The sequence below is a fragment of the Amphritea pacifica genome (genome assembly GCF_016924145.1).
Taxonomy (GTDB): Bacteria; Pseudomonadota; Gammaproteobacteria; order Pseudomonadales; family Balneatricaceae; genus Amphritea; species Amphritea pacifica.
Genome location: NZ_JAFFZO010000021.1, coordinates 1 through 94818, shown reverse-complemented (window position 1 = coordinate 94818; position 94818 = coordinate 1). Strand labels below are relative to the sequence as shown.

The window sequence follows — 94818 nt, the reverse complement described above, 5'->3', positions numbered from 1 at the left end:
GGTTGGCGAGCCGAATAGTTAAGCGCTATTTGGAAGTATTTTTCTTGCCAGCCTATTCTCCAGAACTCAATCCTGACGAGTATCTGAATTGTGATCTGAAGAGCATGTTGCACAGTGGTGCAGCGATCCGAAGTGTGAAAGAGCTGAAGAAGAAAACACGATCATGCATGTTGACGCTACAAAGAAGACCCGCGCGGGTTAAAAGTTACTTCAAATCACAGCATATAAAATACGCGGCTTAGACGATGTATTTATCCGCCGGGTTAATATCTTTAATTTTTACGAATCTGATGAATATCATGATTGCGAGGGAAGGTATAGTTTTTTATCAAAGCTTGATATCTCGAATTGTTTTGATTCCATTTATACCCACTCGATAGCTTGGGCTGTATACAGTAAAGAATATGCCAAAAATAATCTTAGTCAAACTAAATCAACTTTTCCAAATGTTTTTGATAGTTTGATGCAGCAGCTTAACTATAATGAGACAAATGGAATTGTAATTGGTCCTGAATTGTCTAGAATATTTGCCGAAATTATACTTCAAGCTATTGATAATGATATTGTCTCAGACTTGGAGGGAAAGAGCGTTTTCTTTGGGGTTGACTACCATGTATTTAGGTATGTTGATGACTTCTTTGTTTTTTATAATGACCAAGAGGTTTTCTCTAAAATAAAGTCTTCAATTAGTCTTTGTTTGACAAAATACAAGCTTAACCTGAATAAAAGTAAAGAGTACTTTTTTGATAGGCCTGTGATAACACCTATCACAATAGCAAAAAAGAAAATTGCTGATCTTTTGTCAGATAAGCTGAAATATAATATAGAATATGTAGAGGGAACTAAGGAAATTGAGAAAGCTAGTTTGTATTTCAGAAAGTCAAGTTTAATTACAGACTTTAAATCTATCCTCCATACGTCAGATGTTTCATATGGGGATATACTCAACTACACTCTTTCTATATTAGAGAAAAAAGTAAGAAAGATATTGCTTGTTTATACTAAGGTTCCTGAAGGTGAAAATGTTGATAAACAACTTGTAAGTGCGCTAGTTAGTTTAATTGAATTTTCATTCTTCATATATTCAATGTCTCCAAAAGTTAATGGAACCATTAAGCTCTGTAGGATTATGCAGCAGATTATTCTGTTTGTTAATGATCGCACTCTGGGGATTGAATACCGTGATGTAATATTCCGTTCTATATTTAATGGCTCTTGTTCTGTATTGGAAGACATAAAGGTAGGAAATGAAACTCCAGTTGAGACATTGTACTTGCTTGTTTTAATGCGTCAGCTAGGTAAGTTCTATTGGCTTGATGAATTTTCCTTGTGCAAATATTTTGGGATTGTAAAAAGCTCTAAGGGCATTAATGTTGAAAAAGATTTAAACTACTTTTCTATTATTGTTTTGCTGTTTTATATAGAGAATAAAAAACGGTATGATTTTTTAAAAGAGCCAATTGAAGAATACGTTTTGCAAAAATATGCACAAAAAAATTCGATAATAAACATTGATAGTGAAATCACACATATGACTCTTGATTTGATTGCGTGTCCATATGTGAGTAATAAACTCAAAGATGAAATTTTAGAAAAAAGTGATGTCCCTAAGGCGTGTCGAAAAAAAGTTATCAGCTATTGCTCGACTTGGTTCACTAAGTGGTCAGGGTACAATTTCGCTAAAGAGCTAGACGCTAAAGTGAGCCAAGATGTATACTGAAAAGAGCGCATCGTGCGACTTAATGGCTGTTTGCAGCTCACACACCAGCGCGCATGGGTAGACATTGTCCTACGCATGGAGATGTATGCCTGAGTGGTCCGCATGAGCCGCTCGGTCTCGGCAGTTCTACCAGACGTGAGGTGAGGCGAAAGCTAAGTCGCATGGAGGGTGGGGCTGCCTAGACTCTCTTATATAACCTTTGCTTGTATGACACATAGTTCAGATAAACCTTCCCTCCCTGATTTTGGCTCTGATAGAAAAGAAGCTAAGGTGCGCATGCTAACCCCTGAAGAGATCGTTCAGTTACGGCAGGACATGGCCGAATCCTCAGCTTGGGCCAGGGCAGAACTCAAACGCCGACGAGTAGCAAAAAATCAAAAAAAAATCTTAGCATGGTATAGATGATGGTATTGAGAATGTGCTACTTTATAAGTTGCTATTATATAAGCATTTTTTCTTCTAATTTACATTAGAGTGGGAATGATCACACTGACGAACTGGAAACGTCTGAAGCCCGCAATCGCGGGCTTTTGTTATTTAGAGATGGATATAATCATGTTGCTCATCGGAGGCACGTCAGGCGCGCAGTTTAATCCATCGACTCATGCTTATTAATCATTTTAGAATTAAAAGTGACAACCGAATTACCGCCGTTTTGTTTAGCTGTGTACATGGCGATATCTGCGTTGCGGATCAGTGAGCTTTGATTTTTTCCATGATCAGGATAGAAAGTTAACCCGATACTGGACGAGTTTTCTATGCTATGACCCGTAATAATAAAGGGACTGTTAAGAACGAAACGGATCTTTTCGGCGGTTAAAACAGCATCGTTTGTCTGATTAATAACGGGTAGTAGCACCAAAAATTCATCGCCCCCGATACGGGCTACTGTATCGGATTCACGGATACAATCCTGCATCCGCTTAGCAACTTCCTGAAGTAACAGATCCCCGACTTCATGACCCAACTGGTCGTTGACCGATTTGAACTTATCCAGATCAACAAAAAGCACAGCAAGATGGTGCTGATCCCGCTTGGCTAAACTAATTGCTTGTTCAATCCGGTCGGCAAAGAGCATGCGGTTGGGGAGTCCGGTGAGGTGATCATGCTGTGCCATGTGGGCACTCAACTCCTGAGCTCGCTTGAGTTCAGTAATATCGGTAAAGTTGAGCAGTAGTTTTGATCCCGCCCATGAGCTTAGCAATTGCACCTGTTTGGTTGTGTTGTTTTTGCAGGTTATCAGAGATTCAAATGGCGGCATATGCGAACCTGAGGCTCTGGATTGTTCAACTTCAGCTTCCCATTCAGCCACGATACGGTTGCGGTAATCGTTGTCAGGGTAGGCTCTGGTGTGCCATTGAGTCAGGCTGGGAATATCTCTGGTGGTATAACCAAACATCGATATAAACTCTGGATTGACATATTCAATCTCGCCACGCTGGTTCGCCCAGCCAACCGCCACTGCCGATGAATCCAGAATAGCCTGCAGTGTGGTTTCTGTTTCCCTATACTGTCTGGTCATCTCCTGCGCGATTTTCTGCGCCCGTACGCGACCATCAATCAACAGCCACAAAATCAAACCGGATAAACAACTTCCTAAGGTTCCGGAAATCAGTACGAGGTCAGCACCGTTGTTTTCAATTCGGTCATAAAAACTTTGTGACGCCTGGGTAAAGACAGTCCATCGGTGTCCGGCTATCTCTATCTGTTGTGTCGACCGATGAGTGTTATCTTCTCGCTTGTTGTCAAAAGGAAAGCGCTCTCTGCTGGCATCTGAATCGTACATAAGAGTGTCGGCGCCCGTCAAAGATTTCAAGGTCGATATCATGGGCTTGCTCACCCTGAATACCTTCCATCAGGTCATTCATACGAAAAGGGGAGTATACCCAGCCGATGATATTGGCCCGCCGGTTGCTAAGCGTATCGTGAGGAAGACCATTGTGGTAAACGGGAACATAGATCAGAAATCCAGCCTGCTCTTGTTTGCCAGATTCCTGAACCAGCCTGACCTTCCCCGACATTGCCGGACTATCGGTGTCGCGGGATCGTTCCATCGCTTCTCGCCGCACAGGCTCAGAGAACATATCGTAGCCAAAGGCTCTGAGGTTTCTGTCGGCCAGGGGTTCAAGGTAGACTATGGAGGTGTAAAGATCGCGCGCTCCCTCCGGACGTATATTGTATTCAGGAAACCCCTCCGCCCGCACGGCAGATATGTGCGGGTTCTTCATATCCGGTGACAAAATAAGGGAAAAACCGACGCCCTGAATGCCCGGGAAGTTCTCTTCGAGATGTTGTGCATTGACGAAACTGTGGTAATCAGCACGGCTCACGGTTCTGGATGCATCGTACAGTCCCCGGGCACTAAACAGCACCTGCTGATATGTGGACAGGCGGTTCTCAATATTGATGATCGCTTCCCGAACCCGGAAGTCGAAATAGTCCTGATAGGCTTTTTTTGTGTTGGTGGTTGTTTGATGCCAGATGACAAGGTTTATGATAATCAGAATAAGCGTGACCAGAGCTGGCAGGCTGCGAACCAGTTTTAACCGCTTGGCCTCTGTATCAATGATGTTTTTCATTATGAAGTTACATCAGTTTCAAAGTCATAAAAAACCTCAACCAACTATGGAATTTAAATGGCCAGGGGACGGGATATCCTATGACACTCATAGTGTGTAGTTATATTAGTCATCTTAGCCGCTATATGGAAATAGCCCGCTTGGTTTCTATAGAGAACAGTATCTTAGTTTCAGCGTCTCTGGTTAAGCGACCCACGGTTGCTATCTGGTATTAAACTGATAATTAGTCGGGTGTAGAGGCTTGAGGATGAGCATTACCCCTCTTATCAGCTTGCGGCTTTCATATTCATGACTCGGAAGGGGCTGCCGCCTGTTGTTCGATCAGGGTCTGTGTTGCTTCGGCTGGCATGGGGTTCCCCAGATAGTAGCCTTGAACCTGTCCAGAGCCGAGTGCGGTAAGGATGCGGGCCTGTTGCTCATTTTCGACACCTTCTGCAGAGATGTCGAGTTGCAGTGCTTCGCCGATGGCGATAATAGCCCGGATCAGCGCCTGGCTTTCAGGGGTTGAGTTGAGTTGTGCGACAAAGCTGCGATCAATTTTGATGCGGGTGAAGGGAAACGTGTGTAGTGAAGAGAGTGATGAATAACCGGTGCCGAAGTCGTCGAGTGACAACAGGAAGCCTGCACTGAGCAGTTGTTGCATACGGATGCGAACCTGATCCGCGCTGTCGAGGAGTGCGCCCTCAGTCAGTTCGAGTTCGACATTGCCGGGTTCTATTGTGGAGGCGTGTAGTATCGATATGAGTCGTTCAATGGCTGCATCGCTTTTCAGTTGATACCCAGAGAGATTTACGCTGATTTTCAAATTGGGCTTCAGGTGTTTCCATTCCTGTAGTTGGCGGATAGCTTGCTCCAGCACCCATTCACCGATAGGGATGATCATTTCGGTGTCTTCTGCAATAGAGATGAACTCCGCAGGGCTGACGCAGCCCAGTGTCGGGTGATGCCAGCGTAGCAGTACTTCGAAGCCGGTGAGTTCCCGGTCATTAGCGTTAAACAAGGGTTGATAGTGCAACTGAAACTGATGTGCTGCCAGTGCATCGTATAGGTCGTTCTCGACCCTGAATCGTGTATCGATATCGGCGGACGTCGATGGGCTAAAGATACAGAAGCCGTTTTTGCCATTCTCCTTGGCTTCGTACATGGCGATATCGGCGTTTTTGACCAGAGCCTCAGCGTTAAGAGCGTGTTCAGGGTAAAGACTAGCGCCGATGCTGGCGGTTACAAAAACGCGATTATCCTGTAGTTGGTAAGCAGGTGCCATTAGCTTGACCAGCCGCTCACACAGCTGTTCGATCTGGTTCAGCGTTACGTTGTGTTCGACAATAATAGCGAACTCGTCTCCGCCCAGGCGACAGATGGTGTCCTGCTCGCGAACCCCTTTTTTAAGTCTTTGCGCAACCTGGCACAACAGCATATCCCCCATGTCGTGCCCGAGGGTGTCGTTGATTTTTTTAAAGCCGTCAAGATCAATGAACAGGACTGCGCATTTCGTTTTGTGCTTGTTGGGTTGGTTAACAGCGCGTTTTAATTGCTCTTTAAAGTGATGGCGGTTGTTCAGTCCGGTGACATTGTCGTAGTAGGCCAGCTGGTTGAGCCGCTCTTCTGCATTACGGCGCTGGCCCAGCTCTTCTTTCAGTCGCACATCATGGCGCTGTAGCTGCCCCATCATCCGATTAAAGTTGAGAGCCAGCTTACCCACTTCATCGAGTGCGCCGATAGTGGCGCGCAGACTGAAGTCCTGTTCATGCTGCACTCGTTGTGTCAGTTCAGAAAGATGATAAAGCGGCGAGGTGATGCGTCGAGCCACTCTCTTCCAAATCTGTTGTGACAGAAGCAGGGTGATGATGATCGCGGCGATGCTGAACAGCAGGTCGAATATCAGACTGTTTCGCAGCGGTTCCAGGCTGTGCTCCAGGGCGAGGCTGCCGATTGTTTGGCCATGCAATATAATGGGTTTATATAGAAGAATACTGCACCAGGAAAACTGCATACTGTATGCGGCGTTGGCTGTCGCTGACGATATTGGCTGGCAGTCGGGGAGTCCCTGAGCCTTGTAGTCTGCCAATTGTGTATTGTCAGGCAGGAAGATAGCTGCACGCAGGATATTGGGATCACCTTCCAGAGAGGCGAGTAGTTCAGATGCATCCCGTTGATCGTTAAAAAGTATCGCGGCTTCGCTGTTGCGGCCGAGCACATCAGCGCTGACCTGAACTGCTTCGACCAGTAACTGGTGTTTACTCAGCGTTTCGTAAATCAGCGTACCCAACATCAGTACTGCCAGCGCCAGTGAAGTAATAAAGACGCCGACGGTGGTCAGTTGTTGACGAATTGACTGGCTGGTACGTTTGCGCATGATCTGGTTATCTCATGGCTACGTAACGTGCCAGTTTAAGCAGTCGGGCACTAAAGTTCATATTGGCTGCATGTGCCGCTTTCAGATTGATATCAAAGGCAATCCGGTTATGCCGGGCACCCATCTCAATCATTATTCCATGGTCGGCGAGGCCTTTCGAGTCGCTAATGGTCAGAATGGGGGCTGAGTTCAGTTTTACCAGCAGTCGATCAATCTGTTTACGACTGCTGCTATCTACGAAGAGGGCACGACAGAATCCCCAATCATCAGTGACGGATACGTGCGAAATGGCAATCACGACGCCATCACGTATCGGTTTATGATTCAGGCGCGCCAGCTCTCTGTCCAGAGAGGTATGCCCGACAATACAGAAGTGGAAGGGCTGGTTCGGCGGTGTCGGCCACTCGGTAAAGTGCAGGAAGTTGTAGATATATGCCGCTTTCACTGAGCGCTCATCTTTTTGCGTCTGTGCCTGAGCCAGGGTGTATGGCGCAAAGATCAGTAATATCATTAACAGAGGCGTGAGCAGGCGTATTCTCATTGGAATATGTACTCCGCCTGCAGCCAGAACGTGCGCCCGACCTGAGCTTGAAGGCCAGAATCGTTTGAGGTGTAGGCGACTTCCCCATAATGTGTATCGAACAGATTCCGCACGGCGAACGTTAGTTTTGTGTTTGGTAGTGTATTGGATGATGTCAGTGTCAGATCGGTGATGGAGTAACTGTCAGCGTAGCCCTCGTTAGATAATTTTGCGCGTGTGCCTGTGTAGCGTAACGCCAGGCTGGCGCGTAACTTTTCTTCCGCCAGAGGCAAGGAGTATTGCAGTTTGCCAATAGTGCGGGGCACATTAGGCATATCGTTGCCGCTGTCATCCTGAGCTTGCTGCCAAGTGAGGCTGGCTCGTAATGTCTGGCCTCCAGGCCATTGCCACTCGGACTCCAGTTCTGCACCGGTGATGTCCTGGTACTTGCTGTCTGAAAACTCGTCAGGCCGGTCGACGCGGTAATGATACAGAGAGCTAAGGAGACGGTAATCGTCCTTTTTGTGCTCTACCACTAACTCTGATGTCCGTACTCTGGATGGTTTGGGAATCTCACCGTATATATCAAATATTGCAGCAAAACGGTTTGCCTGGCCATAAGATAGCTTGACCGTGAGGTCGTTTCTGGGGATATAGATCAGGGCCAGGCGGGGACTGATCGAGTGTTGCCGGGAATGCAGTGACAGGTATCGGCGTTTGTCGTAGCGGCCGCCGATGCTGGCGGACAGAGTCGGTGTCAGGTCCAGGCTGTCTTCAACGTAGAAACTCAGAGTATCAGCGTTGTCTCGGTAGGTGTATGCATCTGTCAGATCACCGGATGCATAATAATATTCACTGGCATCTGCGTGTGAGTCGATATGATACTCGCTTCCGAGGAGTATGCGGTGACCCTCCAGTCCCAGATAGATCAGTTTTCCGTCGACACCATACCAGCGTCCCAGCGTCCGAAAAAAATCTTGTTCGTCGAACGTGACGTAATTTTCCGACGCGGTATAGCGGTATTCGCCATGATAAAGCCGGGTGATGGTGCGCCAGTTTCGGTCTAAATCGGACTCGTAGCTGATGTTGATAAAGCGGTTGCGATCTTCAATCCGGAAGTTGTCTGTATCTGGGGCGTCGAAGTCGAACTTTCTCCATCCCTCTGCCGAAGCCGCTTCCACCGACCAGTGCCCAAGGCTGCCTTTTAAAAACAGGTGTTTGCTACTGTTTTCGGGGCTGTGATCGGGGTCGTCGTTATAGTAATGCTGGATACCATCATTCTGTTGATACGAGGCAGACAACAGCCACTCTGCGCCGTTGCTGAATCGCTTGCCCCAGGTAATCGTTCCCTCCCGATCCTGTTGAGAGCCGCCGGTTACGTCTACGACCGTGCCGTCGATATCGCGCCCTCGTCGGGTGATAATGTTGATGACGCCGAGAAAGGCGTTATTACCATAGATCGCCGATCCGGGACCCGGGGCGTACTCCACGCGTTCGATCAGTGAGGTATCCAGATAACCTTCGTTGCCGGTGAAGATCTGATTGTAATAGTTATCTGCGGCGGAGTAGCCATCAATCAGTAGCTTGATGCGTCCGGCATATTCGCCGGGTGCTCCGTAGCCACGTCCGCCGAGAAAGTCGTAGTCGCGGTCCCGGGTGATATGGATTCCGCGCATGCTATCGAGTATCTCGCCGATGGTTCGGTAGCCGAAGCGAGCGATATCATCAGCAGTGACCACCGATACCGCTGATGGGGCATCGACCACCTGCTGGGCAAAATGTGCAGTGCTGATCACTTCCGTTTGTGACAGTTCTTCCAGTGACAAGTCCGTGAGGTCGGGGAGATCTGCTGTTGATGGTTCTGCGCCCTGGGTAATGGTGGAAACGATGGTCAGAAAACCGATCAGTAACCGGCGGCTGAACAGAGCAGATCTGTTCAGCATGGGCCTGAACACCCTGCGGGAGCATGGGGTAGTTGATATAAAGGGTGAAACATGTACTGGCCATAATAGTTATTATTAGATTATCTGAGGCTATGTTATACCTTATTTTTTATATGGGTGTTTATGCGTGGAATATTACTATCATCATTTTGGGTAGAATATGTCGTGAAATAGTGATTTTTGCCGTTTTTTACACTCATCTTGTTGATACTTAAGTGGTGCTTGTTTGCGGTGATGCGTCTATCAAATAATCATAGTTGCTGTTCAGGCAGAACGCTGTGCCCCAACATATTACTGGTTCATCCAGTTGGTGCGTAGGCGTTCATTTCTTCATTCCCCAGGGACCGTGAATGAGAGCTGCTTTCAGAGTTTAAATATATTATATTCAGGCTCCTTGTTCCGCATTACTGAATCGTCCTGCTTTTGCCAGAGCGGTAGCATCGCGGAAAGCATAGGAACCTGTTTGTTATCGCCTTAGTTATGGCGCGCCACAAACGCTTCAAATTCTGTCACCGTTATTGGTTTACTGAAGAGATAGCCCTGATAGTTTGTACAGCCATGCTGTTCCAGAAACTGCTTCTGGGCTTCGTTTTCCACGCCTTCAGCGATAACTGACAGCTTCAGGCTTTGTGCCATAGTGATAATCGTTTGTACCACCACCGCATCATTGTGACTGTCCGGTAAAGTGCTGATGAAGGATCGGTCAATCTTGAGTTGTTCCAGTGGTAGCTGAGTCAGGTAGGATAGCGATGAGTAACCGGTACCAAAATCATCCAGTGAAAACTCCACGCCCAGGGCTCTGAGACTGTGCATTTTATTTATTGAGCACTCGATATCATCGATTAATAAACTTTCGGTAAGTTCAAGCTTTAAGCGCTTGGGCGATGCCCCGGTTTCCTCCAGTATCTGACGTACCTGATCCGTAAAGTCGTCCTCGCGAAACTGGCACTGACTGACATTGACCGCCAGATTCAGGTTCTGAAAATAGGGTTGATCTGCCCAGACTTTCAGCTGTTTGCAGGCGGTTTCCAGAACCCACCTGCCAACCTGTAGGATCAGTCCGGTTTCCTCGGCCAGCGGGATAAACTCATCGGGACGTACCATCCCGCGTTCTGGATGCTTCCATCGCAGTAACAGTTCTGCGCCGATAATATCGCCCTGCTCATTAAACTGAGGCTGATAATGAACCAGGAACTGTTGGTCCTCGATAGCGTATCGTAACGCGGTCTCAAGGGTTGCACGCTCAATCACGGTTGCCTGCATTTCAGGGTCGAAGAAGCGTAGTGTATTTCGGCCATCGGCCTTGGCCTGATACATTGCAATGTCGGTTTGTTTTATCAGGTCATGCGCGGTGTTTTTAGTGTCGCTAAACAGGGTAATCCCCAGGCTTGTGGTTATGTGCTGTTTTTGCCTGTCGATGGTATAGGGCTGATTCAGGCTATGTAGTATCTTTTCCCCTATTTGGCGGCTCTGTTCGGCGGCTTCCTGAAGGTCAGAACTCAGGTTTTTGAGCAAGATCATAAATTCATCACCACCAAAACGAGCGACGGTATCGCCTTTACGCACACAGGTCATCAGTCGTCGGGCAACATCGATCAGTAACTGATCTCCGGCATCGTGACCACGGGTATCATTCAGGGTTTTGAAGTTGTCCAGATCGATGAGCAGCAGGGCCCCTTTGTGCTGGCTGCGATTTCCGGCGGTTAATGCCTGATCCAGCCGGTCTAGCAATAAGCGGCGGTTTGGTAGCAGGGTCAGCGGGTCATGGTAGGCAAGGTGCTCAATCTCTGCCGCGGCCTGCTTTCGTTCTGTGATATCCGTCAGGGTCCCGACATAATGAGTAATGTCACCACAGAGGTTTTTCACTGCTGTAATATTCAGCCATCCAGGGAAAACCATACCATTTTTACGACGATTCCAGATCTCATCCTGCCATACACCATCTCGTTTAATACAGTCCCACATCTTTTGAAAATAAGCGTCATCATGGTAATCCGATTTGAGTAGATTCGGCGTTGATCCGATCACTTCCTCAGATGTATAACCGCTGATCTTCATAAAAGCAGCGTTGACACGCAGGATCTGTTTATCGGCATCGGTGATGATGATACCTTCCTGGGCTTCGAATGCTGTGGCTGCAATTCTGATCTGTTCTTCGGCCTTGTCATGTTCGATACGTCTGCGCAAAGTGACGATCCCGAAGGCCAGATCCCCTGCGAGCTCTGACAGCAAGCGCTGTTCCTCTTCAGTGAAGGCATCGGTTTCAGTTGAGTAGATATTCAGAACACCGAAGGTGTGCTGGTGCTCATCTTTCAGGGGTAACGCAATGGATGATCCATAACCGAATTCAGCGGCGATATTAATCCAGGGTTTTCCTCTACTCTCTGTCGTAAAGTCATTGACGCAGGTAATCTCTCCGCTACGCAGGGTAGCACCGCTGAGACCATGATCGTGATTTGTCCAGGATTCTTGCAGTCGTTCAATATAGCCTTGATGGGTGCCTGGTCCTGCCGAGGCCACGGGGCTGAAGGTATGGGTTGAACTGTCTGCCTGTAGTCCCACCCAGGCGAGAAAGTAACCGGCCTCATCGCAAATAATATGGCATATGTCATCCAGCAGTTGCTGTTCGTTTTCAGCGCGTACCAGCACCTGATTACAATCACTGATCGCCCGTAATTCGCGGTTCAGGTGTTTTAATGCCGCTTCATCCTTTTTCCGTTGCGTGATATCGCGGCCGATGGCCAGCACTGAAACAGTGTTGCCGAAGGGGTCACGTTCCGGAGCAAAGCGGACAAAGTGGCTATGGAGTTCTCCTTCTGTATGGCGCAGGGTCAGCTCCATCTCTGCAGGTTGTCCGTTTTTCAGCACCTCGCGGACTTTTTCTTCAAATTCCAGGGTCTTTCGATTGTTACTGTGGCCTGTCAACTCGGTCGGCATCTTGCCGAGTATCTTTTCTGTAGGTAATCCCAGCGTTTGGGCTAATGAGGGGTTGCAATAAATGGCGCGGCATTGATGATCATAACGGACAATACTGTCAGGAGAATTATCGGACAGGTTGCGATACTCCTGCTCACTTCTGACAAGGGCTATCTGAGTATTTTTTCGCTCGATAATCTCTTTTTTTAAATTTTCGTTAGCTTGCGCTAACTCAACCGTGCGCTCGACAACGCGTTGTTCCAGATCCTCTTTCGCTTCCTCCAGTTTCAGGGTTAATGCCCTGAGATGCAGGTGAGTGGAAACGCGTGCTAAAACCTCCTCCTGTTGCAGTGGCTTGGTGATGTAATCTACACCACCTTCCTTAAACCCTCTGATCTTATGATCCGTTTGCGTCATCGCAGTCATAAATATCACCGGGATATCCTGGGTTTTTTCGTCGGCTTTCAATAAGCGACAGATTTCATAACCATCCATACCCGGCAGCATTACATCCAGCAGGATCAGGTCGGGAAGCGTCCGCTGTGCGATCTTGAGCCCTATCTCACCGGTACTGGCAACCTTGATTTGAAAACCGGATCGGGCCAGATGCTCAGCTACCACCGCCAGGTTAGCCGGGACATCATCGACAATCAGAATACTGTATTTATGTGGATCAACGAAGTTCATGCCTGATCAACTTAAAAATTGTGTTAGAAAAGCTTCGATATGCTCCATATCAAATCTATTAGCGAGTTTCTGTAACTGATGTGCGAACGGTACGTAGGCCTCATTTTGTGTTTCCAAACGCTTTGCCAGATCCTGAATGGCAAAAATCTGTCCATCTTCTGCTAATCGTTGCAATCGCTGCAACGTTTCCAGTGGTGGTGCAATCCGGACCGGTTCGGAATCGGCCGCTACCTCAGCGTAAATCCACTTAAGCTTACATTGTTTAGCTAGTATATCCAGCAGGTGCTGAGGCTTGATCGGTTTGGGTAGAAAGGCGTCACAGCCAGCATCTACGCTTTCTCTCATATTTGAATTCGCCACACTGGCCGAAGTCGCAATAATAAACAGATCTTTTAACTCAGTCCGTTGTCGTATCTCCCTGGATATTTCAACTCCGGACTTTATTGGCATTACCAGGTCTATCAATAGAACATCTGGCCGCCATTCCAGGGCCATGTCCAGTGTCTGTTGTCCATCTTCGAGTGTTTTCACTTCAAAGCCCAGAGGCTCCAGCAGGTCTAGCAGTAGCAGGCGGTTATAGAGTTTATCATCAACCACCAGTATCTTCCGGTGCTTGCCTTCATAGCCCTGAATGTCACAGATCTTTGGGGAATTATCCTCTTCAAGCACTGCATTGGTCACTGATAGGGGGACATCAAACCAGAAGGTACTACCCTGGCCTAATTCACTTTCTACCTGTAACTGGCCCCCCATTTCCTGTACCAGTTGCTGACTAATGGTTAAACCCAGCCCGCTTCCACCCGAATGCAAACAGTCTTCACCTATCTGCTCAAAGGGCTCAAAGATATGCTCTAAATGCTCTGCGGCAATACCTATGCCGGTATCCTGCACACTAAAACGCAGAACAGCTTCCGTTTCAGGAACCTGCTTCTCATCCAGCATTTGGACGGTCAGTGTAATGTCACCCTGCTTGGTAAATCTGACTGCATTGCTTAATAAATTAAGTAATATTTGTCGCAAACGTGTTTCATCAGCCGCAACCACACAGGGCAGGGCGGTGAGCTTCACGTAGGTCAGTGTGAGTTTTCTGGCTTGGGCCTGAAAGCGGACAAGGTCCAGAACTTGTTGCAGGAAACTGGGCAGATGGAATATAGAAGAATAGATCTCAAGTTTGCCCGTTTCAGACTTTGCCAGGTCGAGAATGTTATTAATGAGTGTCAGCAGGTGTTCGCCGCTACGCTCCATGATGGTCAGGTCATCAACCATTGGATCAGTCAGCCCCACCCGTTTTTTGAGAATGTAAGCGTAGCCTAAAATCGCATTTAGAGGGGTGCGAAGTTCGTGGCTCATATTGGCCAGAAAAACACTTTTGGCACGGTTGGCTAACTCTGCTTTTTCCTTGGCTATCTGCAGTTCTTCGGTACGTTGCAGAACCTCTTCTTCGAGATGAAGACGATAATGTCTCAGTTCATCCTCTTTCTGCTTCTGCTCCGTGATATCCCGTCCTTCCGGGATCAACTGTATAACCCGGCCCGAGGGGTCGGTGACGGGTGAAAGGGAAAAATCGATATCGTGTGTATTGCCGTCCCTATCTGTGTGGGTCACCTCGAAGCGCATAAACTCTCCGCCCGCCACCCGCCGGATCGCATCCCTTAGCTGTTGTTGAAGTTCAACGGAATGGGTCCACCAGGGCGTTTCCCAGAACGGTTTACCTATGATCTCGTTTTCCTCGATGCCGATAAAATTTAATGCAGCGCGGTTGGCTTTCAGGGTTGTTCCATCGGTTGATAACAGACCAATAAACTGGAATGTCTGGTCAAGGATTGCCTGTACTCTCTGTTCGCTGGCACGCAGCTCCTCCTGCATCTGCAGACGTTCAGTCACATCGCGTGAGAGAACAAGAAAGCTTGCTTCTGCATCGTGATCTTCAGATGGTTTTTTTGATAGTGATAGCTCAAACCAGTGTGTTCCCTCGGGTAGATCCAGGCGCAGGGTATTTCCCAGCGAGATACCTTCCACATCCGCCTCGCGGATGGCGTTCATACAGACGTCAGCTGCTTCAGGCGGGAGGATCTCATAAACCGTTTTGCCAATCAGTTCCTCTCTGGGGGCCGCCAGCAGTTCTGGCTGCCGCGTCCAGATATTGAGATATCTTCCCTGTGCATTAACTTCAATCAGGATATCCGGTATGGCGTTAATTACTCCCTCGCTAAATGCCAGGGCTTGTTTGAGTTGCAACTCTGTCTCTTTATGTTGTGTGATGTCGGTCAGCGATACGAATACCTTGGAGAGGGACTCCTCATAACCGGGGCAGACGGTCAGATTGACCGACACATTCCGTGGCTCACCATTAAGTGTTTTTACCTCCGCATCGCTGCTCATCCTGGTATTACCGTGCCACAGCTGGATCAGCTCATGGCGAAATGAATCGAGCGATTCGCGGGTAAAGGTATTAATCAGTCCAGCCAGCAACTCTTCTTTAGTGGTTGCCCCATGTAACCTCAAGGCTGCTCTGTTGACATCAACGATTTTGACCAGCTCTGCGCACTGCCGGACGATGTCTGGATGCTGCCTGAAATGGGCTTCGATATCGCTCACACCGCTATCCCGAAGATCATCGAAAACTCTCTTTATTGCTGAAAAATCATCCTCCCAGGTGGGCGTCGGAGAGTTCTCGAAGATCAAGCGATACCTGGCTTCGTTGTCCTTCAGGTTATTAAGGTTTTGGATACTCTCGAGGGAAACTGCCAGCAGGGACAGCAACATCTCAATCTCAGACCTGTGCTGTTGGGTAAAGGTATTCCCGGTCAGGTCATTTTCGAGGTAGACGACACCGAGAGACGCCGCCTTATCTCGAATCGGTAAACAGATAAGTGACTTCGGCTTTGCTTGCAGCAGGTGTCGGTCATTAACAAAGTCTCCGGCGCTGCTGTCCACATCAGCCAGAAATACGCAACTTCCCGTTCGATTCACATAGCGGGTAATCGATTCGGCAACACCAGGCATAGACGCTGATGGCGCATGTTGAACTTCAATCTCTCCATGTGCGTTTGCCCTGGCAAAAAATTCAAGGCCTGGCTCGATAGACAGGTAACCTTTTTGTGCTCCCGCATGCTGCATAACACGGTATAGAAAAGATTCAGCAATTTTTTCCATAGGTCTCTTCATCCCATGAAAGATCTGACAAAAGCGATTATTCGTTGCATCTCAAATCCTTTGGCGAGTTTCTGTAGTTGCTGAGCAAATGGTATGTAAGCGTCACTCTCTTCCTCCAGACGAGTAGCCAGCACCTGGATTTCAAAAATCTGCCCCTGCTCGGCCAGCTCAAGTAATTCTTTAAGCTGTTCGCTGGGTGGTGCATTCATGGGAACTTCAGTTTCACCATCTGCATCGGCGTAGACCCAGGTCAATTTCAGCCGTGCTGCCAGCAGATCAAACAGGCGCTGCACCATGATCGGCTTGGGTAGGAACTCATCAAAACCGGATTCATAACTTTTGCCCCGATCTGATTCTGACACACTGGCCGAGACAGCGATTAAAAACACGTCCTTTAACTCAGGCCTATGGCGCATCTCGTGCGCTGCATCAAAGCCAGATTTAACCGGCATCACCAGATCCATTACGATGACATCTGGCCGCCATAGCAGGGCCTTATCTATCGCCTGTTGCCCATCTTCGGCTTCGTCCAGTTCAAAACCCGCAGGCTGCAATAAATCGACCAGCAGCTGTCGGTTAAACAACTTGTCGTCAACCACCAGCACCTTGCGTCGGACCCCCTCATAACCCACAACAGGACCCTGTCGCAATAAAGACTCTTCCCCGGAGCCTCTCTCCGACACCGGCAGGGTCAGGTCAAACCAGAAGACACTACCCTTGCCCGGTTCACTTTCAACCTGCAATAGCCCCCCCATCTGCTGCACAATCTGCTGGCTGATCGCCAGACCCAGCCCGGTTCCTTCTTCTTGCCTGAGAGCCTCTCCGGTTTGCTCAAAGGGCTGGAAGATCCGCTGCAACTGATCTGCGGCAATGCCCACACCGCTATCTACCACCCGGAAACGCAAGCTGATATCTTCTACTCCCCCGTGCTGAGCCTGTTGCAGCGCCTCAGCCGTCAGGGATACGCTGCCTTCATCGTTAAACTTCACCGCGTTACCCAGCAGATTGAGCAGGACCTGGCGCAGGCGTGTCTCATCCGCTACAACCATATCAGGCAGGGGGGAAAGGCTCTCGAAGGTGAGTGACAGATTTTTTTCCTCGGCCCGAGCCTGGATAATGCCCATAATCTGGCGTAAAAAGCTTGTTAGATTAAAGGGGGCAGGATGAAGTTCAAGCTTACCCGATTCAACCCTGGCCAGATCGAGTATATCGTTGATCAGGGTCAACAGGTGCTCACCACTGTGCTGGATGATATGCAGGCCAGCGTGGGCGGAGCCGCTGACCTCGCGGTTGCGATGAAGAATGTCAGCATAGCCCAGGATGGCATTCAGCGGGGTACGTAATTCATGACTCATGTTGGCCAGAAAAACACTTTTGGCCCTGTTCGCCGCTTCTGCTTTCTGCCGATCTTGCTCAGCCGCTTTCTCGGCGATTTGTAACTGCTGGTTCGACTCGGTTAATTCTCGGGTGCGTAGCGCCACTTCTCGCTCAAGTTCCACCGTTTTCTTGCGCAGATTCCTCAGACGATAGCGATACCCGGCCAAAATAAGGGCGACGATAAATACAGCAACCAGAACCCTGAACCACCAGGTTGCCCACCAAGGTGGCAGGATGGTGATCTCAAGCGTAGTCCCGAGCTCATTCCAGACGCTATCGTTGTTGGAGGCCTTGACGCGAAAGGTATAGTCACCCGGATCGAGATTGGTATAGGTGGCGTGTCGATTCGCGCTGTTGGTGGATATCCAGTTCTGGTTAAAACCCTCCAGTATATAGGCGTATTGGTTTTTTTCCGGTGCGCGATAGTCTAAGGCGGCAAATTCCAGACTGAGCGAGAGGTAGTCGTAAGGCAGGGTGATATGCCGGGTATAGCTGATACTCTGCTGTAATGGGGAGTCATCACCGATCGCGACTGGCTTGTTAAGCAGTTGAAGTTTGCTCAGAACCACCGGCGGAGGAGTCAGGTTGTCAGGCAACTGATCGGGAAAGAAGCTGTTGAAACCCTTGGCCCCGCCGACGAATATTTCGCCACTGGGGCTGGTATATCCGGCAGTCGGTTCCAATGAATTGCTTAACAGACCATCATTTTCGTCATAGCGACGCAGGCTGCCGCTGTCTGGGTCAAAACGTGCCAGGCTTTTGCCGGCAATCACCCAGAGATTACCGTCAGCATCATCGGCCAACACAGCGCTAATCTCTGGATAGGTGGTGAAATGCTTGCTCGCAGGATCATATTGGTTCACCCCGCTGGTGGTCGCTACCCACAGCGTGCCTTGCCGATCCTGATAGGTTTGATGACTGGTAAGACCGCTAATGCCATGCTGATCGGGGGTGAAGTTCACGGCTTTCTCGGTTAGCGGATCGAACAGACTAACCGACGCATCGCCACCTACCCACAGCTTGCCATCAGCTTCGGCCTTCACATAGTTCAGATTCACATTGTCCGGCATGCTGTGCGGATTGCTTGGGTCGTAGGTAAAACGAGTAAAGATACCGCTGTTGGGGTCGAAGCGGTGTAAGCCTGCGCCATACACAGCCAGCCACAGGTTACCCTTTGTATCGAGTTCCACGCCGGAGACCCAGTCGCTGGCCATCGCGTTGGGATTAGCCAGGTCGGCATGGTACTGGGTCCAGGTTTTGCTACTGATGTCAAACTTGTTCAATCCTGCAGTGGTGGCGACCCACAGCCAGCCACGTGGATCATATAGGATGTCGAAAACATTATCGTTACTCAGGCTGTTGCGGTTGTTCGGCTCAGCCTGGTAACGCGTATAGACATTGTTCTCCCGGTCAAAGCGCACTACGCCCTGATCCCACATAGCGATCCAGAAGATACCGTCCTTGTCCTGGGTGATTTCACGCACCCGGCCCGCCGGTAACGAATTCGGGTTGTCCGGTTGATGCTGGTAGCGGGCGAAGCGCTGCCCATCAGGATCATATCGGTTGGCGCCCCCCATGCTGCCAAACCACAGTGCCCCATTGCGGTCTTCGGAGAAGTACAGGCCGAGGTCATTGCTAAAACTGTCCGGGTCATGCGGGTCGCTCTGATAGCGTATGAAGTGCTGTTTTTGCTCATCAAAGCGGTTCAGGCCGCCACCCCAGGTGGTGATCCACAGGTCACCGCGGCTATCACGCTTCATATCGACGACATAGTTGTGGCTCAGACTATGGCTGTCGGTTTCATCGTGCATATAGCGAATGGAGCTGCCGGTGGCAGGATCGAAATGATTGAGTCCGTTAGCCGTTCCAACCCAGAGTGTGCCGTCGGGATCTTTCCATATCGTATCGACACCGTCGTCGCTCAGGCTATCTGGATCATCCGGGTCGTGCCGGTGGTGGGTAAAGACGCCGCTCTCCGGATCGAACTTGTCGAGTCCGCCACCGAAGGTACCCACCCAGAAGCTGCCATCGTTATTTTGAATGACCTGACCCGCAACCGTGGCCCCCAGACTGGTAGGATCATCCGGATTATGAAGGTAGTTAGTGAATTGCTCGGTAGCCGGGTCAAAGCGGCTCAGACCATCGAAGGTGGAAACCCACAGGATACCATCACGGTCCTCATACAATAGCCACAGGGTGTCGTTGGCCAGGCTGTTGGGGTTGTTTTTATCGTGTTGATAGTATTTCCAGCTATCGTGTACCGGGTCATATCGAACCAGCCCTGCGCCATAGTTGCAGAACCACAGGGTGCCATCACGACCTTCGAGCATCGTCTGGTAGAACTGCGGCGTGCTTTTGCTGTCCTTGGCCTGGGGCATGAAGGTGGTCATCGTTATGCCGTCGTAGCGGTTAATGCCTTCGACGGTGGTCATCCAGATAAAACCCTGGCGATCCTGCAGCACGTGGAATACCGAATTGTGTGACAGACCGTCATCAATGGTCATGTGGTGAAAGACTGGTGTAGCGGGCAGACTTTTAAGAGGATTCGCAGGCTGAATCGTCGGTGAAAGGGGGCTGGGCTGGGCATAAAGAGCAGTAATGGTACTGCCGAGTAGTATGATAACCGCCAATTGTATAATTTTTGTTATCGTGACTGTGGCTTTCATCGGCCTTCTCAATCATTCTGTTCTGTTATCTGCCTAGTCCTCCCTGACTGAGTGCAATATTTATGGTTAACAATACAGTTAATATCTGTTCTTCAAAGCGTAGCCTGGTCGGTGCTGATCCATTCGTTGCAATCTACAGTACAGTGATTGGTTGCTGTGTTAAATAAACCTGGCTATTTAAACTCACCAAACTGACTATTGAAGTATCTTCTACATTAAGGCTTTGCAGTATGTCTCAGATCAACCCGATTTGTCATATTTCCTTCAGCTTGAAATAGAGCTCTTAAGGCATCATCAGAATAATTTTTGTGTATATTGATACTTATAAATTCAAACGAAGATTTACACTGGGTGGAGCATGCTTTGTAATTGGCCCGTAAGGCTGCTGAGGTAGATGAATTGCCAGTGAGCCGTCGTTGGGCCGGATGGTAATTGGCGAGGAATGGTGCCTGCCGATCATGCAGGCATGACCCGACCGCTTATGCGGAAATAATGGCACTACGTGCAACGGCAGCGAAAACTGAAAACTATTGACTTAGCGGGGCGGCGCTGCATGTCACCCTGGCCGAGGTGAAACTGTTGTTATCAGAGGCTTATTAGCCTTAGTGAGGGTGCTTACAGGTCTCAGATATAAACCAGAATTGCAATATAGTGGCTGATGCTGCCCCCCAGCACGAACAGATGCCATACCCCATGCATCCAGGGGGAACGATGGTCCAGAGCGTAAAACAGAATGCCCGATGAGTAGAGAATGCCGCCGGTTAACAGCCAGAGAAAACCTGCGGCAGGCAGCACTGCGAGCAATGGTTTTATTGCCAGCAAAATTAACCAGCCCATTACAAAATAGAGAGTCATTGGCAGCACCCGCCTGCCGCGCTTGGGACGTGCAACGAGTACCACTCCCAGTATGGCCAGGCTCCAGACTGCACCGAACATCCACCACCCCACAGTATTTTTAAGGGTAATCAGCATGAACGGAGTGTAGCTGCCGGCGATCAGCAGATAAATGGCCTGATGGTCGAGCATGCGAAATATCCGTTTTGCTCGCCCTGGGGGCAGGCCGTGATAAATAGTTGATATTGAATAAAGCAGAAATAATGTGGTGCCATATAGACTGAACGCTACGATGTGGTACAGATCACCGCGCCGCAACCCGATCAGAACCAGCGCAACCGCGCCCACCAGCGCCAGTGCCGCGCCAATCAGATGTGAAATGCTGTTAAACCGCTCGCTGCCGTCCATAATGGATGCTTACGAATGATACTGCTATCCGCTGAATTAGATTAAGTCCCGCTGCTGTCCCACATCACGTTGCAGTGATCTTTAGCTGCCGCCCTGAGCAGCTCTATCACCGGCAGGGCACGATGGGCGAGGCTGACGTCAGGTTCATCGTCATACCCGCTCTCTGTGGGCGTTTGCTCCCCGTAGGCGATCGCTTTTTCCAGGCTTGCTAATGCCATTGGAACATCATCAGCCAGCAGTGCACCGGGTACTGCCTCGCTATGGCCCATCATTTTAAGTAGCCTGATGGCGACATCGCCAAACAGGGTAATGTTCGCGTAGGCGGGACAGGAAAAGGTTACAAGCATAAATACCTCCTTTTTTCTGAGCTTTGCCTGATAATAGACTCACTTTCATAACTATATCGTTGCATATTCATTACCAGAGCGAAACTAATAAAACTCAGGGCATTTGAGAAACAGGTGAGACTGTATGACTCTGCAGAGCAGGCTTCGCCATGATCTACAGTTTGAGTGAGGGAACGAAGAATGCCCGGGGCAGTAAGATGATCGACTTCTGACTAACATCTCTTATTTAATATTTTTTCTGTTGAAGATTCTGTGCCCCCGCTGTGATGGTTTTGGTATATTGCATCTATGAATGAGATAAATGATATTCGCTGGATGGAGCATGCCCTACAACTGGCTAAGCGGGCTTCTGATGCCGGTGAAGTGCCTGTAGGAGCGGTTGTTGTCCTGGATGGTAAGGTGATAGGCGAGGGCTGGAACCAGCCGATCTGCGGACATGACCCTACCGCTCATGCCGAGATTATGGCGTTACGTGATGCCGCCACTCGTATCGGTAATTATCGTTTGGTGGGCGCAACGCTCTACGTCACCATTGAGCCCTGCACCATGTGCGCAGGTGCCATTATTCATGCCCGGGTGGAGCGGGTGGTATTTGGTGCCACCGAACCCAAGGCTGGAGCGGTTATCAGCAATGCTCTTCTGTTTGATCAACCCTGGATAAACCACTGGCCAGAATATCTGGGGGGGGTCTTAGCCGAGCGTTGTAGTGACGCTATCAGTGCTTTTTTTCGCCGCCGCCGTTCAGAAAAGAAAGCTGAGAAAAACGCTGCTCAACGTTTGTCAGCTGGTGCTGAAAAGATTACAGCCCCGAAATAAAATATCTCAGGTAGATCTCTTTTCTGTCTGGAGTTTTACGGATGTTGAACGAAATATAGTTTTTTAGTCTGTTCAATGGATTCTGATAAAACTGTTTCAGATCAATCATCAGTCTCTGTTAAGTACGATACGATCTTTGCCCCGGGCCTGACATTCGATGATGTTTATGAAATTTATCGGATTATTGGCCCGATTACTCAAATCGGGTTGTAAAGATTGATGATTAATACCTGGCTTGAATACAAGCCTGTGGAATTTTCCTATACTCGATGACTCTGGTTTTTACTGGGTAAGGGCGGCGTTTTTCGGAGGCATATGAGTAAAGTATTTGTCGGACTCTTGTTGGGGGTGCTTATCGGTATTGTGCCGTTGAACAACCAGGCAGCTGAGAAAATGGTGCTTGTGTATGGGTATCCTGATGTATCTGTCTGGACCACAAAACGTGACTCTGATGGGCAACTGAAAAATCCGCTTCTGACCGTGGCGGAAAAATTGTTCAGTGAGGCCGGCGTCGAGTGGCAGAGCAGGGCGCTTCCCGCCAAACGTTTGTTTAAGTATCTGCAGGAGGGGATCATACCTTTCTCTATGCTGGTTCGCGCATCAACTCTTGAGGCATGTTGTCTGTTTAGTGAACGGCCTGTTGCCAGTACGGAGTTACGAGTTTTTAGGCGACAAGCTTCTCAGTCAGTAAACGCGCAGGAAGATCTGGCCGGTAAACGTGTTATTACTATCCGTGGTTACAGTTATGGTGGGCTTGGTCAGTATCTGCGAGATCCACAAAATGGCGTAATCATCCAGGAGGCAACGAGCCACGCTGAGGCCTTTTTGCTCTTTGAGCGGGGACGCGGCGAATATCTGATTGATTATCAGGGTCCCGCTGAGGAAGTACTGGCTGAGCAACCCGTAGCGGGTACTGTTTACGATACCTATTCCCGGTTGGATGTTTTTTTAGTGCTATCCCGGACGTTTCCGGATGCGCCTGCAGTGTTAAAACGGCTTGAGGCTGTGATGACTCAGTTGGAGCTGGATGGATAAATGCAGTCGGAGTGACCCTCACCCGTTAGTTGAGGATAATGACAATAGCTAGTTACGACGAACCATCACAGAAGAGCGTAGATTCATCTGCTCATGCGAAAGGTAGCCCTCCCTCTTTTGCCTCCCGATCCTGGGCAGGTATTGGCTGGCGTTTGCTAGTCAATATCCTGTTGTTCAGCTCCCTGATTACTCTTGTACTGACTTTGGTTCAGCTTTATATCGATTACCGGATGGGTGTTTCTGAGATCGAGCAACGCTTCTCTGATATTCAAAACGGTTATGTCGAAACGGTTTCAGTTAGTTTGTGGAATATGGATAGTGGCCTTCTGCGAAGTCAGCTTGAGGGCGTGGTCAGCTTGCCTGATATATCCCGGGCAACCGTCGATGAAACCGTTAAAGGGGTTTCGAACAGCCTTTCGATATCAGTGGGAGAGGTAAACAGCTCAGGGGTGCTAAGCAGAGAGTACCCCCTTGTGCATGAAGAGCCTGGCGGAGCGAAGCAGATCGGGGTTCTGACGGTTTATGCGACGCTGAGCGGCATCTATGATCGCTTGCTGGAAAGGACGTTTGTTATTTTGATAAGCCAGGGTATTAAAACGTTTGTTGTCTCCTTTTTTATTCTGTTTCTGATTCACCGTTTAGTCACTCGCCATCTTGTTAAAATTTCGGAATTTTTGTCCCGTACGGGTGAACAGAATCGCTTTATGCCGATGACACTTGATCGAAAGCCTCCTGGAAAGCCTGATGAACTCGATCATATGGTAACGTCCTTCAACTATATGCAGGGACGACTGGGCAGTGCCCTCGATCAGTTGCACCAGGCAAACGATAATTTGGAATTGATTATCGATGAGCGAACCCGGTCTTTGCAGGAAGAGATGGCCGAGCGAGAGGAAGCACGGCGCTCATTGCGCATAAGTGAGCAACGTATTCGTGACATTGCAGAAACCGCGTCAGACTGGTTTTGGGAGATGGATGGCGATCTGATGTTTACTTTCATCTCCAGGCGCTTTTCCGAAATAACCGGGGTCCCCTATGAAAAGTTATTGGGTAAAACCCGACAGCAACTTGAAGAGGCGGGGATTTTAGAGATTGGAGGTGAAGTTAAGCAGGCGCTATGGCAGGCACTGGAACAGCATCAGCCTTTTTATGAGCTTGAGGAGCGAGTGATCGCTGAGAGTGGGAAAATTCATCATATCCAGATAGGCGGAAAGCCTGTCATCGATGAGAATGGCCAGTTTGTTGGTTATCGCGGGGCTGGCCGGGATATTACCGTCCGTAAAGTGGCTGAGGAAGCGATTCGCCGCTCTCACGATGAACTGGAGGTATTGATTGAGAGCCGCACGGCTGAGTTGCGTAAGCTATCACAGGCAGTGGCGCAGAGCCCGGTTTCGGTGATTATTACTGATAGGGATGCACAGATCGAATATGTCAACGAAGCTTATCTGATGCAATCAGGCTATCAACTTGAAGAGGTGTTGGGGCGGACGCCAGCGATTATGCGTTCGGAAGAGACGCGTGAATCTGTTTATCGTGATATTTGGGGGGCGATAACTGAAGGGCGGGACTGGTCTGGCGAACTACTCAATAGAAAGAAGAGTGGTGAGCAGTTTTGGGTGCAGGCACATATATCTCCGGTTAAGGACCCCGAAGGGCATATCACCCATTATCTGGCGATAGAAGAGGATGTTACGCTGCGTAAGGAACAGGAACAGCGCATTTTACATCAGGCGCAATACGATGCACTGACCGATCTGCCCAACCGGATGTTGGCGGTGGATCGTTTAAATCAATCGATGAAAATAGCACAGCGCGAGGCGCACAAAGTAGCGGTGGTATTTGTCGATCTGGATGATTTCAAAAAGGTGAATGATACTCTGGGGCATGATGCGGGAGATCAGTTACTGGTCGAGGCTGCCCGACGGATGGAAGGGGTCTTGCGCGGTGGGGATACCATTGCCCGGCAAGGTGGCGATGAGTTTCTTGTGGTGCTGGGGGGGATTCAGCAGACCAGTGATGTCGAAAGGCTAGCGCAAAAAATTATTTCTGCGTACTCAGAGCCCTTTTTGGTGGAGGGCGTTGATCTAGTGGTGTCTCCCAGTATCGGGATCTCGATTTACCCGGAAGATGGCGAGGATGCTGCAATATTATTGCGCAATGCTGATGCCGCTATGTACCGTGCAAAAGATGAAGGGGGTAGTAGCTATCATTTCTATACCCTGGCTATGAATGAGCAAGTCCGGCACCGCCTCGAAGTCGAGGGGCACCTGCGTCATGCCTTGGAGCGTAATGAGCTGGAAGTTTATTACCAGCCGATCGTGAATACCGTTACCCGACAGGTATCCGGTGTCGAGGCTTTACTGAGATGGCACAGCGAAACCCTGGGGGCTATCGGTCCCGATACGTTCATCCCGATAGCTGAGCAGACCGGTATTATTAACGACATCGGTGACTGGGTATTGACGACGGGAGCGCGACAGATCGCTGATATAAACCGGCGCCTGGGTCTGTCGTTAAAGTTGGCCGTTAATGTCTCCCCTCGTCAGTTCAGGAATAATAGTATCGTTGCATCGGTACTGAAAGTGCTTGAATCAGGTATTGATCCGTCGATGCTGGAGATCGAAATAACCGAGGGGGTCTTGCTGGGCAATCATCCGGAAACCCTGGCGCTGTTGGCCGAACTGAAACAGATGGGTATTGACTTGTCGATGGATGACTTCGGTACAGGTTACTCCTCTCTGAGTTACCTGAAAAACCTGCCGTTTGATCGTATTAAAGTTGATCGCAGCTTTATCCGTGACATTGAAACCGATAAGGAGGATCTCGCGTTGGTAAAAGCTGCGATTATGATGGCCAGTGGTTTAGGCCTGGAAGTGATCGGGGAGGGCGTTGAGAGCGAACCTCAGTATCGGGTTCTGGCGGATATTGGTTGTGATTACATACAGGGATATCTGTTTAGTCAACCCGTTGACGCCCAGGCGTTTGAGGCCTATCTTCGCCTGCAGATGACAACCTGAGCGTTACTGTCGAACTTGCAACCCGTTATCCGACCCGCTTTTGAGGGGGTCCTTGCGGGCCAGCAAAGAGCCATCGCCTTCGGTACGTTGTTTTACCCATTGAATGAGATCACTCCACATTCTGTCGATGTCGTGCTGACTGGGCATAATACCGGCGTGCTTGAGTTCGATGGTCATTACCGGGATCTGTTTGACAAACCAGCCATAGTTACCCAGTGAACCCGGGTATGTGCCCAGCTGTTTAAGATGCAGCGGCCCCAGTTTCCTCGGTGGTGTGATAGTGCCATCATAATCGAGAATGCCGTGAGGTGCGTGAACGGAGACAATCACGTCAGGCTTTAGTTCCTCAATAAGCTGGTGAATTGCTCTGGTTTCAGGTTCGCTCAGGGGTTTTGTGCCCGGGTAATAGCGGGCCCGTTTTCTGGCGTAGGTTTGCCAGTGTTGCAGGGGATCAATGGCGGTTTCTGCCGGGATGAAGTTACGGTTAAGGTCGACATTGTTGGCGTTTACCCGGGTTGATTTTGTTTGCAACAACCCGTCGGGATTGGCCAGAGGCATAAAGTGCCAGTCAAAAATACCGCTATGGTTTTCCTGTAAAATTTTCAGCCATTTAAACGAGATACTGACGCTGGAGTATTCATCGCCGTGGATGCCGCCCAGGAACAGAATTCTGGGGGCTTTTTCCGGTTCAGGATAGGCAGGAAAATGTTTTTCCAGCAGAGGCAGGTGACGGTTTGAGTAAAACCGTGGAAGATTAAACTCTGCGGCGAGGCAATCAGCGGCTGAGACGCTTCCCAGCTTGTCACCGATCTGTTTACAGATACTGATAACATCCTCATAGGGCCCGGTTTTAGCGACAGGCTTTGTGACTTTAGCCGTTAAGCCTGCGGTGGGCGCATTGCCTTGTTGAGGAGAATGGGCGTCAGTACTGTTGGTATCAGAAATATCAGTTTTTGAGCTTATTCTTTCTACGCGTTTGGTTTCTGAGCTGTTAATTACCGGGCTTTTGGTTGTCGCGATGGTTACTTTATCGACGACAGCGGTTGTATCTGTTTCTGCGGTTGTAGTGGCGCTGCTGTTTATTGTTTCTGGCGGCGCTTTGCTGTCAGTTTTGTGATTGTCAGGGTGACCTGCTTCCGGAATCGTGGTGTCAAAATACAGAGAAAGAGGATCTTCCGGTTCGGCAAGGCTGTATGGAGCCATGTTGAGAGTAAGTCCGGCGACAAGTATCGTTATAAGTCGAAGAAGCATGGGGTCAGGCTTACTCAGTTGGATAGTTTAGATCAGCATTGTAATCGGCTTTGTGGCGGATGTGGAGATCTGCTAATACGATTGTTTCAAAAACTCTGTTGAATCAGGAGGCCGGACTGAGAGTCGCTTTACAGTGTTGAGGGTATGGTATCGATCATCTCCTGAACCGCTTCCTCACCATTGTTCAGAGGGGTTCCCGGCATCACTATTTCACCCTCATTTTCGGCCGGACTCAGTGGCGGTTTAGCCGCTTCGATCCTGGCCTTGCGCAGTTCCCAGTCAAGCAGGTCATAGTAGTTGCGGATATTTTTAACATAGAGAACCGGTTCATAGCCGCGGGCATATCCGTGACGCACGGTCTGATAATATTTTTTCTGGGTCAGCAGTGGCAGAAACTCTTTAACGTCGCTCCATTTGTCCGGATCTCTGCCTGCCCGTGCGGTCAGAACCCGGGCATCTTCAAGATGTCCGTAACCTATATTGTAGGAGGCCAGTGCGAACCAGACTCGCTCTTTGCCCTGAATTCTGTCGGGGATCTTGGCCATTACTTTCTGCAGATAGTAAGCCCCTCCCAGAATGCTCTCTGCCGGGTGGGTCCTGTCTTTAATACCCACTTCTCTGGCGGCCGCTCTGGTCAGCATCATCACCCCTTTCACACCGGTGGGGGAAACCGCTTTAGGGTTCCAGTGTGATTCCTGATAAGCGATTGAGGCCAGCAGTCGCCAGTCGATATCGGTCTCCTGCTCTGCCATCATGAAGTATTGTTCCAGCTTGCAGAAGCGCGATTCCAGGTCCGACCTGAAGGTCTCTATATCAACATAACCGAGACGGGTTTGTCGGGTCAGGTATTTCTTTTTGAGCTTAACAAGCAATTCCTGAGTAGCGGGTGCTTCAAAAAAACGGACGGTGGCGCGTTGCAGGCTCTGGTCGTTCTGTTTTATCAGCAACCATGCTACCTGTTCAGGTTTACTGAGCACCAGGGATTTTTTCAGACCGGGAAAGTAGGATTTCTGTGCATCGAAAACAAAGTCATCACTGATGGTGTAGTCGATCTCCTGTTCATACACATCTTCAAGCAATTCCGTGACGCTGCTGGTGGTTGTTTCCTGCCATTTGAGAAAGCTGTAGGTCTGTTTCAGCGTGCGCAGCAGTTCCGCGTGGCTGCTGTTGGCAATCACCTTAATGCTTTTATTTTCAAGATCGGCGATGGTTTTTGGTTCAGGTTTTCCCTGAGTAACTCGATAGATGAGGGTGGGAGTAGAGTAAGCGTAGGCAGGTGAGAAGCGGAAACTTTTTTTTCGTTCCTCTGTGATGGTCAGCCCGGCTGCGGCAATATGGGCGCTACGGTTCTGAACCAGGGTGAACACCTCGCCAAAGGTATCGGGAATGATCAGTTCCAGCTCTACTCCCAGATATTCGGCGAAGGCCTTCAGCAGTTCATATTCAAACCCGGTGGGGTTGCCGTTGTTGTCCTGATAATAGGTTGTCGATGTATTGCGGGTGGCAACCCTGAGTGTCCCGTTTTTCTGAATTGAATCAAGTTGGGTGTGGTGACTCTGGTTATAGAGCAACAGAGCCGCAAACAGTGATACTGAAATCAGCAGGAAAAGAAGCTCTTTGGCGTGAAATAAATTTATTCGCATAAGAAAATGGGCTTTTTCTGGTAACTAATCCGCTATTTCAGTAAAATTCGGCCTTAATTTTCTCCTACATACAACCTATCTGTTAGGCACACTCAAGAGGCTTGAAACTAACATGCTGGTACTGCGTGGAGCGCCTGCTCTTTCTGCTTTTCGTCACGATAAGCTGCTGTCTGCCCTGAAATCCCGAATTGCCCATATCACCGGCGTTTACGGTGAGTTTATGCATTTCGCTGATCTGGAAAATAACCTGTCCGATCAGGAGCAAAACACGCTGGAGCGTATCCTTTGCTACGGCCCTAAAGCTAAAGTGGAAGAGCCTTCAGGTCAATTGATTTTAGTCATACCCCGTCCGGGTACGATCTCTCCGTGGTCCTCTAAAGCCACTGATATAGCCAGAAACTGTGGTTTGCAGAGCATCAAACGGCTGGAACGCGGAACTGCCTATTTTGTGCATTCTGAGCAGCCACTGAGTGATGGAGAACTGGAGCTGGTGCGTGCAGAGTTGCATGATCGTATGGTTGAGGCGACGCTCAGTCGTGTTGATGAGGCGAGCCAGCTGTTTCGTACTGATCAGCCTGCGCCGCTGACGCTGGTGGATATTCTGGCTGGTGGTCGCGATGCACTGGTTAAAGCGAATACTGACCTGGGTCTGGCGCTGGCAGATGATGAGATCGATTATCTGGTGGCGAGCTTTACTGAATTGGGACGGAATCCTGCCGATGTTGAGCTGATGATGTTTGCTCAGGCGAACTCAGAGCATTGTCGGCATAAAATTTTCAACGCCTCCTGGGATATCGATGGCGAAGCTCAGGAAAAATCCCTGTTTGCGATGATCCGTAACACCAATGAGCTGGGTGGCGAGAATATTCTTTCTGCTTACTCTGATAATGCAGCGGTAATGGTGGGCTCTGAGGCCGGGCGTTTCTTCCCTGACCCGCAAACTAAAGAGTATGGCTACCATCAGGAAAGTATTGAGATCCTGATGAAGGTTGAGACACATAACCATCCGACTGCGATTGCGCCGCACTCCGGTGCTGCTACCGGTTCCGGTGGTGAGATCCGTGACGAGGGCGCGACCGGTAAAGGCTCTAAACCAAAAGCGGGTCTGACCGGCTTTACCGTGTCTGATCTTAAGATTCCCGGTTTTGTACAACCATGGGAATCGGATTACGGCAAGCCTGAGCGGATCGTCTCGGCGCTGGATATTATGCTCGAAGGTCCCATCGGTGGGGCTGCGTTCAACAACGAATTTGGTCGTCCAGCCCTGAACGGATATTTCCGTACCTTCGAACAGCGCGTTAATGGTGCGGCCGGAGAAGAGGTGCGTGGTTATCACAAGCCGATCATGATTGCCGGTGGTTACGGGAACATTCGTACCGATCATGTTGATAAAGGTGAGATCGATGTGGGCGCGAAACTGATCTGTCTGGGCGGGCCTGCTATGCAGATCGGTCTGGGCGGCGGTGCAGCCTCTTCTATGTCTTCTGGCACTTCCTCTGCGGATCTTGATTTTGCCTCTGTTCAGCGGGATAACCCCGAGCTGGAACGGCGCTGCCAGGAAGTGATCGATCAGTGCTGGCAGCAGGGGGATGCTAACCCGATCGCCTTTATCCATGATGTGGGGGCTGGTGGCCTGTCCAATGCCTTCCCTGAGCTGGTTAAAGATGGTGGGCGTGGCGGTAATTTTGAGCTGCGCAACGTCAATAATGATGAGCCGGGAATGTCACCGCTGGCGATCTGGTGTAACGAAGCACAGGAGCGCTATGTGCTGGCTGTTATGCCGGAAGATATGCCGCGCTTTGAAGCGATCTGTGCCCGTGAGCGCTGCCCCTATGCGGTTGTGGGTACGGCGACCGATGAGAAACATCTGACTCTGAGCGATGCTCATTTTGGCAATAAACCGGTTGACCTGCCGATGAGTGTACTCTTTGGTAAACCGCCCAAAATGCACCGCTCGGTCAATCGAATCAGTTATGAAGTGCCAGCCTTTGATGCCAGCGGTATCGATCTGAAAGAGGCCGCTGACCGGGTGCTGAAGCTTCCCGCTGTTGCGTCAAAGTCCTTTCTGATCACCATTGGCGATCGCTCTATTACCGGACAGGTGGCCCGTGATCAGATGGTGGGGCCATGGCAGGTACCGGTGGCGAACTGTGCTGTGACGACCGCTGCGTTTGATACCTATGCCGGTGAGGCGATGGCGATGGGAGAGCGGACGCCGCTGGCGCTGGTTGACTCTCCTGCCTCGGGCCGGATGGCGGTGGGTGAAACTGTTACCAATCTGGCGTCAGCCAGAATCGGCAATATTATCGATATTAAACTCTCTGCCAACTGGATGTGTGCTGCCGGTCACCCGGGTGAAGATGAGAAATTGTACGACACCGTTAAAGCAGTGGGAATGGAGCTGTGTCCGGAACTGGGAATTACCATTCCGGTGGGCAAAGACTCTATGTCGATGCGTACCGTCTGGAATGACGAGGGTGAAGATAAGTCGGTAACGGCGCCGACTTCGCTGATTATCACCGGCTTTGCGCCGGTGCTGGATGTACGCAAGACGCTGACGCCGCAATTGCAGACCGATATTGACGAGACGGACCTGATTCTGCTGGATCTGGGTAACGGTCAGAACCGGCTGGGTCTGTCTGCTCTGGCGCAGGTGTATAACGAGGTTGGCCAGGATGTGCCCGATGTCGATGACCCTGAACAGCTGGTGGCGTTCTTTACTGCGATTCAGGAGCTCAACGAACAGGGTTTGCTTCTGGCATACCATGATCGTGCCGATGGCGGCCTGTTTACCACCATTGCCGAGATGGCATTTGCCGGACACACCGGTGTCGATATCAATCTGGATATGCTGGCAACCGATAGCTCTGAATTTGCAGCTGCCCTGTTTGCTGAAGAACTGGGAGCGGTGATTCAGGTTAAGCGTGCTGATCTGCAAAGTGTGCTGACTGAACTGAATGCGGCCGGCCTGGCAGAGATCACCAAGGTGATCGGTTCGGTTAATCTGGATGATGAGCTGCGGGTTCATTTTGATGATGAGGAGATCTATTCCGAGTCCCGCACAACCTTGCAGCGGGCCTGGGCCGAAACCTCTTACCGGATGCAGTCTTTAAGGGATAACTCTGACTGTGCGCAGCAGGAGTTTGATACCCTGTTAGATAAGCACAATCCAGGCCTGCATGCTGAACTGACCTTTGATCAGAACGACAATGTTGCGGCACCCTTTATTCAGACCGGTGTGCGCCCTGAGATGGCGATCATTCGTGAGCAGGGTGTTAATGGCCAGATAGAGATGGGCGCGGCCTTTGACCGGGCCGGTTTTGCTGCCGTTGATGTCCATATGAGCGATATTCTGGAAGGGCGGGTTGAGCTGGAGCGCTTTAAAGGTCTGGTGGCCTGTGGCGGCTTCTCTTACGGTGACGTTCTGGGGGCTGGTGAGGGCTGGGCTAAATCGATTCTGTTCAACACTCGTGCACGGGATCAGTTTGAAGCGTTCTTCAATCGTGAAGATACCTTCGCGCTGGGTATCTGTAACGGCTGTCAGATGCTGTCTAACCTGCATGAGCTGATTCCGGGGGCTGACCTCTGGCCGCATTTTGTGCGCAATATGTCTGAGCAGTTTGAAGCCCGTGTAGCGATGGTTGAGGTGCAGGAGAGTCAGTCTGTGTTCCTGCAGGGGATGGCTGGTTCGCGTATGCCGATCGCTGTGGCTCACGGTGAGGGACGGGCGGAGTTCACCGATCAGACCCATCTGGCCAACCTGCAGAGTTCTGGCGCAGTCGCGCTGCGCTATGTGGATAACTATGGCCGGGTGACTGAGTCTTATCCAGCTAACCCGAATGGCTCACCTGATGGCATTACGGGTGTGACCACTACTGATGGCCGGGTGACCATCATGATGCCACACCCGGAACGGGTGTTCCGTGCGGTCACCAATAGCTGGGCTCCGGGGCATTGGGAAGAAGATGGTGCCTGGATGCGGATGTTCCGCAATGCCCGGGTATGGGTGGGTTAAATAAAAAACGAAACGCGCCGGAAGGCGCGTTTATTTGTTGCAGGAACCGAAGCTACGCATTCTGCTCGGGGCTAGCTGCCACCCGAACTTTCCGTAGGGAGGTGCGCTTTCCACCAGGCCCTCATACCGCCGCTAAGCTCGCGGGCACTATAGTTCGCTCTGATCAGTTTGCGTGTTGCCGGCTTGCTGCGATGGGCAGAAAGGCAGATACAGATAACCGGCTTATCTGCGGGTAGTTTGTCTATCAGATCATGAGTGAGTGTGTGCAGGGGGATCGAGAGTGCGCCGGGAATATGGCTTTTATTAAACTCCAGCTTTGTGCGTACATCAATGAGCAGGTACTGTTCCGGGTTTCGCGCCAGATGGTCAGGAGAGATAGAAGGGACCAGGCCAAAAGGGAGCCAGCTGAGCCAGCGGGGCAGGCCTTTTCTGATCGTCATCTGCACACCGGGAGTGTAATGGGGTAGACGCTGACGACGGTGAGCAGGCAGTCGATTGATCGGGTAAAATTTTTCATCATATTGGTCGCTGGCAGAGCGAAAAAAACCGGTTAGCGCAGATAGGAGAGTGCGGTAACCGGCTTTATCAAACTTAACTGCCTATTGTGCAGTTAACGTCACCATATCAGATTACTGTTGAACCATGACCTTTTTCTGACCGCTGATAGTTACTTCTACGCGGCGGTTTTCTCTCAGGCAGGCTTTGCGTGACGCACCGGTATCGGTACATACCTTAACTGGATCCGCTTCACCGAAAGAGTAGGACACGACTTTGTCTGTTTCGATACCGGCCTCAACCAGAGCTGCGTCTACTGCTTCAACGCGACGCTTGGAAAGTGCATCATTATAAGCGTTGGTACCGATAGAGTCAGTGTAGCCTTTCAGCTCGATAGAGTTCAGTTTAGCCAGGGAACCTACATAGTTTACGATAGGGCTGACGTCAGTTACTTTGCTGCTGTCGAAGTCGAAGTAGATGATGTGGCTTTCCTGGGCATCGATCATCTTCATCATCATTTTAGGTGCTGGAGCAGGTGCTGGCGCAGGTGCCGGAGCGGCCATTGCAGGTTCTGCTCCGCACTCAACAGTTTTGTCCTCTTCAGTCCAGTAGCCGTGCTGCCAGCATTCGCCGTAACCGGTTTTCCAGACGGTGTCAGTAGAGTTGGTAGCATAACCGGCATTGGTTGGGTGGGCGTTGGCAACTGCAGATAATCCCATTGATAGCGCCAGAGCGGTTGTGAGAGCAAGTTTCTTCATCGTATACATCCTTATGTTGTAATTTTCATCGAGTGTTGGCTATTTATACCAGTTCAACCTGAACCTAAGTTAAACAGAGTGTTCTGATAAGGGTATTTAAGCCTAAAAAGCGACACTATGGTAAAACTTTTTTGTATGGTTTTACCATCACCTGTCGATAAACACCTGCTTTTATATAAGGATCCTGGTCTGCCCAGGACTGTGCCTGTGATAACGATTCAAATTCTGCGATGACAAGGCTGCCAGTGAAGCCTGCAGGGCCTGGATCTTCGCTGTCAATTGCCGGGTGTGGTCCGGCAACCAGAAGTTTCCCTGCATCCCGCAGAGTTTCAAGACGAGCCAGGTGATCAGGTCTGGCTGCCATGCGCTGTTCAAGAGTCCCGGGGTTATCTTCGCTGATAATGGCGTAAAGCATTATGACATCCTTAGTTTTCGCTGTGGTTTTCGTTGCTGTCGGGCTTGATATGTTTTGAAATGTAGAAGCCCTGCAGCAAAATAAAGATCAGAGTAAGCCCCAGCATGCCGAACAGTTTGAAGTTGACCCAGGTTTCTTCGCTCATAGTATAGGCCACATACAGGTTTACACCACCCAGAATAAGGTAGAATATGATCCAGGCAATATTCAGTTGTGTCCAGGCTCGGGAAGGCATTTCAATGGTGCCATCCATGAGTCGCTGAATGATGGTTTTCGTGCCGATAAACTGACTTCCCAGAAACGCCAGGGCGAACAGCCAGGTGACGACGGTGGGTTTCCACTGAATAAAGGTTTTATCCTGAAACAGTATAGTAGCCCCACCCAGAATAACGACTAATCCAAGCGTGACTAATTGAATCATCTCGATCTTATGGGTCTTTATCCAGGTGTAGAGCATCTGTAGCAGGGTGGCGGGAATCAAAACCGCGGTGGCCAGAATGATATCGTCGGTGCTTTTATAGACGATAAAGAAGATAATGACCGGCAGAAAATCCAGAAGTAGTTTCATAACAACATTTTTTTGATTAGAAGTGGGTCGATTATAGAGTGAGCCAGTTAAGTTATAAACCCGAATCCTGTGGGGAATTGCCTTTCAGTGACCTTCATTGTCACTCCTGCTACTCCGATGGTGAGCTGACGCCCGCTGAGCTGCTTAAAGGGGCTGCTGATAAAGGGGTTGGCGTATTCGCGATTACCGACCATGATACTGTTGTCGGAGTCAGGGAGTTTAAGTCAGCAGCAGTTGAGTATGAGATTCAGGCGATAGCGGGAACCGAACTGACCTCTCAGTGGGGCAGGAGTATGGTGCATATCATCGGCCTGGGGTTTGATGAAACGGATGCAGCGTTGACAAACTACCTGAAAAAAATTGATGAACTACGTCTGGTTCGCGCCAGTCTTATTTCGAAAAGGCTGTGTAAGCGTAATATTCCCGATCTGCTTCCCCGGGCGTTGGAGTTGGCTGGAAGTGGTCAGATTGGTCGCCCTCATTTTGCTTTTGCGATGGTAGAAGCTGGTGTAGTTAATAATGAAACGCAAGCCTTCAACCGTTATTTAGGTGCCGGGAAAATAGGTGATGTTAAAGTTGACTGGCCAACAATGGAGCAGGCGATTGATATTATTCATCAGGCTGGAGGAATCGCGGTTCTGGCACACCCGACAAAATATAATATGACCTTTACTAAGGTGAGGCTATTAACAGGTGCCTTTTCTGAGCAGGGTGGTGATGCAATTGAAATAAGCTATCCGGGTATTGAGTCAGGGCATCTGTTGCAGCTGGATAAGCTCGCCTCAAAACATAAACTGATGGTATCAGCGGGCAGTGATTTCCATAAAAGGCAGTTTCACTGGACGGGTATTGGAAAATATCCACGTTATAGTAGCAATAATCCCCATGTGCTTTCTAAATTGCTTCAGGATTAACTGAATATTCAGTAAAATAGATTTAATTACATTTGTGGAAGGGTTTCCCGTGAGCCAGCTGTTTCAGATCCATCCTGACAATCCCCAGTCGCGTCTGATCAATCAGGCTGTTGATATCATAAAAAAAGGTGGGGTTGTTGTTTATCCTACCGATTGTGCTTATGCCTTAGGCTGCCATCTGGGAGATAAGTCGGCTGTTGATAAGATTAAGCGTATCCGCAAACTGGATGATAAGCATAACTTTACACTGGTCTGTCGTGACCTGTCTGAAATTGGCACGTATGCTAAAGTAAATAACTCGGTATACCGCTTGCTAAAAGCTATGACACCGGGCGCATATACTTTTATTTTAAATGCGACAACGGAAGTGCCGCGCCGTTTATTACATCCTAAACGACGCACAATAGGTCTTAGAATTCCACAGAATAATATCGCTTTGCAGCTCATGGATGCATTAGGCGAGCCGATAATGAGTACCTCCCTTATTATGCCCGGGGAGGAGCTGCCGTTGATAGATCCTTATGAAATCCGGGATCTGTTACAGCATGAGGTTGATCTTGTTATTGATGGTGGCTATTGCGGAATGGAAGCGACCTCTGTGATTAATCTGGTAGATGATGTGCCTGTCATTATTCGGCGTGGTGCCGGTGATGTTTCTGATTTTGAATAAATAAACTTAATAAGTTTTTATTGAAAAAAAGTAATACATAATCAATAATTCAGGCCTGTTCCCAAACTAATTTTATATTGGTGATTTATAATGACCGACTTTGTGAAACTTCTTACCCGTAAAAACTCACTGCGTAAACAGTGTCAGACACTTTCCAGTGCTGATATTGAAAAAGCCATTGCCGATCTGACTGAAATTCTGGAAGAAAAGCAGGCACAGGAAGAGGAATTGCTGGCAGTTGAGCGTGAGCGCGCAGAAAAAATTGAAGCAATTAAGCAGAGCATGCAGGAGGCAGGTATTGGTCTGGATGATCTGATGGTTCTGGTTGATGCGCCGGTTAAGAAAAAGGTCGCACCTAAGTATCAGATTAAGGATGAAAATGGCGAAGTGCATCAGTGGTCGGGGCGTGGCCGGACTCCTGCAGTATTTCAGGCTGCTTTTGCCAAAGGTAAAACGAAAGAAGACTTCTTAATTTAATCACTCCTTTCCGTTATTATTAAAAAGCTCTTCGGCACAGCGTCGAGGAGCTTTTTTGTTTGTTTTTTTCAGAAACCTTTTTCAGGTTTCTTATATGTGAGGATGCGTCGGTGACAGACGAAAAACTGCAGAAAGTTTTGGCGCGTTCCGGATTGGGTTCACGTCGTGAGATGGAACGTTGGATAGACGCTGGTCGTATTGTTGTGAACGGCCAGGTTGCAACGCTCGGCGACAGAGTCTCGGTTCGGGATGAAGTAGAAGTTGACGGGCAGGCACAGAAAATGGTGTTTGATCGTGATAGTGAGCGCCGGGTGCTTATTTATAATAAGCCATTAGGTGAGGTGGCGACCCGCCATGATCCGGAAGGGCGTCCTACGGTGTTTGATCATCTGCCGCCGCTGAAACAGGGGCGCTGGATCGCTGTGGGGCGACTGGATATCAATACCTCAGGCCTGTTGTTGTTCACTACTGATGGTGAATTGGCTAATAACCTGATGCACCCCTCTGCGAATATTGATCGTGAGTATGCGGTGCGCATTCTGGGTGAAGTCGATGAGGCGATGATTACACGACTGAAAAAAGGGGTGCTGCTGGATGATGGTATGGCCCGCTTTACCGATGTGCAGTTTTTTAATGGTGAAGGCGCTAACAAGTGGTATCACGTCTGTATTATGGAGGGACGTAATCGCGAAGTACGGCGTTTGTGGGAGTCTCAGGAGGTTCAGGTGAGTCGCCTCAAACGTGTGCGTTACGGACCGTTCTTCCTGCCCAGTGAGGTTAAGGCGGGGCACTGGAAGGAGTTGTCACAGAAAGAGATTAATATGCTGTCCAGTATGATGGACATGAAACAGAAGCATAACAAGCCGCTATCGGTGAAAGAGAAAGACGCCGCTGAGCGGCGGGCAAAACGACAGAAGACACGCCGCTCTGTCGGCCCGAAGCGCTCTGAAAGGTAAAACCAAAACGCAGCTTCATTCTGAAGCTGCGTTTTTTTATGTATGAAGGGCCTGAACGTTATTGGGCATCGAGTGACTGGCCGTTGACCGAACGGCTGTCACGACCCATCAGGTAGAGGTAGAGGGGCATGATCTCTTGTGGGGTTGGATTGCTTTCCGGATTTTCAGCCGGATAAGCATTGGCTCTCATATCGGTTCGGGTCGCGCCGGGATTGATGGCGTTGACGCGGATATTGGGGTTGTGCTCCAGTTCATCCGCGAGCACCTGCATCAGGCCTTCGGTGGCGAATTTAGACACAGCATAAGCGCCCCAGAATGCTTTGCCTTTGCGGCCGACCCCGGAGGAGGTGAAGATGATAGAAGCGTCTTCTGATGCGTCTGTCAGCGACAGTAGTGCCTGAGTCAGCATAAAGGTGCTGTTGACATTAACCTGCATCACCTGCTGCCAGATAACCGGGTCATAGCTCTCAACTGGTGTGCGGATGCCGAGGGTTCCGGCATTGTGTAAGATCCCGTCAACTCTGCCAAACTCCTGTTCCAGTGTGGCCGCGAGATTATCAAAGTCAGTTTCGCCGGCGGTTTCCAGGTTAAGCGTGATAATAGCTGCCTGAGGGTAACCGGCGGCTTCTATCTCATCGTATACGGCATTCAGTTTTTCTTCGGTCCGACCCAGCAGAATAACGGTGGCGCCGTGAGCGGCGTAGCTAAGGGCTGCCGCCCGCCCGATACCGCTGCCAGCTCCGGTAACCAGAATAATTTTGTCCTGCAGTAAGTTTTCCGGTGCCTGATAATCGTACATGACAGCTCCTGTGTCTGAAGGCTAAGGTTGAGTGGCTGGCCGGTGTGCTCTGTCGTTTGTTGCGCACTGATGGTTCGGTCTGGCCTTATATTTTACTTAGCGGTTGCAATAAAGGGTTTCTAAAATCGGGCGGATCTCATCAGCGTGATCTACCCGGTAATGGCTGTTCCAGCTGACGATATTTTCGCCGCTATCAATATAGCCGTAACTGGCCGCAATCGTCTGCATGCCAGCATTGAGTCCTGCTTCAATATCCCTGCGATGGTCGCCGATATATACACTGCGTTCCGGTGTTATTCCCAGCTTATTACAGGCCAGGAACAGGGCTTCCGGATGGGGTTTTTTCTCGCGCACATGATCCGGGCAGATCACGGTGCCTGCGGCCGGTTGCAGGTTCAGTCCCTGCATCAGCGGCGTGGTATAACGCTCGGGTTTGTTGGTCACGATCCCCCAGGGGATGCTGTTCTCCCCCAGCCAGTTGAGCAGGTTTTGTATGCCGGGAAACGGTTTTGTGTCTACGTCCAGGTGTTGCAGGTAGAGCTCCAGCATCCGTTGATGCAGTGTGTCGAAATCGGTCGTATGCTCGTCGGTTTGGAATGCTGCGCAGACCATCGCCCGGGCACCATTGGAGACGTAACCTCTGAGGAAATCATAGCTGACAGGCGGTTGCTGCTGCTCGGCCAGAAGCTGATTGATTACATGGTGAAAATCCGGTGCGGTATCAAGCAGTGTGCCGTCAAGGTCGAACAGTACGGCTTCTGGCAGGGCTCTGTTCATTGTTCAGTCCGGCTTGCGGGTAGCGACCATGTAATTGACATCCACATCCCGGTCGTTAAGTTTGTAAGCTTTGCTCAGTGGGTTGTATGTCAGGCCGGTTATTTTTTCGCTCTGCAGGCCGCTCTGGCGTATCCAGCTTGCCAGCTCGGAAGGGCGGATAAATTTCTTGAAATCGTGGGTGCCTTTGGGTACGAGCTTAAGCAGGTGTTCTGCCCCGACAATCGCCATCATATAGCTTTTAGGGTTGCGGTTGAGAGTGGAGAAAAACACGTAACCGCCAGGCTTTACCAACTGGCTGCAGGCATCAACAATAGATGATGGGTCAGGTACATGCTCCATCATCTCCATGCAGGTGACGATATCGAAACTCTGTGGCTGCTCGGTGGCCAGCTGTTCCACGGTGACCTGGCGGTAAGAGACGTTGACGCCGCTTTCCAGGCCGTGCAGTTTGGCAACCTTGAGGGGCGCTTCTCCCATATCGATGCCGGTCACTGCGGCACCCCGGTGAGCCATCGCTTCGGAGAGAATGCCGCCACCACAGCCGACATCCAGTACGGTTTTGCCATTCAGCGAGGCGATACGGTCGATAAAGTCCACCCGCAGTGGGTTGATGTCATGCAGGGGTTTGAACTCACTTTCGCGGTCCCACCAGCGGCTGGCCAGTTCTTCAAATTTCGCTATCTCCTGAGGATCGATATTTGCGCCGTTGTTGCTTTGTGTATCAGTCATAATATGCCGCCAAAGGCTAGTGTCTGGAGAAAATTCTGCGCCATTCTAGCACCGCTGGAGGGGCGAATACAGATTGTCTGGCGGGTTCCTGCTGATAACCCTGATTCAGGTGTCCAAGACCTTAATTTTGCGAGAATATTGCCATTTCTTTATGGTATACTCGCGGGCTTATGGTTTACCGCTTTCAGGGTGGGATTAACCACTTAATTCTCAGCAGTCAGATTCAAGGATAGCCAGAGCTATTATGGGTGATTTAGCCAGAGAGATTCTGCCAGTAAACATCGAAGATGAACTGAAGCAGTCATATCTGGATTACGCCATGAGCGTAATCGTGGGGCGTGCGTTACCAGACGTACGGGATGGACTTAAGCCAGTACACCGTCGGGTGCTGTTCGCCATGAGCGAACTGGGCAACGACTGGAATAAGGCGTACAAAAAATCTGCCCGTGTGGTGGGTGACGTAATCGGTAAATATCACCCTCATGGTGATAGTGCAGTGTATGACACCATCGTGCGGATGGCTCAGCCGTTTTCGATGCGCTATATGCTGGTCGACGGTCAGGGTAACTTCGGCTCAGTGGATGGTGATTCCGCTGCGGCGATGCGTTATACCGAGATCCGCATGGCCAAGATCTCGCACGAGTTGCTGGCCGATCTCGATAAAGAAACCGTTGATTTTGTACCCAACTATGATGGCACGGAACAGATTCCGGAAGTGTTGCCTACCAAGGTGCCAACACTGCTGGTCAATGGTTCTGCAGGTATCGCCGTGGGTATGGCAACCAATATTCCGCCCCATAATCTGGGCGAAATCGTACGTGGTTGTATTGCGCTGATTGATAATCCGGATCTCGGTATCGATGGCCTTATGGAATATATCCCGGCACCGGACTTTCCGACCGGAGCCATTATCAATGGCCGCGCGGGTATTCTGCAGGCCTATCAGACCGGTCGTGGACGGATCTATCTGCGGGCTAAGCACCATATCGAGACCAATGATAAAAACGGTAAAGAGTCGATTATCTTTACTGAGATCCCCTATCAGGTTAACAAGGCGCGGCTGATCGAGAAGATCGCTGAGTTGGTTAAAGAGAAGAAGCTCGAAGGGATTACCGAACTGCGTGATGAGTCCGATAAGGACGGCATGCGCATCGTTGTTGAGCTGCGCAAAGGTGAAGTGTCTGAAGTTGTGGTGAACAACCTCTTTATTCAGACTCAGCTGCAGAACGTTTTCGGTATCAACATGGTGGCGCTGGTTGATGGACAGCCGCGCACGCTGGACCTGAAGTCAATTCTGGAATGCTTTATCCGTCACCGCCGCGAAGTGGTGACCCGTCGTACCGTTTACCTGCTGCGCAAAGCGCGTGAGCGGGGGCATATCCTGGAAGGTCTGGCGATTGCGCTGGCCAATATCGATGCCGTTATCGAGATGATCAAGAGCTCGCCTACTCCGGCGGAAGCCAAAGAGCGTCTGATCGAAACCTCGTGGCAGCCAGGTGAGGTGACGGTGATGCTGGAACGGGCGGGTGAGAATGCCTGTCGTCCGGAAGATCTGGAAGCTCAGTATGGCATGCACGATGGGGTTTATCATCTGTCTCCGGCGCAGGCGCAGGCCATCCTTGAGTTGCGTCTGCACCGTCTGACCGGTCTGGAACATGACAAGCTGATTGCGGAGTATCGTGAACTGCTGGATCGGATCGCAGAGCTGCTGGCCATTCTCAACAGCCCCGAACGGTTGATGGAAGTAATTCGTGAAGAGCTGGAGCTGATTGTTGAAGAGTATGGCGATGAGCGTCGCACCGATGTGATCGCTTCGCAGCAGGACTTTACGGTTGCCGATCTGATCGCTGAAGAGGATATGGTGGTTACCATCTCGCACGGTGGTTATGCCAAGACCCAGCCGCTGACGATGTATCAGGCTCAGCGTCGTGGTGGTAAGGGGCGCTCTGCGACGGCCGTTAAAGATGAAGATTTCATCGAGAAACTGCTGATCGCCAGTACCCATGACACGATTCTCTGCTTTACCAATCTGGGTAAAGTGTACTGGCTGAAAGTGTATGAGATTCCCCAGGCGAGCCGGGCGGCCAGAGGCCGGCCAATCGTGAATATTCTGCCGTTGCAGGAGGGTGAGCGTATTACCACCATTCTGCCGGTGAATGAGTATGCGGATGAGCACTATGTGTTTATGGCAACCGCTGACGGAACCGTGAAGAAGACTCCACTGGTTAACTTCTCCCGTCCCCGTTCCACCGGTCTGATTGCGCTGGCGCTGGATGAGGGGGATACCCTGATCGGTGCCGCTATCACCGATGGCACCGCTGAGGTGATGCTGGTCTCCAGTGAGGGTAAATCGATCCGTTTCCCTGAAGATGATGTGCGCCCAATGGGTCGTACCGCACGGGGGGTTCGCGGTATCAAACTGAAGAATGATGCCCGGGTTATCTCGCTGATTATTCCGCAGGAAAACGGCCGCATTCTGACCACCAGTATCAATGGCTTCGGTAAGCAGACCGCCGTTGAAGACTTCCCCACCTATGGTCGTGGTGGTCAGGGCGTGATTGCGATGCAGTGTACTGACCGTAATGGCGCGCTGATCGGCGCGGTACAGATGTTTGAAGGCGATGATGTGATGCTGATCAGTGATCAGGGTACGCTGGTTCGCACCCGTAGTGATGAGATCTCTGTACTGGGTCGTAATACTCAGGGGGTCCGTGTTATCCGGGTGGCTGAGGGTGAAAATCTGGTAGGTGTGGCGCGGATTGAGGAGCCTGAGGTGTCAGAGGAAGAGCTGATAGAGGCAGGCGTCATCGAAGGGGAGGCGGGGCCGGTTGTTGACGGTGATGATAACCCCTCCGACTCACCTGAAACGCCCGCCAGCGACACCGAAGAATAACCCCGGTGGTTAAACTAATGTGCGGCTCCGGCCGCACATTTTTGTATCGGACCTGTGTGGCTGATTTTTAATAGAATCTGTTTCATCTCTCTGAGTGAAACTTTTTTCTGATCGTTAATACGAACTTTGTAGCAGATCTATCATAATGACACGTAATTATAATTTCAGTGCGGGTCCCTCTGCACTGCCTGAAGATGTCCTCAAGCAGGCTCAGCAAGAACTTTTAGACTGGCATGGCCTGGGTCTTTCCATCATGGAGATGAGTCACCGCAGCGATGAGTTTGTCGGTGTCGCAGCGGAGGCGGAACAGGATCTGCGGGATCTGATGCAGATTCCGGATAATTATAAGGTGCTGTTTATGCAGGGTGGCGCCAGCAGTCAGTTCAGCATGATCCCTATGAACCTGCTGCGGGGAAAAACCAGCGCCGACTATATTAATACCGGTGACTGGTCGAAGAAGGCGATACAGGAAGCATCTCGCTATTGCGAGGTAAACGTTGCCGCCACCACGGCGGAGAATAATTTCACCAGCGCTCCGGCGCAGCATGAGTTGAAGCTTAATCCTGATGCGGCCTATGTGCATTACACGCCAAATGAAACCATCCGCGGCGTTGAATTTGATTACATCCCGGACACCGGAGATGTTCCGCTGGTGGCCGATATGTCATCCAATATATTGTCCCGCCCTGTTGATGTTAGTCGCTTTGGTATGATCTATGCCGGTGCACAGAAAAATATCGGTCCGGCAGGGCTGACAGTGGTTATTGTTCGGGAAGATCTGTTGGGGAATGTTTTGCCAGCAACGCCGGCGCTCTATGATTACAAAGTGAATGCCGATGCTGATTCCATGCTTAATACCCCGCCAACCTTTGGCTGGTATCTGGCTGGTCTGGTTTTTATATGGCTGAAAGCGCAGGGTGGCGTTGAAGGGATTGCTGAGATTAACCGACGCAAAGCGGAAAAGCTCTATACTGCTATTGATAGTAACCCTTTCTACTCAAACCCGGTGGCGACACCTGTGCGGTCATGGATGAATGTGCCCTTTATTCTGGCCAATGCTGACCTGGATAAACGTTTTCTGCAAGAAGCTCAGGAGCAGGGCTTGCTGAACCTTCCGGGGCATCGTTCAGTAGGGGGGATGCGGGCAAGTATCTATAACGCGGTCCCCGAAGAGGCGGTTGATGCGCTGATCGCCTTTATGCAGGACTTTTCGCAGCGTCACGGCTAAGCCCGATAGCAGAGGACGGTATAGGATGAGTGATCAGGAAACTGAACTGAAGTTTCTGCGGGATCAGATCGATTCGATCGACCAGCAGATCCACGCGCTGCTGAATGACCGTGCGCGATGCGCGCAGAGTGTTGCTGAGGTGAAAGAGCGATATCAGGGCGATCGGGAGGCAGTTTTTTATCGCCCTGAACGGGAAGCTCAGGTGTTGCGCCGGGTTATGCAGCGCAATGACGGGCCGCTGGCCGATCATGAAGTAGCCCGGCTGTTTCGTGAAATTATGTCGGTGTGTCTGGCGCTGGAAAAACCGATGCATGTGGCGTTTCTGGGGCCTGAGGGAACCTTTACTCAACAGGCGGCCAGTAAACATTTCGGGCATTCAGCCCACTGCATCCCTTTCAGCACTAATGATGAGGTTTTTCGTGAAGTTGAGTCTGGCGGAGCCCACTACGGTGTTGTGCCAATTGAGAGCTCTTCTGAAGGCGTGGTCACTCATACACTGGACCTGTTTAAGCGGTTCAATCTTAAAATCTGTGGCGAAGTGGAGCTGCGCATTCACCATCATGTGCTGCGTGCGGCGGAAGAGGGGCTGGATAATATTACCCGGATCTATCTGCCACAACAGACGTTGTCGCAGTGTCGCAGCTGGCTGGATACCCATTTTCTTGCCGCTGAGCGGATTCTGGTCAGCAGTAATGCAGAAGCGGCGCGTATGGCCATTCAGCATGGGACTGAAGCGGTGGCGATTGCCAGTGATCTGGTGGCTGATCTGTATCAGTTGAATATTGTTGCCAGGAATATTGATGATCAGTCGGATAACAGCACCCGTTATCTTATTATTGGTGATCAGGATGTTGGTGAAAGCGGTCATGACAAGACCTCAATACTGGTAACGGTGCCCGATAAAGCGGGCGCGCTCTATGAGTTATTGCAGCACTTTCATCAACATAAGATCAGTCTGACGGGTATTGAGACCCGGCCGGCCAGTCCCGAAAGTCCACATTCAGTGTTTTATATCGATTTTGAAGGGCATGCAGCCAATCAGCATATACAGAACGTACTGCAAGAGCTGCAGTCTGATACTGTAGAACTTAAATTGCTGGGGTCATACCCGGTTGCCGTACTCTGATTCGGAGCTAAATAAATGGCATGTGATTTCTATCAATTGGCAACCCCTGGCGTTCAGGGGCTGCATCCGTATCAACCCGGTAAACCGGTTGAGGAGCTGGAACGCGAGCTGGGTATCAGCAACAGTATTAAACTGGCCAGCAATGAAAACCCTATGGGGCCAAGCCCGGTTGCAATGGCCGCAGTGCAGGCGGCTCTGGGTGAAAGCTGCCGTTACCCCGATGCCAGTGGTTATAAACTGAAACAGGCCCTGTCAGAGCACTATGGTATCAGTCCGGACACCATCACCCTGGGCAATGGTTCGAACGATGTTCTGGAGCTTATAGGGCGGGCGTTTATTGTTCCTGGTGATGAAGTTATCTACTCCCAGCACGCTTTTGTTGTGTATATGCTGGTGGCTCAGTCAACCGGCGCTACCTCTGTCGTTGTGCCCGCCCGGGAATGGGGTCACGATCTTGATGCCATGGCGGCTGCAATCACGGAGAAAACCCGCATCATCTTCCTGGCAAATCCCAATAACCCCACCGGCACCTGGTTTAGTGGTCAGGCGCTGCAGGCGTTTATGGAGAAAGTGCCTGACGATGTTGTGGTGGTTCTGGACGAGGCTTATCTGGAGTATGTGACCGAGGCCGATTATCTTTCGGGAGTTCAGTTGCAGGCAGGTTTTCCCAATCTGGTGGTGACCCGGACTTTCTCGAAAGCCTTCGGACTGGCGGCCTTGCGAATAGGTTATGCGGTGGCGAATCCGGCGATTACCGATCTGCTGAACCGGGTGCGTCAGCCCTTTAATGTCAATATTCCCGCACTGGAAGCGGCGACCGCGGTACTTGGCGATGCAAGCTATCTTCAGCGTAGTGTTGAGCTGAATCGCACCGGTATGGTGCAGCTGGAGCAGGGCCTGGCCCAGTTGGGTGTTGGCTGGATCCCCTCTGTGGGCAATTTTATCAGTGTCGATTGTGGCCGCGATGCCGCGCCCGTCTATGCCAAATTGTTGCAGGAGGGCGTGATTGTCAGGCCGGTCGCTAACTATCAGATGCCTCAGCATTTGCGGGTGACGATCGGTTTGGCAGACGAGAATAGTCGCTTTTTAACGGCATTTGCCAGCGTATTGCAGCGTTTATGAAGGACAAACACAACGTGAGATGTTTGACTGAAAGGGTTCTGGTTATCGGTTTAGGTCTGATTGGCGGTTCCCTGGCGAGTGCTCTGCGGACACGCGGTATCTGCCGTACAGTGATTGGATATGACCGGGACAAAGATGAGCTGGAGACCGGGCTGCGTCTGGGCATTGTTGACGAGGCTGCCGCAGACCTGCTGGCGGCAGCGGCCCAGGCTGATGTGATAGTTCTGGCGGTACCGGTGAAAGCGATTGAAACGGTGCTTGCTGAAATATTGCCAGTTTTGCGGACGGAAACTATTCTCACAGATGTCGGCAGTGTTAAAGGCAACGTGGTGCGCTCAGCGATAAGACTATTTGGTTGTGTACCAAACCGGTTTATTCCCGGACACCCCATTGCGGGGTCTGAGAAAAGTGGTGTGGCTGCAGCCGATGCAACACTATTTGAACATCATAAGGTGATTATTACACCGCTGCCGCAGAGCGATTCAGACGCTGTGACACTGATTGCCCGAATGTGGCAGGCTGTCGGAGCACAGGTGTTGCAGATGGATGTTGAACGGCATGATGAAGTACTGGCAGCCACCAGTCATCTGCCACACCTGCTGGCGTTTTCCCTGGTGGATACGCTGGCGCAGGAGCAGGATTGTAATGACATTTTTCGCTATGCAGCGGGCGGCTTCAGGGATTTTACCCGTGTTGCGGCCAGCGATCCTACCATGTGGCACGATATTGGCTTGGCAAATAAGCAGGCAATCCTGCAAAAGATTGATGAATTTACAGCGGGTGTTGGTCGGCTGCGCAAGGCGATCGAGACTGAAGACAGTGTGGCGATGCTGGGGATCTTTACCCGGGCTAAAGCCGCACGGGAACACTTTTCAAAAATTTTATCGGGCTCAGCGTACACGCAAAATAATATGATGACTAAAGATACTACATTCTATGCACAACCGGGTGGTCAGGTGCAGGGGACTATTCGGGCTCCGGGTGACAAATCGATCTCTCACCGTTCCATTATGCTGGGATCGCTGGCCGACGGAGTGACAGAAATTACCGGCTTCCTGGAAGGGGAGGATAGCCTGGCGACGTTGCAGGCGTTTCGTGATATGGGGGTTGTGATTGAAGGCCCGCATCAGGGCGCAGTAAAAATTTATGGTGTCGGTATGAACGGCCTGCGTCAGCCACCGGGGCCTATCTATGTTGGTAACTCCGGCACCACTATTCGACTGATGTCAGGTCTGCTGGCCGGTCAGTCCTTTGATTCCGAACTCAGTGGCGATGCGTCGCTGAGTAAGCGTCCGATGGAGCGCGTGGCTAAGCCGCTGCGCCTGATGGGTGCGCAGGTAGAAACGGGAGAAAACGGCTGCCCGCCAGTAAAAATTAAGGGCGGTCAGGCGCTGAAAGCGATCAGTTATGAGATGCCGATGGCCAGTGCTCAGGTCAAATCCTGTGTAATGCTGGCGGGTCTTTATGCCGAAGGTGAGACCACTGTTATCGAGCCTGCGCCTACCCGGGACCACACAGAGCGTATGCTGCGAGGTTTCGGTTACCCGGTGGATGTCGACGGTAATAAGGTTTCTCTGGCCGGTGGCGGCAGTCTGAAAGCAACAAAAATTGATGTGCCGGCAGATATCTCCTCTTCAACGTTCTTTATGGTGGCTGCGGCCATCTGCCCCGGCTCGGATATTACTCTGGAGCATGTCGGCATAAATCCCACCCGGATCGGTGTGATCAATATTTTGCGGGCGATGGGGAGTAATCTTGAACTTCTCAATGAGCGGGAGGTAGGTGGTGAGCCGGTCGCCGACATTCGCATCCGCTATGCGCCGCTTACAGGGATTAAAATACCCGAAGATCAGGTACCACTGGCGATCGATGAATTTCCTGCGCTGTTTATCGCAGCGGTGTGTGCGGAAGGTGAAACAGTGCTTACCGGTGCCGAAGAGTTGCGGGTCAAAGAGAGTGATCGTATTCAGGCGATGGTGGATGGATTGAAGATACTGGGAGCTGATATCGAAGGCACTCCGGATGGCGCGATTATTCGTGGCAGCAAAATGGGTGGCGGCGTGATAGAGAGTCATGACGATCACCGCATTGCGATGTCATTTACCATAGCGTCTCTGCGCGCTACAGGGAACATTGAGATTCGCGAATGTGCAAACGTGGCCACATCATTCCCTAATTTTATTGAGCTGGCTCAGCACGTGGGTATCCGGGTACGCAAGGAGGAGAAGTAATATGGGCGATTTCCCGGTTATTGCAGTCGATGGTCCCAGTGGGTCAGGTAAGGGAACAATCTGTAGTTTACTGGCGCGTGAACTGGGCTGGAATCTGCTTGATAGCGGGGCGTTGTACCGGTTGGTAGGTCTGGCTGCCCGTCATCATGGGGTTGCTCTGGACGATGAGGATGCGCTGGTGGTACTGGCTGCGCATCTGGACGTTCAGTTTGGCACCTCGGCGAATCAACAGGAAGTTTCCATCATACTGGAGGGTGAAGAGGTGACTAACGCTATCCGTACCGAAGAGTGCGGTGCGGATGCCTCGGTTATCGCTGCCATTGGTTCGGTAAGGGCCGCCCTGCTTGAGCGGCAGCGGGCTTTTGTGTCAGAACCGGGGCTGATTGCCGACGGCCGGGATATGGGCACCGTCGTTTTTCCTGATGCTCCACTGAAAGTTTATTTGACGGCCAGCGCAGAAGAGCGTGCAAACCGCCGTTATAACCAGTTGATAAATAAGGGTCTGGGTGCTAGTCTTCAGGCAATATTGGAGGATATTCAGGCAAGAGACGCGCGTGATATGAACCGTGCTGTAGCGCCTCTTAAGCCTGCAGAAGATGCTATCTGCCTTGATACGACTGACCTGAGTATCGAAGAGGTATTGGCTTCTGTGCTGGATCAGGCGAGACATAAAGGTCTGCGTTAACGGCAAAAAATGAGGTTTAGCCGGTATGAATGAGAGTTTTGCTGAGCTGTTTGAAGAGAGTCTGAAAGAGCTGGATATGCAACCGGGCTCTATTGTGACAGGTACCGTTGTCGCGGTTGATGGCGATTTTGTCGTCGTTAATGCGGGGCTGAAGTCGGAAGGGATCATCCCCCGGGGACAGTTTCTGGATGATGAGGGTAAGCTGAGCATCGAAGTCGGTGATCAGGTTAAAGTTGCGCTGGTCGCTCTTGAAGACGGTTCGGGTGAAACTCAGCTCTCTCGTGAAAAAGCCAAACGGGCAGAAGCCTGGGAAGTGCTGGAAAAAGCGATTGAGAATGACGAGATTATTACCGGGCGCATCACTGGCAAAGTGCGTGGCGGCTTCACGGTTGACGTGAACTCTATCAGCGCCTTTTTGCCGGGATCTCTGGTCGATATTCGTCCATTGCGGGACACCTCTCATATAGAAAATAAAGAGCTTGAGTTTAAGCTGGTTAAGCTGGACGCCAAGCGTAATAATATTGTTGTATCCAGGCGCGCAGTGCTTGAAACCGCCTACAATGAGGAGCGGGAGAAACTGCTGGCAAGCCTCAATGAGGGGATGACGGTAAAAGGTGTGGTGAAAAACCTCACCGATTATGGTGCCTTTATCGATCTGGGAGGGGTGGATGGTTTACTGCATATAACCGATATCGCCTGGAAACGTGTTAAGCATCCCAGTGAACTGCTTAGCATCGGTGATGAGATCGATGTGAAAGTACTGCGCTATGATCGTGACAAGAGTCGCGTATCCCTGGGCATGAAACAGCTGACTCCAGATCCCTGGGATGAGTTTAAGGCGGCTCATCCGGTGGGTACTAAAGTGACAGCAAAAGTGACCAATATTGCTGATTATGGCTGTTTTGCTGAGATTCAGGAAGGGATTGAAGGTTTGGTTCATGTATCTGAGATGGACTGGACCAATAAGAATGTTCATCCCTCAAAAGTGGTTCAGCTCGGCGATCAGATCGAGGTGATGATTCTCGATATTGATGAACAGCGCCGTCGTATCTCTCTGGGGATGAAGCAGTGTCAGGCTAACCCCTGGGATGCCTTCGCAGAGCGATATACAAAAGGGACTGAGATCACCGGTGTGATCAAGTCGATCACCGATTTTGGTGTCTTTATCGGACTTGATGGCGGTATCGATGGCCTGGTGCACCTGTCCGACCTGTCCTGGGATGAGGACGGTAATGAAGCAGTAAAAGCCTATAAGAAGGGGGATACTGTGAGTGCGGTGGTGCTGGCGGTTGATTCTGAGCGAGAGCGCATCTCGCTGGGAATAAAACAGTTGGGCAGTGATCCTTTTTCTGAATATACCGCCAGCAATGCAAAAGGAGCGGTGGTTCAGGGTAAAATTGCACAGGTTGAGCCGAAGCAGCTGGTGGTAACACTGGCCGAAGGGGTAGAGGGTACCGTTAAGGTACAGGAAGCCTCGTTTGAGCGGGTCGATGATCTGACGCATATGTTCAGCGTTGGGGCGGATATCGAGGTGATGGTGGTGAATATTGACCGGCGTACCCGATCAATCGCTCTATCGGTGAAACAGGTTGAAAAACGGCAGGAAAAACAGGCTCTGGATGCCATTAAGCACCAGCAGGTTGAATCTGAAGGCCCGACGACTATCGGTGATCTCATCAGAGCTCAGCTGGAAAAGAAATAGTAACGGATACACATAATTTCTGATGAGAGGTCTGGTCGTTACCAGACCAACCACTGTCAGGGGGTGAGCATGACTAAGTCTGAACTGATCGAGCGTTTGATTGACCAGAATGAACAGCTTTCAATAAAAGATGTAGAGCTGGCAGTTAAAACTATGCTGGACCATATGACTGAATCTCTCGCTCAGGGGGATCGTATTGAGATCCGGGGGTTTGGTAGCTTCAGCCTTCATTTCCGTGCGCCTCGTGTCGGTCGTAACCCAAAAACCGGTGATTCAGTGTCGCTGGACGCTAAATATGTACCGCATTTTAAACCAGGTAAGGAACTGCGAGAGCAGGTTAATGACAGTCTGAAAAACGGGCGGTCTTAAGGGATTGAATAACTTTAGGGGTAGATAAATGCGTTGGTTAAAAACGCTACTGGTGCTGGCTCTCTGTATCGTATTTCTGTTCTGTGGCTGGACCTTCGCCACGCTCAATACCGAGCTGGTGAGTATTAATATGTTCTTCTTTACACTGCCCGAGGCCAGTCTGTCGATCTGGTTGATGGCGAGTTTCGTCGTGGGCGGAATAGCCGGGGTACTGGTGAGCAGTCTGTTTGTCATGGTGCTGAAACTCAAGCTGAAAGCGGCAAAACGTAAAATCAGTTCTAGTGATAAGGAGCTAGATCAGTTGCGCACGGCGTCACTGAAACGCTCTTCATAAAATGAATGATTATCTGTTTATTATCCCGCTGTTTATTGCGGTGGCGCTCGGCTGGCTGTTGGGACGTCGCCAGCGGGATAATAACTTGCCAGTGCAAAATACCCTGCAACAGGAGTATTTTCGTGGGCTCGATTTTCTTCTCAGCGAAAAAACTGACGAAGCGATTGAAAGCTTTATCCGTGCACTGGAAGTTAACTCAGACACCATACCTGCCCATCTGGCCCTGGCTAAGCTGTTTCGTAAGAAAGGCGATGTCGAGCGTGCCATTCAGATCCATCAGAATCTGTTAGCCCGGTCAGACCTTAGTCGCGACGATTTTCTGCGGATTCAAATGGCGCTGGCCCGGGATTATTTCGCCGTCGGTCTTTTTGATCGTGCCGAAAATCTGCTCTTGGAGATTCAGTCCCAGCGACCGGGCCCGCAAACTCACCAAAAAGCGATATCCCTGCTGATTAAGCTTTATGAAAAAGAGAAAGAGTGGCAGCGTGCGATCGAGGTTGCCCGGCAGCTTAGTGCTGATGAGCTTGAAGGGCTTGAAGTGGAGCTGAGTCACTACTGCTGTGAGCTGGCAGAGGGCTACATTGGGCAGCAGCGCTATCGTCATGCTGTGGGGAAATTAAATACAGCGTTGAGCTTCGATAAGGGGTGTGTCCGGGCCAGTTTACTATCTGCTGATATCGCCATCAGGCAGGAAGACTGGAAAGGTGCTATTCGCGAGTTGAAGCGGATAGCGGTGCAGGACCCGCTGTTTCTCTCGGAAACGGTAAAGCGACTGAAGCAGTGTTATTCTGAGTTGAATCAGATGGCTGATTTTGAAAAGCTGATGAAGCAGTGGTTAAGCAAGTATCCATCTACCACTATTATGCTGGCGCAGGCTGACATGATACTTGAGCGGCAGGGAGCGTACCCTGCCGGAGCCTTTATTACCGATCAGCTGAAGCACAGGCCCTCTGTGAAAGGTTTTAATCAGCTGATAGATCTGTATATTGCCCACGCCTCAAAAGGGACCAATGAAAGCCTGATGGTGTTGCGGGGGCTGACGGGGCAGCTCGAACTGAGCAAGCCGGTGTATAATTGTCAGCGATGTGGTTTTTCAGGTAAATCCCTGCACTGGCAATGTCCCTCCTGTCAGAGTTGGGGAACGACTAAACCGATCCAGGGCCTTGAGGGTGAGTAGACCGGATCAGAATCTGTATGAGAAGTAGCCGAATGAATGATTTAAAGCGGGTTATTGTTGCGCTGGATTACCCGGACCAGATTTCAGCCCTGAAGATGGCTGATCAGCTGGACCCTGAAAGATGTCGTGTTAAAGTCGGCAAAGAGTTATTTACCCGGGCGGGGCCTGCAGTGGTTGAAGCATTGCACAGCAAAGGCTTTGAGGTTTTTCTGGATCTTAAATTTCATGACATCCCTAACACCACAGCAAAAGCGGTTAGAGCTGCTGCTGAGATGGGGGTATGGATGGTTAATGTGCATGCCTCCGGCGGCCGGCGGATGATGGAAGCGGCGCGCAACGAATTGGATCAGGTTCAAGGGGCGCAAACGCTGCTGATCGCAGTGACCGTACTGACCAGTATGGAACAGCAGGATCTGGCTGATATCGGTCTGGATATTAATCCTCTCGAACAGGTTAAACGTCTTGCACTACTGACGCAGAGTAGCGGGCTGGATGGCGTGGTCTGTTCGGCGCAGGAGGTCAGACCTCTGCGACAGCTCGTTTCTGCGGACTTTCAGCTGGTGACACCGGGAATTCGTCCTGCGGATGCCGAGGTGGGGGATCAGAAGCGTATCATGACCCCGGGTGAGGCTATTGTTGCCGGTAGTACGCATTTGGTTATCGGGCGGCCGGTTACCCAGGCTGAGGTGCCGGTTGACGCGTTGGGACGGATCGAACAGGAGATTCTTGCGGCACGTTAGTTGTCACATTTTTGTCATATGCTATTAATAGTAAAGCCGGTGTTTACCGGTTTTTTTATTAACCAGAAGGAAATCGCTATGAAATGGAATTCGTGTCTTAAATCGATAGTACTGTGCCTGTGTCTGAGTCTGCCTCTGGGAGTCTCTGCCGAGCCAATGCTGAATATCAACACCGCCACTGCCGATCAGCTTGCTGAAGTGCTGCAGGGGGTGGGGCCAGCAAAGGCGAAAGCGATCATTGATTACCGTGAAGCAAACGGCCCGTTCAAAACAGTGGACGAACTGGCGAATGTGAAGGGTATAGGCAGTTCTACTGTGGCTAAAAACCTGCAAAGCATTATGGTGGATGAGCCGCAGTAAGGTTTAAGCACTTATTGTTGTGAAAAATGTTGTAGAGGCTGCCTTATGGCAGCCTTTTTTATAGCACAAACACCAGCGTGAGGGGGATGAAGATCAGTGCGCCCATATTGCCGAGTAAAACAATCGATGCGACCTGTTTCGGTTCCTGGTTATACTGCTCGGCAACAATGTAGTTAAGCACTGCGGGAGGCAGCGCGCCAAAGATGATCAGATAGGCAAACTGCTGCGCTTCAAGGTGTAACAGTTGCTGGATTAAAAAAGCGATGACAACGCCGATAGCCGGACTGACGATGGCACCTGTGATACCGATTCTCCAGGCACTGAAGTCGACCGTGATCAGTCTTACCCCAAGGGTGAATAACAGCAGAGGGATCGAGATCTGTCCCAGCATATCCAGCGCGGTGGCGATGGAGGCGGGCACTGTGAGATTGAGACTGCTCCAGCCAAGTCCTGCGATGGTGGCGATAATGATGGGCATGCGCAACAGTCGCCAGGGGTGGGTGCGGTGATCCATCATATAGATACCGACGGTAAAATGCAGAGTCATCTCAACAATAAACAGCATGATCGCCGCGGGCAGAGCCTGTTCGCCAAAGGCCAGGATAATCAGGGGTAGCCCCAGATTACCACTGTTGCTGAACATCATCGGTGGGAGAAAGGTTTTTGGTTGTACTTTCAGCAGCTTGCATAGTGGCCAGATCAACAGGCCTGACCCCAGTATGACAATTGCGGCAGCTAATGCCAGTGCCTGGTATTTGACCAGATCAAAGGATTTGTCTGACAGCACAAAGAAGATCAGTGCTGGCACGAAGATGTCCATATTTAACTGGTTGGCCAGAGCCATATCGGGTTTTTTATAGCGGCCATACAGATAACCACAGAGAACAATAGCAAAGAGTGGGAAAACGGTCAGAAAAATCCGTTCCGCAAGGGCCAGGGTCGTAGTTTCCATCAGGATCAGACTTCCAGTAAAAAGGTCACAGGACCATCGTTGATAAGACCGACCTGCATATCTGCGCCGAAACGGCCGGTTGCCACGTCAGGGTGCTGCGCGCGGGCCTGATCAACAAAGTATTGATACAGGGCTTCACCCTGTTGTGGTGTCGCGCCTTTGGAAAAACCCGGGCGCAGACCTTTGGCGGTATCGGCCACCAGAGTAAACTGCGAAACGATCAGTAACCCGCCTTGCTGTTGTTGCAGGTTGAGGTTCATCCGGCCCTCAGAATCCGCAAAAATCCGGTAATTGAGGATCTTCTGTAACAGTTTATCTGCGTTGCTCCGGGTATCGGTTTTTTCAACCCCCAGCAGCAGGAGTATGCCCGCACCAATCTCACCATGGCGCTCTCCGGCGATATCAACAGAGGCGGATTGTACCCGCTGAATAAGTGCTTTCAACTTGACTCCAGGATGACTTAATCAGGCTTTAGATTGTGCGAACTGATTGGTGGCTTTAATCAGGTTGTCCGTGATACCCGCTTCCAGCGCACTGTGGCCCGCATCTCTGACTATATGAAGTTCAGCCTGGGGTAGTGCGTCATAGAGAGCAAACGCCTGCTCAATCGGGCAGACCATATCATAGCGGCCATGCACAATCACTGTGGGTATCTGCTGAATTCTGTGGGCATCACGAATAATCTGGTCAGGCTCGATAAAGGCTTCGTTAATAAAGTAGTGTGCCTCTATCCGCGCCATGGCCAGAGCAATATGGGGATCGCCAAAGTGATCAACGATGTCGCCGTTCGGGTCGAGGGTCGAGCAGCGTCCCTCCCAGACAGACCATGCTTTGGCGGCGGACATCCGGGCGATTTCGTTATCGGATATCAGGCGTTGATAATATGCCTGCAGCATATCTGTGCGTTCACCTTCCGGGATCACTTTTCGGTACTCTTTCCAGTAGTCCGGGAAGATAGCGCTGGCACCCTCCTGATAGAACCAGTGGATATCCCGTTTCCGACAGAGGAATATCCCGCGCAGGATCATGCCTGAAACCCGTTCAGGGAAGCTTTCGGCGTACAGCAGGCTGAGGGTAGACCCCCATGAGCCACCAAACAGTAGCCACTCATCTACATTGAGGTGCTGGCGGATCTTTTCGATATCACTGATCAGATGCGCAGTGGTGTTATTCTGCAGCTCTGCATGGGGCGTAGACTGGCCACAGCCGCGCTGGTCGAACAGAATAATGCGGTATCTTTCCGGGTCAAAGAAACTGCGGTGGTAGCTGCTGGTGCCGCCACCGGGACCGCCGTGAATAAACAGAACCGGGATTCCCTGGGCGTTGCCGCTCTCTTCTATATAGAGGGTATGCAGATCATCAACAGCAAGGTAGTGCTGTTTATACGGGTGAATATCGGGAAAGAGGGTATTCATATGAGTGTCCTTGTCAGTCTGGCAGACACCGGGAGTATAGCCCGGAACAGCGGTCGCTGTCCGGGCTATTTACGTGCAGATATAAACGCTTTCTGAAAAAGCTAAAACATCTACTTGCCTGAGCGGGAGTGACGCTTACGCTCGTTCTCAGTCAGCATCTTTTTACGGATGCGGATGTTCAGCGGTGTGACTTCCACCAGTTCATCATCTTCGATGAAGTCCAGAGCCTGTTCCAGGGTAAAGCGGACCGGCGGTGTCAGCTGAATGTTTTCATCGGTACCGGAGGCGCGAACATTAGTCAGTTGCTTGCCTTTGATCGGGTTGACCGCAAGGTCATTACTGCGGCTGTGAATACCCAGAATCATCCCTTCATAGACTTCGATGTTTGGTTCAATGCACAGACGGCCACGTTCCTGCAGGTTCCACAGGGAGTAACCCAGTGCTTTACCGGTCACCATTGAAACCAGTACCCCGTTGTTACGGCTCAGCACTTCACCCTCTTTGACTTCACCGTAGTGGTCAAACACTGAGGTCATGATACCGGTACCGGAGGTCATCGTCAGGAACTGTGAACGGAAGCCGATCAGACCGCGGGAGGGGATCAGGAAGGTCAGACGTATACGCCCTTTGCCATCCACTTCCATATTGGTCATATCTGCTCTGCGTTTACCCAGCTCTTCAATGATGCTGCCCTGATGCTGTTCCTCAACATCGATCATGACGATCTCAAAAGGCTCGTGAGTTTTACCGTCAACCTCTTTCTGAATAACTTCAGGGCGGGAAACCCCCAGTTCAAAGCCTTCGCGGCGCATGGACTCAATCAGCACCGACAGGTGCAGTTCACCACGACCGGACACTTTAAACTTCTCCGGAGAGTCGCCCTGCTCAACGCGCAAAGCAACGTTGTGAATCAGCTCACGATCCAGACGATCTTTGATGTTGCGGCTGGTAACAAATTTGCCATCCTGACCGGCGAACGGAGAGTCGTTAACCTGGAAGGTCATCGATACTGTCGGCTCATCCACAGACAGAGGTGGCAGTGCTTCAACGGCTGCAGGGTCACACAGCGTATCGGAGATATTCAGGGCATCGATACCGGTAACACAGATAATGTCGCCAGCCTGAGCAGACTCAACGTCGATACGATCAAGGCCCAGATAACCCATGATCTTCTGTACTTTACCGTTACGGACCTTGCCGTCGCGATCAATGACTTTGACGACGTGGTTCAGTTTCACGGTACCGCGGGATACCCGTCCCACACCAATAACGCCGACATAGCTGTTATAGTCCAGTGCAGAGATCTGCATCTGGAACGGTCCAACAGTATCGACCTGGGGTGGGTTTACATGTTTAACAATCGCTTCAAACAGCGGTGTCATATCATCGGCCAGTTGATCTGGCTCGTTACCGGCTACACCGTTCAGTGCAGATGCGTAGATGATCGGGAAGTCCAGCTGCTCGTCGGTTGCACCGAGGCTGTCAAACAGATCGAAAACCTGATCGATAACATAATCCGGACGTGATCCTGGGCGGTCGACTTTATTGACGACGACGATAGGACGCAGCCCCTGTTCAAAGGCTTTCTGTGTCACAAAGCGGGTTTGCGGCATCGGGCCATCAACCGCATCTACCAGCAGGCAAACGCAGTCGACCATTGACAGTACCCGTTCAACTTCACCACCAAAGTCGGCGTGTCCCGGAGTATCAACAATGTTGATATGGTAGTCGTTCCATTCAATGGCGGTGTTTTTCGCCAGAATGGTGATACCCCGTTCTTTTTCCTGGTCGTTCGAATCCATGATCCGTTCGGTGCCTTCGTCCCGACGGCCCAGTGTACCGGACTGTGAGAGAAGTTTATCAACCAGGGTGGTTTTACCATGGTCAACGTGGGCAATGATGGCGATGTTTCTTAAGTTTTCGATCACGTCTGGGGACCTGTGCAGACAAATTTTAGAAGCGCACATTATACATGAGATATTCCGCAGCTGCGTCTTTCTTATGTACTCAATGGCAAAAATAGTTTTTTTTCCGGTTTGTTGATCTGTTTTAGAGGATAAGTACTATATGTTGGAGTAATATGATGGCACCTTTTTGAGGCAGCGAGGGAGTAGGTAAACCGGGAAAACGGGATATGCACTATTTTGGTTCAATATTTGTCTCTTTGCTCTATTTTGGTTCATTTTGCAGAGTTTAAATTGTTTCAAATCTGATCAGAACCGCTCTATATCGCGTGTTTTCGGTGCTGGCGCAAACTGGCATACCCCTTGCTGCTTAAAGGCGAAACAAACCTGACTGGTTAGGCTGTTATGCAGTTATGTCTAATCGGTTGGGGGTCTGACAATATAATCTAGTGGAGAAAGTCAAATGTCAGAGACTCTGAATCTGATCAAAGAGCATGATGTTAAGTGGGTTGATATGCGTTTCACCGATACCCACGGTAAAGAGCAGCACGTTACTATCCCGGTAACCGAAATTAGCGAAGACTTCTTCGAAGAAGGCAAGATGTTTGATGGGTCTTCCATCGCTGGCTGGAAGGGAATTAATGAGTCTGACATGATTCTGCAACCAGACGATTCTGCGTCTGTTATGGACCCATTTGCAGAAGATTCAACCATCATCGTTCGTTGTAATATCGTTGAGCCTTCTACCGGTCAGGGTTATGAGCGTGACCCGCGTTCGGTTGCCCGTCGCGCTGAAGCTTACCTGAAATCTACCGGTATTGCTGACACCGCTATCTTTGGTCCTGAGCCAGAGTTTTTCGTGTTTGATGAGGTTAAGTGGCACGCGGATATCAGTGGTTGTGGCTACTCTATCGGTTCTGAAGAAGCTTCATGGTCTACTAACAGCACCTTTGAAGGTGGTAATACCGGTCACCGTCCACGGGTTAAAGGGGGCTACTTCCCGGTTCCTCCGGTTGATTCCCTGCATGACCTGCGTGCGGCCATGTGCGATGCAATGTCTGCCATGGGGCTGACCATTGAAGTACATCACCACGAAGTGGCGACAGCGGGTCAGTGTGAGATCGGTGTGGGTCCAAACACGCTGACGGCTAAGGCTGACGAAGTTCAGATTCTGAAGTACTGTGTACACAACGTTGCTCATGCATACGGCAAGACTGCGACCTTCATGCCTAAGCCTCTGGTCGGCGATAACGGTTCTGGTATGCATGTTCACCAGTCTCTGTCTAAAGATGGCGTCAATATCTTCCACGGTGATGCCTATGCGGGTCTGAGTGAGACTGCCCTGTTCTACATCGGTGGTATTATCAAGCATGCGAAAGCGCTGAACGCACTGACTAACGCCTCTACCAACGCATACAAGCGTCTGGTTCCTGGTTTTGAAGCGCCTGTTATGCTGGCATACTCTGCCCGTAACCGTTCTGCTTCTATCCGTATTCCATACGTGACTAATCCTAAAGCTTACCGTATCGAAACCCGTTTCCCGGATCCATCTGCCAACCCATACCTGTGCTTTGCTGCACTGATGATGGCGGGTCTGGACGGTATTCAGAACAAGATTCACCCTGGTGATCCAGCAGATAAAGATCTCTATGATCTGCCTGCTGAAGAAGCGCTGGCGATTCCAACCGTTGCAGCCTCTCTGGAAGAGGCGCTGGATGCGCTGGATAACGATCGTGCCTTCCTGACTGCCGGTGGTGTATTCACCGACGACATGATCGATGCTTATATCGGTCTGAAGAAGGAAGAGTGTCTGAAAGTGAGCCAGACCACTCACCCGGTTGAGTTTGATCTGTACTACTCTGTTTAATCCACAGGATTAACCGGAAAAGCCTCCTTTATGGAGGCTTTTTTTTTGCAAGGATTCAGTCGCTAAATTAAGGTGCACTAAAATAGTGCGATGGGTGCTATTCTTTAATTGTCGCTGGCAGGTAAAAGCGGGTCGCAGCGCCTGTAGACCCTTGGATTGGCGCTCATTTTTATCTGTGCACTGAGTTGGTTTGCTTTTTGCTACCATCTTTATAACAACCGCCTGTGTTGAGTCGAACGCAGTCATGGTCAGTTTCTGAGGCAGAACATCAAAGATGAAAACACCGGATCTGCATAAACACATATTAGATAACCTGTCGACGGCGGCACTGCTGGTCGATGGGCAATTACAGCTGGTGTATATGAATCCATCGGCTGAAATGTTACTGGAAGCGAGTGCCCGGCGTCTGCGTCAGTTGCCTTTTCATAGCTGGTTTCTGGTGGACGATGAGAGTGAGGCCCTGAAAGGTGCGCTGGATAGTGGCCATCCATTTACCAAACGGGAAGCGAAACTGACAACCCTGACCGGCCGGGAGATCACGATTGATTACAGCGTTAATCCAATGCCTGAGAGATACGGTCGACTGGTGTTGATTGAGCTGACCCCACGGGACCGGCTGATCAGGATCTCCCGTGAAGAGGAGTTGCTGAGTAATCATGAAACCGTGATCTCTCTGGTCAGGGGGTTGGCCCATGAGATCAAAAATCCGCTGGGCGGGTTGCGGGGGGCGGCGCAGTTACTTGAGCGTGAGCTTCCTGATGAGGCACTGCATGATTATACCCGGGTGATTATTGAAGAGGCGGACCGGCTGCGAAATCTGGTTGACCGGATGCTGGGGCCGCATAAGATGCCGCGCATGGAGGAGGTCAACATTCACTCCATCCTCGAGCATGTCAGCAGTCTGGTGATCGCAGAGGTTGGTGGTCAGATCCATATTCAGCGCGACTATGATCCCAGCCTGCCCGAATTTATGGGAGATCGGGAGCAGTTGATCCAGGCGGTGCTGAATATTGTGCGTAACAGTATGCAGGCGTTGCAGGAGTCAGACGTTGAAGAACCACGTATTCTGTTGCGCACCCGGGTAGTGCGTAACCTGACCCTGGGCGCTGAGATGCACCGGCTGGTGTGTTGTGTCGAGATCACCGATAACGGGCCGGGAATTCCGGAAGAGCTGTTACAGAAAATTTTCTATCCGATGGTGAGTGGCAGAGCTATCGGGACGGGCCTGGGATTGTCAATTGCTCAATCTGTACTGGCGCAACACCGGGGGCTGATCGAATGCCACAGTGTTCCTGGTGAGACCTGTTTTCAACTATTAATACCTCTGGAGCAACAATGATGACTAAGGCTGCATCTGTATGGATTGTAGATGATGACCGTTCGATTCGCTGGGTGATGGATAAAGCCCTCTCCGGCGAAGGGGTCAGAGTCACGCTGTTTGAAAGTGGCGAGACGATGTTAACGCAACTTCAGCGGGAGACTCCGGATGTTGTTGTCAGTGATATCCGGATGCCGGGTATCAACGGACTCGATCTGCTTGAGCGGGTGAATGCAGAGCATCCGGAACTGCCGATTATTATCATGACAGCGCATTCCGATCTGGATAGTGCGGTCGCCTCATACAAGGGCGGAGCATTTGAATACCTGCCTAAGCCTTTTGATATAGATGAGGCTGCGGCGCTGGTGATGCGGGCAGTGGAGCATGCCCGGGAGCAGCAACAGCAGCGCGGTGAAGAACCCGAGGCGCAGACCGAGATTATCGGTGAAGCCCCGGCAATGCAGGAGGTATTCCGCGCGATCGGTCGCTTGTCTCAGTCCAATATTACGGTGTTGATCAACGGTGAATCCGGCACCGGTAAAGAGCTGGTAGCCAATGCCTTACACCAGCACAGTCCCCGTTCATCGAAGCCATTTATCCCGCTTAATATGGCGGCTATTCCCAAGGATCTGATCGAGTCGGAGCTGTTTGGCCATGAGAAAGGTGCTTTTACCGGTGCGGCCTCAGCCCGCCCAGGGCGTTTTGAGCAGGCGGATGGTGGCACGCTGTTTCTTGATGAGATTGGCGATATGCCGGCCGATACCCAGACCCGTTTGCTGCGGGTACTGGCGGAGGGAGAGTTTTACCGGGTAGGGGGACACACCTCTGTGAAGGTGGATGTGCGGATTATCGCGGCAACCCATCAGGATCTTGAAAAACTGGTTCAGGAGGGGCGTTTCCGGGAGGATCTGTTCCACCGTCTGAATGTTATCCGCATCCATATTCCGAAACTGGCAGAACGGCGGGAAGATATTCCCCGCCTGACACGCCACTTCCTGCAAAGCTCGGCGGAAGAACTGAATGTCGAATCGAAGCTGCTGCACCCGGATACCGAGACGTTTCTCAGTACACTGCCCTGGCCGGGTAATGTGCGTCAGTTGGAAAACACCTGCCGCTGGCTGACAGTTATGGCGTCCGGGCGTGAGGTGCTGGTGAGTGATCTGCCGCCGGAGTTGCTGGATCAGACCAGCGATGAGCAGGTAGTGACCTCCAACTGGGAGAAGGCGCTGCGTAACTGGGCCGAGAAGCAGCTGCAGCAGGGGGCGACAGCTATTCTGGATTCTGCCATACCGGCGTTTGAAAAGATTATGATTGAAGCGGCGCTGAAGCAGACGGCGGGGCGACGCCGGGATGCATCGCTGTTACTCGGCTGGGGACGAAACACCCTCACCCGCAAGATAAAAGAGTTGGGGATGGATGATGTGCCCGAATCCGTAGAGGATTAATCCTTCCAGAGATTCAGCTATAATCCCTGCCTTGTAGTGAGTCAGGGATTTTTTATGCTTCATGTTGTGCTTTATCAGCCCGAAATACCGCCGAATACCGGAAATATCATTCGTCTGTGTGCTAATACCGGGTTTTATCTGCATCTGATTGAGCCGCTGGGCTTTGACTTCGACGACAAAAAACTGCGGCGCGCCGGTCTCGATTACCACGAGTTTACCCGGGTGAAACGGTATCCGGATCTGGAGAGTTGTCTGTCGGAACTGGAACCGGGTAAGGTCTGGGCCCTGACGACAAAGGGCAGTCAGAACTATTCGAAGGTGAGATTTTCCGCCGGAGATGTGTTGCTGTTCGGGCCGGAAACCCGCGGGTTGCCAGCGGAGGTGCTTGAAAATCTGCCCGCTGAACAGCGTCTCAGATTGCCGATGAACGCCGATAGCCGCAGTCTTAATCTGTCCAATACCGTGGCGGTCATGGTCTATGAGGCCTGGCGTCAGTTGGGTTTTGGTGGCAATAGCTAAACTGGGTGCTCAGCTTTTCCGGACGCAGAGTCTGGTTAATTGAATACTATTCCACTGCGTTAAAACGAAAAAAATCCGATTGCATCGCTGCAATCGGATTATTGATTGTGCATTGATCTATCAGTGCTGTGGCGCTTCTTCAGTCGCCTGCGCCTGTTGCTGCATCTGTTGAGCATACAGTGCATCAAAGTTAACCGGTGATAGCATCAGGGCCGGGAAGCTGCCTTTGTTGACCATATTATCAATCGCTTCCCGAGCGTATGGGAACAGAATGCTCGGGCAGAATGCACCCAGCGTGTGATGCAGTTCCGCTTCACCCAGTCCGGTGACGGTAAAGATGCCCGCTTGCTGAACCTCAACCAGAAAAGCGGTATCGCTGTCGTTTTTAGCAGTAACCGTCAGGGTCAGAACCACTTCAAAAACACCGTTATCCAGCGTGGTTGTGGCTGTATTCATATCCAGATTGATCTCTGGCTGCCATTGCTTGGTGAACACCTTGGGTGAATTCGGCGCTTCAAAGGAGGCGTCTTTCAGATAAACACGCTGAATTGCGAACTGAGGAGCCTGCTGTTCCTGGGTGTTGTTATCATTCTCTGCCATGGTCTTATGTTCCTTTAAAAATGAGTTAACCGGCCAGTAACGGATCAAGTTTTCCCTGCTGTTCCAGGGCATACAGATCGTCACATCCGCCGACATGAAGTGTGTTGATGAAAATCTGAGGGACTGATGTGCGGCCGCTGAGCCTGATCATCTCCTGGCGGGCGCCCGTTACAGCCTCAACATCTATCTCGTCGAAACTGACGCCTTTATGTTCCAGCAGCATTTTGGCTCTGCGGCAATAGGGACACCAGCGATTACTGTAAACTGTGATCTTTGGCATAATTATTTAATAACCGGCAGGCTCTGGGCTTTCCACTCAGTCATGCCACCGGACAGGCGTACAACATTTTCAAAGCCCGCATTTTTGAGTTTCTTGCTGGCCGCACCGGCTGTCTGGCCGATGTTGCAGACAACGATGATCGGCTTCTGCTTATGTTTATCCAGTTCGGTAATGCGTTTATCCAGTTCAGACACGGGAATATGCACGGCATCGGTAATATGGCCGGTGATAAACTCTTTCTTTGGGCGGATATCCAGAATGACGGCGTTATCTTTATTGATCAGCCGGGTGGCTTCATGGGTGCCGACGGACTTGCCTGCTTTATTCTGTTCTGTCCACAGTAACATCGCCAGGGTGAGACCCCAGGCCGCTACCAGCATAATATTGTTAGTGATGAATTCGAGCAGTTGTTCCATTCTCTGTATCCGGCCAGTTGCGAAATTGCGGAATTAATCGCGAATCGCAGTGATAGTGATTAACGGTGATCGTTTTTAAAGCCGGTAAGTATACCTTGCCAAAGCGAAACTGGTAACAGTCGGGAGAGGGAAAAGCTGAGGAAAAGTGATCAATGTCGGGGATATCCGATCTGACAGCGATTTTCTTGGGATCTCAGCGGCTGTAATCCCGGGATAATTAGCCATTAGTGCGTTTTGTCAGTAAAATAGCACGCCATTGAACCCGTGTTAAAAAGCAGCTTCAACTGACAGCTTCGCATTAAAATAACTCTGAGTGAAAAGACTTCTATGACTGAACAGCGCTCCCCAAAAGCATTAATTATTCTCGATGGCTTCGGTGTGGAACAAACCGAATCCAGTGCCATTGCCGCGGCTAATACGCCAAACTGGGATCGTTTGATGGCCAGCGCGCCTCACAGTCGAATTGCTACCTCAGGTTTAGCCGTTGGTTTGCCGGAAGGGCAGATGGGGAACTCCGAGGTCGGGCATATGAATATCGGTGCTGGCCGGGTGGTGTACCAGAACTTTACCCGCATCAGCAAAGCGATTGCAGAGGGGACTCTGTTTACCAATGAGGTGCTGGTGGCGGCAATCGATAAGGCGGTTGCGGCAGGGGGCGCGGTGCATGTGACCGGCCTGCTTTCGCCGGGTGGCGTCCATAGTCATGAAGAGCATCTGTTCGCGCTGCTGGAGATGGCGGTTAAGCGGGGGGCTAAACAGGTCTTCCTGCATGGCATTCTGGATGGCCGGGATATGCCACCGCGCAGTGCCGAGGCCTCTATTAAAGCGGCGCAGGCAAAGTTTGATGAGTTAGGTGTCGGTGCTATTGCCACAATCGTTGGCCGCTATTTTGCGATGGATCGGGATAACCGCTGGGACCGGGTTAAGCTGGCGTATGATGCGATGACCGCCGGTCTGGCTCCCTGCTATGAGACGTCAGCGCTGGATGCCCTGCACAACGCCTATGAGCGGGATGAAAATGATGAGTTTGTACAGGCAACAACGATTATCGGGGACGATGGTCAGCCGAAAGGCCTGGTGCGTGATAACGATACCGTGATCTGTGCCAATTTCCGTCCGGATCGCTCCCGGGAGATTACCCGTGCCTTCGTCGATACCGACTTTGACGGCTTTGTCCGCAGTGTAACGCCAAAGTTGGCTGACTATGTGATGATGACAGAGTATGCGTCCGATATTCAGGCCAGCTGTGCTTATCCGCCGGTTAAACTGTTTAACAGCCTGGGGGATTTTCTGGCGAAACAGGGGCGCACTCAGTTGCGTATTGCAGAAACTGAGAAATATGCCCATGTCACCTTCTTTTTTAATGGCGGTGAGGAGCAGCCCTACGAGGGAGAGGAGCGGATTCTGGTGCCATCACCTGATGTTGCGACCTATGATCTCAAGCCAGAGATGAGTGCCCCTGAGGTCACCGATAAGTTGGTTGACGCGATCGAAAGTGGCCGTTTCGACCTGATTGTGTGTAACTTTGCCAATCCCGATATGGTGGGGCATACCGGTAATTTTGCGGCGGCGGTGAAAGCGGTTGAGGTGATCGATCAGTGTATCGGCCGGGTGCTGGAGGCGATGCAGAAGGTTGCGGGTGAAACCCTGATTACCGCTGACCATGGCAATGTTGAGCTGATGGTTAATCCGAAAACCGGACAGGCGCATACGGCGCATACGATATGGCCGGTGGCGCTGGTATATGATGGTCCGCGTCGTTCACAGCTGCACTTAAACGATGGTGCTCTCTGTGATCTGGCACCGACGCTGTTGGCGCTGATGGGGCTTGAACAACCGACAGAGATGACCGGTCAGTCACTGGCTGAGCTGGGGTAGGGATCGGGGCCGTTCATTGAACGGCCTTTCTGTATATGCCGATAAAATTACGTACCGCTGTTATCGTTTCGCTGGTTTCGACACTGCTGTTTTCACCAGGGCAGGCGCTTTATGCTGCGCAGGAAAAAGCCACCGAAAAAGAGATCGTCAGTCTGAGAAAATCGATCGCCAAACTGACGCAGACACTGGGAGCATTAGAGGGAGAGCGCTCCTCTGTGCAACAGGCGTTGCGCCGGACTGATAAGAATATTGGGGAGCTGGCGCGGGAAATTCTGCGTTTGAATACCCAGCTTAGAGGGGCGGAGCAGCGGTTGGCCAGGCTGGAACAGCAGAAAAAGCCTCTGCTGGCAGGGCTGCAGAAGCAGGCTGCCGGTCTTGAACAGCAGCTGCGACAGCAGTATAAGGCGGGTCATCAGCCCCGCTTGCAGTTGTTGCTGAATCAGCGTGATCCGGAACAGGTCTCCCGCATGCTGCACTATTATGACCGGATCAATAAAACCCTGAGTGAACGTCTTGAATCATTTCGTCAGGGACTGGAGCGGCTGGACAGGGCTGAGCAGGAGATCCGTTCAGCGCAACAGGATATTTTTGACCGGCGAGATCTGCTTAAAGCCCGCTCTGATGATCTGGAATCGGTGCGGCAGGAGCGTCGTGTGGTGTTGAGCAAGCTCGAGTCGAAACTTAGCGATGGTGGTCAGCAACTGAAATCGATGCAGGCTGACCAGCGGCGTCTGGAAAAACTGCTGGCTCAGATTCGTGAGTCGATCGAAAAGATCTCGATTGGTGGTGATGAGCGCTCATTCAAAGAGCTGAAAGGGAAGTTGCCCTGGCCGGCACAGGGTCATGTGAGTCGCCGCTTCGGTAGTCAGCGGGATGGTATCCGCTATGAAGGGATACTGGTTGAACAAAAGGCGGGCCAGCCGGTCAGAGCGATCCATCATGGTCGGGTGGTGTTTTCCGACTGGTTAAGGGGTTATGGATTACTGACAATTGTGGATCATGGTGGGGGGTATATGAGTCTCTACGGTCACAATGAATCGCTATTACGGGAGGTTGGCGAGTGGGTTTCCGCAGGGGATCAACTGGCCACGGTGGGCAATAGTGGCGGTAGTAATGATTCGGGCCTTTATTTTGCTGTACGCTATAAAGGAAATTCTACAGATCCGTTGAAATGGCTGGCGAGAAGGTAGCCGTAGCGGTTATGCTGTCTTAATATTTAACAGATGTATAAAAGGATTAACCATGACGCTGAAGCAACAGCTATCCTGCCTGACTAAACCTCTGTTGTTGGGCTGTCTGCTGAGTGGGCTGGCAACCCCTCTGTTTGCTGCGACTGCAACACCGGAAGATGAGGCGGTTAAAACCATCCCGCTGGAAGAGATCCGTCTGTTTACCGAAGTGTTTGAACGTATTAAGAATGCCTATGTTGAACCGGTTGATGACGCCAAACTGCTGGAAGATGCGGTGCGGGGGATGCTGGCGGGTCTGGACCCGCACTCAGCGTATCTTGAGCCTGAAGCGTTCTCCGATCTGCAAAGTCACACCAGTGGAGAGTTTGGTGGGCTGGGGATTGAGATTGGTCTGGAAGATGGCTTTATCCGGGTAATTGCACCGATCGATGATACCCCGGCACAGCGGGCTGGTGTGAAAGCTGGCGATCTGATTATTAAGCTGGGAGACCAGCCGGTACAGGGTATGGGGCTTGCCGATGCAGTCAAACTGATGCGTGGTAAACCCGGCTCAGAACTGGTGCTGACAGTGGTGCGTGAAGGCGAAGATAAGCCGCTGGAGATTGTTGTGGTTCGCGACATTATTCGCGTTGCCAGTGTCAAACAACGGATGCTGGATGGCGGTATCGGCTATCTGCGTATTACCCAGTTCCAGGTGAATACCGGTCAGGATCTGCAGTCGGCAATCACAAAGCTTAAAGCGGAAAATGAGCTGAGCGGTGTAGTCCTGGATCTGCGTAATAACCCCGGTGGCGTATTGCGGGCAGCGGTAGATGTGTGCGATGCGTTTCTGGATCAGGGGCTGATTGTCTATACCCAGGGGCGGGTTGCTAATTCCGAGCTGCGCTATAACGCTACTCAGAATACTCTGATCGATAACAGCGTACCGATTGTTGTGCTGATCAATCAGGGCTCGGCCTCTGCGTCTGAGATCGTTGCTGGTGCGCTTCAGGATCAGGGTCGTGCCGTGATTATGGGAGTTGACAGTTTTGGTAAGGGGTCGGTGCAAACCATTTTGCCGCTGACCCGGCAGCGGGCACTTAAACTGACCACTGCACGTTACTATACTCCGCTTGGGCGCTCGATTCAGGCTCAGGGGATTGTGCCTGATGTCTATGTGGCTGAGGCGGATGTTAATCTTAAAGAGTCAGGGAATTTCATTAAAGAGCGCGACCTCAGTGGTCATCTGGAAAACGCCCGGGTAAAAGAGCCCGACCCGAGCGAGCCACAGGTGTCCATCGTTGAAAATGATTTCCAGCTGTATGAGGCACTAAACCTGCTCAAGGGGCTCGCTATAGTCAAATCGGCGGCTTCACGTCAGTCACAAGACGGTACTCAGGCTCAGTGAGTCGCGTCTCTGCAACCGCCTACAGCTTTGGGCTGGTGTTGCTCTTGCTGCTGTTTCAGTCCGTCAGGGCTGAAACCGCTCCGGCACGGCTGATTATTGTCGTTGATGATCTGGGCAATAGCCTGGAAAAGGGGCTGGCCGCGATTGATCTGCCGGGGCCGGTTGCCTATTCTGTTCTGCCCCATACTCCTCACAGCGTTGCACTGGCTGAGAAAGCATATAGCCAGGGTAAAGAGGTCATGTTGCATGCGCCGATGGCAAACACGGCGCATCTCCGGTTAGGGCCGGGAGCATTAACCGAGAATCAGAACCAGTTACAGCTGGAACGTATTCTGCGCGATGATATCGCTTCGGTCCCCCATGTTTCGGGTGTGAATAACCACATGGGCAGTCTGTTAACCCAGCAGCGCTCGAAAATGGACTGGGTGATGGGGGTGTTGGCTGAGCAGGGGTTGTTCTTTCTGGATAGCCGTACGACCAGTCAGACGACGGCCTGGAAGTCAGCTTATTCAACAGGTGTTCCCTGGCTGGTGCGCGATGTTTTTCTCGACCATGAGCAGAATACTGCGTTTATTGATAAACAGTTCCGCTACGGTTTGAAGTTGGCGCAGGAACAGGGGTTTGCTGTACTGATCTGTCACCCTTATCCGGTCACTATCCGCTATCTTCAGCAGGCATTACCCAAAATCGGTGAACAGGGTATACAACTGGTGGCACCCAGTGGGTTTCTGTTTCAGCAGGCGGAGGCTCGTCGACTGGTAGAGGCGCGGTTAGCTGAGCGCCAGCTGGATCATGAATGTGACCGGCATGAGGGGCACTGCCGCGACAGTCTGGCTCAGCAGGGTAGCCGCCACGCCCTAAAACAGTAGTGTCGCATCATAAATCAGCTTGATTCCAACGATGATTGTCAGTGCTTCAAAGACCCGCTTTACCAAGCCGTTCCCCCTGACCAGTGCGATATGAGTGCCGGTATAAGCGCCAATGATTGCGCCGATAATCAGTGCTGGCAGCCATTCCCAGTGGGGCGGTTGTTGCAGGGCAACCGTTATTGCGCCCGAACCGTTCCAGAAGAGACCGACCAGGATCAGGACATACGCTACTGCGGTTTTATAGTCCAGCCCGAACCAGCGAACCAGCCACAGGGTGACAAACAGCCCTGTTCCTGATGTCAGCGAACCGTTGAGAATCCCGATCAGACAGAGCACCAGTCCACCCAGTAACATACCAGAAAAGTCACGGTTACGGGGCTGGTGGGTCATGCCCAACTGAGTTTTGAAGATTGAATAGAGTCCCAGTCCGGTGGTGAGTAATCCCAGACTGAGAATGGTCAGCGATTCCGGCAGTTGCAACACCAGTATGCCGCCGGTGATAACGCCCGGCAGGCCAGATGCAAGTATAAACAGGCAGAAGCGTCGGTTGAGGGATTTTTCCCGCAGATGGCGCAGAGTTGCGCCAATTCCCAATGCTACACTGGCGATCTTATGGGTCGCCAGTGCGGTGCTGAAACTCAGCCCGAGAAACAGCAGTACCGGCAGTTGAAGCAGACCGGCACCGCCGCCAGCCATAGCCGAAAGGGCGTTGGCCAGCAGCGAAATCACCACCAGACTGAGTTGTTCGATGATCACGTTGTCAGAGTGCCTCTGGCTGAATCGGATTGCGGATGTTAGCGGCTGGCGGCTACCGCCAGAATACTCCACTGATCGGTCCAGTTGATCGTTGGCCGGGCTTTGAATTCACTACGGACAAACTGACGGATGCGCCCCTCCGCGCAGGCCAGCATCAGGTTGGCAGTCGCGCCGGTGGGCAGCTGGGTACGCAGCCCTTCGGTCTGTTCAGCTGTACGCAGAATCTGTTTCAACTGGGTTTCCATACGCTCAAAGAACTGATTGATGCGCTGTCTCAGCCGGTCGGTTTCACCGGACAGGGCGTCGCCGGTAAGAATCCTTGCCATCCCCGGATTCTTTTCCACAAATGCCAGCAACAGGGTGAGAATCTGCTCACACTGTTTCATCGCATTGGCATCTGAACCCGTGATGATGGTAATCCGGCTGAACATGGTGTCTTCAATGAACGCGATAAGCCCTTCAAACATCCGGGCTTTGCTGGGAAAGTGGCGGTAAAGCGCGGCTTCCGAGACGCCGACATGCCGGGCAAGAGCGGCGGTAGTGATACGTGCGCCGGGATCGCTTTCCAGCATCATCGCCAGAGATTGAAGAATCTGTTCACGCCGTGAAGGCTTTTCGGTTAGTTCTGCATCCATTACTCTTGAACCTTCCGGTGCTGGTTGGTGATCAGTGTACCCACACCTTCATCGGTGAAGAGTTCAAGTATACAGGAGTGTTCAACCCGGCCATCGATAATATGGGCGCTGTTCACACCGCATTTAACGGCGCTCAGGGCACAGTCGATCTTGGGCAGCATACCGCCGTAGATGGTGCCATCTTCAATCAGCGCATCAACCTGTGCGGTGGTCAGGCCGGTCAGAACGTTGCCCTCTTTATCCAGCAGGCCGCTGATGTTGGTCAGCAGAATCAGTTTTTCTGCCTGCATCACTTCTGCCACTTTACCGGCAACCAGGTCGGCATTGATATTGTAGGATTCGCCATCGCTGCCAACGCCGATAGGGGCGATGACCGGAATGAAATCTGAGTTGCTCAGCATATCAAGCACTTTGATATTGACGTGATCGACCTCTCCAACATGGCCAATGTCGATAATTTCTGGCGCTGACATCTCCGGAGACTGATGTTTTACCTTCAGTTTTCGGGCGCCCAGCAGCATACCGTCTTTGCCGGTCAGACCGATCGCTTTACCGCCGTTGCGATTGATCAGTCCGACAATATCTTTGTTAACCATGCCACCCAGTACCATCTCAACCACGTCCATGGTTTTTGAGTCGGTCACCCGCATGCCGTTAACAAAGTGAGATTCAATGGCCAGCTGATCCAGTAGCTCACCAATTTGCGGGCCACCCCCATGAACAACGATCGGGTTAATACCGATCAGTTTCATCATCACGATATCGCGGGCAAAGCTGTCCTTCAGTCTGTCATCGATCATCGCGTTACCGCCGTACTTGATGACAACGGTTTTACCTGCAAACTGCTGGATATAGGGGAGTGCTTCGCTTAGCACGTTGGCGGTATTCATCGCATCTTTACGTGACAGTGGCATGAGTATTGTCTCTATCTGTAGGGTTTGTGTAGTTTGTAACCGCTAACTCAGGGATTTGCAAGTCAGGAATTACCTGTTTCAGTTTCTGCTCCAGCAGCTGACTGATCCGCTGCAGCGCAACTGTGGTGAGTGCTTCAATTCTGAGCGTCAGCATCGGGGTTGTGTTGGACGGTCTGATGCCAAACCAGCCATCACTGTATTCTACCCGCAAACCGTCTGTATTACAGACCCGGGCCGGGGAAAAGTCCTGCTGTGTTAACTGCTCAATGATGCGGAACTTGTCCTCGTCGCTGACCGCGATATTGATCATCGGGGTGGAGGGTAGCGTGGCGAACTGGCTGAATAGCTCAGCGGCGGATTTATCCGAGTCACTTAGCAGCTGTAGTAGTCTGACTGCGGCATAGAGTCCATCGTCAAAGCCATACCACTGATCAGCAAAAAACAGATGGCCGCTGAATTCGCCCCCGAACAGGGCGTTGGTTTGCCGCATCCTGTTTTTGATCATGGAGTGGCCACAACGCCACATATCACCTTTCCCCCCCTGTTGTTCAATCAGCAGGGGGAGGTTTAGCGAGCATTTGACATCGTAGACGATCTCAGCGCCCGGATGGCGTTGCAGCAGGTCCTGCGCGAACAGGCAGATCAACTGATCCGGAGTAATGCTGGTTCCGTTGTTGCTGATCACCGCCAGGCGATCGCCATCACCGTCCAGGGCCAGCCCGATATCTGCTTTTGTCCTGATGACTTCAGTGATCAGGTCAGCCAGATTTTCAGCTTTTTCCGGGTCCGGGTGATGATTGGGAAAGGTCCCATCCACATCGCAGTACAATGCGGTCACTTCACAGCCCAGACGCTGTAAAAGCCTGACGATCCAGGGACCGGGGACGCCGTTGCCGCAATCGACCACCACCTTCAGGGGGCGGCGCAACCGCCGCTCAAGTAATACCCGCTCAAGGTAGGCCTCGCTGATATCCTGAGAGAGCCGGGTGCCCGAGCCATGGGTGAACCGGGAGGACTGGATGCGCTGGTAGAGACCGGTGATCTCGTCGCCGGACAGGGTATGCCCCGCCAGCATAATCTTAAAGCCGTTATAGTCAGCCGGATTATGGCTGCCGGTGACCATCACGCCTGAGCCGGTGTTCAGTGCGTGGGTGCCGTAGTATAAAGCCGGTGTCGGCACCATCCCCAGATCAACTACATCGATGCCACTTTGCCGTAATCCGCTGATCAGTGCCAGGCTTAGTTCCGGGCTGGAAAGGCGACCATCATGGCCAACACAGAGACGCTGTTGCTGTCGTTCACGGGCTTCGCTGCCAATGGCCCGACCGATCAGGCAGGCGCTGTCCGGGTTCAGACTATGCGGATAGATCCCGCGGATATCATAGGCGCGAAAGATCGCTGGATTGAGGTCTTGCCGGTTCAACGGTTCAATTTCCTAAACGCTATATTTCCTGGAAGCTATACCGCTGGAGACCGACACAGGGCAGGCCCCCTCTCCGCAGGCTTTTATGCAGACGGGGCCTGTTATTGTTGTGACGCTCCAGCGGTTTTTGCGCTGCTTCAGTTCTCCTGATGCGCTGCGATGATCTCAATCAGTTTAGACGCTAACTGACGTTTGCTGCTCAGCGGCAGTTGCTGGACATCATCGTGGCTGACAACGGTCACCGCATTATCATCACTGTTAAAGCCGATATCGCTACGGGAAACATCATTGGCAATGATCAGATCAAGGTTCTTACGGCTCAGCTTATCCTGTGCATAATGCACTACATCACGGGTTTCGGCCGCAAACCCCACGGTAAAAGGTTTATTCTGCCGGGCCGCGACACTGGCAACGATATCGGGGTTTTTCACCAGTCGCAGCTCCATAATCTCTTCGGTGCCTTTTTTCAGCTTATGCTCGGCGACTGCAACGGGGCGAAAATCCGCAACCGCGGCAGAGGCGATAAAGATATCGCACTCATCGATATGTTCAAGCGATGCGGCCAGCATCTGTTCAGCGCTTTCAACCATAATCCGTTCACAGCGCTGGGGGGCTGGCAGGTTAACCGGTCCGCTGATCAGCGTGACTTTTGCTCCTGCATCTACAGCCGCTTCAGCCAGGGCGTAGCCCATCTTGCCGGAGCTGTGATTGCTGATATAGCGTACCGGGTCCAGCGCTTCCCGGGTAGGACCTGCGGTAATAAAGACCCGCTTACCACTGAGCGACCCCCGGTCGAATAATGCTGCCGTTTGTTGTGCGATCTGCGCGGGTTCGAGCATCCGCCCGGGGCCAGTGTCGCCACAGGCCTGATCACCGATCCCCGGTCCCAGCAGACGCACCCCTTTTGCCTCTAAACTGGCGGCATTGCGCTGTGTTTGCTGATCGCGCCACATAGCCTGATTCATCGCCGGAGCCAGTACGATGGGGGCTTCAGTTGCCAGGCAGAGAGTGCTGAGCAGGTCATTCCCCTGGCCCCCGTCTAAACGCGCCATGAAATCGGCGCTGGCGGGTGCGATCAGAACCATATCGGCCCATTTAGCCAGTTCAATATGGCCCATGCCCGCTTCTGCTTCGGGATCGAGCAGGTGCTGATGCACAGGATTTCCGGAGAGCGCCTGCATGGTCAGAGGGGTAATGAATTCGGTGGCTGCCGGGGTCATCACCACCTGAACGTCAGCGCCGGCGCCTTTGAGTAATCGGGTGAGTTCGGCACTTTTATAGGCAGCGATGCCGCCGGTGATACCTAATACAATCTGTCTGTTAGTGAGTCTCTGCATACCGGGTAACTATTCATCTGCGGTAATGTGGGAGCCATACGATACCACTATCCAGTAGCGAGTTACATTCCTGCAGCGCATTGCCGGGGGCTGGTCTACAATGATTGGGTAAAATTCATTTATCATTGATAACACAGGGATGTGATAATGGCGATTACTGACTGGCCGGAGGCTGAACGTCCCCGGGAAAAACTGTTACGGCAGGGAGCTGCGAGCCTGTCAGATGGCGAGCTACTGGCAATTTTTCTACGCACGGGTGTCAAAGGCTGCAGTGCAGTGGATCTGGCTCGCCAGTTGCTGACACGGTTTGGTGGTTTACGAGCGTTAATAAAGTCGGATCAGCAGACGTTCTGTCAGCAGCTCGGGCTTGGGCCGGCTAAGTATGTTCAGCTGCAGGCGGTTATGGAGATCAGTCGCCGCTGTCAGGCTGAGCAGTTACAGCGGGATTCTGCGCTGACATCACCCGACCTGGTACGGGATTATCTGCAGCTGCAGTTGAGTGATCGCAGTCGTGAGGTGTTTGCCTGTCTGCTGCTGGATAGTCAACACCGGGTTATCTGCTTTGAGGAGTTGTTTAAGGGGACCATTGACAGTGCCACCGTACACCCCCGGGAGGTCGTGAAACTGGCACTGAGTCATAATGCCGCCGCGATGATTCTGGCTCACAATCACCCCTCTGGAATTGCTGAACCCAGTATGGCCGATCAGCATATTACTCAACGGATTAAAGAGGCGCTGAGTCTGGTTGATATCCGCTTGCTGGATCATATGGTTGTGGGCAGCGGAGTCACCGTCTCTCTGGCGGAAAGAGGATTAATCTGATGCAGAATAAAATTGTAAGCTTATGTAGCCATGAGCGTTTGTTTTCTGTACAATGCGCGCTCTTCTATCCACCGGTACGGGTTATTGTCTTTGGTTTGGACGCACCGCCTGAGGATATTGAAGCCACCCCATTTTAGCGGGGAACTATGGTTTCAGATCCAATAAGTATCTGATAGAGGCTACATAAACAATGTTAAAAGGTATTTTTCCATGTCTCGAGTTTGCATGGTTACAGGCAAGCGTCCTGTAACAGGAAACAACGTTTCCCACGCACTGAACCGCACACGTCGTCGCTTTTTGCCGAACCTGCACTGGCACCGTTTCTGGGTAGAGAGCGAGCAGAAGTTTGTCCGTCTGCGTGTTTCTTCCAAGGGTATGCGTATCATCGATAAGAAAGGTATCGATGTTGTGCTGGCTGAAGTTCGTAAGAACGGCATTAAAGTTTAAGGAGCACGATTATGCGCGATAAAATTAAGATGGTTTCTTCTGCAGGTACTGGTCACTTCTACACCACTACTAAGAACAAACGTACGACGCCTGATAAGCTGGAAATGAAGAAATTCGACCCAGTTGTTCGTCAGCACGTTATGTACAAAGAAGCTAAGATTAAGTAATAATCTGAGCTAAGCATAAAAACCCGGCTGGTCCGGGTTTTTTTGTGTCTGGAGACACCTGAACCGAGTCAATCTGAAGCCTGCTGAATATGCCAGAATTACCCGAAGTTGAAACCACCCGCCGGGGTATCGAACCACACATTGAGGGGCGTATGATCACTGCGCTCACCGTGCGTCAGCCGAAATTACGCTGGCCGGTTCCTGAACAGTTGTCTGAATGGGTAACAGGGGCACGCATCCATTCGGTCACCCGCCGGGGTAAATACCTGCTAATCAACCTGCCGGGTGGTTCGGTAATGATCCATCTGGGGATGTCTGGTAGTCTCTATATGGTGTCTTCAGATCAGCCAGCGGGTTATCATGACCATGTCGACCTGGTTCTGGATAGCGGTATGGCGTTGCGGCTGACGGATCCGCGCCGGTTCGGCTCGGTATTATGGCAGCCCGCCGGGCAACAGCATCTGTTACTCGAAGCTCTGGGGCCTGAACCGCTGAGCAGCGATTTCACCGCAGCCTATCTGCAACAGCGCTGCGCGGGTCGCAAACAGGCGATCAAGCCGTTTATTATGAATAGCCAGGTTGTGGTGGGGGTGGGTAATATTTACGCAAACGAGGCGTTGTTCGGTGCCGGTATTCACCCCAAACGGGCCGCAGGTAATATCTCTGCTGAGCGACTGACGCGCCTGGTCGAAGAGATCAGGATCGTGCTGGCCCGGGCTATTGAGCAGGGGGGAACCACGCTGAAAGACTTTGTCGGTGGTGATGGTAAACCCGGTTATTTTAAACAGCAGCTGAATGTGTATGGTCGTGGCGGTGAACCTTGTCATCACTGTAAATCAACACTGAAAGAGATCCGTCTGGGTCAGCGATCCACTGTCTATTGTCCGGAGTGTCAACGTTAATGGGAATTCTTGAACCGCTCTTGAAACCAACCCCGACAGGAGGGGAGATCTGCCCCAGCCGGGAGGATCTGCAACGTGCTCTGGGCAGTGGCGCCTATCTGGCTAAGCGTGAAACATTCCATGTCAGCGAGCTGCCGATCCATTGTGAGATCTATGAACACGGAATTGATTCCCCGGTACTGATGTTTCTGCCCGGTATTGGTACCTATGGTGAGCTCTATGCCGAGATGCTCTGGTCGCTTTCTCAGCGGGGCTTTAATGTTGTGGCGATTGATCCACCAGGCCATGGATACTCCGGCGGTGAGCGCGGAGTCTATACCGTTGAGTCGGTGCAGGAATCTGTTTCTCTGGTGATTGATGCTCTGGAGCAGCGCTATGATGGCCCCTATTTTATCTATGGTTACTCAATCGGTGCGCTGTTGGCGGTAGCTGCAGCTGAGAATGATGAGCGGATCAGTAAAGTGGTTTGTGGCACGCTGCTGACAACGGAAGTACCCCCTGACCTGTTTCACCTGCTGGGTTGGCAGTGGACCTGGGGGAGTGCGATGCTGTTTCCGGGGATGCGGTTACCGCTGGCCTGGATGGTGGATTATGATCATCTGCTGGCAGGGCATCCGGCAGGGATGTTGATAAATCATGACCCGATGCTGGTGCTGGACTACCCATTCAAAACACTGGCCAGCCTGTTCAGTCACAGAGCCGGGATTATGAAACGTAAATATCCATTCCAACTGGCTCTGGTCCAGGGGGAGCAGGATGAGGTGCTGTCTGTAGGCTATAGTCGGCGGGTAGTCTATGAAGCTGTGCAACCGATAGAGCTGATTACCGTGCCGGGAGAGGGGCATATGATGCCGCTGACAGCACCGCTTAAACTGGCAAATATTATTGCTGGCTGGCTTAACTCTTAATAATATAAGTGTTAAAAATAAAAGCTTTATAAGTCAAAGGCCTGAATATCATCTTTGGCCAGCGATCACTATGGGTTAAGTATGACAAAAAAGTTTGCTATCAAGTGCTTCACTGGCTGAAAAAGCACCCTGACAGCACTATTGTGGATGCCAGTCAGTCCCTTCCCCTAATTGTCCCTACCTGTCCCTACCTGTCCCTGTGGTCACTACGACTGTCACCGAAGCTTAAATAGCCGTTAACCGCTCTGTAATAGTTTTTGGAGGAGAATGTTGCCAAACAGCAAACATTTGGTCCGAAACTATGAACGCACTACAGCAACGCATAGTCGCATTTGATGTGGCACTGTACTATCTCTGTTTTGGTACCTGCAGACTACCGGTGATGCCGACAATCAGTCGCCTCATCTCGAAACTGGGTGATGGGGGGCTCTACCTTGTATCCGGCCTGCTGGTGGCCTGGTTAGATATTGAAAACGGGATCGATTTCCTGTTAACCGGGCTGTTTGTGTTTGCCATTGAGTTGCCCGTGTATATGTTTCTTAAACAGGCGATCAGGCGTGACCGTCCCTGTGATCGCTTTGCCGATGTTATACCTCAGATTACCCCCTCTGATAAGTTTAGTTTGCCGTCCGGGCATGCCGCTGCCGCGTTCGTGTTTGCCACGCTGCTGAGTTACTACTACCCCGGGTTAATGTTGCCTGCTTACACCCTGGCATTCCTGATCGCACTGGCCCGGGTGTTCCTGGGGGTGCATTACCCCACCGATATTCTGGCTGGCGCCGCATTAGGGCTGACCTCTTCGGTTATCGGGTTAAATCTGATCTGATATCTCTTTTTGAATCGTTTCAATATAGTCGGGATCTGCAATGAAAATTCTGTATGGCGTTCAGGCAACGGGCAACGGGCATATTACCCGGGCCAGAGTGATGGCTCCGGCGCTGGCGAAGGAGGGGATCGAGGTCGACTTTCTGTTTAGTGGAAGATCTCCTGATAAACTGTTTAATATGGAGCCTTTTGGTGAGTATCAGGTTCGCCGTGGTCTTACCTTCAGTGTTACCGACGGTAAAATTGATCGCTGGCGCAGTCTGACTCAAAACAGTCTTATTCAACTGGTTAAGGACATCCGGGCACTGGACCTTCAGGCGTATGATCTGGTCATCAGTGATTTTGAGCCGGTGACGGCCTGGGCCGCTAAGCTGCAGAAAAAGCCCAGTATCGGTATCGCTCATCAGTACGCTTTCAGTTATCCATTGCCGGGGCCGGGGATCGGTCGGGTAATGATGCCGATGATCCGTTTTTTCGCGCCCGTCCAGCAGGGGATCGGTTTGCACTGGCATCATTTTGATGGACCGATACTGCCCCCTCTGATTGAGGCTCAACCCTACCCGATTACCGTGCAGCAGGGGATGATTCTGGTGTATCTGCCTTTTGAAAACCGCGAGCAGATCAGGCAGTGGTTAATACCGTTCAGTGATTATGAGTTTCATGTTTATTGCGATATAGAGAGTCCGGAAAATGAGGAGCATATTTTTTGGCGACCTCTGTCTCGAGAGGCATTTCGTCAGGCTCAGGCTTGCTGCGATGGTGTGATTGCAAACTGTGGTTTTGGCCTGGCCAGCGAGGTAATACAGGCGGGGAAAAAGTTGCTGACAAAGCCGCTTGCCGGTCAGCCAGAGCAACTGTCTAACGCCGCGGTGCTGGCGCATCTGGGGCTGGCAGAGGTTTTTTCCGAGCTGGAAGAGGAGCAGTTCTATCGCTGGGCGGGACGGCCATCTCCTGAGCCGGTCGACTATCCCGATGTTGCGGCGGCTCTGGCCCGATGGATACTCAACGGTTGTCATCAGAGCGCCGGGATGCTGGCCCGTGAGTTGTGGCAGGATCTGTCGGTCGAACCGGTTGTTGTTTAACTCCACAATCGTAGCGGGAACCCGTCTCAGGGGGGAAATGTGACAGTGGGGAAACCCTGGCGGGATTACTGAACAGGGCTTCTGGGCTTATGGTTCAGAGCTGAACGTTATACCAAAAAAAAGAGAGTGCTCAGTTCCCCTTGAGCACTCTCTTTTATTTTACTGGCCAGATGATCTGTTCCTGATCCGTTGCCCTGGTGAAATCTTATCAGCTTCCTGCTGACATCCCTGTTCCCTTTTCACCTATCGATCATCTACGCCTGATATTTCAGCCGCTTGCCGTGTCCCTCATCCGTGAAGGCTATCGATCCGTCAGAATCAGTATCCTATTTCAGCGGTTAAGGAGCTATAGGAAAAAATCCTATTTTGCACTGCGATAGCCGGGGGCGTTAATGGAATAGTATGTGGTATAAAAACGGGCAAAAAAAAAGAGAGTACTCAGTTCCCCTTGAGCACTCTCTTCATACTGGCATCCCTATTCCCTGCAGTTAATCCATGGCATCCTGCCAGCACTCCATGCTTCCTGATCCGCTTGTCTGGGCCATCCCCTGTTCAGTCCCGAACGTTTAATCTTCCTGAAGCACATAATGGGTGAATTACAGTTGAGTGGATATAGGAAAAAGTCCTATTTTATTAGTTGCGCCGATTAAGGCTTGTCCCATGTCAATTTTCCTGACTAAGATGGACATGTTGAACGCTTGGACATAAACTATACAGATCTTGTCGGGGTGCCCATCGGGCTGAGAGTTGGCGTGAGACTAAACCAACAACCCGCGAACCTGATCCGGTTAATACCGGCGTAGGAAATCGAGATAAACCGAATTGCTGCCTTTGTCGTACCCGGTTTAGCTCATTAATGCTGGACTGGTACAGATGTCTGAAAGAAACATTCCAATTGCGTTGACTATCGCTGGTTCTGACAGCGGTGGTGGTGCCGGTATCCAGGCAGATCTGAAAGCCTTTTCCGCCCTGGGGGTGTACGGTGCCTCTGCGATTACCGCGATCACCGCTCAGAACACCCGTGAGGTGAGGGCGATCCATCCGGTGCCGTTGCCAGTCCTCTCCGAGCAGATCTGCGCAGTCTTTGATGATCTTAATGTCGCTGCGGTTAAAACCGGGATGCTCGGCGATGCTGAGACTGTCGCCTGTGTTGCGGACACACTGGAGCAATATCGCCCCGCTTATCTGGTTGTAGATCCTGTTATGGTGGCGAAAAGCGGTGATGCGTTATTGCTGGATAGCGCGGTCGAAACACTGAAAAAGCGGCTGTTTCCACTGGCATCGCTGATAACCCCTAACCTTCCTGAAGCGGCCGTTTTGCTGGGTTGTCCGCAACCGGGCACGCTGGCAGAGATGGAAACGATGGTTCAGCAGCTGTTCGCGCTTGGCGCTGGCGCGGTATTGCTCAAAGGCGGGCACCTTGAGGGAACGGATGATGCCGTAGATCTGTTGTTTGATGGTGAGCAGCTGTATCGTTTTTGTTCTCCGCGCATAGCAACCCGCAATACCCATGGCACAGGGTGTACTCTGGCATCCGCTATTACCGCCGGGCTGGCATCAGGGTTACGTCTGCCAGAAGCGGTACAAAAGGCAAAAGATTATATCGCTACGGCTATATCCGCCGCAGACCGGTTGCAGGTGGGGCATGGCCAGGGGCCAGTGCATCACTTTTATCGATATTGGTAGCCGGCCTCAGCCGGAACCTTATAAGAAAAACTCAAGACGCAGGTAATAATATGACCGATAGTCAAACAGTTCTAAGTCGCAGTGCACAGGTTGATGAAGCCTCTGTTCAACCGTTTCCTAACTCCCGCAAGGTCTATGTAGAGGGTTCCCGCGCCGACATCCGGGTGCCGATGCGTGAAATCTCTCTGGCGGATACCCCTACTGATATGGGCGGCGAGAAGAATGATCCCCTCTATGTGTATGATACATCCGGCCCTTACACCGACCCCGATGCCAGTATTGATGTACGTAAAGGTCTCGAGCCTTTGCGGGCTGGCTGGATTGAAGAGCGTGGCGATACTGTGCAGCTTGATGGCCTGAGTTCAGAATATGGTCGTGCCCGTGAACAGGATCTGCGTCTGGATCACCTGCGTTTTGAACTGACCCGTAAGCCACTTAAAGCAAAGCCGGGAAGTAACGTTACTCAGCTGCACTACGCGCGCCAGGGGATTATTACCCCGGAGATGGAATTTATCGCCATTCGTGAAAACATGAAGCTGGCTAAAGCGCGGGCGCAAGGCAATATTGTTGCCCAGCAGCATCCCGGTCATAGCTTTGGCGCTAAACTTCCCGATGAGATTACGCCTGAGTTTGTTCGTCAGGAAGTGGCAGAGGGACGGGCGATTATCCCTGCCAATATTAACCATCCTGAAGTCGAGCCGATGATCATTGGCCGTAACTTCCTGGTGAAAATCAACGGTAATATTGGCAACTCTGCACTGACCTCTTCCATCGAAGAGGAAGTGGAGAAGATGACCTGGGGTATCCGCTGGGGCTCCGATACGATTATGGATCTGTCCACCGGTAAGAATATTCATGAAACCCGCGAATGGATTTTGCGTAATTCGCCCGTGCCTATCGGCACCGTACCGATCTATCAGGCCCTGGAAAAGGTGAATGGTGTTGCTGAAGATCTGAGCTGGGAAGTGTTCCGCGATACGCTGATTGAGCAGGCCGAGCAGGGGGTGGATTATTTTACCATTCATGCTGGCGTGCTGCTGCGCTATGTACCGATGACCGCTAAGCGGATGACCGGTATTGTCTCCCGTGGTGGTTCTATCATGGCGAAATGGTGTCTGGCACACCATGAGGAAAACTTCCTTTACACCCACTTTGAAGATATTTGCGAGATCTGTAAGGCGTACGATGTGTCTTTCTCTCTGGGGGATGGCCTGCGGCCTGGGTCGGTTTATGATGCCAATGATGAAGCGCAGTTCTCTGAGCTGGAAACCCTGGGTGAGCTGACTAAGATTGCCTGGAAACACGATGTTCAGGTGATGATCGAAGGCCCGGGGCATGTGCCGATGCATATGATTAAAGAGAACATGGATAAGCAACTGACCGAGTGTCACGAGGCGCCGTTCTATACTCTGGGACCACTGACCACGGATATTGCACCGGGTTATGACCATATTACCTCCGGTATCGGTGCGGCGATGATCGGCTGGTATGGCTGTGCCATGCTCTGCTATGTAACCCCGAAAGAGCATCTTGGGTTGCCCAACAAAGATGATGTTAAGACCGGTATTATCACCTATAAGATCGCTGCCCACGCGGCGGATCTGGCCAAAGGTCACCCAGGGGCGCAGATTCGTGATAACGCGATGTCTAAGGCGCGTTTCGAGTTCCGCTGGGAAGATCAGTTTAATATCGGCCTGGACCCGGACACCGCCCGGGCATTCCACGATGAAACCCTGCCGAAGGAGTCTGCTAAAGTGGCTCACTTCTGTTCTATGTGTGGTCCGAAGTTCTGCTCAATGAAGATCTCACAGGAGGTACGTGATCTGGACGAGTCGCAGATCGCATCGATGCAGGCAGCTGCAGATAAAGGGATGCAGGAAAAATCTCAGGAGTTTAAAGAGACCGGTGCTGAGATCTACCATAAGGTGTAAGCGCTATAATGAATCAGCGCCATAAGATATAAGCTCCATAAGATATAAGCATCGCAGGGTGTAACCCGCGGGCTCATATCATTAAAAAGCCGCTGACGTCAGCGGCTTTTTTGTATCTGTTGTAAAACCCTCTCAAACAGTCTCAGATGGTTATCCATATCTTCGCTCAGGGCCTCAGTTAGCAAACCGCCCAGTTGCCCGGTGGCACCAACCATCATCAGGTTATCGGCCATCTGAAACGCTTCAATGCTAAAACCGTCCCGATCAGTTTGTTCCCCTTCAATACGGTCACTGTAGAGCCGGCCATCCAGGGTATAGCCCCAGACAGCTTTATTCCGGGCGGTCATATAGCCCATCTCAAAGGCGGTACCCACATCCATACTGGGGCCTCTGAACGGGGTCATATTGGCAATAATGATATGACACTGGTTCATCAGGCCAATATTGGCCTGATAGATAGCTATCCCTGCTTCATAAGGCGTCAGCGCTGACAGGTCTAATTCATTATCCAGAGGAAAGTGGCCGGTAAAGCCATACTGCTGGCAAAGCGCCTTTTTCGCTTCTCCCAACGCCACAGCGTTGGGCCAGAAGACGTCGGGGCCTGCCAGATAGATCGATTGCTGCACTCTGTCACTCTTCCAGCAGGGGATGGCCTTTCGGCAACTGACGGCTAATCCAAAGGGCAAGCTTGTGCTTCATATTGGGTTCGCTCTCTTCACCTTTGGCCAGGGGTTGAATTAGTTTATCCAGCACCAGCAGGCGATAGATAGCGGTAATCTTATTGCTGGCACTGTCTGTCGCCTCAAACTGTCCGGCCCCTCGTTTTTCCATATAGACACCACCGATACGGATCGCCTCTTTCACCAGTTCAGCTTCATGCTTCAGCTTTTTCATCGCTCTCTCCAACAGCACTAATCGGGAATTGGTTGCTACTATCGCATAGCTTCCAGAGCGGGGTAAATATATACGGGAGGGTTTTATCGGGATGGTGTGACCATCCCGATAATGCTAAGCGCTTTGAATCAGTGGCTTATCATGCCGTGGGGTTTCTCTGACATCACCTGTTTGAAGGTGGATTGAGAGAAGCAGAGCAGGTCCTGGTGATCGCCTGCTTCCATATAGCAGTCGGGCTCATCGGCCAGATGATCATCCCAGATGACCGGTATGTTATAAGCCTGGCCCAGCGCAGGGACAGCGCCCCGGTTGCAATCCCGGAAGAGAATTTTGACATCCCGCTGAGCTGCAGGCGAAAAAATCCGTCCCATCTGGCGGTTGATGGCATGCAAATCAACCCGTCGGTCTGAAGGCACAACTGCCATCATAAAGCCTTCATCATCCCTGAGCACGACGCCTTTAGCCATTCGCCGGGCAGGGACATGGGCAGCAATGGCAGAGCTGAGAGAGGTTTCAGCATAGGGGTGCCGGATCAGCCGATAGGGGATATCCCCCCGGTTAAGGAACTTTTGTAAAGTGGGAGATACAGACATCTATATAACCTCCTGACAGTGTTAACTGCCTGTCCTGAAGTCTGGTGCCTACGGATTATTTAACCCTGTATGGCATATCGAAGGATAGTCCAGAAATAGGTATACTGCGGGATCTCTTTTCAATGACTGCGGCACCATTATGAAATACAGTATTATTCCCGTTACCCCTTTTCAGCAAAACTGCACACTGTTGTGGTGTGAAGAAAGTAAAAAGGCGGCCGTGGTGGACCCCGGTGGTGATATCGGGGTAGTGCTGTCCAGAATCGCCGAGCTGGGGCTGGAGCTGGAAAAAATCCTGCTGACTCATGCGCATATTGATCATGCGGGTGGTACCGCAGAGCTGGTAAAGCAGACCGGTGTTCCTATTGAGGGGCCACACATCGGGGATCAGTTCTGGATTGATGGTTTGCCTCAACAGAGCCAGATGTTTGGCTTTCCTCAGGTAGAGATCTTCACCCCGGACCGCTGGTTGGAAGAGGGTGACAGAGTCACCGTGGGCAAGGAAACGCTTGAGGTGCTTCACTGCCCAGGGCATACCCCGGGTCATGTCGTGTTTTACAGCCCTCAGAGTCAGCTTGCGCAGGTGGGCGATGTTCTGTTTCAGGGCTCAATCGGCCGTACTGACTTTCCCAAGGGAGATCATGCCACTCTGATCAGCTCTATTCGCGAAAAGCTGTTTCCGCTGGGGGATAGTGTAGCGTTTATCCCCGGACACGGGCCGATGTCGACCTTTGGCCATGAACGTAAGACCAACCCTTTTGTCAGTGATTCCAGGGGTTAAGCTGATTTTTCAGTGGTGGATACCCCGCCACTGACGATAAAGGTGGTGACTTTTCCGGCACTGACGTCGAGTGGGATAATCTGTTCTCTGGGGACGATAATCAGGTTGCCGGAGAAGTTGTAAGAGTCGGGCAGATAGACGGCAACATCCTCGCTGAGGCCGAAGCTGTCGAGATCTTCGCAGGTCAGGAAGCCCATTACTTTGATGGTTTTCTCTTTGTTCAGGAAGACCATCACCGGCTTGTCGAAACTTTTCTGGTCACCTAACAGTGCCTGGAACAGATCTTTCAGAGAGTTATATAACAGCTTTACTACTGGGATACGGTCCATCAGTGAGCCGATAATATTCATCAGAAAGCGGGTGAGGTAGAGCGACCCGGCAATCCCGGTGAGAATAATGATGATGACCGTCAGCAGGATACCCAGCAGGGTTTCCGTCAGGCCGGGTTGTAATCCCGGAATAAAATAGCCGATCAAAGAGCCGACCGCTGAAAAAAGTGTTTCATCCAATGCGGTGAAAATGAGAAATACCAGGTAGATAGTCAGCACAAAAGGCAGCAGTATCAATAATCCCTGAAAGAAAAAACGCAACGCAGTTTTCATGAAAATTATTCCTGTTGAACGTCTGTTACTTCAGACTGCTCGGCTATAATTACCCTCATGCATCATTTGATGTCGGAGGTGTTTGATGAATCAGATTGACTATGGTGATTACCGTATTACTGCTCTGGTCAGGCATATGGGGCATAACCGTTGGACACTGGAACCTAAAATTTATCACAGGGATCTTAAGGATACGATTTTCCATAACGCCGGAGAGCTTGAAACGGTGCCAGAAAATCAGGTTATCGCTGCCTCAGAAGATGAAGCGATTCGTCAATGCTTTGAACTGGGCAAACTAGTCATAGACGCCGATCTTCATTAAGCGACCTGCAAGCTAAGTCATCCACAGTGTAGCGCGATTATCGGTCATTGGGCTGGCGTTGTTGATATTCCCACGACTGCATCTCGGTCAGACGGCTGTAGGTTCTGGCAAACTCAAATACCAGACTACCCTCCATATAGAGTTTTTCCAGGGGGACCTCTACACTCAGAAACAGGTTCACTCCCCGGTCATAGAGTTCATCGACCAGGCTGATAAAGCGTCGTGCCGGATCATCCATACTGCCCAGTAATACCTGCCGTTCTCCTGCTTTGACCGCTTCGCTGCCATCTTCTGTACCCCGGGCTTTTATCTGTTCTGTGCTGCGGCTTCCCAGCAAGGGGACCTGGCTGACAAAGATATGGCTGAAGCGGTTCGCCAGTTCGATGTAGTCCATCTGGCTGCGGGCGCCCATGCAGATATGTTCAAAGTCAAACCAGACACATTCGGGGCTCACTGCCTTAGCGGGTATGGGCCGTTGCATCACAATCACCTCATCTGCACGGGGCAGGTTGCTACTGATGGAGGTGTAGAGTTTTGTCAGCTGCCGCTCAGCATCAGTATCGTTTGAATGAAATATACAGGGGGAGGGAGTCAGGGAGCGTAAACGATGATCCGTTTCTCCTGCCAGGTTAAACACCCGCATCTGCTGGTTGATCATCGCAATAATCGGTCTGACCCGGTCCTCAAATAGTGGATCTTTGCAGAGCTTTTCCGGTGGACGATTGGAGGTGGTGATCAGGCGAACGCCACGCTTGAGTAATGACCTGAACAGCTTGCCCAGAATCATCGCATCGGCAATATCATTAAGGAAAAACTCATCAAAACAGATCAGTTGGTATTGGCGGGCCAGTTTTTGGGCGATCAGTTCCAGTGGGTCTGGTTTACCCTGCAGCACAGTCAGTTGCTGGTGGGTCTGTGCCATAAAGCGGTGAAAGTGCAGGCGCAGGCAGATCTTATCGGGCAGATGCGCAAACATCAGGTCCATCAGAAAGGTTTTGCCACGACCGACAGGGCCCCAGATATAGATGCCTGCTGAATCACCGGCTCGGTGGCGGCCTGATATCAGTGACGTGTAAACAGGATTAAGCGCTTCAACCAATCGCAACTGAGCCGGGTCATGCTGATAACCATGACTGATAAGTGCCTGTTGATATATATCGATAAACTCTGTCTGCATCGGCGTCGTTCCTTACTGATCGTCGCATGATAATGGTTTTCCCAGGGGGATAGATAGGTTAATCTTCCTGCCTCTGATCTTCGGGGGAAATAATGGTAAGCAGTCTACAGTCTCTGGTAAGCGGTTCAATGCCAGATGAGCAACAACGCATCAGTGAAATTCTTGAAGCAGGGGTGGAAAAGCCTCAGGTACTGTTCTGGCAGTATGATCGTGCGGCGGTTATTATGGGCTGTTCTCAACGGCCTGACGAGGGGCAGATGCGCCGTTCCGAAGCGGCAGGTTTCGCCATGATTCGCCGGCGTTCAGGGGGGGGGGCTGTGTTGGCTGGTCCCTGGATGCTTAGTGTCACCGTGTTTATTCCGCCGGAACACCCAGTAGCAAAGCAAAATATTATTGAAATTTTTTCCTGGCTGGAGCAGATCTGGATCGCTGCGCTGAGAGCCTGCAATGTTCCCTGTAAGGGGGTTGATCAGGCGATGATCGACCGGTCCAAAACCATTAGTCAGGAACAGAATCTGAAATGGGCTTGTTATGCCTCGCTGTCCCATGGCGAGGTCGTCAGCGAAGATGGTCGTAAACTGGTTGGGCTGGCACAGATACGTAAGCGGAAAGGCGTGGCGCTGGTCAGCGGGTTACATCTGAGCCCCTGTGACTGGCAGCAGCTCAGTTCAGTCGTTGTGGATAAGCCTGAGCAGGGTAGCGCGCTTGAGGCGCTCAACAGTGACGCCCAGAGTTTGTCCGGCATCAGTGCCGAAGTGCTGTTGCCGGATCTGATTCAGGCGTTTACAGACCGGATCCCTGATGATTTTTGTCAGGCAACCCGGTAACCGTTGTTCTGACTCCCACTTATTTATGCAGTAGCTGAGCCAGTTCAACCAGTTGTGGATTGAGCGGTTTCCGCTTCTCCATAATATCCAGTAAGGGGGTTGCCGTGATTTTACTGTCGATCATGCCGATCATAACGTCAGTGAATCCCGCCAGCAGGTAAGTGACTGACGCCGCTCCAAGGCAGGACGCCAACACTCTGTCGTGACCTGTTGGTCTGCCGCCCCGTTGTATATGCCCCAGAATACAGACCCCGGGTTTTTCACCCTGGGCTTCCAACTGATTGGCAAGCCGATAGGTCAGGCCGGGTTTCGGGCCCTCGGCAACAACGATAATGCCGCTGCTGCCATGGCCTTCTGCCCGCTGGCTGGCAAGAGAGAAACACAACGCCTCAAGTTTAAAATCGATCTCGGGCACAATAATCATCTCAGCCCCGCATGCCACGCCGACCTGAGAGGCTATGTGGCCGGAATTGCGGCCCATCACCTCAACGAGAAAGATCCGTTCATGGGAAATGGCGGTATCACGAATCTTATCAATCGCTTCCAGCGCCGTATTCAGGGCGGTATCAAAACCGATCGTATCCTCGGTGCCGTAGATATCATTATCAATGGTGCCGGGTAAACCGATCACCGGGATACCGGTTTCATGGGTCAGCAGGTGTGCTCCGGTTAATGAGCCATCTCCTCCGATGACGATCAGACCACCGATATGATGTTCTTTGAGAATCTCCCCTGCCTGGTGGCGAACCGCCGGATCTTTAAACGCTTCACAACGATCACTTTTAAGAATGGTACCGCCGCGCTGAACAATATTAGAAACATCACCACTCTTCAGTTCAGTGAAATCACCGATTATCAGGCCGCTGTAACCCCGGTTGATACCAAATACCCTGATACCCTGGTTGAGTGCTGCCCGGGTGACACTGCGAATGGCCGGATTCATCCCGGGGGAATCGCCTCCGCTGGTCATGACGGCAATCGCGTTGATACGGGTGTTTTTCTTCAGGCTGGGAAGGCGATACATAGAGTGATTCCGAAAATGATAATGCCTTTCAATATTAAGCAGATAACGGAATTAGACAACTGTTTTTCCAAACCTTTTTACCTGGAGTATGGTAAGCCGAGGCAATTGCTGCTAAATAATATAGAGATGACAGCGCAAGCAGAAAACATGAAACAACGTGATGCCGAGTTGATAGCCCTGTTGATACTGGATGGCTTTACTGATTACCGCAAACAGTTCAAAGCGATCACCCTTCAGGCCCGGCCCTGTTTCGAAGCTGCGGACTGGCCTGCTATCCAATGTCTGTCTGTGGAACGAATCGACCTTTACGGTGCCATGGTTGAGCGGGTTAGCAGGCAGATCAGTGCCGCAATCAGGGATAACGCTGAGAGTGCGCTTTGGGGTGCCGTTAAAGCCTGCTATCTGAGTCTGATAGTCGCCCGTGATGATGCTGATCTGAGTGAAACATTTTATAACTCAGTTTATTGTGCGCTGTTTGGTCACCGGCAAATAACAGATCAACTGATGTTTATCAGCTCAACAGTGAAGAGACCCTCGCAGCACGGATCACTCAATACTGGTCAGATCTATCGCCGATATACTCTGAAAAAGGGTCTTATAAACGTCATCAACCAGTTAATGGATGATTATCAGTTTGCCATCCCCTGGGAAAATAAACGCAGGGATATACGAAACCTGCTGCGTTATATCCGGGCCCATATTGCTGCCGATATAGTTGCGGATGAAAACACCGTAATCGAAGTGATTCAAGCCATTTTTTACCGCAACAAAGGGGCTTACATTGTCGGCCGGGTTCAGTTTAACCATCATTCGCTGCCATTTATTTTGCCCATTCTGAATAATGAGCATGGCGCGGTCTATATTGATACCGCCCTGACAGATGAGAATGATGTATCAATTGTATTCAGCTTTACCCGCACATACTTTCTTGTGGATGTCGATGTGCCGGCAGAATTTATCTGCTTTTTGCATTCACTGATACCGATGAAGTCTATTGCAGAGCTTTATAACTCAATTGGTTTTTATAAACAGGGTAAAGCTGAGTTTTATCGTGATTTCATGGCTCATATGGAGCAGACCTCAGATCAGTTTGAAGTTGCGCCGGGTACCAAAGGGATGGTGATGACGGTATTTACCCTGCCATCGTATCCTGTGGTGTTCAAAATAATCAAAGATCGCTTTGCAGCGGCAAAACAGATCACCAGAGAGGGGGTTATCGCTAAGTATCAATTGGTAAAAAGGCATGACAGGGCCGGTAGAATGGCGGATACACAGGAGTTCGTGAATCTGACACTCCCCAGAAAGCGGTTTTCAGACACCCTGTTAGCAGAGTTGAAACAGGTTGCTGCGGCATCGGTTGATATCGATGCTGATGAAGTGGTGATTAAACATCTGTGGACCGAGCGCAGGATGATCCCGCTGAATATCTATCTTGATGAGATGTTGCGACAGGATAATGAACAGGCAGTGTTTCTGGCAATTAATGAGTTTGGTAAGTGTATTAAAGAGCTGGCAGCGGCGAATATTTTTGCCGGTGACATGCTGTTTAAAAACTTCGGCGTTACCCGCCATGGGCGAGTGGTATTTTATGATTATGATGAGATCAGCTATCTGACCGAGTGTAATTTTCGCTCCATTCCCGAACCGCTTTATCCGGAACAGGAGCTGGCAGCCGAACCATGGTATTCGGTTGCCGAAAATGATGTTTTCCCCGAGGAGTTTTCATTATTAACCGCCTGTGATCGCCGGGTGCGTGGGTTGTTTAACCAGCTCCATGGAGATCTGCTAGATCCTCAATGGTGGGTAAATATGCAGACTCAGGTAAGAGGGGGAGCGATCATCGATCTGTTCCCATACCGAAAATTGCGTCGCTTTGACAGGAAAACGCTTATATAAGTTGTTGTTCCAGCATGGTTGTAGTCTCTGTACGCGCTGTAATATGATGTCCTGCAATTATTGTTATAATCGGCAGGTTGTGCGGTTTCTTATCTAAGTTCAAAGGAGTGGAATATGGCTTTTCGCAACACAATAACCTCCCTGGTTATCGCTCTGGGGGCGTGCGTGGCATCTGTAGGAGCGTTCGCTGGTGATCCTGTTCCGGTGAAAGAGGTTGTTACCATTGGTACCGGTGGTGTTACCGGCGTGTATTACCCGACCGGTGGGGCCATTTGTCGTCTGGTGAACAAAAGCCGTTCAGAGCATGGTATTCGCTGCTCAACAGAAAGTACGGCAGGTTCCGGTGCAAACCTGGAGCTGTTAGCTAGTCGCGATATTAACTTCGGTATAGCCCAGTCAGATTCGTTGTATCAGGCCTATACCGGCAGTGATAAATTTGCTAAAGCAGGACCCGATAAGGACCTGAGAGTTGTGTTTTCTCTCCACTCTGAACCCTTTACCGTGGTCGCCCGCGCCGACAGTGGTATCAAAACGATTGCTGATATAAAAGGCAAAAAAGTTAACATGGGGGTGCCCGGAACAGGACAGCGCGGTACGCTGGAAGCGCTGATGAAAGCCCTGGGCTGGACAAAAGCGGATTTTGCCCTCGCCGCTGAACTGAATGCATCAGCGCAGGCCAGTGCACTCTGCGCAGGCGATATTGATGTCATGATCTATATGATAGGTCATCCCAGTGGCGCGATTAAAGAAGCAACAACCTCCTGTGATAGTGTGCTGGTTGATGTAACGGGGCCCGCCGTTGATAAGCTGGTTGCAGATAACAGTTATTATCAGCATGCGACAATACCTGGCGGACTCTACCGTGGTAATGATCAGGAAACGAAGAGTTTTGGCGTTGAGAGTATCCTGGTCTCGTCAACTGATACTTCAGAAGAGGTGGTACACCAGGTAGTGAAAGAGGTGTTCGAAAATTTTGATATTTTCCGGAAACTCCATCCGGCTTTTGCAAACCTGAAAAAAGAAGATATGCTCCAGACGACTGGTGACATACCTTTTCATCAAGGCACGATAAAATATCTGCAAGAAACCGGCATGATGAAGTAAGTCATCAGACTGACGCTTCGCTTAATCAGGAGCCAGACGCTTCGCTTGCTAGTGGTTAGAACGGAAACTGCGTTTCCTGCTAGAAAAAGCCAAGACAAAACATAAAACCGCCGCGAGGCGGTTTTATGTTTAGGGTCTAAGAGATTTTATTCTACAGACTCGCTTACAACGTGGGCTTTCACAACCCCATAAAGAAGGCTCTCCTAGCGACTAGCAAGTCGCGAAGCGACGTCTGGCAGCGGCGAAGCCGCGTTCTAGCCACTCGGTCTTAAAAACTTCGATGTTTTTCAAATATTCTTAACTTTTTCGTGCTCCCCCTGTTGACTCCTCTGCCGACGGCGGTAGAATGCGCTTCCTCGCTTGAGACAGGCATCGGAAACGGTCACTGAAACAGGTGAGGCTGTTGAGTTTAACGCCTTGATAAATCAGTGTTTACACGGTTTTTCAGGTGGCGATAAACAAAACAGGAAGCGGATCAGACGGTTTGAAAATTTCGTTAAAATTCTCAAACAAAATGGTTGACTTCACCGGGGTGTTGAGTAGAATACGCACCTCGCTTGAGACGGCGGAAGCGAATAGCTTTAGCAAAGCGGCTGAAGAATTCAGCCCTCATTTTCAAGCAACGCTCTTTAACAGACAGATCAGATAATTCGTGTGGGCGCTTGTTGAGATGAAGCACAAAAGCTTTATCAAAGTAAGCGACACCAAGTAAATTCATTTAAGTGTATTTGCAAGTTGTTTAATACTTTGAGCTAGATTTATATATGTCAATTTCCGACATATTTTGATTAAAACTGAAGAGTTTGATCATGGCTCAGATTGAACGCTGGCGGCAGGCTTAACACATGCAAGTCGAGCGGTAACAGAGAGTAGCTTGCTACTTTGCTGACGAGCGGCGGACGGGTGAGTAAC

At 51.0% G+C, this 94818-nt stretch carries 82 protein-coding genes, 1 rRNA gene and 1 riboswitch; of the genes, 45 read left to right on the top strand and 38 right to left on the bottom strand.

The window, feature by feature from the left end; all coding sequences use genetic code 11:
* Positions 1–242, top strand: a 242-nt coding sequence (locus JW499_RS13435; protein WP_205210119.1) for a transposase, incomplete at its 5' end; no start/stop codon positions are given.
* Positions 215–1720 (top strand): antiviral reverse transcriptase Drt3b, encoded by a 1506-nt coding sequence (gene drt3b / locus JW499_RS13430; RefSeq protein ID WP_205211090.1) that lies wholly within the window; start codon positions 215–217, stop codon positions 1718–1720. The genes JW499_RS13435 and drt3b, both read left to right, overlap by 28 nt.
* Before the next feature lie 589 nt (positions 1721–2309).
* Here drt3b and JW499_RS13425 read toward each other — a convergent pair.
* The 10 genes from JW499_RS13425 to JW499_RS13380 all read right to left on the bottom strand — a co-directional run bounded on the left by JW499_RS13425 (position 2310) and on the right by JW499_RS13380 (position 21509).
* Entirely contained in the window at positions 2310–3242 is a 933-nt protein-coding gene (locus JW499_RS13425) for a sensor domain-containing diguanylate cyclase (RefSeq protein ID WP_205211088.1), read from the bottom strand.
* A 223-nt stretch (positions 3243–3465) separates the two neighbouring features.
* Positions 3466–4299 (bottom strand): CHASE domain-containing protein, encoded by an 834-nt coding sequence (locus JW499_RS13420; RefSeq protein ID WP_205211087.1) that lies wholly within the window; start codon positions 4297–4299, stop codon positions 3466–3468.
* 286 nt (positions 4300–4585) lie between these two features.
* Positions 4586–6655, bottom strand: coding sequence for a bifunctional diguanylate cyclase/phosphodiesterase (locus JW499_RS13415; RefSeq protein WP_205211086.1), 2070 nt, complete (start codon positions 6653–6655; stop codon positions 4586–4588).
* Between the two features lie 7 nt (positions 6656–6662).
* A complete protein-coding gene (locus tag JW499_RS13410) occupies positions 6663–7196 on the bottom strand; it encodes a YfiR family protein (RefSeq protein ID WP_205211085.1) in 534 nt (177 codons plus the stop codon).
* Positions 7193–9118 carry a TonB-dependent receptor plug domain-containing protein gene (locus tag JW499_RS13405; RefSeq protein ID WP_205211084.1) on the bottom strand — a complete coding sequence of 642 codons (1926 nt, stop codon included), beginning with the start codon at positions 9116–9118 and terminating at the stop codon, positions 7193–7195. Before JW499_RS13405 ends, JW499_RS13410 begins: the two co-directional genes overlap by 4 nt.
* 474 nt (positions 9119–9592) lie before the next feature.
* Positions 9593–12721: an EAL domain-containing protein gene (locus tag JW499_RS13400; protein WP_205211083.1), complete on the bottom strand. Its 3129-nt coding sequence runs from the start codon at positions 12719–12721 to the stop codon at positions 9593–9595.
* Between the two features lie 6 nt (positions 12722–12727).
* Positions 12728–15877, bottom strand: a complete 3150-nt coding sequence (locus tag JW499_RS13395) for a PAS domain-containing protein (protein ID WP_205211082.1) — start codon at positions 15875–15877, stop codon at positions 12728–12730.
* Positions 15878–15885: 8 nt separating this feature from the next.
* Positions 15886–19758 (bottom strand): hybrid sensor histidine kinase/response regulator, encoded by a 3873-nt coding sequence (locus JW499_RS13390; RefSeq protein WP_205211081.1) that lies wholly within the window; start codon positions 19756–19758, stop codon positions 15886–15888.
* A gap of 786 nt (positions 19759–20544) precedes the next feature.
* Complete coding sequence (trhA, locus tag JW499_RS13385) at positions 20545–21162, bottom strand: PAQR family membrane homeostasis protein TrhA (protein ID WP_205211080.1); 618 nt, start codon at positions 21160–21162, stop codon at positions 20545–20547.
* Positions 21163–21203: 41 nt separating this feature from the next.
* Complete coding sequence (locus JW499_RS13380) at positions 21204–21509, bottom strand: DUF1840 domain-containing protein (RefSeq protein WP_205211079.1); 306 nt, start codon at positions 21507–21509, stop codon at positions 21204–21206.
* A gap of 288 nt (positions 21510–21797) precedes the next feature.
* On the opposite strand from JW499_RS13380, the gene tadA reads away from it, so the two are divergent.
* The 3 genes from tadA to JW499_RS13365 all read left to right on the top strand — a co-directional run bounded on the left by tadA (position 21798) and on the right by JW499_RS13365 (position 26377).
* Complete coding sequence (gene tadA / locus JW499_RS13375; RefSeq protein WP_205211078.1) at positions 21798–22325, top strand: tRNA adenosine(34) deaminase TadA; 528 nt, start codon at positions 21798–21800, stop codon at positions 22323–22325.
* 315 nt (positions 22326–22640) lie between these two features.
* Positions 22641–23360, top strand: a complete 720-nt coding sequence (locus JW499_RS13370; protein WP_205211077.1) for a substrate-binding periplasmic protein — start codon at positions 22641–22643, stop codon at positions 23358–23360.
* A gap of 38 nt (positions 23361–23398) precedes the next feature.
* The gene (locus JW499_RS13365) at positions 23399–26377 is read left to right on the top strand and encodes an EAL domain-containing protein (RefSeq protein WP_205211076.1); all 2979 of its coding nucleotides are present in this window, start codon (positions 23399–23401) and stop codon (positions 26375–26377) included.
* Between the two features lie 3 nt (positions 26378–26380).
* Here the strand turns inward: JW499_RS13365 and JW499_RS13360 are convergent, their stop codons facing one another.
* Both JW499_RS13360 and mltF read right to left on the bottom strand, forming a co-directional pair.
* Entirely contained in the window at positions 26381–27580 is a 1200-nt protein-coding gene (locus JW499_RS13360) for a M14 family zinc carboxypeptidase (protein WP_205211075.1), read from the bottom strand.
* A 176-nt stretch (positions 27581–27756) separates the two neighbouring features.
* On the bottom strand, positions 27757–29271 hold the full coding sequence (mltF, locus tag JW499_RS13355; protein ID WP_205211074.1) for a membrane-bound lytic murein transglycosylase MltF: 1515 nt from the start codon (positions 29269–29271) through the stop codon (positions 27757–27759).
* 112 nt (positions 29272–29383) lie between these two features.
* Between mltF and purL the strand changes: the two genes are divergently transcribed.
* The gene (gene purL / locus JW499_RS13350) at positions 29384–33286 is read left to right on the top strand and encodes a phosphoribosylformylglycinamidine synthase (protein ID WP_205211073.1); all 3903 of its coding nucleotides are present in this window, start codon (positions 29384–29386) and stop codon (positions 33284–33286) included.
* Positions 33287–33357: 71 nt separating this feature from the next.
* Here the strand turns inward: purL and JW499_RS13345 are convergent, their stop codons facing one another.
* The 4 genes from JW499_RS13345 to JW499_RS13330 form a co-directional block, all read right to left on the bottom strand.
* Positions 33358–33726, bottom strand: a complete 369-nt coding sequence (locus JW499_RS13345) for a rhodanese-like domain-containing protein (RefSeq protein ID WP_205211072.1) — start codon at positions 33724–33726, stop codon at positions 33358–33360.
* A gap of 189 nt (positions 33727–33915) precedes the next feature.
* The gene (locus tag JW499_RS13340; RefSeq protein ID WP_205211071.1) at positions 33916–34539 is read right to left on the bottom strand and encodes an OmpA family protein; all 624 of its coding nucleotides are present in this window, start codon (positions 34537–34539) and stop codon (positions 33916–33918) included.
* Between the two features lie 115 nt (positions 34540–34654).
* Positions 34655–34954 carry a YciI family protein gene (locus tag JW499_RS13335; protein WP_205211070.1) on the bottom strand — a complete coding sequence of 100 codons (300 nt, stop codon included), beginning with the start codon at positions 34952–34954 and terminating at the stop codon, positions 34655–34657.
* 10 nt (positions 34955–34964) lie between these two features.
* Entirely contained in the window at positions 34965–35522 is a 558-nt protein-coding gene (locus tag JW499_RS13330; RefSeq protein WP_205211069.1) for a septation protein A, read from the bottom strand.
* 38 nt (positions 35523–35560) lie between these two features.
* On the opposite strand from JW499_RS13330, the gene JW499_RS13325 reads away from it, so the two are divergent.
* From JW499_RS13325 to rluB, 4 genes are all read left to right on the top strand, one after another.
* Positions 35561–36436, top strand: coding sequence for a PHP domain-containing protein (locus JW499_RS13325; RefSeq protein WP_205211068.1), 876 nt, complete (start codon positions 35561–35563; stop codon positions 36434–36436).
* 49 nt (positions 36437–36485) lie between these two features.
* Positions 36486–37106, top strand: a complete 621-nt coding sequence (locus tag JW499_RS13320) for an L-threonylcarbamoyladenylate synthase (RefSeq protein ID WP_091359821.1) — start codon at positions 36486–36488, stop codon at positions 37104–37106.
* A gap of 90 nt (positions 37107–37196) precedes the next feature.
* Positions 37197–37583 (top strand): H-NS histone family protein, encoded by a 387-nt coding sequence (locus JW499_RS13315; protein WP_205211067.1) that lies wholly within the window; start codon positions 37197–37199, stop codon positions 37581–37583.
* Between the two features lie 110 nt (positions 37584–37693).
* A complete protein-coding gene (gene rluB / locus JW499_RS13310; RefSeq protein WP_205211066.1) occupies positions 37694–38539 on the top strand; it encodes a 23S rRNA pseudouridine(2605) synthase RluB in 846 nt (281 codons plus the stop codon).
* Positions 38540–38597: 58 nt separating this feature from the next.
* Here the strand turns inward: rluB and JW499_RS13305 are convergent, their stop codons facing one another.
* The 3 genes from JW499_RS13305 to ubiG form a co-directional block, all read right to left on the bottom strand.
* Positions 38598–39338, bottom strand: coding sequence for a YciK family oxidoreductase (locus JW499_RS13305; protein WP_205211065.1), 741 nt, complete (start codon positions 39336–39338; stop codon positions 38598–38600).
* Between the two features lie 96 nt (positions 39339–39434).
* The gene (locus tag JW499_RS13300; protein WP_205211064.1) at positions 39435–40115 is read right to left on the bottom strand and encodes an HAD family hydrolase; all 681 of its coding nucleotides are present in this window, start codon (positions 40113–40115) and stop codon (positions 39435–39437) included.
* A gap of 3 nt (positions 40116–40118) precedes the next feature.
* Positions 40119–40844, bottom strand: a complete 726-nt coding sequence (gene ubiG, locus JW499_RS13295) for a bifunctional 2-polyprenyl-6-hydroxyphenol methylase/3-demethylubiquinol 3-O-methyltransferase UbiG (protein WP_205211063.1) — start codon at positions 40842–40844, stop codon at positions 40119–40121.
* A 244-nt stretch (positions 40845–41088) separates the two neighbouring features.
* On the opposite strand from ubiG, the gene gyrA reads away from it, so the two are divergent.
* From gyrA to JW499_RS13235, 12 genes are all read left to right on the top strand, one after another.
* A complete protein-coding gene (gene gyrA, locus JW499_RS13290; protein ID WP_205211062.1) occupies positions 41089–43737 on the top strand; it encodes a DNA gyrase subunit A in 2649 nt (882 codons plus the stop codon).
* A gap of 145 nt (positions 43738–43882) precedes the next feature.
* Entirely contained in the window at positions 43883–44965 is a 1083-nt protein-coding gene (gene serC / locus JW499_RS13285; protein ID WP_205211061.1) for a 3-phosphoserine/phosphohydroxythreonine transaminase, read from the top strand.
* 25 nt (positions 44966–44990) lie between these two features.
* Entirely contained in the window at positions 44991–46091 is a 1101-nt protein-coding gene (gene pheA / locus JW499_RS13280) for a prephenate dehydratase (RefSeq protein ID WP_205211060.1), read from the top strand.
* Between the two features lie 15 nt (positions 46092–46106).
* The gene (gene hisC / locus JW499_RS13275) at positions 46107–47213 is read left to right on the top strand and encodes a histidinol-phosphate transaminase (RefSeq protein ID WP_205211059.1); all 1107 of its coding nucleotides are present in this window, start codon (positions 46107–46109) and stop codon (positions 47211–47213) included.
* A 14-nt stretch (positions 47214–47227) separates the two neighbouring features.
* Positions 47228–49444: a bifunctional prephenate dehydrogenase/3-phosphoshikimate 1-carboxyvinyltransferase gene (locus tag JW499_RS13270; protein WP_332874008.1), complete on the top strand. Its 2217-nt coding sequence runs from the start codon at positions 47228–47230 to the stop codon at positions 49442–49444.
* 1 nt (position 49445) lies between these two features.
* The gene (gene cmk / locus JW499_RS13265; RefSeq protein WP_205211057.1) at positions 49446–50129 is read left to right on the top strand and encodes a (d)CMP kinase; all 684 of its coding nucleotides are present in this window, start codon (positions 49446–49448) and stop codon (positions 50127–50129) included.
* 25 nt (positions 50130–50154) lie between these two features.
* Entirely contained in the window at positions 50155–51831 is a 1677-nt protein-coding gene (gene rpsA / locus JW499_RS13260; protein WP_205211056.1) for a 30S ribosomal protein S1, read from the top strand.
* A 69-nt stretch (positions 51832–51900) separates the two neighbouring features.
* Positions 51901–52200 (top strand): integration host factor subunit beta, encoded by a 300-nt coding sequence (ihfB, locus tag JW499_RS13255; RefSeq protein WP_091359794.1) that lies wholly within the window; start codon positions 51901–51903, stop codon positions 52198–52200.
* Between the two features lie 28 nt (positions 52201–52228).
* Positions 52229–52534 carry a lipopolysaccharide assembly protein LapA domain-containing protein gene (locus JW499_RS13250; protein ID WP_091359793.1) on the top strand — a complete coding sequence of 102 codons (306 nt, stop codon included), beginning with the start codon at positions 52229–52231 and terminating at the stop codon, positions 52532–52534.
* Between the two features lies 1 nt (position 52535).
* Complete coding sequence (lapB, locus tag JW499_RS13245; RefSeq protein ID WP_205211055.1) at positions 52536–53711, top strand: lipopolysaccharide assembly protein LapB; 1176 nt, start codon at positions 52536–52538, stop codon at positions 53709–53711.
* Between the two features lie 32 nt (positions 53712–53743).
* The gene (pyrF, locus tag JW499_RS13240) at positions 53744–54451 is read left to right on the top strand and encodes an orotidine-5'-phosphate decarboxylase (protein WP_205211054.1); all 708 of its coding nucleotides are present in this window, start codon (positions 53744–53746) and stop codon (positions 54449–54451) included.
* A 78-nt stretch (positions 54452–54529) separates the two neighbouring features.
* Positions 54530–54811 carry a ComEA family DNA-binding protein gene (locus tag JW499_RS13235; protein ID WP_091359785.1) on the top strand — a complete coding sequence of 94 codons (282 nt, stop codon included), beginning with the start codon at positions 54530–54532 and terminating at the stop codon, positions 54809–54811.
* A gap of 58 nt (positions 54812–54869) precedes the next feature.
* Here JW499_RS13235 and JW499_RS13230 read toward each other — a convergent pair whose 3' ends face one another.
* The 4 genes from JW499_RS13230 to typA form a co-directional block, all read right to left on the bottom strand.
* A complete protein-coding gene (locus tag JW499_RS13230; protein ID WP_205211053.1) occupies positions 54870–55763 on the bottom strand; it encodes an AEC family transporter in 894 nt (297 codons plus the stop codon).
* 5 nt (positions 55764–55768) lie between these two features.
* Complete coding sequence (dtd, locus tag JW499_RS13225) at positions 55769–56206, bottom strand: D-aminoacyl-tRNA deacylase (RefSeq protein WP_205211052.1); 438 nt, start codon at positions 56204–56206, stop codon at positions 55769–55771.
* Between the two features lie 21 nt (positions 56207–56227).
* Entirely contained in the window at positions 56228–57178 is a 951-nt protein-coding gene (pip, locus tag JW499_RS13220) for a prolyl aminopeptidase (protein ID WP_205211051.1), read from the bottom strand.
* 110 nt (positions 57179–57288) lie between these two features.
* Positions 57289–59106, bottom strand: coding sequence for a translational GTPase TypA (gene typA, locus JW499_RS13215; protein WP_091359776.1), 1818 nt, complete (start codon positions 59104–59106; stop codon positions 57289–57291).
* A gap of 439 nt (positions 59107–59545) precedes the next feature.
* Here typA and glnA point away from each other — a divergent pair, with 439 nt between their 5' ends.
* The 4 genes from glnA (at position 59546) to trmL (ending at position 64231) form a co-directional block, all read left to right on the top strand.
* Positions 59546–60949, top strand: coding sequence for a glutamate--ammonia ligase (glnA, locus tag JW499_RS13210; protein WP_205211050.1), 1404 nt, complete (start codon positions 59546–59548; stop codon positions 60947–60949).
* A 274-nt stretch (positions 60950–61223) separates the two neighbouring features.
* The gene (gene glnL / locus JW499_RS13205) at positions 61224–62288 is read left to right on the top strand and encodes a nitrogen regulation protein NR(II) (RefSeq protein ID WP_205211049.1); all 1065 of its coding nucleotides are present in this window, start codon (positions 61224–61226) and stop codon (positions 62286–62288) included.
* A complete protein-coding gene (glnG, locus tag JW499_RS13200; RefSeq protein WP_205211089.1) occupies positions 62288–63712 on the top strand; it encodes a nitrogen regulation protein NR(I) in 1425 nt (474 codons plus the stop codon). Before glnL ends, glnG begins: the two co-directional genes overlap by 1 nt.
* Positions 63713–63766: 54 nt before the next feature.
* Positions 63767–64231: a tRNA (uridine(34)/cytosine(34)/5-carboxymethylaminomethyluridine(34)-2'-O)-methyltransferase TrmL gene (gene trmL / locus JW499_RS13195; protein WP_205211048.1), complete on the top strand. Its 465-nt coding sequence runs from the start codon at positions 63767–63769 to the stop codon at positions 64229–64231.
* Between the two features lie 120 nt (positions 64232–64351).
* On the opposite strand, the gene secB is transcribed toward trmL, so the two are convergent.
* Genes secB through JW499_RS13180 form a run of 3 tightly spaced genes read right to left on the bottom strand, consistent with a single transcriptional unit; the run spans position 64352 to position 65527 of the window.
* Positions 64352–64831, bottom strand: a complete 480-nt coding sequence (gene secB / locus JW499_RS13190) for a protein-export chaperone SecB (protein ID WP_205211047.1) — start codon at positions 64829–64831, stop codon at positions 64352–64354.
* A gap of 25 nt (positions 64832–64856) precedes the next feature.
* Complete coding sequence (grxC, locus tag JW499_RS13185) at positions 64857–65111, bottom strand: glutaredoxin 3 (protein WP_205211046.1); 255 nt, start codon at positions 65109–65111, stop codon at positions 64857–64859.
* A gap of 2 nt (positions 65112–65113) precedes the next feature.
* Positions 65114–65527, bottom strand: coding sequence for a rhodanese-like domain-containing protein (locus JW499_RS13180; protein ID WP_091359759.1), 414 nt, complete (start codon positions 65525–65527; stop codon positions 65114–65116).
* Positions 65528–65854: 327 nt separating this feature from the next.
* Here JW499_RS13180 and gpmI point away from each other — a divergent pair, with 327 nt between their 5' ends.
* From gpmI to JW499_RS13160, 4 genes are read left to right on the top strand one after another with little or no spacing between them, the layout of a single operon-like run.
* Complete coding sequence (gene gpmI, locus JW499_RS13175; protein WP_205211045.1) at positions 65855–67405, top strand: 2,3-bisphosphoglycerate-independent phosphoglycerate mutase; 1551 nt, start codon at positions 65855–65857, stop codon at positions 67403–67405.
* A 35-nt stretch (positions 67406–67440) separates the two neighbouring features.
* On the top strand, positions 67441–68595 hold the full coding sequence (locus JW499_RS13170; RefSeq protein ID WP_205211044.1) for a murein hydrolase activator EnvC family protein: 1155 nt from the start codon (positions 67441–67443) through the stop codon (positions 68593–68595).
* 52 nt (positions 68596–68647) lie between these two features.
* On the top strand, positions 68648–69982 hold the full coding sequence (locus tag JW499_RS13165; RefSeq protein WP_205211043.1) for a S41 family peptidase: 1335 nt from the start codon (positions 68648–68650) through the stop codon (positions 69980–69982).
* Positions 69979–70851 carry a divergent polysaccharide deacetylase family protein gene (locus JW499_RS13160; RefSeq protein ID WP_205211042.1) on the top strand — a complete coding sequence of 291 codons (873 nt, stop codon included), beginning with the start codon at positions 69979–69981 and terminating at the stop codon, positions 70849–70851. Before JW499_RS13165 ends, JW499_RS13160 begins: the two co-directional genes overlap by 4 nt.
* Here the strand turns inward: JW499_RS13160 and JW499_RS13155 are convergent.
* The 5 genes from JW499_RS13155 to coaBC all read right to left on the bottom strand — a co-directional run bounded on the left by JW499_RS13155 (position 70840) and on the right by coaBC (position 75916).
* Positions 70840–71607, bottom strand: a complete 768-nt coding sequence (locus tag JW499_RS13155) for a sulfite exporter TauE/SafE family protein (protein WP_205211041.1) — start codon at positions 71605–71607, stop codon at positions 70840–70842. The two genes, JW499_RS13160 and JW499_RS13155, sit on opposite strands and share 12 nt — an antisense overlap.
* A gap of 38 nt (positions 71608–71645) precedes the next feature.
* Positions 71646–72242: a nucleoid occlusion factor SlmA gene (gene slmA / locus JW499_RS13150; protein WP_205211040.1), complete on the bottom strand. Its 597-nt coding sequence runs from the start codon at positions 72240–72242 to the stop codon at positions 71646–71648.
* Positions 72242–73156 (bottom strand): acetylglutamate kinase, encoded by a 915-nt coding sequence (gene argB, locus JW499_RS13145; protein WP_205211039.1) that lies wholly within the window; start codon positions 73154–73156, stop codon positions 72242–72244. The genes slmA and argB overlap by 1 nt, the downstream gene beginning before the upstream one ends.
* The gene (locus tag JW499_RS13140) at positions 73140–74579 is read right to left on the bottom strand and encodes a phosphomannomutase/phosphoglucomutase (RefSeq protein WP_205211038.1); all 1440 of its coding nucleotides are present in this window, start codon (positions 74577–74579) and stop codon (positions 73140–73142) included. Before JW499_RS13140 ends, argB begins: the two co-directional genes overlap by 17 nt.
* A 137-nt stretch (positions 74580–74716) precedes the next feature.
* Positions 74717–75916 (bottom strand): bifunctional phosphopantothenoylcysteine decarboxylase/phosphopantothenate--cysteine ligase CoaBC, encoded by a 1200-nt coding sequence (gene coaBC / locus JW499_RS13135; RefSeq protein ID WP_205211037.1) that lies wholly within the window; start codon positions 75914–75916, stop codon positions 74717–74719.
* 147 nt (positions 75917–76063) lie between these two features.
* On the opposite strand from coaBC, the gene radC reads away from it, so the two are divergent.
* The 9 genes from radC to thiC all read left to right on the top strand — a co-directional run bounded on the left by radC (position 76064) and on the right by thiC (position 84686).
* The gene (gene radC, locus JW499_RS13130) at positions 76064–76738 is read left to right on the top strand and encodes a RadC family protein (RefSeq protein ID WP_205211036.1); all 675 of its coding nucleotides are present in this window, start codon (positions 76064–76066) and stop codon (positions 76736–76738) included.
* Positions 76739–76948: 210 nt separating this feature from the next.
* On the top strand, positions 76949–77185 hold the full coding sequence (gene rpmB, locus JW499_RS13125; RefSeq protein WP_091359723.1) for a 50S ribosomal protein L28: 237 nt from the start codon (positions 76949–76951) through the stop codon (positions 77183–77185).
* Positions 77186–77196: 11 nt separating this feature from the next.
* Positions 77197–77352, top strand: a complete 156-nt coding sequence (gene rpmG, locus JW499_RS13120; protein WP_019622531.1) for a 50S ribosomal protein L33 — start codon at positions 77197–77199, stop codon at positions 77350–77352.
* An 89-nt stretch (positions 77353–77441) separates the two neighbouring features.
* Complete coding sequence (gene mutM, locus JW499_RS13115) at positions 77442–78254, top strand: bifunctional DNA-formamidopyrimidine glycosylase/DNA-(apurinic or apyrimidinic site) lyase (RefSeq protein ID WP_205211035.1); 813 nt, start codon at positions 77442–77444, stop codon at positions 78252–78254.
* The gene (locus tag JW499_RS13110) at positions 78254–79162 is read left to right on the top strand and encodes an alpha/beta hydrolase (protein WP_091359718.1); all 909 of its coding nucleotides are present in this window, start codon (positions 78254–78256) and stop codon (positions 79160–79162) included. The genes mutM and JW499_RS13110 overlap by 1 nt, the downstream gene beginning before the upstream one ends.
* Positions 79163–79463: 301 nt before the next feature.
* Positions 79464–79988: a phosphatase PAP2 family protein gene (locus tag JW499_RS13105; RefSeq protein ID WP_205211034.1), complete on the top strand. Its 525-nt coding sequence runs from the start codon at positions 79464–79466 to the stop codon at positions 79986–79988.
* A 40-nt stretch (positions 79989–80028) separates the two neighbouring features.
* Positions 80029–81069 carry an MJ1255/VC2487 family glycosyltransferase gene (locus JW499_RS13100; protein ID WP_205211033.1) on the top strand — a complete coding sequence of 347 codons (1041 nt, stop codon included), beginning with the start codon at positions 80029–80031 and terminating at the stop codon, positions 81067–81069.
* Positions 81070–81783: 714 nt separating this feature from the next.
* A riboswitch (TPP riboswitch) is annotated at positions 81784–81893 on the top strand.
* Between the two features lie 49 nt (positions 81894–81942).
* Entirely contained in the window at positions 81943–82755 is an 813-nt protein-coding gene (gene thiD / locus JW499_RS13095; RefSeq protein WP_205211032.1) for a bifunctional hydroxymethylpyrimidine kinase/phosphomethylpyrimidine kinase, read from the top strand.
* A 50-nt stretch (positions 82756–82805) separates the two neighbouring features.
* Positions 82806–84686 (top strand): phosphomethylpyrimidine synthase ThiC, encoded by a 1881-nt coding sequence (gene thiC / locus JW499_RS13090; RefSeq protein WP_205211031.1) that lies wholly within the window; start codon positions 82806–82808, stop codon positions 84684–84686.
* A 98-nt stretch (positions 84687–84784) separates the two neighbouring features.
* Here the strand turns inward: thiC and JW499_RS13085 are convergent, their stop codons facing one another.
* The 3 genes from JW499_RS13085 to JW499_RS13075 form a co-directional block, all read right to left on the bottom strand.
* A complete protein-coding gene (locus tag JW499_RS13085; RefSeq protein ID WP_205211030.1) occupies positions 84785–85312 on the bottom strand; it encodes a nucleoside 2-deoxyribosyltransferase in 528 nt (175 codons plus the stop codon).
* A gap of 4 nt (positions 85313–85316) precedes the next feature.
* A complete protein-coding gene (locus JW499_RS13080; RefSeq protein WP_091359698.1) occupies positions 85317–85580 on the bottom strand; it encodes a DUF5062 family protein in 264 nt (87 codons plus the stop codon).
* Positions 85581–85708: 128 nt separating this feature from the next.
* Positions 85709–86173, bottom strand: a complete 465-nt coding sequence (locus JW499_RS13075) for an aminoacyl-tRNA deacylase (RefSeq protein WP_091359695.1) — start codon at positions 86171–86173, stop codon at positions 85709–85711.
* Positions 86174–86312: 139 nt separating this feature from the next.
* Between JW499_RS13075 and JW499_RS13070 the strand changes: the two genes are divergently transcribed.
* Entirely contained in the window at positions 86313–86954 is a 642-nt protein-coding gene (locus JW499_RS13070; protein ID WP_205211029.1) for an MBL fold metallo-hydrolase, read from the top strand.
* Here JW499_RS13070 and JW499_RS13065 read toward each other — a convergent pair.
* Positions 86951–87556 (bottom strand): DUF502 domain-containing protein, encoded by a 606-nt coding sequence (locus tag JW499_RS13065; RefSeq protein WP_205211028.1) that lies wholly within the window; start codon positions 87554–87556, stop codon positions 86951–86953. The genes JW499_RS13070 and JW499_RS13065 overlap by 4 nt on opposite strands.
* Positions 87557–87641: 85 nt before the next feature.
* On the opposite strand from JW499_RS13065, the gene JW499_RS13060 reads away from it, so the two are divergent.
* Positions 87642–87878, top strand: coding sequence for a hypothetical protein (locus JW499_RS13060; RefSeq protein WP_205211027.1), 237 nt, complete (start codon positions 87642–87644; stop codon positions 87876–87878).
* Between the two features lie 37 nt (positions 87879–87915).
* Here the strand turns inward: JW499_RS13060 and zapE are convergent, their stop codons facing one another.
* Positions 87916–89055: a cell division protein ZapE gene (gene zapE, locus JW499_RS13055; RefSeq protein WP_205211026.1), complete on the bottom strand. Its 1140-nt coding sequence runs from the start codon at positions 89053–89055 to the stop codon at positions 87916–87918.
* Between the two features lie 92 nt (positions 89056–89147).
* Here zapE and JW499_RS13050 point away from each other — a divergent pair, with 92 nt between their 5' ends.
* Positions 89148–89882 (top strand): lipoyl protein ligase domain-containing protein, encoded by a 735-nt coding sequence (locus tag JW499_RS13050; protein WP_205211025.1) that lies wholly within the window; start codon positions 89148–89150, stop codon positions 89880–89882.
* A 19-nt stretch (positions 89883–89901) separates the two neighbouring features.
* Here the strand turns inward: JW499_RS13050 and pfkA are convergent, their stop codons facing one another.
* Positions 89902–90906, bottom strand: a complete 1005-nt coding sequence (gene pfkA / locus JW499_RS13045; protein ID WP_205211024.1) for a 6-phosphofructokinase — start codon at positions 90904–90906, stop codon at positions 89902–89904.
* A gap of 147 nt (positions 90907–91053) precedes the next feature.
* On the opposite strand from pfkA, the gene aceK reads away from it, so the two are divergent.
* Both aceK and JW499_RS13035 read left to right on the top strand, forming a co-directional pair.
* Positions 91054–92802: a bifunctional isocitrate dehydrogenase kinase/phosphatase gene (aceK, locus tag JW499_RS13040; protein WP_205211023.1), complete on the top strand. Its 1749-nt coding sequence runs from the start codon at positions 91054–91056 to the stop codon at positions 92800–92802.
* Between the two features lie 114 nt (positions 92803–92916).
* On the top strand, positions 92917–93906 hold the full coding sequence (locus JW499_RS13035; protein ID WP_205211022.1) for a TAXI family TRAP transporter solute-binding subunit: 990 nt from the start codon (positions 92917–92919) through the stop codon (positions 93904–93906).
* A 505-nt stretch (positions 93907–94411) separates the two neighbouring features.
* On the opposite strand, the gene JW499_RS13030 is transcribed toward JW499_RS13035, so the two are convergent.
* Positions 94412–94624 (bottom strand): hypothetical protein, encoded by a 213-nt coding sequence (locus JW499_RS13030; protein ID WP_205211021.1) that lies wholly within the window; start codon positions 94622–94624, stop codon positions 94412–94414.
* A 73-nt stretch (positions 94625–94697) separates the two neighbouring features.
* Here JW499_RS13030 and JW499_RS13025 point away from each other — a divergent pair.
* Positions 94698–94818: ribosomal RNA gene (locus JW499_RS13025) — 16S ribosomal RNA — on the top strand; the annotation flags it as partial.

Excerpts from the sequence above, each read along its gene's own strand:
- JW499_RS13305 (WP_205211065.1), bottom strand. The coding sequence starts at position 39,338 with ATGTACGATTATCAGGCACCGGAAAACTTACTGCAGGACAAAATTATT.
- cmk (WP_205211057.1), top strand. The coding sequence starts at position 49,446 with ATGGGCGATTTCCCGGTTATTGCAGTCGATGGTCCCAGTGGGTCAGGT.
- serC (WP_205211061.1), top strand. The coding sequence starts at position 43,883 with ATGACACGTAATTATAATTTCAGTGCGGGTCCCTCTGCACTGCCTGAA.
- pyrF (WP_205211054.1), top strand. The coding sequence starts at position 53,744 with ATGAATGATTTAAAGCGGGTTATTGTTGCGCTGGATTACCCGGACCAG.
- JW499_RS13080 (WP_091359698.1), bottom strand. The coding sequence starts at position 85,580 with ATGAAAAAGCTGAAGCATGAAGCTGAACTGGTGAAAGAGGCGATCCGT.
- JW499_RS13335 (WP_205211070.1), bottom strand. The coding sequence starts at position 34,954 with ATGCTTTACGCCATTATCAGCGAAGATAACCCCGGGACTCTTGAACAG.
- trmL (WP_205211048.1), top strand. The coding sequence starts at position 63,767 with ATGCTTCATGTTGTGCTTTATCAGCCCGAAATACCGCCGAATACCGGA.
- rpsA (WP_205211056.1), top strand. The coding sequence starts at position 50,155 with ATGAATGAGAGTTTTGCTGAGCTGTTTGAAGAGAGTCTGAAAGAGCTG.
- glnL (WP_205211049.1), top strand. The coding sequence starts at position 61,224 with ATGAAAACACCGGATCTGCATAAACACATATTAGATAACCTGTCGACG.
- JW499_RS13340 (WP_205211071.1), bottom strand. The coding sequence starts at position 34,539 with ATGAAGAAACTTGCTCTCACAACCGCTCTGGCGCTATCAATGGGATTA.
- pfkA (WP_205211024.1), bottom strand. The coding sequence starts at position 90,906 with ATGTATCGCCTTCCCAGCCTGAAGAAAAACACCCGTATCAACGCGATT.
- trhA (WP_205211080.1), bottom strand. The coding sequence starts at position 21,162 with ATGGACGGCAGCGAGCGGTTTAACAGCATTTCACATCTGATTGGCGCG.
- JW499_RS13390 (WP_205211081.1), bottom strand. The coding sequence starts at position 19,758 with ATGACCATTGATGACGGTCTGTCACACAATTCGGTATTCCACGTGCTG.
- JW499_RS13110 (WP_091359718.1), top strand. The coding sequence starts at position 78,254 with ATGGGAATTCTTGAACCGCTCTTGAAACCAACCCCGACAGGAGGGGAG.
- JW499_RS13405 (WP_205211084.1), bottom strand. The coding sequence starts at position 9,118 with ATGCTGAACAGATCTGCTCTGTTCAGCCGCCGGTTACTGATCGGTTTT.
- JW499_RS13065 (WP_205211028.1), bottom strand. The coding sequence starts at position 87,556 with ATGAAAACTGCGTTGCGTTTTTTCTTTCAGGGATTATTGATACTGCTG.
- gyrA (WP_205211062.1), top strand. The coding sequence starts at position 41,089 with ATGGGTGATTTAGCCAGAGAGATTCTGCCAGTAAACATCGAAGATGAA.
- thiD (WP_205211032.1), top strand. The coding sequence starts at position 81,943 with ATGTCTGAAAGAAACATTCCAATTGCGTTGACTATCGCTGGTTCTGAC.
- JW499_RS13410 (WP_205211085.1), bottom strand. The coding sequence starts at position 7,196 with ATGAGAATACGCCTGCTCACGCCTCTGTTAATGATATTACTGATCTTT.
- JW499_RS13315 (WP_205211067.1), top strand. The coding sequence starts at position 37,197 with ATGACCGACTTTGTGAAACTTCTTACCCGTAAAAACTCACTGCGTAAA.
- JW499_RS13400 (WP_205211083.1), bottom strand. The coding sequence starts at position 12,721 with ATGAACTTCGTTGATCCACATAAATACAGTATTCTGATTGTCGATGAT.
- grxC (WP_205211046.1), bottom strand. The coding sequence starts at position 65,111 with ATGCCAAAGATCACAGTTTACAGTAATCGCTGGTGTCCCTATTGCCGC.
- pheA (WP_205211060.1), top strand. The coding sequence starts at position 44,991 with ATGAGTGATCAGGAAACTGAACTGAAGTTTCTGCGGGATCAGATCGAT.
- JW499_RS13300 (WP_205211064.1), bottom strand. The coding sequence starts at position 40,115 with ATGAACAGAGCCCTGCCAGAAGCCGTACTGTTCGACCTTGACGGCACA.
- JW499_RS13370 (WP_205211077.1), top strand. The coding sequence starts at position 22,641 with ATGAGTAAAGTATTTGTCGGACTCTTGTTGGGGGTGCTTATCGGTATT.
- slmA (WP_205211040.1), bottom strand. The coding sequence starts at position 72,242 with ATGGATGCAGAACTAACCGAAAAGCCTTCACGGCGTGAACAGATTCTT.
- JW499_RS13360 (WP_205211075.1), bottom strand. The coding sequence starts at position 27,580 with ATGGCTCCATACAGCCTTGCCGAACCGGAAGATCCTCTTTCTCTGTAT.
- JW499_RS13105 (WP_205211034.1), top strand. The coding sequence starts at position 79,464 with ATGAACGCACTACAGCAACGCATAGTCGCATTTGATGTGGCACTGTAC.
- JW499_RS13180 (WP_091359759.1), bottom strand. The coding sequence starts at position 65,527 with ATGGAACAACTGCTCGAATTCATCACTAACAATATTATGCTGGTAGCG.
- thiC (WP_205211031.1), top strand. The coding sequence starts at position 82,806 with ATGACCGATAGTCAAACAGTTCTAAGTCGCAGTGCACAGGTTGATGAA.
- mutM (WP_205211035.1), top strand. The coding sequence starts at position 77,442 with ATGCCAGAATTACCCGAAGTTGAAACCACCCGCCGGGGTATCGAACCA.
- hisC (WP_205211059.1), top strand. The coding sequence starts at position 46,107 with ATGGCATGTGATTTCTATCAATTGGCAACCCCTGGCGTTCAGGGGCTG.
- JW499_RS13075 (WP_091359695.1), bottom strand. The coding sequence starts at position 86,173 with ATGTCTGTATCTCCCACTTTACAAAAGTTCCTTAACCGGGGGGATATC.
- JW499_RS13250 (WP_091359793.1), top strand. The coding sequence starts at position 52,229 with ATGCGTTGGTTAAAAACGCTACTGGTGCTGGCTCTCTGTATCGTATTT.
- coaBC (WP_205211037.1), bottom strand. The coding sequence starts at position 75,916 with ATGCAGAGACTCACTAACAGACAGATTGTATTAGGTATCACCGGCGGC.
- lapB (WP_205211055.1), top strand. The coding sequence starts at position 52,536 with ATGAATGATTATCTGTTTATTATCCCGCTGTTTATTGCGGTGGCGCTC.
- JW499_RS13420 (WP_205211087.1), bottom strand. The coding sequence starts at position 4,299 with ATGAAAAACATCATTGATACAGAGGCCAAGCGGTTAAAACTGGTTCGC.
- JW499_RS13345 (WP_205211072.1), bottom strand. The coding sequence starts at position 33,726 with ATGACGATCAGAAAAGGCCTGCCCCGCTGGCTCAGCTGGCTCCCTTTT.
- JW499_RS13050 (WP_205211025.1), top strand. The coding sequence starts at position 89,148 with ATGGTAAGCAGTCTACAGTCTCTGGTAAGCGGTTCAATGCCAGATGAG.
- JW499_RS13380 (WP_205211079.1), bottom strand. The coding sequence starts at position 21,509 with ATGCTTGTAACCTTTTCCTGTCCCGCCTACGCGAACATTACCCTGTTT.
- secB (WP_205211047.1), bottom strand. The coding sequence starts at position 64,831 with ATGGCAGAGAATGATAACAACACCCAGGAACAGCAGGCTCCTCAGTTC.
- JW499_RS13035 (WP_205211022.1), top strand. The coding sequence starts at position 92,917 with ATGGCTTTTCGCAACACAATAACCTCCCTGGTTATCGCTCTGGGGGCG.
- JW499_RS13330 (WP_205211069.1), bottom strand. The coding sequence starts at position 35,522 with ATGAAACTACTTCTGGATTTTCTGCCGGTCATTATCTTCTTTATCGTC.
- JW499_RS13365 (WP_205211076.1), top strand. The coding sequence starts at position 23,399 with ATGACAATAGCTAGTTACGACGAACCATCACAGAAGAGCGTAGATTCA.
- glnG (WP_205211089.1), top strand. The coding sequence starts at position 62,288 with ATGACTAAGGCTGCATCTGTATGGATTGTAGATGATGACCGTTCGATT.
- rpmG (WP_019622531.1), top strand. The coding sequence starts at position 77,197 with ATGCGCGATAAAATTAAGATGGTTTCTTCTGCAGGTACTGGTCACTTC.
- zapE (WP_205211026.1), bottom strand. The coding sequence starts at position 89,055 with ATGCAGACAGAGTTTATCGATATATATCAACAGGCACTTATCAGTCAT.
- JW499_RS13070 (WP_205211029.1), top strand. The coding sequence starts at position 86,313 with ATGAAATACAGTATTATTCCCGTTACCCCTTTTCAGCAAAACTGCACA.
- JW499_RS13100 (WP_205211033.1), top strand. The coding sequence starts at position 80,029 with ATGAAAATTCTGTATGGCGTTCAGGCAACGGGCAACGGGCATATTACC.
- pip (WP_205211051.1), bottom strand. The coding sequence starts at position 57,178 with ATGAATACCCTCTTTCCCGATATTCACCCGTATAAACAGCACTACCTT.
- JW499_RS13030 (WP_205211021.1), bottom strand. The coding sequence starts at position 94,624 with ATGAATTTACTTGGTGTCGCTTACTTTGATAAAGCTTTTGTGCTTCAT.
- JW499_RS13060 (WP_205211027.1), top strand. The coding sequence starts at position 87,642 with ATGAATCAGATTGACTATGGTGATTACCGTATTACTGCTCTGGTCAGG.
- gpmI (WP_205211045.1), top strand. The coding sequence starts at position 65,855 with ATGACTGAACAGCGCTCCCCAAAAGCATTAATTATTCTCGATGGCTTC.
- radC (WP_205211036.1), top strand. The coding sequence starts at position 76,064 with ATGGCGATTACTGACTGGCCGGAGGCTGAACGTCCCCGGGAAAAACTG.
- glnA (WP_205211050.1), top strand. The coding sequence starts at position 59,546 with ATGTCAGAGACTCTGAATCTGATCAAAGAGCATGATGTTAAGTGGGTT.
- tadA (WP_205211078.1), top strand. The coding sequence starts at position 21,798 with ATGAATGAGATAAATGATATTCGCTGGATGGAGCATGCCCTACAACTG.
- argB (WP_205211039.1), bottom strand. The coding sequence starts at position 73,156 with ATGCCACTGTCACGTAAAGATGCGATGAATACCGCCAACGTGCTAAGC.
- JW499_RS13165 (WP_205211043.1), top strand. The coding sequence starts at position 68,648 with ATGACGCTGAAGCAACAGCTATCCTGCCTGACTAAACCTCTGTTGTTG.
- ihfB (WP_091359794.1), top strand. The coding sequence starts at position 51,901 with ATGACTAAGTCTGAACTGATCGAGCGTTTGATTGACCAGAATGAACAG.
- JW499_RS13235 (WP_091359785.1), top strand. The coding sequence starts at position 54,530 with ATGAAATGGAATTCGTGTCTTAAATCGATAGTACTGTGCCTGTGTCTG.
- JW499_RS13415 (WP_205211086.1), bottom strand. The coding sequence starts at position 6,655 with ATGCGCAAACGTACCAGCCAGTCAATTCGTCAACAACTGACCACCGTC.
- purL (WP_205211073.1), top strand. The coding sequence starts at position 29,384 with ATGCTGGTACTGCGTGGAGCGCCTGCTCTTTCTGCTTTTCGTCACGAT.
- JW499_RS13425 (WP_205211088.1), bottom strand. The coding sequence starts at position 3,242 with ATGACCAGACAGTATAGGGAAACAGAAACCACACTGCAGGCTATTCTG.
- JW499_RS13230 (WP_205211053.1), bottom strand. The coding sequence starts at position 55,763 with ATGGAAACTACGACCCTGGCCCTTGCGGAACGGATTTTTCTGACCGTT.
- ubiG (WP_205211063.1), bottom strand. The coding sequence starts at position 40,844 with ATGACTGATACACAAAGCAACAACGGCGCAAATATCGATCCTCAGGAG.
- mltF (WP_205211074.1), bottom strand. The coding sequence starts at position 29,271 with ATGCGAATAAATTTATTTCACGCCAAAGAGCTTCTTTTCCTGCTGATT.
- aceK (WP_205211023.1), top strand. The coding sequence starts at position 91,054 with ATGAAACAACGTGATGCCGAGTTGATAGCCCTGTTGATACTGGATGGC.
- JW499_RS13395 (WP_205211082.1), bottom strand. The coding sequence starts at position 15,877 with ATGGAAAAAATTGCTGAATCTTTTCTATACCGTGTTATGCAGCATGCG.
- rpmB (WP_091359723.1), top strand. The coding sequence starts at position 76,949 with ATGTCTCGAGTTTGCATGGTTACAGGCAAGCGTCCTGTAACAGGAAAC.
- JW499_RS13170 (WP_205211044.1), top strand. The coding sequence starts at position 67,441 with ATGCCGATAAAATTACGTACCGCTGTTATCGTTTCGCTGGTTTCGACA.